Origin of the sequence: Pseudonocardia hierapolitana (assembly GCF_007994075.1) — a bacterium.
In the GTDB taxonomy this organism is placed as follows: domain Bacteria; phylum Actinomycetota; class Actinomycetes; order Mycobacteriales; family Pseudonocardiaceae; genus Pseudonocardia; species Pseudonocardia hierapolitana.
In genome coordinates this window covers 8,239,220-8,351,863 of record NZ_VIWU01000001.1, presented here as the reverse complement: position 1 = coordinate 8,351,863, position 112,644 = coordinate 8,239,220, and the positions used below count along the sequence as shown (strand labels likewise).

107 protein-coding genes and 3 pseudogenes (2 of these 110 only partly in view) are annotated in these 112,644 nt (G+C 73.2%); 62 read left to right on the top strand and 48 right to left on the bottom strand.

Annotated features, from left to right (window positions below):
* Both FHX44_RS39345 and FHX44_RS39340 read left to right on the top strand, forming a co-directional pair.
* Window positions 1-1,588: the 3' portion of an ABC transporter permease gene (locus FHX44_RS39345; RefSeq protein WP_147260409.1), read on the top strand. It extends 869 nt beyond the left edge of the window; 1,588 of the gene's 2,457 nt are visible here — the last part of the coding sequence; its start codon lies off the left edge, out of view; the stop codon is at window positions 1,586-1,588.
* A gap of 92 nt (window positions 1,589-1,680) precedes the next feature.
* Window positions 1,681-2,256 (top strand): VanZ family protein, encoded by a 576-nt coding sequence (locus tag FHX44_RS39340; RefSeq protein WP_246170841.1) that lies wholly within the window; start codon window positions 1,681-1,683, stop codon window positions 2,254-2,256.
* A 139-nt stretch (window positions 2,257-2,395) separates the two neighbouring features.
* Here FHX44_RS39340 and FHX44_RS39335 read toward each other — a convergent pair whose 3' ends face one another.
* The gene (locus FHX44_RS39335) at window positions 2,396-3,415 is read right to left on the bottom strand and encodes an alcohol dehydrogenase (protein ID WP_147260408.1); all 1,020 of its coding nucleotides are present in this window, start codon (window positions 3,413-3,415) and stop codon (window positions 2,396-2,398) included.
* A gap of 286 nt (window positions 3,416-3,701) precedes the next feature.
* Here FHX44_RS39335 and FHX44_RS42535 point away from each other — a divergent pair, with 286 nt between their 5' ends.
* Window positions 3,702-3,977, top strand: coding sequence for a MarR family transcriptional regulator (locus tag FHX44_RS42535; protein ID WP_170309227.1), 276 nt, complete (start codon window positions 3,702-3,704; stop codon window positions 3,975-3,977).
* Window positions 3,978-4,213: 236 nt separating this feature from the next.
* Here the strand turns inward: FHX44_RS42535 and FHX44_RS39325 are convergent, their stop codons facing one another.
* Window positions 4,214-4,786, bottom strand: coding sequence for an ArsR/SmtB family transcription factor (locus FHX44_RS39325; protein ID WP_147260406.1), 573 nt, complete (start codon window positions 4,784-4,786; stop codon window positions 4,214-4,216).
* 72 nt (window positions 4,787-4,858) lie between these two features.
* Here FHX44_RS39325 and FHX44_RS39320 point away from each other — a divergent pair, with 72 nt between their 5' ends.
* Entirely contained in the window at window positions 4,859-6,232 is a 1,374-nt protein-coding gene (locus tag FHX44_RS39320) for an alpha/beta hydrolase family protein (protein WP_147260405.1), read from the top strand.
* 209 nt (window positions 6,233-6,441) lie between these two features.
* Here the strand turns inward: FHX44_RS39320 and FHX44_RS39315 are convergent, their stop codons facing one another.
* From FHX44_RS39315 to FHX44_RS39300, 4 genes are read right to left on the bottom strand one after another with little or no spacing between them, the layout of a single operon-like run.
* Window positions 6,442-7,437: an ABC transporter permease subunit gene (locus tag FHX44_RS39315; RefSeq protein WP_147260404.1), complete on the bottom strand. Its 996-nt coding sequence runs from the start codon at window positions 7,435-7,437 to the stop codon at window positions 6,442-6,444.
* Entirely contained in the window at window positions 7,434-8,978 is a 1,545-nt protein-coding gene (locus tag FHX44_RS39310) for a sugar ABC transporter ATP-binding protein (RefSeq protein WP_147260403.1), read from the bottom strand. Before FHX44_RS39310 ends, FHX44_RS39315 begins: the two co-directional genes overlap by 4 nt.
* A gap of 7 nt (window positions 8,979-8,985) precedes the next feature.
* Window positions 8,986-9,963 (bottom strand): ABC transporter substrate-binding protein, encoded by a 978-nt coding sequence (locus tag FHX44_RS39305; RefSeq protein ID WP_212612855.1) that lies wholly within the window; start codon window positions 9,961-9,963, stop codon window positions 8,986-8,988.
* A gap of 57 nt (window positions 9,964-10,020) precedes the next feature.
* The gene (locus FHX44_RS39300) at window positions 10,021-11,388 is read right to left on the bottom strand and encodes a pyridoxal phosphate-dependent decarboxylase family protein (RefSeq protein WP_147261845.1); all 1,368 of its coding nucleotides are present in this window, start codon (window positions 11,386-11,388) and stop codon (window positions 10,021-10,023) included.
* A gap of 51 nt (window positions 11,389-11,439) precedes the next feature.
* Between FHX44_RS39300 and FHX44_RS39295 the strand changes: the two genes are divergently transcribed.
* The 4 genes from FHX44_RS39295 to FHX44_RS39275 are packed head-to-tail and all read left to right on the top strand — an operon-like array spanning window position 11,440 to window position 16,273.
* Complete coding sequence (locus tag FHX44_RS39295; protein ID WP_246170840.1) at window positions 11,440-13,041, top strand: phytoene desaturase family protein; 1,602 nt, start codon at window positions 11,440-11,442, stop codon at window positions 13,039-13,041.
* 9 nt (window positions 13,042-13,050) lie between these two features.
* The gene (locus FHX44_RS39290; RefSeq protein WP_147260401.1) at window positions 13,051-13,821 is read left to right on the top strand and encodes an alpha/beta fold hydrolase; all 771 of its coding nucleotides are present in this window, start codon (window positions 13,051-13,053) and stop codon (window positions 13,819-13,821) included.
* The gene (locus tag FHX44_RS43645; protein WP_246170839.1) at window positions 13,818-16,001 is read left to right on the top strand and encodes an alpha/beta fold hydrolase; all 2,184 of its coding nucleotides are present in this window, start codon (window positions 13,818-13,820) and stop codon (window positions 15,999-16,001) included. The genes FHX44_RS39290 and FHX44_RS43645 overlap by 4 nt, the downstream gene beginning before the upstream one ends.
* A gap of 23 nt (window positions 16,002-16,024) precedes the next feature.
* The gene (locus FHX44_RS39275) at window positions 16,025-16,273 is read left to right on the top strand and encodes a hypothetical protein (RefSeq protein WP_147260400.1); all 249 of its coding nucleotides are present in this window, start codon (window positions 16,025-16,027) and stop codon (window positions 16,271-16,273) included.
* Window positions 16,274-16,295: 22 nt separating this feature from the next.
* Here the strand turns inward: FHX44_RS39275 and FHX44_RS39270 are convergent, their stop codons facing one another.
* The 5 genes from FHX44_RS39270 to FHX44_RS39250 are packed head-to-tail and all read right to left on the bottom strand — an operon-like array spanning window position 16,296 to window position 20,122.
* Window positions 16,296-17,606: an erythromycin esterase family protein gene (locus tag FHX44_RS39270; protein ID WP_147260399.1), complete on the bottom strand. Its 1,311-nt coding sequence runs from the start codon at window positions 17,604-17,606 to the stop codon at window positions 16,296-16,298.
* A gap of 9 nt (window positions 17,607-17,615) precedes the next feature.
* Window positions 17,616-18,338 (bottom strand): metallophosphoesterase family protein, encoded by a 723-nt coding sequence (locus FHX44_RS39265; RefSeq protein WP_281287939.1) that lies wholly within the window; start codon window positions 18,336-18,338, stop codon window positions 17,616-17,618.
* Window positions 18,335-18,925 (bottom strand): nucleotidyltransferase family protein, encoded by a 591-nt coding sequence (locus FHX44_RS39260; RefSeq protein WP_147260398.1) that lies wholly within the window; start codon window positions 18,923-18,925, stop codon window positions 18,335-18,337. Before FHX44_RS39260 ends, FHX44_RS39265 begins: the two co-directional genes overlap by 4 nt.
* Window positions 18,922-19,590: a protein-L-isoaspartate(D-aspartate) O-methyltransferase gene (locus FHX44_RS39255; protein ID WP_212612854.1), complete on the bottom strand. Its 669-nt coding sequence runs from the start codon at window positions 19,588-19,590 to the stop codon at window positions 18,922-18,924. The genes FHX44_RS39260 and FHX44_RS39255 overlap by 4 nt, the downstream gene beginning before the upstream one ends.
* A gap of 4 nt (window positions 19,591-19,594) precedes the next feature.
* Entirely contained in the window at window positions 19,595-20,122 is a 528-nt protein-coding gene (locus tag FHX44_RS39250) for a DUF1360 domain-containing protein (RefSeq protein WP_147260397.1), read from the bottom strand.
* Between the two features lie 101 nt (window positions 20,123-20,223).
* On the opposite strand from FHX44_RS39250, the gene FHX44_RS39245 reads away from it, so the two are divergent.
* The 6 genes from FHX44_RS39245 to FHX44_RS39220 all read left to right on the top strand — a co-directional run bounded on the left by FHX44_RS39245 (window position 20,224) and on the right by FHX44_RS39220 (window position 30,130).
* The gene (locus tag FHX44_RS39245; protein ID WP_246170838.1) at window positions 20,224-21,285 is read left to right on the top strand and encodes an SDR family oxidoreductase; all 1,062 of its coding nucleotides are present in this window, start codon (window positions 20,224-20,226) and stop codon (window positions 21,283-21,285) included.
* A 173-nt stretch (window positions 21,286-21,458) separates the two neighbouring features.
* The gene (locus FHX44_RS39240) at window positions 21,459-22,277 is read left to right on the top strand and encodes a hemerythrin domain-containing protein (RefSeq protein ID WP_246170837.1); all 819 of its coding nucleotides are present in this window, start codon (window positions 21,459-21,461) and stop codon (window positions 22,275-22,277) included.
* A gap of 49 nt (window positions 22,278-22,326) precedes the next feature.
* Window positions 22,327-23,778, top strand: coding sequence for a hypothetical protein (locus FHX44_RS39235; RefSeq protein ID WP_147261840.1), 1,452 nt, complete (start codon window positions 22,327-22,329; stop codon window positions 23,776-23,778).
* A gap of 89 nt (window positions 23,779-23,867) precedes the next feature.
* Window positions 23,868-24,605 carry a hypothetical protein gene (locus tag FHX44_RS39230; protein WP_147261838.1) on the top strand — a complete coding sequence of 246 codons (738 nt, stop codon included), beginning with the start codon at window positions 23,868-23,870 and terminating at the stop codon, window positions 24,603-24,605.
* On the top strand, window positions 24,598-29,076 hold the full coding sequence (locus tag FHX44_RS39225; RefSeq protein ID WP_147260396.1) for a hypothetical protein: 4,479 nt from the start codon (window positions 24,598-24,600) through the stop codon (window positions 29,074-29,076). The genes FHX44_RS39230 and FHX44_RS39225 overlap by 8 nt, the downstream gene beginning before the upstream one ends.
* Window positions 29,077-29,146: 70 nt before the next feature.
* Complete coding sequence (locus FHX44_RS39220; RefSeq protein ID WP_147260395.1) at window positions 29,147-30,130, top strand: AraC family transcriptional regulator; 984 nt, start codon at window positions 29,147-29,149, stop codon at window positions 30,128-30,130.
* 1 nt (window position 30,131) lies between these two features.
* Here the strand turns inward: FHX44_RS39220 and FHX44_RS39215 are convergent, their stop codons facing one another.
* Both FHX44_RS39215 and FHX44_RS39210 read right to left on the bottom strand, forming a co-directional pair.
* Window positions 30,132-30,518, bottom strand: coding sequence for an STAS domain-containing protein (locus FHX44_RS39215; RefSeq protein WP_147260394.1), 387 nt, complete (start codon window positions 30,516-30,518; stop codon window positions 30,132-30,134).
* Window positions 30,519-30,608: 90 nt separating this feature from the next.
* On the bottom strand, window positions 30,609-31,970 hold the full coding sequence (locus FHX44_RS39210; RefSeq protein ID WP_147260393.1) for an MFS transporter: 1,362 nt from the start codon (window positions 31,968-31,970) through the stop codon (window positions 30,609-30,611).
* A 127-nt stretch (window positions 31,971-32,097) separates the two neighbouring features.
* Between FHX44_RS39210 and FHX44_RS39205 the strand changes: the two genes are divergently transcribed.
* The 3 genes from FHX44_RS39205 to FHX44_RS39195 all read left to right on the top strand — a co-directional run bounded on the left by FHX44_RS39205 (window position 32,098) and on the right by FHX44_RS39195 (window position 34,731).
* Complete coding sequence (locus FHX44_RS39205) at window positions 32,098-32,769, top strand: GntR family transcriptional regulator (protein ID WP_147260392.1); 672 nt, start codon at window positions 32,098-32,100, stop codon at window positions 32,767-32,769.
* Between the two features lie 32 nt (window positions 32,770-32,801).
* On the top strand, window positions 32,802-33,695 hold the full coding sequence (locus FHX44_RS39200) for a dihydrodipicolinate synthase family protein (protein ID WP_147260391.1): 894 nt from the start codon (window positions 32,802-32,804) through the stop codon (window positions 33,693-33,695).
* Window positions 33,696-33,870: 175 nt separating this feature from the next.
* Window positions 33,871-34,731 (top strand): exo-alpha-sialidase, encoded by an 861-nt coding sequence (locus FHX44_RS39195; RefSeq protein ID WP_170309224.1) that lies wholly within the window; start codon window positions 33,871-33,873, stop codon window positions 34,729-34,731.
* 124 nt (window positions 34,732-34,855) lie between these two features.
* On the opposite strand, the gene FHX44_RS39190 is transcribed toward FHX44_RS39195, so the two are convergent.
* On the bottom strand, window positions 34,856-35,686 hold the full coding sequence (locus FHX44_RS39190; RefSeq protein WP_147260389.1) for a CBS domain-containing protein: 831 nt from the start codon (window positions 35,684-35,686) through the stop codon (window positions 34,856-34,858).
* Between the two features lie 58 nt (window positions 35,687-35,744).
* Window positions 35,745-36,578, bottom strand: a complete 834-nt coding sequence (locus tag FHX44_RS39185) for an alpha/beta fold hydrolase (protein ID WP_147260388.1) — start codon at window positions 36,576-36,578, stop codon at window positions 35,745-35,747.
* Window positions 36,579-36,701: 123 nt separating this feature from the next.
* On the opposite strand from FHX44_RS39185, the gene FHX44_RS39180 reads away from it, so the two are divergent.
* Window positions 36,702-37,343: a TetR/AcrR family transcriptional regulator gene (locus tag FHX44_RS39180; protein ID WP_147260387.1), complete on the top strand. Its 642-nt coding sequence runs from the start codon at window positions 36,702-36,704 to the stop codon at window positions 37,341-37,343.
* On the opposite strand, the gene mftR is transcribed toward FHX44_RS39180, so the two are convergent.
* Entirely contained in the window at window positions 37,259-37,888 is a 630-nt protein-coding gene (gene mftR, locus FHX44_RS39175; RefSeq protein ID WP_147260386.1) for a mycofactocin system transcriptional regulator, read from the bottom strand. The two genes, FHX44_RS39180 and mftR, sit on opposite strands and share 85 nt — an antisense overlap.
* 75 nt (window positions 37,889-37,963) lie before the next feature.
* Between mftR and mftD the strand changes: the two genes are divergently transcribed.
* The gene (gene mftD / locus FHX44_RS39170) at window positions 37,964-39,145 is read left to right on the top strand and encodes a pre-mycofactocin synthase MftD (protein WP_147261837.1); all 1,182 of its coding nucleotides are present in this window, start codon (window positions 37,964-37,966) and stop codon (window positions 39,143-39,145) included.
* Window positions 39,142-40,164, top strand: a pseudogene (locus FHX44_RS39165) (cation diffusion facilitator family transporter). Before mftD ends, FHX44_RS39165 begins: the two are co-directional and overlap by 4 nt.
* On the opposite strand, the gene FHX44_RS39160 reads toward FHX44_RS39165, so the two are convergent.
* Complete coding sequence (locus FHX44_RS39160) at window positions 40,161-41,012, bottom strand: DMT family transporter (RefSeq protein ID WP_246170836.1); 852 nt, start codon at window positions 41,010-41,012, stop codon at window positions 40,161-40,163. The pseudogene FHX44_RS39165 and the gene FHX44_RS39160 sit on opposite strands and share 4 nt — an antisense overlap.
* A gap of 286 nt (window positions 41,013-41,298) precedes the next feature.
* On the opposite strand from FHX44_RS39160, the gene FHX44_RS39155 reads away from it, so the two are divergent.
* Window positions 41,299-41,697, top strand: coding sequence for a hypothetical protein (locus FHX44_RS39155; protein WP_147260385.1), 399 nt, complete (start codon window positions 41,299-41,301; stop codon window positions 41,695-41,697).
* Here the strand turns inward: FHX44_RS39155 and FHX44_RS39150 are convergent, their stop codons facing one another.
* Window positions 41,698-42,627, bottom strand: coding sequence for a GlxA family transcriptional regulator (locus FHX44_RS39150; RefSeq protein ID WP_147260384.1), 930 nt, complete (start codon window positions 42,625-42,627; stop codon window positions 41,698-41,700).
* Window positions 42,628-42,708: 81 nt separating this feature from the next.
* Here FHX44_RS39150 and FHX44_RS39145 point away from each other — a divergent pair, with 81 nt between their 5' ends.
* On the top strand, window positions 42,709-43,116 hold the full coding sequence (locus tag FHX44_RS39145; RefSeq protein WP_147260383.1) for a DUF6010 family protein: 408 nt from the start codon (window positions 42,709-42,711) through the stop codon (window positions 43,114-43,116).
* Between the two features lie 15 nt (window positions 43,117-43,131).
* On the opposite strand, the gene FHX44_RS39140 is transcribed toward FHX44_RS39145, so the two are convergent.
* Genes FHX44_RS39140 through FHX44_RS39110 form a run of 7 tightly spaced genes read right to left on the bottom strand, consistent with a single transcriptional unit; the run spans window position 43,132 to window position 52,494 of the window.
* Window positions 43,132-43,905: an SDR family oxidoreductase gene (locus FHX44_RS39140; protein ID WP_147260382.1), complete on the bottom strand. Its 774-nt coding sequence runs from the start codon at window positions 43,903-43,905 to the stop codon at window positions 43,132-43,134.
* Window positions 43,906-43,930: 25 nt separating this feature from the next.
* On the bottom strand, window positions 43,931-45,166 hold the full coding sequence (locus tag FHX44_RS39135; RefSeq protein ID WP_147260381.1) for an aminotransferase class III-fold pyridoxal phosphate-dependent enzyme: 1,236 nt from the start codon (window positions 45,164-45,166) through the stop codon (window positions 43,931-43,933).
* Window positions 45,163-46,194: a transketolase family protein gene (locus FHX44_RS39130; RefSeq protein ID WP_147260380.1), complete on the bottom strand. Its 1,032-nt coding sequence runs from the start codon at window positions 46,192-46,194 to the stop codon at window positions 45,163-45,165. The genes FHX44_RS39135 and FHX44_RS39130 overlap by 4 nt, the downstream gene beginning before the upstream one ends.
* The gene (locus FHX44_RS39125) at window positions 46,191-47,030 is read right to left on the bottom strand and encodes a transketolase (protein WP_147260379.1); all 840 of its coding nucleotides are present in this window, start codon (window positions 47,028-47,030) and stop codon (window positions 46,191-46,193) included. Before FHX44_RS39125 ends, FHX44_RS39130 begins: the two co-directional genes overlap by 4 nt.
* A gap of 9 nt (window positions 47,031-47,039) precedes the next feature.
* Window positions 47,040-49,226, bottom strand: coding sequence for a N,N-dimethylformamidase beta subunit family domain-containing protein (locus tag FHX44_RS39120; protein WP_147260378.1), 2,187 nt, complete (start codon window positions 49,224-49,226; stop codon window positions 47,040-47,042).
* Window positions 49,223-51,451: a N,N-dimethylformamidase beta subunit family domain-containing protein gene (locus tag FHX44_RS39115; RefSeq protein ID WP_147260377.1), complete on the bottom strand. Its 2,229-nt coding sequence runs from the start codon at window positions 51,449-51,451 to the stop codon at window positions 49,223-49,225. The genes FHX44_RS39120 and FHX44_RS39115 overlap by 4 nt, the downstream gene beginning before the upstream one ends.
* Window positions 51,448-52,494: an extracellular solute-binding protein gene (locus tag FHX44_RS39110; RefSeq protein WP_170309223.1), complete on the bottom strand. Its 1,047-nt coding sequence runs from the start codon at window positions 52,492-52,494 to the stop codon at window positions 51,448-51,450. Before FHX44_RS39110 ends, FHX44_RS39115 begins: the two co-directional genes overlap by 4 nt.
* 255 nt (window positions 52,495-52,749) lie before the next feature.
* Here FHX44_RS39110 and FHX44_RS39105 point away from each other — a divergent pair, with 255 nt between their 5' ends.
* The 9 genes from FHX44_RS39105 (at window position 52,750) to FHX44_RS39065 (ending at window position 59,471) form a co-directional block, all read left to right on the top strand.
* Window positions 52,750-53,658 (top strand): ABC transporter permease, encoded by a 909-nt coding sequence (locus tag FHX44_RS39105; protein ID WP_147260375.1) that lies wholly within the window; start codon window positions 52,750-52,752, stop codon window positions 53,656-53,658.
* Window positions 53,655-54,437 carry an ABC transporter permease gene (locus FHX44_RS39100; protein WP_147260374.1) on the top strand — a complete coding sequence of 261 codons (783 nt, stop codon included), beginning with the start codon at window positions 53,655-53,657 and terminating at the stop codon, window positions 54,435-54,437. The genes FHX44_RS39105 and FHX44_RS39100 overlap by 4 nt, the downstream gene beginning before the upstream one ends.
* Window positions 54,430-55,563, top strand: a complete 1,134-nt coding sequence (locus tag FHX44_RS39095) for an ABC transporter ATP-binding protein (RefSeq protein WP_147260373.1) — start codon at window positions 54,430-54,432, stop codon at window positions 55,561-55,563. The genes FHX44_RS39100 and FHX44_RS39095 overlap by 8 nt, the downstream gene beginning before the upstream one ends.
* Window positions 55,560-56,204, top strand: coding sequence for a class II aldolase/adducin family protein (locus tag FHX44_RS39090; protein WP_147260372.1), 645 nt, complete (start codon window positions 55,560-55,562; stop codon window positions 56,202-56,204). Before FHX44_RS39095 ends, FHX44_RS39090 begins: the two co-directional genes overlap by 4 nt.
* Window positions 56,201-57,127, top strand: coding sequence for a carbohydrate kinase family protein (locus FHX44_RS39085; protein ID WP_147260371.1), 927 nt, complete (start codon window positions 56,201-56,203; stop codon window positions 57,125-57,127). The genes FHX44_RS39090 and FHX44_RS39085 overlap by 4 nt, the downstream gene beginning before the upstream one ends.
* 27 nt (window positions 57,128-57,154) lie before the next feature.
* Window positions 57,155-57,937 carry an IclR family transcriptional regulator gene (locus FHX44_RS39080; protein WP_147260370.1) on the top strand — a complete coding sequence of 261 codons (783 nt, stop codon included), beginning with the start codon at window positions 57,155-57,157 and terminating at the stop codon, window positions 57,935-57,937.
* Between the two features lie 37 nt (window positions 57,938-57,974).
* A complete protein-coding gene (locus FHX44_RS39075; RefSeq protein ID WP_147260369.1) occupies window positions 57,975-58,727 on the top strand; it encodes a dienelactone hydrolase family protein in 753 nt (250 codons plus the stop codon).
* Window positions 58,724-58,993, top strand: coding sequence for a DUF6295 family protein (locus FHX44_RS39070; RefSeq protein ID WP_425469173.1), 270 nt, complete (start codon window positions 58,724-58,726; stop codon window positions 58,991-58,993). Before FHX44_RS39075 ends, FHX44_RS39070 begins: the two co-directional genes overlap by 4 nt.
* Window positions 58,994-59,075: 82 nt before the next feature.
* Window positions 59,076-59,471: a RidA family protein gene (locus FHX44_RS39065; protein ID WP_147260368.1), complete on the top strand. Its 396-nt coding sequence runs from the start codon at window positions 59,076-59,078 to the stop codon at window positions 59,469-59,471.
* A gap of 40 nt (window positions 59,472-59,511) precedes the next feature.
* Here FHX44_RS39065 and FHX44_RS39060 read toward each other — a convergent pair whose 3' ends face one another.
* Complete coding sequence (locus tag FHX44_RS39060; protein WP_246170835.1) at window positions 59,512-60,324, bottom strand: SDR family NAD(P)-dependent oxidoreductase; 813 nt, start codon at window positions 60,322-60,324, stop codon at window positions 59,512-59,514.
* A 47-nt stretch (window positions 60,325-60,371) separates the two neighbouring features.
* Here FHX44_RS39060 and FHX44_RS39055 point away from each other — a divergent pair, with 47 nt between their 5' ends.
* Window positions 60,372-61,313 carry a U32 family peptidase gene (locus FHX44_RS39055; protein ID WP_147260367.1) on the top strand — a complete coding sequence of 314 codons (942 nt, stop codon included), beginning with the start codon at window positions 60,372-60,374 and terminating at the stop codon, window positions 61,311-61,313.
* A 2-nt stretch (window positions 61,314-61,315) separates the two neighbouring features.
* On the opposite strand, the gene FHX44_RS42530 is transcribed toward FHX44_RS39055, so the two are convergent.
* Window positions 61,316-61,468: a hypothetical protein gene (locus tag FHX44_RS42530; RefSeq protein WP_170309222.1), complete on the bottom strand. Its 153-nt coding sequence runs from the start codon at window positions 61,466-61,468 to the stop codon at window positions 61,316-61,318.
* 10 nt (window positions 61,469-61,478) lie between these two features.
* The gene (locus FHX44_RS39050; RefSeq protein WP_147260366.1) at window positions 61,479-62,819 is read right to left on the bottom strand and encodes an APC family permease; all 1,341 of its coding nucleotides are present in this window, start codon (window positions 62,817-62,819) and stop codon (window positions 61,479-61,481) included.
* A gap of 74 nt (window positions 62,820-62,893) precedes the next feature.
* Here FHX44_RS39050 and FHX44_RS39045 point away from each other — a divergent pair, with 74 nt between their 5' ends.
* The 3 genes from FHX44_RS39045 to FHX44_RS39035 are packed head-to-tail and all read left to right on the top strand — an operon-like array spanning window position 62,894 to window position 65,316.
* The gene (locus FHX44_RS39045; protein WP_147260365.1) at window positions 62,894-63,703 is read left to right on the top strand and encodes an alpha/beta hydrolase; all 810 of its coding nucleotides are present in this window, start codon (window positions 62,894-62,896) and stop codon (window positions 63,701-63,703) included.
* A 15-nt stretch (window positions 63,704-63,718) separates the two neighbouring features.
* The gene (locus FHX44_RS39040; protein ID WP_147260364.1) at window positions 63,719-64,228 is read left to right on the top strand and encodes an SRPBCC family protein; all 510 of its coding nucleotides are present in this window, start codon (window positions 63,719-63,721) and stop codon (window positions 64,226-64,228) included.
* Window positions 64,228-65,316 (top strand): LLM class flavin-dependent oxidoreductase, encoded by a 1,089-nt coding sequence (locus FHX44_RS39035; RefSeq protein WP_147260363.1) that lies wholly within the window; start codon window positions 64,228-64,230, stop codon window positions 65,314-65,316. The genes FHX44_RS39040 and FHX44_RS39035 overlap by 1 nt, the downstream gene beginning before the upstream one ends.
* On the opposite strand, the gene FHX44_RS39030 is transcribed toward FHX44_RS39035, so the two are convergent.
* Window positions 65,276-66,103 carry a DUF5602 domain-containing protein gene (locus FHX44_RS39030; RefSeq protein ID WP_147260362.1) on the bottom strand — a complete coding sequence of 276 codons (828 nt, stop codon included), beginning with the start codon at window positions 66,101-66,103 and terminating at the stop codon, window positions 65,276-65,278. The genes FHX44_RS39035 and FHX44_RS39030 overlap by 41 nt on opposite strands.
* Before the next feature lie 363 nt (window positions 66,104-66,466).
* Window positions 66,467-67,315, bottom strand: a complete 849-nt coding sequence (locus FHX44_RS39025) for an AraC family transcriptional regulator N-terminal domain-containing protein (RefSeq protein WP_147261833.1) — start codon at window positions 67,313-67,315, stop codon at window positions 66,467-66,469.
* A gap of 143 nt (window positions 67,316-67,458) precedes the next feature.
* Here FHX44_RS39025 and FHX44_RS39020 point away from each other — a divergent pair, with 143 nt between their 5' ends.
* The 4 genes from FHX44_RS39020 to FHX44_RS39005 all read left to right on the top strand — a co-directional run bounded on the left by FHX44_RS39020 (window position 67,459) and on the right by FHX44_RS39005 (window position 72,682).
* Entirely contained in the window at window positions 67,459-68,541 is a 1,083-nt protein-coding gene (locus tag FHX44_RS39020; protein ID WP_147260361.1) for an aldo/keto reductase, read from the top strand.
* 133 nt (window positions 68,542-68,674) lie between these two features.
* Window positions 68,675-69,877, top strand: a complete 1,203-nt coding sequence (locus FHX44_RS39015; RefSeq protein WP_147261832.1) for an ATP-grasp domain-containing protein — start codon at window positions 68,675-68,677, stop codon at window positions 69,875-69,877.
* The gene (locus tag FHX44_RS39010) at window positions 69,877-71,901 is read left to right on the top strand and encodes a CocE/NonD family hydrolase (protein ID WP_147260360.1); all 2,025 of its coding nucleotides are present in this window, start codon (window positions 69,877-69,879) and stop codon (window positions 71,899-71,901) included. Before FHX44_RS39015 ends, FHX44_RS39010 begins: the two co-directional genes overlap by 1 nt.
* A gap of 4 nt (window positions 71,902-71,905) precedes the next feature.
* Window positions 71,906-72,682 carry a creatininase family protein gene (locus tag FHX44_RS39005; protein WP_147260359.1) on the top strand — a complete coding sequence of 259 codons (777 nt, stop codon included), beginning with the start codon at window positions 71,906-71,908 and terminating at the stop codon, window positions 72,680-72,682.
* Window positions 72,683-72,742: 60 nt separating this feature from the next.
* On the opposite strand, the gene FHX44_RS39000 is transcribed toward FHX44_RS39005, so the two are convergent.
* Together FHX44_RS39000 and cynS are read right to left on the bottom strand one after the other, a co-directional pair.
* A complete protein-coding gene (locus FHX44_RS39000) occupies window positions 72,743-73,444 on the bottom strand; it encodes a phosphotransferase (protein WP_212612852.1) in 702 nt (233 codons plus the stop codon).
* Between the two features lie 718 nt (window positions 73,445-74,162).
* Complete coding sequence (cynS, locus tag FHX44_RS38995) at window positions 74,163-74,612, bottom strand: cyanase (protein ID WP_147260357.1); 450 nt, start codon at window positions 74,610-74,612, stop codon at window positions 74,163-74,165.
* A gap of 205 nt (window positions 74,613-74,817) precedes the next feature.
* On the opposite strand from cynS, the gene FHX44_RS38990 reads away from it, so the two are divergent.
* A complete protein-coding gene (locus FHX44_RS38990) occupies window positions 74,818-75,669 on the top strand; it encodes a formate/nitrite transporter family protein (protein ID WP_147260356.1) in 852 nt (283 codons plus the stop codon).
* 3 nt (window positions 75,670-75,672) lie between these two features.
* On the opposite strand, the gene FHX44_RS38985 is transcribed toward FHX44_RS38990, so the two are convergent.
* A complete protein-coding gene (locus FHX44_RS38985) occupies window positions 75,673-76,497 on the bottom strand; it encodes a helix-turn-helix domain-containing protein (RefSeq protein ID WP_147260355.1) in 825 nt (274 codons plus the stop codon).
* A gap of 70 nt (window positions 76,498-76,567) precedes the next feature.
* Between FHX44_RS38985 and melA the strand changes: the two genes are divergently transcribed.
* Window positions 76,568-77,929, top strand: a complete 1,362-nt coding sequence (melA, locus tag FHX44_RS38980; protein ID WP_147260354.1) for an alpha-glucosidase/alpha-galactosidase — start codon at window positions 76,568-76,570, stop codon at window positions 77,927-77,929.
* Window positions 77,930-78,009: 80 nt separating this feature from the next.
* Window positions 78,010-79,083 (top strand): pyridoxal-phosphate dependent enzyme, encoded by a 1,074-nt coding sequence (locus FHX44_RS38975; protein ID WP_212612851.1) that lies wholly within the window; start codon window positions 78,010-78,012, stop codon window positions 79,081-79,083.
* Here FHX44_RS38975 and FHX44_RS38970 read toward each other — a convergent pair.
* Window positions 79,061-80,283: pseudogene (locus FHX44_RS38970) on the bottom strand (metal-dependent hydrolase family protein). The gene FHX44_RS38975 and the pseudogene FHX44_RS38970 sit on opposite strands and share 23 nt — an antisense overlap.
* A 208-nt stretch (window positions 80,284-80,491) precedes the next feature.
* On the opposite strand from FHX44_RS38970, the gene FHX44_RS38965 reads away from it, so the two are divergent.
* A complete protein-coding gene (locus tag FHX44_RS38965) occupies window positions 80,492-81,427 on the top strand; it encodes a zinc-binding dehydrogenase (RefSeq protein ID WP_212612850.1) in 936 nt (311 codons plus the stop codon).
* Window positions 81,428-81,439: 12 nt separating this feature from the next.
* Here FHX44_RS38965 and manD read toward each other — a convergent pair whose 3' ends face one another.
* The 5 genes from manD to FHX44_RS38940 form a co-directional block, all read right to left on the bottom strand.
* Window positions 81,440-82,633 (bottom strand): D-mannonate dehydratase ManD, encoded by a 1,194-nt coding sequence (manD, locus tag FHX44_RS38960; RefSeq protein WP_147260352.1) that lies wholly within the window; start codon window positions 82,631-82,633, stop codon window positions 81,440-81,442.
* 117 nt (window positions 82,634-82,750) lie between these two features.
* The gene (locus tag FHX44_RS38955) at window positions 82,751-83,035 is read right to left on the bottom strand and encodes a type 2 periplasmic-binding domain-containing protein (RefSeq protein WP_147260350.1); all 285 of its coding nucleotides are present in this window, start codon (window positions 83,033-83,035) and stop codon (window positions 82,751-82,753) included.
* Window positions 83,017-83,214 carry a hypothetical protein gene (locus FHX44_RS38950; RefSeq protein ID WP_147260349.1) on the bottom strand — a complete coding sequence of 66 codons (198 nt, stop codon included), beginning with the start codon at window positions 83,212-83,214 and terminating at the stop codon, window positions 83,017-83,019. The genes FHX44_RS38955 and FHX44_RS38950 overlap by 19 nt, the downstream gene beginning before the upstream one ends.
* A 56-nt stretch (window positions 83,215-83,270) precedes the next feature.
* Window positions 83,271-83,939 carry a response regulator gene (locus FHX44_RS38945; protein WP_147261830.1) on the bottom strand — a complete coding sequence of 223 codons (669 nt, stop codon included), beginning with the start codon at window positions 83,937-83,939 and terminating at the stop codon, window positions 83,271-83,273.
* A 5-nt stretch (window positions 83,940-83,944) separates the two neighbouring features.
* The gene (locus tag FHX44_RS38940) at window positions 83,945-85,537 is read right to left on the bottom strand and encodes a sensor histidine kinase (RefSeq protein ID WP_147260347.1); all 1,593 of its coding nucleotides are present in this window, start codon (window positions 85,535-85,537) and stop codon (window positions 83,945-83,947) included.
* A gap of 396 nt (window positions 85,538-85,933) precedes the next feature.
* On the opposite strand from FHX44_RS38940, the gene FHX44_RS38935 reads away from it, so the two are divergent.
* The 4 genes from FHX44_RS38935 (at window position 85,934) to FHX44_RS38920 (ending at window position 89,801) form a co-directional block, all read left to right on the top strand.
* On the top strand, window positions 85,934-86,923 hold the full coding sequence (locus FHX44_RS38935) for a Bug family tripartite tricarboxylate transporter substrate binding protein (protein ID WP_147260346.1): 990 nt from the start codon (window positions 85,934-85,936) through the stop codon (window positions 86,921-86,923).
* The gene (locus FHX44_RS38930; RefSeq protein WP_147260344.1) at window positions 86,920-87,519 is read left to right on the top strand and encodes a tripartite tricarboxylate transporter TctB family protein; all 600 of its coding nucleotides are present in this window, start codon (window positions 86,920-86,922) and stop codon (window positions 87,517-87,519) included. Before FHX44_RS38935 ends, FHX44_RS38930 begins: the two co-directional genes overlap by 4 nt.
* Before the next feature lie 4 nt (window positions 87,520-87,523).
* Window positions 87,524-89,047 carry a tripartite tricarboxylate transporter permease gene (locus tag FHX44_RS38925; protein WP_147260342.1) on the top strand — a complete coding sequence of 508 codons (1,524 nt, stop codon included), beginning with the start codon at window positions 87,524-87,526 and terminating at the stop codon, window positions 89,045-89,047.
* 85 nt (window positions 89,048-89,132) lie between these two features.
* Window positions 89,133-89,801 (top strand): methyltransferase domain-containing protein, encoded by a 669-nt coding sequence (locus FHX44_RS38920; protein WP_147260340.1) that lies wholly within the window; start codon window positions 89,133-89,135, stop codon window positions 89,799-89,801.
* Window positions 89,802-89,810: 9 nt separating this feature from the next.
* Here FHX44_RS38920 and FHX44_RS42525 read toward each other — a convergent pair whose 3' ends face one another.
* The 4 genes from FHX44_RS42525 to FHX44_RS38895 form a co-directional block, all read right to left on the bottom strand.
* On the bottom strand, window positions 89,811-90,692 hold the full coding sequence (locus FHX44_RS42525) for a hypothetical protein (RefSeq protein ID WP_170309221.1): 882 nt from the start codon (window positions 90,690-90,692) through the stop codon (window positions 89,811-89,813).
* Window positions 90,693-90,776: 84 nt separating this feature from the next.
* On the bottom strand, window positions 90,777-91,007 hold the full coding sequence (locus FHX44_RS38905) for a hypothetical protein (protein WP_147260336.1): 231 nt from the start codon (window positions 91,005-91,007) through the stop codon (window positions 90,777-90,779).
* A 101-nt stretch (window positions 91,008-91,108) separates the two neighbouring features.
* Complete coding sequence (locus tag FHX44_RS38900) at window positions 91,109-92,767, bottom strand: alkaline phosphatase family protein (protein ID WP_147260334.1); 1,659 nt, start codon at window positions 92,765-92,767, stop codon at window positions 91,109-91,111.
* A 66-nt stretch (window positions 92,768-92,833) separates the two neighbouring features.
* Window positions 92,834-93,856 carry a LacI family DNA-binding transcriptional regulator gene (locus FHX44_RS38895; RefSeq protein ID WP_342793517.1) on the bottom strand — a complete coding sequence of 341 codons (1,023 nt, stop codon included), beginning with the start codon at window positions 93,854-93,856 and terminating at the stop codon, window positions 92,834-92,836.
* A gap of 303 nt (window positions 93,857-94,159) precedes the next feature.
* Between FHX44_RS38895 and FHX44_RS38890 the strand changes: the two genes are divergently transcribed.
* The 6 genes from FHX44_RS38890 (at window position 94,160) to FHX44_RS38865 (ending at window position 100,146) form a co-directional block, all read left to right on the top strand.
* Entirely contained in the window at window positions 94,160-95,482 is a 1,323-nt protein-coding gene (locus tag FHX44_RS38890; protein ID WP_246170833.1) for an extracellular solute-binding protein, read from the top strand.
* Window positions 95,479-96,372, top strand: coding sequence for a carbohydrate ABC transporter permease (locus tag FHX44_RS38885; RefSeq protein WP_147260323.1), 894 nt, complete (start codon window positions 95,479-95,481; stop codon window positions 96,370-96,372). Before FHX44_RS38890 ends, FHX44_RS38885 begins: the two co-directional genes overlap by 4 nt.
* A gap of 91 nt (window positions 96,373-96,463) precedes the next feature.
* Window positions 96,464-97,285, top strand: a complete 822-nt coding sequence (locus tag FHX44_RS38880) for a carbohydrate ABC transporter permease (protein WP_212613119.1) — start codon at window positions 96,464-96,466, stop codon at window positions 97,283-97,285.
* Window positions 97,286-97,295: 10 nt separating this feature from the next.
* Window positions 97,296-97,985: a ThuA domain-containing protein gene (locus FHX44_RS38875; protein ID WP_147260322.1), complete on the top strand. Its 690-nt coding sequence runs from the start codon at window positions 97,296-97,298 to the stop codon at window positions 97,983-97,985.
* Window positions 97,982-99,076 carry a Gfo/Idh/MocA family protein gene (locus tag FHX44_RS38870; RefSeq protein WP_246170832.1) on the top strand — a complete coding sequence of 365 codons (1,095 nt, stop codon included), beginning with the start codon at window positions 97,982-97,984 and terminating at the stop codon, window positions 99,074-99,076. Before FHX44_RS38875 ends, FHX44_RS38870 begins: the two co-directional genes overlap by 4 nt.
* A complete protein-coding gene (locus tag FHX44_RS38865; RefSeq protein ID WP_147260319.1) occupies window positions 99,073-100,146 on the top strand; it encodes a Gfo/Idh/MocA family protein in 1,074 nt (357 codons plus the stop codon). Before FHX44_RS38870 ends, FHX44_RS38865 begins: the two co-directional genes overlap by 4 nt.
* On the opposite strand, the gene FHX44_RS38860 is transcribed toward FHX44_RS38865, so the two are convergent.
* Window positions 100,126-100,923 carry an FAD-binding oxidoreductase/lyase gene (locus tag FHX44_RS38860; RefSeq protein ID WP_246170831.1) on the bottom strand — a complete coding sequence of 266 codons (798 nt, stop codon included), beginning with the start codon at window positions 100,921-100,923 and terminating at the stop codon, window positions 100,126-100,128. The genes FHX44_RS38865 and FHX44_RS38860 overlap by 21 nt on opposite strands.
* Before the next feature lie 52 nt (window positions 100,924-100,975).
* Between FHX44_RS38860 and FHX44_RS43640 the strand changes: the two are divergent.
* Window positions 100,976-101,284: pseudogene (locus FHX44_RS43640) on the top strand (RNA polymerase subunit sigma-24); the annotation flags it as partial.
* A 71-nt stretch (window positions 101,285-101,355) separates the two neighbouring features.
* Here the strand turns inward: FHX44_RS43640 and FHX44_RS38850 are convergent.
* On the bottom strand, window positions 101,356-102,246 hold the full coding sequence (locus FHX44_RS38850) for a ketopantoate reductase family protein (protein WP_147260315.1): 891 nt from the start codon (window positions 102,244-102,246) through the stop codon (window positions 101,356-101,358).
* A gap of 79 nt (window positions 102,247-102,325) precedes the next feature.
* Between FHX44_RS38850 and FHX44_RS38845 the strand changes: the two genes are divergently transcribed.
* Window positions 102,326-103,213: a hypothetical protein gene (locus FHX44_RS38845; RefSeq protein ID WP_147260314.1), complete on the top strand. Its 888-nt coding sequence runs from the start codon at window positions 102,326-102,328 to the stop codon at window positions 103,211-103,213.
* Between the two features lie 19 nt (window positions 103,214-103,232).
* Here FHX44_RS38845 and FHX44_RS38840 read toward each other — a convergent pair whose 3' ends face one another.
* A complete protein-coding gene (locus tag FHX44_RS38840) occupies window positions 103,233-104,474 on the bottom strand; it encodes an MFS transporter (protein ID WP_147260312.1) in 1,242 nt (413 codons plus the stop codon).
* A gap of 41 nt (window positions 104,475-104,515) precedes the next feature.
* On the bottom strand, window positions 104,516-105,973 hold the full coding sequence (locus tag FHX44_RS38835; RefSeq protein ID WP_147260311.1) for an amidohydrolase family protein: 1,458 nt from the start codon (window positions 105,971-105,973) through the stop codon (window positions 104,516-104,518).
* A 154-nt stretch (window positions 105,974-106,127) separates the two neighbouring features.
* Here FHX44_RS38835 and FHX44_RS38830 point away from each other — a divergent pair, with 154 nt between their 5' ends.
* The 7 genes from FHX44_RS38830 to FHX44_RS38800 all read left to right on the top strand — a co-directional run bounded on the left by FHX44_RS38830 (window position 106,128) and on the right by FHX44_RS38800 (window position 112,282).
* On the top strand, window positions 106,128-106,934 hold the full coding sequence (locus FHX44_RS38830; protein ID WP_147260310.1) for an IclR family transcriptional regulator domain-containing protein: 807 nt from the start codon (window positions 106,128-106,130) through the stop codon (window positions 106,932-106,934).
* Window positions 106,935-107,023: 89 nt separating this feature from the next.
* Window positions 107,024-108,193 carry a CaiB/BaiF CoA transferase family protein gene (locus FHX44_RS38825; RefSeq protein WP_147260309.1) on the top strand — a complete coding sequence of 390 codons (1,170 nt, stop codon included), beginning with the start codon at window positions 107,024-107,026 and terminating at the stop codon, window positions 108,191-108,193.
* Window positions 108,186-108,992, top strand: coding sequence for a citryl-CoA lyase (locus FHX44_RS38820; RefSeq protein WP_147260308.1), 807 nt, complete (start codon window positions 108,186-108,188; stop codon window positions 108,990-108,992). Before FHX44_RS38825 ends, FHX44_RS38820 begins: the two co-directional genes overlap by 8 nt.
* Window positions 108,985-109,845 carry a DODA-type extradiol aromatic ring-opening family dioxygenase gene (locus tag FHX44_RS38815; protein ID WP_147260307.1) on the top strand — a complete coding sequence of 287 codons (861 nt, stop codon included), beginning with the start codon at window positions 108,985-108,987 and terminating at the stop codon, window positions 109,843-109,845. The genes FHX44_RS38820 and FHX44_RS38815 overlap by 8 nt, the downstream gene beginning before the upstream one ends.
* A complete protein-coding gene (locus FHX44_RS38810) occupies window positions 109,842-110,204 on the top strand; it encodes a hypothetical protein (RefSeq protein WP_147260306.1) in 363 nt (120 codons plus the stop codon). Before FHX44_RS38815 ends, FHX44_RS38810 begins: the two co-directional genes overlap by 4 nt.
* A gap of 7 nt (window positions 110,205-110,211) precedes the next feature.
* Window positions 110,212-111,168, top strand: coding sequence for a quinone oxidoreductase family protein (locus FHX44_RS38805; protein WP_147260305.1), 957 nt, complete (start codon window positions 110,212-110,214; stop codon window positions 111,166-111,168).
* An 82-nt stretch (window positions 111,169-111,250) separates the two neighbouring features.
* Complete coding sequence (locus FHX44_RS38800; protein ID WP_147260304.1) at window positions 111,251-112,282, top strand: uroporphyrinogen decarboxylase family protein; 1,032 nt, start codon at window positions 111,251-111,253, stop codon at window positions 112,280-112,282.
* Between the two features lie 63 nt (window positions 112,283-112,345).
* On the opposite strand, the gene FHX44_RS38795 is transcribed toward FHX44_RS38800, so the two are convergent.
* Window positions 112,346-112,644, bottom strand: the 3' portion of a protein-coding gene (locus FHX44_RS38795; protein WP_147260303.1) for a VOC family protein. Its footprint extends 88 nt past the window's final position; 299 of the gene's 387 nt are visible here — the last part of the coding sequence; its start codon lies off the right edge, out of view; the stop codon is at window positions 112,346-112,348.

Here is a 112,644-nt window from a genome sequence, read left to right as displayed (position 1 = left end):
CGTCGGCGCCACCCGGGCGCAGGTGCTGGGTTCGGTACGCCGGGAGGCGGCCGCCGTCGGCGGGCTCGCATCCCTGGCCGGGGCGCTGGTCGGTGTCGGGCTCGGCTACGGCCTGCTCCCCCTGATCAACACCCTCGCCCCCACCCCGTTGGCCGCTCCCGCACCGCCTGTGCCCTGGCTGCTGGGCGGGTTCGCCGTCGGCCTGCTGGTCACCATGCTCGCGTCCTGGCTGCCGACCCGGCAGGTGATCCGGGTGAGCCCGCTGGCGGCGCTGCGCCCGCCGGCCGCGCTCGACGTGCGCACCGCCACCGGCCGGGTGCGGCTGGCGCTCGCCGCGCTGCTCCTGCTCACCGGGCCGGCCCTGCTCGCGGCCGCGATGGTCCGGGACAGCACGCTGTTCATGGTGGCCGGCGGAGCAGCGGTGTTCACCGGCGTGCTGCTGGTCGGGCCGGTGCTGGTGCCCCGCCTGGTGCGGGTCAGCGGGGCGCTGCTCGGCCGCGCCGGCCGGCTGGCCACCCAGAACGCCGTGCGCGACCCGCGCCGGACCGCCACCACCACCGCCGCCCTGCTGGTCGGGGCCACCCTGACGACCGCCGTGCTCACCGGGATGGCCACCTGGCGTGCGGGGCTGGACGAGGTGAACGTCAGGCACAACCCCATCGACGCCGCGCTCACCTCGCTCGAGGAACCGGTCCCCACCGACCTCCTCGACCGGGTACGTCGCACTCCCGGTGTCGAGCAGGCCATCGCCGTGGACGGCGCCGTGGCCCGGCTCTCCGGGTTCGACGCACCGCTGCCGGTCCTCACCACGTCGGCCGCGCCGCAGGTGGCCCGCGACGGCGGGAGCTTCGCCCAGGTGGAGCCCGGGACGATCCGGCTCGACCTGGACGCCTTCACCGACCCGAGCGTCCGGCCCGGGGACCAGGTCACGGTGCGCGTCGGCGACCGCGAAGCCCGGCTGCGGGTCGTCTCGCTCTCCGGCTGGGGCCGGGCCGGCATGCTCGCACCGCAGACCCTGGCACAGCTCACCGACGCCCCCGAACCGCGCGTCGTGTGGGTCCGCGCCACCGCAGGCGCCGACCCGCTGAAGCTCGTCGACGACCTGGACGGGCTGGCGGATGCGGCCGGCGCGCAGCTGGAGGACCGGCTGCAGGCCCAGGCGGCGGCGAACCGGGAGCGCGACCTCCTCGCCGGGTCGGCGCTCGGCCTGCTCGGCGTCTCCGTGGCGATCGCGCTGATCGGGATCGGGAACACCCTGGGGCTGTCCGTCCTCGAACGCGCCCGCGAACATGCGCTGCTGCGTGCGCTCGGGCTGACCCGCGGGCAGCTGCGGCGGACGCTGGCCGCCGAGGCCCTGCTGCTGTCGGTGGTGGCCACCGTGCTCGGCACCCTGATCGGCGTCGGGTTCGCCTGGGTCGGCTACGAGACGTTCGTGAAGCGGGCCCTCACCCACGCCACGATGGTCATCCCCTGGCCCTCACTGGGCGCCGTCGTCCTCATCGCCACCCTGGCCGGACTCCTCGCCGCAGTTCTCCCGGCGCACCGGGCCGCCCGGGTGTCTCCCGCAGAAGGGCTGTCCCTCGACTGACACCTCCTCAACTGCGTACCGATGGACAACCGTCACACACAGATCGTCCGAGCTGCGGATGGACTTCGCGGCCGGACGGAAGCGGAGACAGCGTGATCCTCGAGGGGTGGCACCACTGGTTCGGCACGTTCACCGGCGTCGCTCTGTCGACGGTGGCCGTACTGCCGTTGGCCGCCCTGGCCGTGTGGGCTCTCGCACGCCGCCGGATCGTCACGGGCACCGCGCCGGCGTGGGCGTGGCGCAGCTCCCTGGCCGAGGTCGGCATGGTCTACGGGACGGTGCCGTGGGTGTGGATGACCATGCTGCCGGGCAGCCGGGCCGGCGAGGTTCCCGGTCGGGTGAGCCCGGTGCCGCTGCTGGACCTGCTCACGATGTCGACCAGCCAGGTCGTCGGGAACCTGCTGGTGTTCGCGGCGCTGGGCTTCTTCGTCCCGCTGCGGTTCGCGGCGCTGGCCTCGGCACCGCGGATCCTGGCGCTCGCGGCGTCCTGCTCCGCGCTGGTCGAGACCGCGCAGTACGTCCTGCAGCTGGACCGGGTGTCCTCCGTGGACGATGTGCTGCTCAACGCCGCAGGCGCCGGACTGGCCGCGCTGGCGTCGCGCCGCTGGTGGCGGACAGCGGCCCTCACGCGTCCGGTGTTGCTCGCACACCGGTTGCCCGGACCGTGAGGAGATCCACCACGTCGGTGAGCCCCACCTCGATGCGCCCGTGGACGCGGGGGTTGAGCAACACCGCTGCAGCAACCTGTCTGCGCAGGCAGATATCCCTACGATGTGAGAGATCGGATCACGGTGTCGGCGTCGCTCGTCACTGTCCGGTGGTGAGGATCATCCGGTAGCGGGCCTCGCCGGTGAGCATGCGGTCGTAGGCCGTGCCGACCTCGTCCAGCGGGCGGGTCTCGGTGATCGGTCGGATGCCGGTGAGGGCGGCGAAACGCAGCGTCTCCTCGACGTCGCGGGCGGTGCCGGAGGGGTGGCCGTGGACCGTCCTGCTGGTCGCGATGAGCTGGAAGGGGCTGACCTGGATCGGCTCCGGATCGGCGCCGACGACGATGAGTTCCCCGGAGCGGCGCAGGCCGTCGACGGTGGCGCTCATGGCGGCGGAACTGCCCGCGGTGGCCAGTACGACCTTGGCACCGCCGAGCGCCTGCAGTCGCTCGGCGACGTCGCCTGCGGAGCCGTCGACGTAGTGGTGGGCGCCGAGCTTCTCGGCCGCCTCGGCCTTGTCGGACCCGCGGGCGATGGCGACGGTCTCGAACCCGAGCTTGTTCGCGAACTGCACGCCGAGGTGTCCGAGTCCACCCAGGCCGAGCACCGCGACGAGGTCGCCGGGGCGGGCCGTGCTGCGGCGCAGGGCGTTGAAGGTGGTCACGCCTGCGCAGCCCATCGGGGCAGCCTCCGTCGCGCTCAGCCGGTCGGGGATGCGGGCCAGTGCGTTGACGGGCACGACGGCGGCCTCGGCGTAGCCGCCGGGGTAGGCCCAGCCCGGCACCTGGAGCCGCTCGCAGTGGATGAAGTCGCCGTCGCGGCAGGCCACGCAGGTCCCGCAGTGGCCGCCGAACCAGCCGACCGCCACCCGCTCGCCGGGCTCCCAGCCCTCGACGTCGTCGCCGACGGCGGCGACGCGCCCGGCGATCTCGTGTCCGGTGACCAGGGGGAACGGCACGTTCGGGAAGGCCGCGCCGACGAAGGCCGCGTCGGAGCGGCACACGCCGCAGGCCTCGACGGTGATGCGGACCTGGCCGCGGCCGGGTTCGGGGAAATCCCGCTCGACGATGTGGAACGGGCCGCCGGGCTCGTTGACCTGGGCGGATCGGTACGTGGGCATCGCGCGCCTCGCTTTTCACGTCGGTGTCTCGTTGTGGTGTGCACTCGAGTCAACCGCCGGAACGAGGGCCGGTGGCCGCGATAACCGGCCCGGCCGTGCCTGGGTACGGCACACCCCCCTTCCGCCGTCGGCCGGTCGGGTTGCGGGCGGTGCGATCTGGCTACCGTGCCGCCATGGCGACCGGCGGTCTGCGAGACCTCGACAGGAAGCGTGGAGCGGGTTCCTGTTCACCCACGATCGGCTCTGGCGTGCGCTGGCGGCGGGCCTCGCGCCCCTGAACGTGAGCATGGCCGAGTACAGCGTGTTGGCCCTGCTCTACGCCGCCGACCCGAAGGGCATGCGGATGTCGGATCTCGCCCGGCGCCGCCTGATGTCCACCGGTGGTTTCACCCGTCTCGCCGACCGACTCGTGAGCCGCGGGCTCATCGAGCGGCGGCGGTCGCCCGTCGATGCCCGTAGCTTCGATGCGATCCTGACCAGCGAGGGACGGGCGCTCATGCAAGGCACGGCGCCGGCACCACAGCGATCTGCGAGAGCTCTTCTTCAGCCGGCTCGACGATGACCAGCTCCGTTGCCTCGTCGACGTCTGGGCCCGCCTCGACCCCGCGGCCGACACCAGCGGCGGCGACGACGCGATGAGCGGCAGCGCAACGGCATCCTGAGCGGTGGCTCCGGTCATCCGGTTGCGGCCGGCTCCCGCCGCCGTCGGCATGATGACCAGGACGAGAAGGACGAGGATCACCGGTCTCCGCACGCACCGTCAGACCCGCGACGGTGACGATCGGTTGTGTCGAGCTGCTACTCGCCGTCCACGTCGGGGAAGGCGACGAACCGGACGAGGAGGCGGCGCGCTCCTTCCGTCGGCGGGTCGGTGGCGGCGGCGTAGCGCCGGAGGAGCTCCATGTAGTCCGTCCAGAACCGCAGCAGCTCGTCCTTGGTGAGGTGCAGCACTCCCCGCGAGAACAGCAGTCCGTCGCCCCACTCGCCCATCGCATCGCGCTGCCGCTGGAACCGGGCGAACGCCTCGATGTCCTCGGCGACGCCGTGGCGGGCGAACTCGTCGAACGTCGCCCGCATGTCGGCGCTCATCGTGCTGCGCGGTGGGAACCGGATGTCCTGGCGCCGCGCCCGCCACCAGCGCTCACGGCCCTGGCCCTGCTCCGGCGCGTCCTCCACGAAGCCGTGTTCGGCGAGCCGGCGCAGGTGGTAGCTGGTGGCGCCGGTGTTCTGCCCGAGCGCCCGGGCCAGCGAGGTCGAGGTCGCCGGTCCCTTCGAGTCCAGGTGGCGCAGGATCCGCCGCCGCAGCGGGTGGGCCAGTGCCTTCAGGGTCGCCGGATCGGTGAGCTCTCGGGGTTCTCCCTGGTCTGCCACACCGCGGAAACTAGCAGGGTTCCCTTTGCACAACTTTCTATGCAACGATTCCTCTGTAAAGGGGGGCCACTCATGGACGTTCTCGCCGCCGTCATCGCCGCCACCATCGCGGTGCTGCCCGGTCAACCGCCGCCGACCGCCGCCGACGTCCAGGATTCGCAGCTCTCCGTCACGACCGCCGACGGGCTGACCCTTGCGGCAACGCTGCACGTCCCGGCTGGTGCACGGCCCGGCCTGCCCGGCATGGTGCTGGTGCACGGGTCCGGGCCCCGCACCCGGGAGCACCTCCGCGCGGAGGCGGAGGCCTTCGCGCGAGCGGGCATCGTCACGCTCACCTACGACAAGCGCACCATGGGCTACTCGTTCACGCAGCGCTCGTACTCCCAGCTCGCCGACGACGCGGTCGCCGCTGCCGCGGTGCTGCGGGGCCGGGCGGAGGTCGATCCGGGGAAGGTCGGGATATGGGGGCTCAGCGAGGGCGGCTGGGTCGCTCCGCTCGCCGCCGCCCGCGACCCGCACACGGCGTTCCTCGTGGTGGTGGGTGCGAACGGTGTCGCGCCGCTGCGGCAGCAGGCCTGGGCCGACGCGGCCGAGCTGGAGCACGCCGGGGTGCGCGGCTCACTGGTCGACGCAGGCTCGCGCACGCTCTACCGGCTGATCGCAGGCGGCGGCGTGTTCCCGGAGCCGTATCACGACCCCGCTCCGCCGCTACGCGCGCTCACGCTGCCGGTGCTCGGCATCTGGGGTGCGCTGGACCGGGCGACCCCGCCCGTCGAGAGCGTTGCCGCCTACCGGGAGTTCCTCGATCAGGCCGGCCACCGGCAGTACACGCTGCGCACGTTCGACCGCGCGGAACACACCCTGCGCGCCAGCGCGACCGGGTACGACCGGGGCGCGGAGTTCGCACCCGGCTACGTCGACCTCGTGGGCGCGTGGGTCTCCGACGTCGCCGCCGGCCGGGCCCCGTCGACGTCCGTGGAGGGCGCGGGGGAGCAGTCGCGGCCGACCGCGGACGTGCCGCCTCTGGCCTGGTACGAGTCGGTGTGGGTGCAGGCAGGCGCCCTCGCCCTGATGCTGGCCGGCTTCACCGGGCTCGGCTTCACGGCGGCCTGCCGTCGGATGCGCGGGCGCTCCCGGGTGCCGGCGCCGCGGTCGGCCCGCGTGCTGGCCGGAGCGGGCCTCACCGCCGTGGCGGGCTGCCTGGTCTACCTCGGACTCGTGCTGACGAGCCGGGGCGGGCAGTTCGATCCCGGCCCGATGATCGCCGGCCGACCGCTGCCATGGCTCGCGCTCCAGGCGCTGGCCGTCGTCGCGGCCGGTGCCGCGGTCGTGCTCGGCGTGCGGACCTGGCGCCGCGGTGCGGGCGGGCCACGGACGGTGCTGCTGCTGTCGGCGGGTGCGGTGTTCGTCCCCTGGGCCGCGTACTGGGGGCTGCTGCTGCCGTAGCTCCTCGCGGCGGCCGCGCCTGCTCGCCTTTGTCCGGGCAGAAGGACTTCCCACCGCCGGCCTCCGGATTGCCGCCCCATGATCAGCAGGTCGGTGCGACAACGGCCGGATCCGGCCGCCATCGCACCGAACCGCTGATCACGGGCGTTCCGCGGAACGCGCCGGGTGCCGCTGCGGGGCCGCCACCATGATCAGGGAATGCAGCAGGACTAGCCGGACCGCCAGTTCTTCAGGCTGTCCAGCCCGACGGCGACGATGATGACGGCGCCCTTGATGATCAGCTGGGTGAAGAACGGCACGTTCATGAGCACCAGGCCGTTGCTGAGGACGCCGATGATGAGCGCGCCGACGAACGTGCCGTGGATCCGGCCGCGGCCACCGAAGAGCGAGGTGCCGCCGAGGACGACCGCGGCGATCGCGTCGAGCTCGTAGCCCTCGCCCGCGCGCGGCTGACCGGACTCGACGCGGGCGGCGAACATGACGCCGGCGAGCCCGGCCGTGAGCCCGGCGAGCAGGTACACCTTCAGCAGCACCCGCTTCACCTTGATGCCGGCCAGGCGGGCCGCCTCGACGTTGCCGCCGACGGCGTAGATGTGCCGGCCGAACGTGGTGCGTTCGAGGACGAACCACACGGCGAGGTAGGTGATCACCATGACCACCACGGGCGAGGGGATCGCGGCGATGTTGCCGTTGCCGAGCAGGCGGAAGCCCAGATCGCCCTTGGCGATGAGCGGCTGGCCGTCGGTGAGCGCGTATGCGGTGCCGCGCAGGTAGGTGAGCGCCCCGAGCGTGACGATGAAGGCGGGCAGCGCGAGGTAGGCCACGAGCAGGCCGTTGAGCAGCCCGGCCGCCGCGCCGACGAGGATCCCGCCCAGCACGGCGACGAGGGCGGGGGCGCCGCCGTTCCACAGCAGCACGGACGTCACACCGGCCACGCCGATGACGGACCCGACCGACAGGTCGATGCCGCCGGTGAGGATGACGAGCGTCATGCCGGCGGCCAGCACGGCGTTGATCGAGACGGCACGGGCGACGTTGAAGCCGTTGCTGAGGCTCCAGAAGTTGGGCGCGATCACCGCCATCAGGGCGACCATCGCCAGCAGCACGATGAGGATGCCGTAGCGGTCCCACACCTGGCCGAAGCTGCGCCGCGGGCGCTCGGCCTTCTCGAGGGCGGAGCTGTCCGCCGGGGCGGTGCGGGTCATGCGTGGGTGCCTCCGTTCTGCTCGCTGCCCACCGCTGTGCCGGAGCCGGCCACCCCGGTGGCGTGCAGCATGACGGCCTCCTCGGTGGCCTCGGACCGGTCGAGCTCGGCGACGATCCGCCCGCCGCGCACCACCAGCACCCGGTCGCTGATGCCCAGCGCCTCGGGCAGGTCGGAGGAGACCACGAGCACGGCGACGCCGCGGCGGACCTGCTCGTTGATGATCCGGTAGATCTCGTACTTGGCGCCGATGTCCACACCGCGGGTGGGTTCGTCGAGAACCAGCACCCGGGGGCCGACGGTGAGCCAGCGGCCGAGCACCACCTTCTGCTGGTTGCCGCCGGACAGGTGGCCCGCGTCCTGCGAGGCCGCGGTGCGGATGCGCAGGGTGTCCATCTGCCGCCGGGCCACCTCGCCGATGGCGCCCCGACGCAGCACGCCGAGCCGGGACAGCGTGCCGAGCGCCGCGGCCACCAGGTTGTCGCGGATCGACATCTGCGGGAAGAGCGCCTGCTCCTTGCGGCTCTCGGGGAGCAGCCCGATGCCGTCGCGGATGCTGGTGGCGGGGGAGCGGTTGTCGAGCGGCTTGCCGTCGAGCTCGACGGTGCCGCCCCTGGCGCGGTCGGCGCCGTAGATCATCCGGGCGATCTCGGTGCGGCCGGCGCCGATGAGGCCGACCATCCCGACGACCTCGCCTGCGCGCAGCTCCAGGTCCACCGGCCCGATCCCGGCGCCGTCGGTGAGGCCCCGGACCCGGAGGACGACATCGCCGGGCGCACGGTCGTCGTGGACGTAGAGCTCCTCCACGTTGCGCCCGATCATCTGGGTGACCACCCGCTCCGGGGTGATCTCGGCCTTCTCGCTGGTGCCCACCGAGCGGCCGTCGCGGAACACGGTGACGCGATCGGCGAGCTGCCAGACCTCCTCCATCCGGTGGCTGATGTAGACCAGCCCCATCCCGGCGGCGCGCATCTCGTCGATCAGCGCGAAGAGCTGGCGGGCCTCCCGGTCGGACAGCGCCGCGGTGGGCTCGTCGAGCACCAGGATCCGGGCGTCCTCGGCGAGGGCGCGGGCGATCTCGACCATCTGCTGGCGGCCCACGGACAGGCGGCGCATCGGCAGCCGCGGGTCGACGTCGGCGCGGACCCGGGCCAGCTTCTCCTCGGCGTCGCGCAGCACCCGCCTGCGGTCGAGGCCGCCCCAGCGGGTGCGCGGCTCGGCCCCGAGCGCCAGGTTCTCCGCGACCGTCATGTCGGGGACGGTGTTGAGCTCCTGGTGGATGATCGCGATGCCCAGTGCCGCCGCCTCGATCGGGGACGAGACGGTGACCTGCTCGCCGTCGATGCGGATCGTGCCGGCGTCCGGGGCATGGACGCCGGCGAGCACCTTCATCAGCGTCGACTTGCCCGCGCCGTTCTCCCCCATGAGGGCGTGGACCTCGCCGGCGCGCAGGTCGAAGTCGACGCCCCGCAGGGCGGGGGCACCACCGAACGACTTGGTGATGCCCTCCATGGTGAGGAGAGCGGGCCCCGCGGATCTCATCGGGGATCTACTGCCAGCCCTTGTACTGCGCCAGGTTCTCGCGGGTGATCATCTCGGTGGGCACCAACACCGACTGCTGCTCCAGCTGCTCGCCCGCGAAGAGCTTCTGGGCCATCTCCAGCGCGATCGCACCCTGGGTGTTGGGGTCCTGCGCCGCGGTGGCCTCGAACATCGAGTCGGGCTTCTGCAGTTCCGCGACGGCCTCGGGGGACGCGTCGACGCCGACGATCACCAGGCCGCCGATCCCGGCCTGCTGCGCGGCCAGCGTGGCGCCCAGCGCGGTGGGGTCGTTGATCCCGAAGATCCCCTTCACGTCGGGGTGGGCGGTGAGCATGTCGGTGGCGATGGTCAGCGCCTCGGCGCGCCCGTTGTCGCCGTTCTGCTCCGCGACGATCGTGATCTGCGGGTAGTTCTGCAGCGCCTGCTTGCACCCGGTGACGCGGTCCTGCACCGAGGAGATCGGGGTGCCGTTGATCAGCAGGATGTTGCCCGCACCGCCGATCTGGTCGGCCAGGTAGGTGCACGCCAGGTTGCCTGCCGCGGTGTTGTCGAGTGTGACCTGCGCCTCGGCGCCGCGCGCCGCGACGTCGATGGCAACCACCTTGATCCCGGCCTCCTTGGCGCGCTCGACGGCGGGCCCGATGCCGTCGGAGTCGACCGCGTTGATCAGCAACACGTCGATCTGCTGCTGGATGAACGCGTCGATCTGCTCGTTCTGGGCGCCGAGGTCCTGCCGCCCGTCCTGCACGTTGACGGTGGCGCCGATCTTCTCCGCGCCGGCCTTCACACCGTTGGCCATCGACTGGAAGAACGGGTTGGACAGGTCCTGGACCATCAGCCCGATCGTCTTGACCTGCGCGCCTGCCCCGCCCCGCTCGGTGCTGACCGGGTCGCCCTCACTGCACCCGGCGGCCAGCGCGCACGCCAGCACCATCCCGCCGGCCACCAGCCGGGCACGGCCCCGTCGGATCAACCCAAGCGCCATCGCTCGCCACCTCGCTCCTGATCACGCCATCGCGGCGCGCAGATGTTAACGCACACATCAGACAACATCGACGGCCCGGAGCACGGCGGCGACCGAGCGGTCCACGTCGTCCTCGGTGGTCATCGCATTGGAGACGGCGATGCGCATGTAGCGGCGGCCGCGCCAGGTGGTGCCCCCCATCCAGCAGGTCCCGTCGCGCTGGACGGCGGCGATCACCGCGTCGGTGCGGGTGTCGTCGCCGAACCCGACGAGGACCTGGTTGAGCACGACGTCGTTCGCGATCTCCAGCCCGTGGGCCGCGAGCCCCTCGGCGAAGCGGGCGGCCAGGCGGCAGCACCGCTCCACGAGCTCCGCCATCCCGTCGGCGCCCAGCTCGCGCAGCGCGGCCCAGACGGCGAAGCCGCGCGCGCGGCGGGACGACTCGAGGACGAGGTCACCCGGCATCGGCACCGGACCACCCGAGCCGGTGAGGTAGCTCGCGGTGTAGTTCATCGCGGCGACGTGCACCTCCGGGTGGGCGCAGATCGCGAAGCCGCAGTCGTAGGGGACGTTGAGCCACTTGTGCCCGTCGCAGGCCCACGAATCGGCCAGCTCGACGCCCTCGACGAGGTGGGCGCGGCCGGGCGCGGCGGCCGCCCACAGCCCGAACGCGCCGTCGACGTGCACCCAGGCGCCGTGCTCGCGGCCCAGCGCGATGGCGGCGCGCAGGTCGTCGCAGGCGCCGGTGTTGACGTTGCCGGCCTGCAGGCACAGGACCGTCGGCGCGCCGTGTCCTGCGGCGAGGACGCGGCGCAGTTCGGCGACGTCGATCGCGCCGTTCCGGTCGGCGGCCACCGGCTCGATCGCGGCGGTGCCGAGGCCGAGCAGGCGCGCCGACCGGTCGATCGTGGCGTGGCGCTCATCGCCGGCGACGACCCGCACCCGCGGGGCGCCCTGGAGGCCATCGCGCTCGACGTCCCACCCGGCGGCGCGCAGCACCTGGTGGCGGCCTGCGGCCAGCCCCACGGTGTTGCCGGCCTGTGCTCCGGTGACGAACCCGACGGTGGCTGTGGCCGGCAGGCCGAGCAGCTCGAGCAGCCAGCCGCTCGCGGCCCGCTCGGCCGCCACCGCCGCGGGGGAGAGCGCGTTGTTGAAGGCGGCCTGGTCCCACCCCACGGCGAGCACGTCCGCGGCCGTGGCGGCGGCGAGCGCGCCGCCGACGACGAAACCGAAGTAGCGCGGGCCCGCGGTGCTCATCAGCCCGCCCTCGGCCGCCGCGACGAGGTCGTCCACGACCTGCGCAGGTGGCGTGCCGGTGCGGGGCAGGGGCCCGCCGAACCGCTCCAGCAGCGTGTCCGGGGCGGTCGGCGCCTGCACCGGCCGGTCGGGGAGGGACGCCCGGTAGTCCGCGGCGACCTCCGCGACATGCTGCAGAAGCGATCTCATGTCCATCGCCGGATCGTACGAACGGCGTGCCCGTCCCCTAGGTTGGGCGACGTGGATCACGTCGATGCCGTCGTCGTCGGGGCCGGGATCAACGGCATGGCCGCCGCCGCGCATCTCGCGGGAGCGGGATGGTCGGTGGCCCTGGTCGACCAGCACGAGCGGATCGGCGGGTTCGTCGCGGGCGAGGAGCGCACGGTGCCGGGCTACCGCCACGACACCTACTCCTCGTGGCACCCGCTCTTCGTCACCGGTCCCGTCTACGCGGAGCTGGGGGCCGACCTGCACCGGCACGGCCTGGAGTACGCCAACGCCGACGGTCCGGTCGCGGCGTCGGTGTCCGACGCCGGGGACGTGACGATCGCGCACCGGGACGTCGAGCAGACCGTGGCGGGCTTCGCCGACCCCGCCGACCGGGACGCCTACCGCGCCGCGATCCAGCGGTTCGGGGCGCACGCCGCACACATCGGCGGGCTCCTGGGCAGCGAGCTGCGCTCGCCCGGCGTGCTCGGCCCGCTCTGGGGGCTCGCCCGGGCCGGCGGGCGCACCGAGTTGGCGGCCTACGCGCGGGAGGTCGCGACGAGCGGGCGGGCGTGGCTGCGCACGCACTTCCGGGGCCCCGAGGTCGACCGGCTCTGGGCGCCGTGGCTGCTGCACGCGGGCCTGGCCCCCGACAGCGCGTCCGGCGGGCTGATGGTGCCGGTCTTCGCCGCCACCCTGCACGCCGCGGGCCTGCCCGTCGTGGTCGGCGGCGCGGGGAACTTCGTGGCCGCGTGGGAGCGGCTGCTCGCCGAGCGGGGCGTCACCGTGCACACCGGCCGGCGGGTCGACCGCGTGGTGCTGCAGGACGGGGCGGCCACCGGGGTCGCGGGCGACGGCTGGGGCATCGCCGCCCAGCGGGCGGTGCTCGCGTCGGTGACGCCGGCCGCGCTGTACGGGCAGCTGCTGCCGCCCGGTGCGGTGCCGGCCGCGGTGGCCGGGGAGGCGGCGCGCTATCGCCCGGGGCGGGCGGCGATGCAGGTGCACGTCGCGCTGTCCGGGCCCGTGCCGTGGCGCCACCCGGCGCTGGCCGCGGTGCCGCTCGTGCACCTGTCGGACGGGTCGGCGTCCACGGCGATCGCCTGCGCCGAGGCCGAGGCGGGCCTGCTGCCGCGGCGCCCGACGGTGGTGGTCGGCCAGCAGCACGTCCTCGACCCCTCGCGAGTGCCTCCCGGGACGGCCGCGCTCTGGCTGCAGCTGCAGGAGGTGCCGTTCGCCCCGGTCGGCGACGCGGCAGGCGAGCTGGACGTCGCGGGCGGATGGGACGCCGGCCTCGCCCGCGGGTACGCCGACCGCGTGCTCGACCGGGTCGCGGCGCACGCACCGGGGCTGCGCGACCTGGTGGTCGGGACGGACGTGATCACCCCCGCCGACCTCGCCGCGTACAACCCGAACGCGATCGCAGGGGACCCCTACGCCGGCTCGGCCGAGCTGGACCAGAACTTCCTCTGGCGTGCCGACCACGCGACGCCGGTGCCGCGGCTGTGGCACATCGGCGCGTCGACGCACCCGGGTCCCGGCCTGGGCGGAGCGTCCGGCCACCTCGTCGCCCGTCGCCTGCTCACGCCGACGATGCCCGAGCGGCTGCGCCGGATGATCGCCGCCCGGCCGGGGTAGTCGAGATCCATGACGGAGGACGGCCCGCCCCTGCCGGATGCGCTGGAGCGCCACCGGGACACATCGGCGGGCCGGATCCGCAGCCGCTCCGTGGGGGAGCCCGGACCGGGTGTGCCCGAGGTGGTGCTGGTGCAGGGGATGGCCGTGGCCGACTACCTGATGCCCGCGGTCGCGGAGCTGGGCAGGTGGACGCGGGCGCACCTCGTCGAGCTGCCGGGGTTCGCCGGGAGCGGGCAGGCGACGCGCAAGCTCGACGTGCCCGGGTACGCCGCGGCGGTGGTCGAGTGGCTCGACGCCGCGCAACTCGGGCCGGTGGTACTGGCAGGGCACTCGAGCGGGACGCAGGTCGCCGCCCGGGCCGCGGTGCAGGCGGGGTCGCGCGTGGCCGCGGTGGTACTGGCCAGTCCCACCGTCGCCCCGATCGCGCGGCCGTTGCCGCGCATGCTCCTGCGCTGGCGGCTCGACGGGCGGCACGAGCCACCCGGCCTGACCGAGTCGCACCTGCCCGAGTGGCGGCGGGCGGGTGTGCGCGGGCTGCTGCACCTGGTGCGGGTGCACCTGCGGGACCGCATCGAGGAGTCCGTCCCCGCGCTGACCGTCCCGGTGCTCGTGCTGCGTGGCGCCGACGACCGGCTGAGCACGCGCGAGTGGGCCCGCGGTCTCGCCGCGGCCGCGCCGTCGGGCCGGTACCAGGAGGTGCCCGGGGCGCACACCTTCCTCTGGGCGGACCCGGGCTCGTGGAGCGCGCCGGTGCGGCAGCTGGCGCTCGGCGCGTCATGACGGAGCGGTTCTCCAGCACCTGGACGCAGGTGGACGGGCGGCGCATGCACGCCCGCGTCGGGGGCCGGGTGGACGCGCCTGCGGTGGTGTTGCTGCACGGCCTGGGCGTGTCCAGCCGTTACATGCTCCCGCTCGCCCGGGAGCTGGCGCCGCAGTTCCGGGTGCACGCCGTCGACCTGCCCGGCTTCGGCCGGAGCGAGCCTCCGGCCGAGGTGCTCGACGTGCCCGGGCTGGCCGACGCGCTGCTGGCCTGGGTCGACGCCGCAGGGCTCGTCGCCCAGGCACTCGTCGCGAACTCGATCGGCTGCCAGGTGGCGGCCTCGGCGATGGCCCGATCACCGCAGGCGCTGGAGCGTGCCGTGCTCATCGGCCCGACGTTCGACCGGCGGGGGCGCAACCTGCCGGCGCAGGTCGTGCGGCTGGTGCGCACCGGGGTCCGCGAACGCCCCGGGCTGGCCGCGGTCATGGCTCGGGACTACGCCGCCTGCGGGCCGCGGCGGGTGGTCCGCACCGTGCGGCACGCGTTCGCCCACCGGATCGAGGGCGACCTGCCCGCGATCACCCGCCCCGTGCTCGTCGTCCGCGGTGGCCGGGATCGCGTCGTGCCGCAGCGGTGGGCGGAGGAGGTGACCGCGGCACTGCCGGACGGCAGGCTCGCCGTGGTGCCCGGGCACGGACACGCCCTGAACTACTCCGCGGCGGGCCCGCTGACGTCCGCTATCCGGCCGTTCCTCGGCGGCCCGCCCCCTGGACCCGACGCGCCGACCGCGCGGCCTGCGACCGCGAGCATCGCCCAGTTCGACTCGGCGACGGCGATCCTGCGGGGGAGTGCCGCGGCCCTGCACGGGCGGGACCTGCCGGCCCTGGGCGCCTTCCCGCGGCCGGTGGCCCCGCTGGTGGAGCGGGTCCTGCCGGCCGTCGACCTGCTGCCCGACCGCCTGCGCGAGCAGGTGTACCGCATCGGCAGCGGCAGCGAGGCCGCGCCGCCCGGCGAGCTGCACGCGGTGAGCGCGGAGCTGCTGGCGCGGTGGATGGTGGCGCAGTACCCGCGGCGCGAGTACCCGGCGGCGATCGTCGGGTCGTCCAGCGGGGCGCTCGCCCACCTGGCGGCCGCGCTCGGTGTCCCGTTCCTGCCCCAGACGTTCCTGCTCCCCGTGGCCCAGCCGCAGGTCGACCCGGACGATCCCCGCCACGGCCTCGCCGCGGGCGCCGGGCCCGGCCGGTTGCTGCTGGACGCCAACCCCGAGGTCGCGCTGCACCACATGCACGATCCCAACCAGGACCGGTTGTCACTGGCGCGGATGACCTACTTCCGCCTCAAGCGCCGCCGCCTCGGTGCCGCCTTCACGGGCTTCCTCGCCGACACCCTGCCCCGCGGCGCGACGCTGCTGGTCGCGGACTGCCGCCTGCGCTGGCCGGTCACCCCGCTCGGCGACCGGCACGTGTTCCAGTTCGGCGCGCTGGGCGGCATGCCGGCCGAGGAGTTCCGCACCGGCAGTCCCCGCGTCGCCGACTACCTCCGGCGCTACGGCTCGGCGTGCCGCCGCTGGGACCCGCCTCCGGTGGACGGCGACGCCCCGGAGGCGGAGTGGGGGTTCGACCCGGCCCTGTGGGACGACCTGAGCGAGATCGCGCGGGAGCGGGGGTGGCGGCTGCGCCGCGTCACGTTCGGCGAACCGGCCGCTCTCAGCCCGCTGGTCGCCGACCTGTACCGCTGGTGGTACCGGCGCCGCGGCCGGCAGGCGGAGCGGCTGCTCGTCGAGTCGTTCGTGCTGCTCGATCCCCACCTCGTCCTCGCGACCGGCCTGGTGCCGTACTGGTCGGAGTTCCCCGTCGAGCCGTCGGCAGCCGCACTCGAGCGCTACCTCGACGGGACCCAGAACGGCCCAGGAGCGCAGCCCTACGAGGAGATCCTGCTGACGCTGTTCCAGCACGGCACCGACGGCGTCGGGGTGGCGCCGATCGAGCGCTGGCGCGAGCTGATCGGTCGGGCCGGAAGGCACGGTGCGTTCCTCGGGGTCGACCCCCGCCTGCACCCGCGGGATTTCAGCAGCTTCGGCCGGTTCCACCGCACGCTCGCCGGGAAGCCCCGCGCCACGCCACCCGCGCCGCTCACGCTCGAGGAGCTCGACCTCTTCCTGGCCGAGCGGCCCGACGACGCGGTGTCGTGGGACGGGTGAGGCGAACCGGGTACCCCCGGCCCATGGCTACGTGTGAGGTGTGCGGGAACGACTACGACATGGCGTTCGAGGTGCGGGCGCAGGGCGCGGTCCACGTGTTCGACAGCTTCGAGTGCGCGATCCACGCCATGGCACCGGTGTGCGAGCACTGCGGGTGCAAGATCGTCGGCCACGGCGTGCAGGCGGCCGGCCGGTTCTTCTGCTGCGCCCACTGCGCGAACTCCGCGGTCTCCGGCGCAGGCCTGCGCGACCGCGTCGACGCGACGGTGTGATCGCGTGATCCCGTCCCGCTGATCACTGACCGGTCGGCGCGGTCTCCGGCTCCGGGTCCTCGGCCGGTTCGGGGCGCAGCGGCTCGAGAGCGGTGGTCTCGCCGAACCACAGCAGCGCGTCGTACCGGTCACCGAGCGTCGAGGGGACGTAGTTGCCCCAGCGCTCCTTCGCGGGGTGGTAGACCACGCCGATCGCCCGGTGGTCCAGCGACGTGCGCAGCCACCGCGGCTGGTCGTAGGTCTCCGGGAAGACCAGCAGGGACGGCTCGTCCCCGAGCGCGCGGTGCAGGAGGTCCTCGACGCTCCCGTCGCGTCCGGGCGGCACCGGCAGGCGCTCGGCGGGCGCGCCCCATGACGACGCCGCGACGACATCGCCCCGGTGCCCGGCGAAGCCGACCAGCACCACCCCGTCGTCGGCACGGCGCTCGCGCGCGAGCTGCCCGAGGTTGGTCATGCCCGTGGCGGCCATGTCGGTGGCCCTGGCGTCACCGATGTGGGTGTTGTGCGCCCACACGACTCCCTTCGAACCAGGTCCCTGGTGGTCGAGGATCCGGTCGAGGGTGTCGGCCATGTGCATGTCGCGGATGTTCCAGGAGTACGGCCCGCCCCGCACCGCGGCCCGGTAGTAGCGCTCGGCACCCGCGACGACGGCGGCGTTCTGCTCCACGACGAACCGCTGATCCGCGTCACCGGCGGACCCGTCCTCCTCACCGTGCCGCTCGCACATGGCCCGCAGCACCTCGACCACCGCGTCCTCGCAGCTCTCCGGCACCCAGCGGGTCGCGCGGGCGTACGCGAACGGGTCCGGCCCGTAGGGCTCGAAGCAGGCGTAGGCCTGAAGCGCCGAGGACGCGTGGTCGGGCTCGTGCTCGCGCAGCCACCGCACGACCTCGCGCATCGACCGGTGCAGGCTGTAGACGTCGAGCCCGTGGAAGCCGACCCGCTGCTGCGGGGGCCGGCCGGCGTTGTGCTCCCGCAGCCAGGTGGCGGCGTCGCGCACGGCGCTGTTGGCCCACATCCAGGTGGGCCAGCGGTCGTACGCGGCCAGTGCATCGCCGACGTCCTCGGGTCCACCGGTCACGGACCGGTGCAGGCGTCGGCAGTCCGGCCAGTCGCCCTCGACGGCGACGAAGCCGAAGCCCTTGTCCGCGACGAGCCTGCGGGTGAGCCGGTCGCGCCACGCGTAGAACTCGTGGGTGCCGTGCGACGCCTCGCCGATCAGCACGAGCCGGGCGTCGCCCACCCGCTCGACCAGCGGGTCGAGGGCCGCATCGGGGCCTGCGTCGGTCCGCAGCGGCCGGGCGAGGGCACGGACGTCGGCCGGGTCGTCCATCGGGTCCTCCTAGTCGGGCGGCTCGACGGGGAACACGCGGTACGGGCGGTGCAGCAGCGGGCGGGCGACGTTGTGCACCGGCACGCCGCCCCGGGTCCGGCCGTCCGGAAAGCCGGCGTGGGCGTGGCCGTGCAGCGCGAGGGCCACGCCGCAGCTGTCGATGACGTCGGCGAGGAGGTGGCTGCCGAGGAACGGGTAGATCTCCCGCGGCTCGCCCTCGAGCGTCTCGGGGACCGGCGCGTAATGGGTGAGGGCGACGGTCACGTCGCAGTCGAGGGTCCGCAGCGCCTCCCCGAGCCCGGCGGCGAGTGCGCGGCCGCGGGCGGCGAAGGCCTTCATCTCCGGCTCGCCGAAGTCGGCCACCATCCCGCTCGGGAACCCGCCGCCGAACCCGACCGTGCCCGCGACACCCAGCCGCACGCCGTCGAGGACCAGCACCGTCGAGCTGCACTCCAGCACGGTGATCCCGGCGTCCGTGAGCGCCGCCGTGACCCCGTCGCCCTCGTCGGAGTGCAGGTCGTGGTTGCCGAGCACGGCGACGACCGGCACCGGCGCGCCGGTGAACTCGCCCGCCACGACCTTCGCCTCGGCCACGGTGCCGTGGCGGGTGAGGTCCCCGGCCAGCAGCAGGACGTCGGCGGTGCCCTCCAGCGCCGCCACGTCGTCGGCGTAGCAGCCGTGCATGCCCTCGCCGATGTGGATGTCCCCGACGGCGGCCACGCGGATGGTCACCAGGAAACCTCCTCCTTGGGCGGGATGTCGAGGTCGTCGCAGAGGTCGAGGAACGCCCTCGCGAACGGCCAGTGCTCGACGTCGCGCCGCAGAGCGGGCCAGTCGATCTGCTCCCGCAACGCCCTGGCGTGCGGGAAGATCCGCCCCATGTCGCAGTAGTGCTCCGACAGCGCGAGCACCTTCGAGGCGAGGATGTCGGTGGCCGGCTGCACGGGCATGAGCACCGAGTCGACGCGCAGCTCGTCCGCGAGCTCCAGCTGCTTACGGGTGACGGGCCGGTCGGCGGGCCGGAAGATCAGGTCGACCAGCGCGCCGCCGTCGTAGACCTTCTCCAGCCAGTCCTCCGGCGGGTGCTCGATCCGCAGACCGGCGTCGGAGAGCGCCTGCAGGGCGCGCGGCACGTCCTCCTCCACGAGTACGAAGTCGGCGTCGTGGATCGGCTCCGGGCCACCCCGGGCCCATGAGGCGTAGCCGCCCGCCAGCGCGAACGCGACGCCCGCGGCCTTGAGCGTGGTGGCGACGCGCTTCAGGGCGGTCCGCAGCTCCTGGTCCGCCCGCTCGGTGTGACCCGGCGGTGAGACGGTCATGTCGCACCGCCGGTCACCAGCGGCACGAACGCGACGGCGCCGAGGTCCTCGGCCCGGCCGCCCCGGAAGCGCGTGAGCGTCCCGGACCCGTGGTGGCCGACCGGGCAGACCAGCGCGGCGTCCTGGGCGAGCTGGTCGAGCAGCGCGGGCGGCGGCTCGTCCTCCGCCATGGCCGTGACGACGATCCCGTCGAACGGTGCGCGCTCGGGCGCCCCGAGCGCGCCGTCGCCGGTGCGGACCTCGACGTTGTCGTAGCCGAGGGCTTCGAGCGCCCTGCGGGCGCGGTCGGCGAGCTCGGGATGGCGCTCGATCGTCACCACCGAACGGTGGCACCGGGAGAGGACCGCGGCGCCGTACCCGGATCCGGTGCCGATCTCGAGGACGTGCGCGTCGGGCCCGGCCTGCATGGCGGCCGCGCTGAGCGCGACGATCAACGGGGCCGAGATCGTCTGCCCCAGGCCGATGGGCAGCGGGTTGTCCTGGTAGGCCGCGCCCGCCACGTCCCGGGGGACGAACCGCTCCCGGGGTACCTGCCGCATCGCGTCCAGCACGCGCTCGTCGCTGATCCCGCGCCTGCGCAGGCGTTCCACCATCGCGGCCCGTTCCCGGTCGGCGCGCCCGGCCATGTTCTCCGGGTTCCCGCCGCGGCGGACGTCATGCCTCACCCGATCACTGCGCGGCCTGCTGGCCCTTCGCGTACAGCAGCTGCAGGAAGTCGGCGCCCGCGAGCGCGGTGAACGTCGCGGCGACGAGGCGGGTCACCCGCGGCGCGAACACGTACCCGAAGGCGAATCCCGTGGCGATCCACATGTCGAGGCAGAACGGGCAGGTCACGAGCTCGCCGATCGCGTGCCGGACGTCGCTCGCCGTGCGGGTGTCCTCCATGACCTCGGCCGGTCCGCCGGTGCTCCCGTAGCGCGTGAAGGGGACGCGGAGCGGGCTCGTGACCGCGTCCTTGCTGAGGGTGCGCGAGAGCTTGTGCGTGCCCGCGGTGATCAGCAGGAGGTCCCATGGGCTGATCCCGTCCGGCAGCCGGCGCCCCGCTGCCGCCGCGACGCCCGCCCCTCCGGCGACGAGCGCGGCGAAGACCGCCATGACGAGCACGTAGCCCTCGAGGGGCCGGTCCTCACCGTGGCGGTACACGCCCGCCTCGTCCCGTGTGGCCTCGGCGAGGCCGTTCGTGCCTTGGTGGCTCATGTCGTCCCGCTCGTGTCCTGTCGCTGGGTGTGGCTCGCCGTGTGTCGACGCCGCCCCGTGGGCTACCCAGGAGCGTGAGCGCGAACCGGAGGAGGCCGACCGTGGTGGACGGCGAGCACCCGGTGGTGATCGTCACCGGGGGTACGGCGGGAATCGGGCGTGCGGCGGTGCGGGAGTTCGCCGCCCGCGGCTACGACGTCGCCGTGCTCGCGCGGGGAACCGACGGCCTGGACGCGGCGGTCGCCGACGTCGAGAAGGAGGGCCGACGGGGACTCGCCGTGCCCACCGACGTCGCCGACGCCGCTGCCGTGGACGGCGCGGCGCGCCGGGTCGAGGCCGAGCTCGGGCCGATCGCGGTGTGGGTCAACAACGCGTTCACGGGCTCGATCACGTTCTTCGAGGACCTGGCTCCCGACGAGTTCCGCCGGATCACCGAGGTCACGTACCTGGGCTTCGTCAACGGCACGCGGGCCGCGTTGCGGCACATGGTCCCCCGCGGGCAGGGCGTGATCATCCAGGTCGGGTCGGCGCTGGCGTTCCGCGGCCTGCCCCTGCAGGCCGCCTACTCCGGGGCGAAGCACGCCATCGTGGGGTTCACCGAGGCCGTCCGCACCGAGCTGCGGTACCGGCGCTCGCCCGTGCGGCTGTGCGAGGTGCACCTGCCCGGCGTCAACACACCCCAGTTCGACGAGGTGCTCCACCGCGGTGTCGCGCACCAGCCGCGGCCCGTGGCTCCCGTGTACCAGCCGGAGGTCGCTGCGCGCGCCATCGCCGAGGTGGCCCGGCGCCCCCGGCGCTCGACGTGGGTCGGCGCGTCCACCGTCGCCACCATCCTCGCGAACCGGATGGCCCCCTGGCTGCTGGACCGCTACCTGGCGCGCACGGCCGTCCCGGGCCAGGAGGATCCGGCGCACGACCCGCCGTCGTCCCGCACCAACACGTGGCAGCCTCCCGCCGGTGACCTCGGCGCCCACGGCGAGTTCGACGACGAGGCGCACGCCCACAGCCCGCAGGCCTGGCTGACCCGCCACCGTGCCGTCGCGCTGGTCGGAGGGCTGGCGCTCGCCGCCGGCGCAGGCGCGGCCGCGCTCAGAGTTCCGGCGCCCCGCCGACCGTTCGCCAGTCGGGGCTCAGTGCGCAGACGTTCCCGTCGCGGATGGTGACGCTGTCGTACGCCACCCAGCGGCGCCGGCACCAGCACGTGTAGACGGTGCCGCGCAGCGCCCGCCGTGGCGGGTGGCACCGATGTGGGTGTGCGGTCGTCATCCCTCGATCCTCCAATCGAGCGTCGAATCGGCCGTGCTCGCGGACTCCTGGCAGGGGTACCCGCCGATCGGTGGACCGACAGCTCACGCCGCGCAGACTGGTGCGGACGTGGCTTCCCACCGCACTCGCCGTGCCGTGGATGCCGGTGCTGCTGGTGGTCCCCGCGCTGTGGGTGGCCCGGGCGCACCTGCACGGGATCCTCGGTGCGGCATGCCTCGCGGTCGTCGCGGGTGTGCTCGCCGACGTCGCCGTCATCTGGTCCGGCCAGGTTGGTTCCGGGCAGGCGGGGTACCACCCGGATTCCCGAACAGGCAGGAAGGAGCCCGTCGTGGCTCAGAAGACCACCACCGACGTCATCGACACGCTGACCACCGACCACCGGGAGGCGCTCGACCTCCTCGACCGCATCGCCAGGAGCACCCACCCCAGCGAGAAGCGCGACCTCGCCGACACCGTCATCGCCGAGGTCGTGCGGCACGCGATCGCCGAGGAGATGTACGTCTACCCCGCGATGCGCGAGCACCTGCCGGAAGGGGACAAGGAGGTCCAGCACGACATCGAGGAGCACAAGCAGCTCGAGGAGACGATGAAGCAGCTGGAGGCCGTCGACGCGACCGAGCCCCGGTTCGACGGGCTCGTGCGCAAGATGACCGAGCAGCTGCGCCACCACGCCCACGACGAGGAGTCCGAGCAGTTCCCGCAGCTGCGCGCGCAGGTGCCGCACGAGCGGCTGGTCGAGATGCGCGAAAAGGTGGAGGCCGCGAAGAAGCTCGCCCCGACGAGGCCGCACCCGAACGCGCCGCACGCCGAGCTGTTCCACAAGCTCGTCGGCCCGGGCGTGGGGCTGGTCGACCGGCTGCGCGACCGGCTCACCCACCGCAGCAACTGAGGTCCGGCCGCCCGTAGAGTGCCCCTCCGTGGTTGCGGACGGGGGCGCTCTGCGGGCGGTGGACGAGGGGGTCACCCGCCGGCTCAAGGCGCTGGCCTGCACCGCTCCGCTGCACGACCTGGACGCCCGCAAGACGCGGCTGGACTGGGTCGATGCCACGCGCTACCAGATGGCCGAGATCGCCCTGCAGGCCATCGACCAGGTCACCCTCGCCATGGACTTCGACCACGGGGCCGACCAGGCGCAGGTCGTGAAGCGGCTGCGGCCGTTCGTCGCGGCGCAGGTGCCCGACGCCCCGGCGGGCGAGCACGAGCGCGTCGCGCAGTGGGTGATCGAGAACCTGATCAACGTCGGCAGCCTGGACCGCGGGTTCCAGGTCGACTACGGCACCTTCACCGAGGACGGGCGCTACGTCCGCCGCCGCTTCGATTTCAAGCTGCTCGTCGAGGTGGCCGCCCCGGACGGCGAGGTCTACCTGCGTGCCTCCGACGAGGCGATCAACGTGCTGGTCGGCGCCCTGGACACCGACGTCGAGTCGGCGCAGGTCGCGGCCGAGGTGAAGCTGGAGAACCTGATCAGCCGTGGCCGGCTGGGCGACGCGCGCCTCGCCGCCGAGCAGGCGCGCTACCGCACCGTGCAGTACGCGGAGGCGCTGCGCCAGAAGCTCGACGCCACCCGCCGCGACGTCCGCTCGGTCGACTGGCTCACCGCGGTGCCGCAGCTGCTCGACGAGGCACTCACCCACATCGAGTCGCGCTACCGCGCGGAGACCGCGATCCTCGCGAACATCGCCGACGCCCGCGACGAGGCCACCGAGCCCGGGCGCCGCCGCCAGGCCGCGGAGCTGGTGGACGTCGTGAGCGACTGCATCCAGCGGCACACCCAGCTGCAGGCGCGGCTGCAGGAGGCGGGCGCGACGTTCCGCGCGGAGCAGGACCGCCAGCAGTTCAGCGGGCGGCCCAAGCGCGCGGCGATCGACGTGTTCGGTCAGCTGCTGCGCCCGTGCCTGGCCCTGGACACCGCCACCGCCACCGGTCCGGCCGCCGCGTTCTTCGGGGCGGGGGCGGGCGTGCGGGTGCCGAGCGTGCCGAGCCTCACCGGGCTGGTGGAGACGCTGCTGACCCCGCCCGTCGAGCGCGACCCGCTGGGGGAGCCGGTGGTGGAGCCCGACCTCGCGCCGGTCACCGCGGAGCGCTTCGGCGAGCACCTCTGGAAGCAGGCCACCCGGCTGCTCGAACCCGACCGGGGCGCGCGGCGGCTGTCGGAACTGCTCGCCGAGGCGCGGGAGATCGACCCCGAGCTGCCCACGCTGGTGGCGCTGCGCGTCGTGCACGCGGTCGGCTCCAGCGTCGGGACCGCGCGCAACCAGGGCGACCCGAGCCTCCTGCTCGCGTTCGACGACGGCACGGTGCTGCGCGACCCGGAGTTCGGCGGGGCGGACCTGCTGGTCACGACGGCAGGCGTGCTGGGCGGCGAACCGGACGTCGAGGAGGTCGCGTGACCGAGCTTGCGAGGTCACCATTGGGCGCAGCACGCCGCGAGATCCAGCCGCACGACGTCGAGTCCGCGGCGCGGCTCGTCGCGCACGGAATGCGGCCCAAGGCACTGCCGTCGCGCGACGCCGGCTACGCGGAGCTGGTGCGCCGCTACCGCGACGACGACGGGTTCGCCGACACCGTCCAGCGCGTCGCGGCGGGGCTCGGCCTCGTCGTGCTGGCGGTGGGCCCGCAGTCGGGGATCGTGCTGGCCGCGGTCGAGGAGTCGGTGTTCGAGATCCGCATGGACGAGTACGCCCGGCGCACCGTCCTGCAGAACCGCCAGACCGACAAGATGCTGCACGGTCTCGCCCACCTCGCCGCCGCCGCGCTGGCCTTCCCCCGCCCCGACGACCTCGGCGACGACAGCTACGTCGGCCGGGTGTCGGTCGACCATGTCGACGGGGCGGTGCGCGAGGCGTGCCGGGCCCTCGAGGAGCGCACGGCAGGCGCCGAGGCCGATCCGCTGTCGGACGCGCCGCACCTGGAGGCCGCGTGGCGGGCGTGGCTGCGCCGGCCGGAGGCCACGGCCACCAAGGACGGGCGGGCAGGCGAGGCGACGACCCGCGGGATCGTGGGCAAGGCGCTGCGGTTCCTCGCCGACCAGGGCTTCCTCGTCGCCGTCGGCACCGAGGGTGGCGTCTACCGCACCACGCCGCGCTACCAGGTGCAGGTGCGCGAGCTCGCCGCGCAGCGCGCGTTCGACGAGCTGCTGCAGCTCGGCGTGCTCCCGGCCGCGACGGCAGGCGGCGCCCTGCGCGCCCCGAACGGACTCGAGGCCCCCGATGTATGAGCTCACCCGCGTCCGCCTCTTCTCGGTCGGGCCGCCAGGGGCGCGCTACCAGGACGTCACGCTCGACCTGCGCGGCGTCGGCCCCGCCGTGCAGGCGGCGCAGCAGGTCGACCTGTTCGCGCCCGACGACCTGGAGCGCGTGCCGCGCCGCCCGTCCCCGGCGTCGGTGCTGTTCCTGGAGAACGGCGGCGGCAAGTCCGTGCTGCTCAAGCTGGTGTTCTCCGTGCTCCTGCCCGGACGGCGCCAGGTCGTCGGCACGACGAGCACCACGGTGCTCGAGAAGTTCGTGCTCGGCGAGGACGTCGCGCACGTGGTGCTGGAGTGGATGCACACCCGCACCGGGCAGCTGCTCGTCACGGGCAAGGTGTCCGAGTGGCGCGGGCACGTGACGTCCCTCGACCCGGAGAAGCTCGGCGCGGCCTGGTACTCCTTCCGGCCCGCCCCCGGCTTCGGCCTCGACGACCTGCCGTTGACGGTCGACGGCCGCCGGGTCACGACGACGGGTTTCAAGGACCGCCTCACCGAGCAGCACCGCGCGCTGCCCGCGCTGGAGCTGGTCTGGGAGACCGGGCCGCGGGACTGGACGCGCCACCTCGCCGACACCGGCCTCGACCCCGAGCTCTTCCGCTACCAGCGCGCCATGAACGCGGGCGAGGGTGAGGCGGCCGAGGCGTTCGCGTTCCCCACCGACGAGGCGTTCGTCGACTTCCTGCTGCGCGCCGTGCTCGACACCGAGGAGCCGCAGAACCTCGCCGACCTCGTCTCCGGATACGCCACGCGGCTCGCGCAGCGGGCCGACCTGGAGCAGGAGCGCGACTTCGTCGAGGGCACGCTGGCCCGCCTCGACCCGCTGACCGACGCCGAGCGGGCCGCCACGGCCGCCCGCCAGGACGAGGCGGCGGCGCAGGACGGCGCCCGCGCGCTCGCCGCGGCGATCGTGGCCCGCCGCGGCGCCGAGGACGATCGGCTCGCGGTGGCGGTGCAGGCCCACGACGCCGCGCAGGAGCGGGTGCGGGCCGCCGAGCTGCGGGATCGCCGGCAGCAGGAGATCACCACCGAGCTGCGCCGCCGCGTCGCCGCGCTGGAGCTGGCCGCCGCCCAGGAGGCCGAGACGGCCGCCCGCAGCGCCCACGCCGAGGCCGAGCGGCAGGTGGCGGCGTGGCAGGCCGTCGAGCCGGTCCTGCGCCACCGGCTCGCGGAGGCCGAGGCGCGGCGCCTGCGCGGCGTGGTGGACGCCGAGCAGGAGCGGGCGCGGCCCGCGCTTCGGGCGCGCCAGGACGCAGCGAGTGCGCTCGCCGCGGGGCTGCGGGCGATGGTGCGCGAGGCCGAGGCCGCTGCCGCCGCGACCGAGCACGCCGCGGCAGCGGCCGACGAGCGGGCCGACACCGCGCGGGCGGCCGAGCTGGCCGAGGTCGGCACCGCAGCATCCCAGCGGGCGGCCGCCGACCAGGCGCGCCGCGAGCTGGACCGGATCGAGCGGCGCACCGCCGTGGCCGTGACGGCGGGGCACCTCACCGAGGGTGCCGACGTGGCCGCCGCGAGCGCCGCCGCCGAGAGTGCGGCGGAGGCGGCCCAATCGGAGGTGGCCGCGCTGCACACCGAGCTGGCCGAGCTGCGGCACGCCCGCCGCGCGGCCGACGAGCGCCGCGGCACCGCCCGTCGTGCCGAGGACGGGGCCCGCGCCGCCGCGGAACGGGCCGAGGCCGCCCTCGCCGACGCCCTCGCCGCGCGCGACGCCCTGGCCGGCGAGCCGCGGTTCGCCGAGCTGCTGGGCGTCGAGGAGATCCGGCCGGACACCGACGCGTCCGCCCTCGAGGAGCGCCTCGTCGCGGCGATCGGCGTGGGGGATCGGCGGCGCACCGAGCTGCTCGCCGCCCAGGACCGCGACGCGCGGGCGCTGCGCGCGCTCGGTGCGGGCGGGCTGCTGCCCGAACCCGCGGAGATCGAGCAGGTGCTCGCGGTGCTGGAGGCGGCCGGGATCACCGCGTACTCGGGCTGGCGCTACCTCGCGACGCTCCCCGAGGCCCGGCGCACGTCCGCCGTCGAACGGCTCCCGCACCTGGTGGCGGGCGTGCTGCTCAACAAACCCGAGGACGCGGCGCGGGCCCGTGAGGAGCTGGAGCGGGCACGGCTGCTGCCGTGTGCGGCCGTGACCGTGGGCGCCACCGTCTCCGTGGACGCCGGCGGGAGTGCCCCGGGCGTCGACTTCGTGGTGCCCCCGAACCCGGCGATGATCGACGAGGGGGCGGCCGAGCAGGTCCGCGCGGAGCTGGAACGCGAGACCGCGGACCGCGCGGCGGCACTGGAGTCGCTCGGCGCCGCCCTGGAGGCCGACCGCGCCCTGCTCGCCCGGCTGCGCGACTGGCGGGAGCGGCACCCGACGGGGGAGCGCGACGCGCTCGCCGAGGCCGCCGACGCGGCACGCTCGGCCCTCTCCCGCGCCGTTCGGGAGGCCGAGCTGGCCGATGCCGAGGTCGCCGGGCTCGACGACCGGGCCGACCGGCTCGAGCAGGACGCGCCGCGGCTCGCCGCCGCCGGGGAGGACGCCAGGGCCCGCGCCGCGGCGCTCGCCGCCCTGGTCACCGAGGTGCGCAGGCGGCCGGACCTGGACGAGCAGGTGCGGGCCGCCGCCGCGGCGGTCGAACGCGCCGAGGCCGCGGCCGCGAGCGCGCGGGCCGAGGCGGCCGCCGCCCGCCGCGCCGCCGACGAGGCCCGCCGCAGCCGCGACCGGCAGCGGGCGGTGGCCGACTCGAGCCGCACGGAGCTCGCGGATCTGCCGCTGGACGACATCGAGCCGGAGGACGCTGCCGGCTCCGATGCCGACCCCGCTGCCGACTCCGATGTGCCGGACGTGGCCCTCGAAGTGCTGAGGGCGGAGTACCGCAACGCCGATGCCGCGTACTCGGCCGCCGAGGTCGACGCCGACCTGCGGGCCCGCCTGGGGGACGCGGAGCGGGCGGCGAGAGCGGAGCAGGCCGCCTTCGACGAGCTGCCCGACGAGGTGCGGGCCGCAGCCGACGCGCTGCTGCGCTCGCCCGACGCCGCCGACCCCGCCACCCGCCGCGCCGCGACGGACCAGGCCCGGTCGGCGCTCGCCCGCTGCGCGGAGGCCCTGCGGGAGGCCGGCGCGGAGCTCGCGGTGGCGAGGCGGGAGGCCGGCCGGTTCTCAGCAGGCCCGCAGTCCGTCGAACCCTACGGCGAACCCGCCGGCGTCGAGCACGGCCGCGAGCTGGTCGACCGGGCCGAGCGCGACCGGCGACAGGCCGCCGCCGACGCGAGCGCCGCCCGGGACGCGGCCGGTGCGGCCGAGTCCGCCCGCCGCGCGGCCGAGGCGTCGGCCGACGGGTTCCGGCACGTCGTGGCCGGGCTCGACGACGGGGCCGTGGACGCGGCGGAGCCGGGTGCCACGCCGTTCGCGGGCGACGTCGACGCCGCGCTGGCGCGCTGGAAGGAGCTGCGGGCGGCGGTACGCGACGCCGCCCGGGACCGGGCGGCCGCCGAGCGCGCGGTGCGTGCGGCCGTCGACGCCGTGGCGCAGTTCGCGCAGGAGGCCCGCTTCTCCTCCGTGGCGAGCCCGGTCCGCAGCCACGTGCTCGGCGTGGCCCGCGCCGACATGCCCGGGCTCGCGGCCGAGTGGGAGCAGGCGCTGCGCCCGCGGCTGCGCTCGCTCGACGACGACCTCGCCACGATCGGCCGGCACCGTTCGGGGATCGTGACGCGGTTGCACGGGATGGTCGGGGAGGCCCTGCGCACCCTGCGGCTCGCGCAGCGGCTCTCCGAGCTGCCCGAGGGCCTGTCGGACTGGTCGGGCCAGCAGTTCCTGCGCATCCGCTTCGACGAGCTCGACGACGCGGCGCTCGTGCACGAGCTCGGCGAGGTGGTGGACCGCACCGCGCAGGAACGCGCCGGGAACGCCCGCGACCGCCGGGACGGCATGTCGCTCCTGCTGCGCGGCGTGCGCGCGGCGATGCCGAAGGGCGTGCGGGTCGAGATGCTCAAGCCCGACGCCGTGCTGCGGACCGAGCGGCTACGGGTGTCGGAGATCCGCGACGTGTTCTCGGGCGGGCAGCAGCTGACGGCCGCGATCGTCCTGTACTGCACGATGGCCGCCCTGCGCGCCCACCAGCGCGGGCAGGGCAGGCGCGCCCACGCGGGCGTCCTGTTCCTGGACAACCCGATCGGGCGCGCGTCGGCGGGCTACCTCCTCGAACTGCAGTTCGGTGTGGCCCGTGCGCTCGGCGTGCAGCTGATCTACACGACCGGACTGTTCGACGCCGGAGCGCTGAGCGCGTTCCCGCTGATCATCCGGCTGCGCAACGACGCCGACCTGAGGGCGGGCCGCAAGTACCTGTCGGTCGACGATCGCGTCACCCGCCGGCTGGCCGAGCTCGACGCGCCGGACGGCAGCGGCCGGGTGGCCGCGGCGCGCGTCTTCCGCAGGCCCGAGCCGGTCGGGTCCGCACCTGCCTGAGCGGCGCCGGTCCTGGCGTGAGGGATGGGACGCGCTGGTGTGCCGCGACACCATCGGGAACGGTGCGGGGGTGACCGAGCCGTACGAGCGCTTTCCCGGCCTGTGCCTGGTGCGCACGAGCGATCTCGACGAGGCGCTCGGCCGCATGGGCGAGGTCTACCTGCCGCACCGGATCGACCTGCTCGACGCCGGGTCCACGCTGGACGTACAGCTCAACGCGTTGCGGCTGGGCAGCGTCACCGCCGGCTACGTGCGCTACGGCGCCGAGATCCGGATGGTCACGGCGGAGGCGCGCGACTACCACGTCAACATCCCGCTCGTGGGCCGCGCCCGTTCCCGCAGCGGACGCCGGGACCCGGTGTTCACGGCCCCGGGCCGGGCGGCGATCTTCATGCCCGGCGCGCCCGCGGAGATCGAATGGGGCGCGGGCAGCGCCCAGCTGAGCCTCATGCTCGACCGGCGGGCGGTGGACCGGGAGCTGGAGCGGCTCCTCGGACACCCGCTGTCGCGGCCGCTCGAGTTCGCCGTCGGGATGGACCTCACCACCCCGGCGGGCGCGTCGTTCCTCGCCGCCCTCGACCTCGTGGAACGGGAGGCCGGACGCCCGGACGGGATGCTGCGGTTCCCCGCCGCCGCGGCGCACCTGGAGGGTCTCGTGATCCACGGGCTGCTCCTGGCCCAGCCGCACAACCACTCCGACGAGCTGCGGCACGGGGACGCCTCGCTGCAGCCGCGCGCGGTCCGGCAAGCCGTCGAGCTGATCGAGGAGCGCCCCGAGCACGCGTGGACGATCACGGAGCTCGCCGCGACCGTCGCCGTCAGCGTCCGGACCCTGCAGGACCGGTTCGCGCAGTCGGTCGGGATCCCGCCGATGACCTACCTGCGGGACGTGCGGCTGGACCGCGTCCACGCGCAGCTCCTCGCGGCCGACCCGCACGAGGTCACGGTCGGCTCGGTGGCGGCGTCGTGGGGCTTCCTGCACGCCGGCCGGTTCGCGGTGGCCTACAAGCGCCGGTTCGGCCGGTCCCCCTCCGCGACGCTGCGTTCGGGGTGAGCTAGCACGAGGTCTGACGGGCGAGCGCCCGCTGGACCGCTCCGATGCTGTGGTGGATGAGGATCAGGTCACCGGAGGTAGTGCCGCCGAGCAGGCTGTCCACCGCGCCACCGTTGGTCACGACGTGCAGGCCGACGTGCCCCGCCCGGACGCGCTCGACCAGGCTGCCGAGCTTGGGCACCGCGCCTGCACGCAGCTCCGTCACGCGCGTCAGATCGATGACGACCGCCCACGGCGTGGTCTCGAGGCACCGGTCGACGGCGTCGTGCAGGTCGTGGACCGTGTGGCGGTCCAGCCGCCCCCGCGCGCGCACGACGGGCACGCCTGGCCGAAGGCGTGCCCACTCGGTGCTGAAATCCGGCTCCTGCGGGCCACCGTCCCAGAACATCGCCGCTCCCGTCCTGCCCCCTTTTACGCGCCCACATTCGAACGGCGAACGGTGCCGGGACAGCACGGATCACGCAGCGTTCTGGCCGATCTACGCAGCGGTACCGGCGCGGCTCTCGACGCTCGTCGTGCGCAGGTCGCGGCGGAAGGTCTCCGGCGCCTTCCAGACGGCGAACATGGAGAGCACGGCGCCGAGCATCACGTAGCCGGCCACCAGCGGCCAGCGCGTGCCGTCGGGCCCGGCGAGCGCGGTGGCGACGAACGGCGTGAGCCCGCCCGCGAGGATCGAGGCGATCTCCCGGCCCGCCGCGGCACCGGTGTAGCGCCGGTCGGCGGGGAAGAGCTCTGCGAAGAAGGCCGGCTGCACCGCGTTGATCGCGTTGTGCCCGAGGTTGAGCACGAGGACGTAGCCGAGCGTGATCAGCAGGAACGACCCGGTGTGCAGCAGCCCGAAGAACGGGAAGGCCATCACGAACACGACGACCGAGCCGAAGAAGTACACCGGGCGGCGGCCGATGCGGTCCGACACCGCCGCGAACACGCCGTGCGAGACGAACGCCAGGACGGAGACCACGAGGATGGCGTTGTTGAGGGTCTCGCGCTCGATCCCGAGAGCCTTGTTGCCGTAGGACAGGGCGAACACCGTGAGCAGGAAGTAGGGCAGCGCCTCGGCGAAGCGCAGGCCGAGGATCAGCAGCAGGCTGCGCCAGTCGTCGCGGAACGTCGAGACGATGGTGTCCGTCCCCGTCTTCACGGCGGCCGGCTTCCCCGGGTCCTCGGTGACGGGTGCGACCGACTCGGTGAAGACGGGGGTCTCGGAGAGACTGCGCCGCATCCAGAAGGTGACGACGAGGATCACGGCCGAGAGCAGGAACGGCACCCGCCAGCCCCATGAGAGCAGGTCCGCCTCGGGGAGCGTGTAGACCCAGGCGAACGACAGGGTGATGAGGATCTGCGCGGAGAACCCGCCGGTGTTCGGCCACGCGGTGAAGAACCCGCGCCGGTTCGGTGGCGCCGACTCCAGCACGATGATCATCGAGCCGCCCCACTCACCGCCGACGGCGAAGCCCTGTGCCAGGCGCAGGACCACCAGGAGCAGCGGCGCCCAGATCCCGATCGTGGCGTACCCGGGCAGCAGGCCGATGAGGATCGTGCTCACGCCCATCACGGTGAGCGTGACCAGCAGCGTGGACTTGCGGCCGTGCATGTCGCCACGGCGGCCGAAGAAGAGGCCGCCCAGCGGCCGGGCGAGGAACCCGACGGCGAACGTCCCGAAGGCGGCGAGCGTCGCGACGAAACCGCTGCTGTCGGGGAAGAAGACCTGGGGGAAGACGACGGCTGCTGCGGTGCCGTAGACCAGGAAGTCGTAGTACTCCAGCGTGTTGCCCAGGAAGCTCGACGCCGTGACCTTCCAGGTGTAGCGACGATCTGGTTGCGCGACGGTCGCGGCCATGCGACAGCCCCTCTCGAGTGCGGTGGTGCGGGGAACTATGACTTGTCTACGGTTAACCGTCAACGGTTGACGTTGACCGTCTACCGGGCCAGCGCCTAGGGTGACCGCATCCGAACGAGGAGCGTCGATGATCGTCAGTCCCGTCCACCGGCCACCGTTGGGCGAGCAGCTGCTCACCCAGGTGCGCGCGCTCATCGTGCGCGGCGAGCTGGAGCCGGGCACCCACCTGGTGGAGGGGTGGATGGCGGAGCGGTTCGGGGTGAGCCGCGGCCCCGTCCGTGACGCGCTGCGGCAGCTGGAGCTGGAGGGTCTCGTGGAGACCCGCAGGCGCGGCGTCTACGTCCGCGGGCTGTCCGAGGATGACATCGTGGAGCTGTACGCCGTGCGCGCCGCACTGGAGGGACGGGCGGTCCGGGACGTGATCACCCGCCGCGCGAGCCTCGAGTGGACCCCCCTCGAGGGTGCGGTGGCCCGGATGCGCGCGGCCGCCGCCGACGCCGATCCGCCCGCGTTCGCCGCCGCCGACCTCGACTTCCACAGCGCGTTCTACGACCTGGGCGGCAACCGCAGGCTGGCGGCCACGTGGGCCCTGCACCGCCCGCTCTTCGCCGCGATGCTCGCCGTCACCAACACCACCGACCGCGACCTCACGCCCATCGCGCAGGACCACGCCGACCTGGCCGAGATCGTCCGCACCGGCGAGCTCGAGCCGGCCCTCGCCGCGCTGGACGAGCACCTCGACGGTTCCTGCGGGCGCATGCGCAAGGTGCTCGCCGAGCGGCCCCGCCGGGCCTCCTGAGAAGAAGAACGCCCACGATCCGAGGGAGACCCATGTCCGAGACCGCACCCGCTCCGCAGGTGAGGGCCGAGGTGCTGGCCGCCGTCCCGACGTTCTTCGATGCGGACGGCGAGATCGACCGGGAGACCACGGTCGCGCACCACGCCGCGCTCGCCGGGCGCGTCGACGGGGTGTTCGTGGCCGGGACCACCGGCGAGTTCCCCGCGCTCGACCGCGCCGAGCGGCGCACGCTCACCGAGCTCGCCCTCGACGCGTACGGCCCTGAGCGGGTGGTGGTGCACGTGGGCGCGGCCGGCACCCGCGAGTCGGTGGCGCTCACGCGTGACGCGGTGGCGCTCGGCGCCCGTCGGATCGCGGCGCTGACGCCGTACTACCTCCCCGTGGACGCCGCCGCGGTCGCGCGGCACATGGCGGCCGTGGTCGAGGCGGCACACCCGGCGCGGGTGTACGGGTACCTGTTCACCGAACGCACCGGCGTGGTCGTCGACCCGGCCGAGTTCGGCGAGCTGGCCGCCGAGGTCGGGCTGGCCGGCGTCAAGCTGTCGGGCGCGGCGAACGGGCGGCTCGTCGAGTACGTCGCCGGGTTGCCGGCCGGCGCCCGCCTGTGGTCCGGCGCGGACACCACGCTGCCTGCTGTCGTGCGGGCCGGCGGGGCGGGGATCGTCTCCGGGCTCTCGGCGGCGTTCCCGGAGCCGTTCACGGCGCTCGCCGACGCCGTGGCCGCGGGTGACACGGAGGCGGAGCGGGCGGCGCAGGTCCGCGCCGACGCCGTGCTCGACGCCCTGGCAGGCACGGTCGAGGGGATCAAGGCCGCACTGCGCCACCTCGGGCACGGCAACGGTGCGTTGCGCATGCCGTCGCCCGACGTCCCCCGGGCGGCTCTGGAGCGCATCGCCCGGCTCACCGATCCCGTGCCGGTGGCGTGATCAGCCGGTCTTTCGTCACCCTCGACCGCGGGTCGCAGTGCCATGCATCGACCGTCGCGGTCGTGGACGGGCGCCCGGTCGTCGCCTGGTTCGCCGGCACGCAGGAGGGCACGCCCGACAACCGGATCCACGTCGCCGGGCCGGCGGGACCCGGACGCTCGACACCGGCCGGGACGTGGCCCACTGGAACCCGGTGCTGGCACCGGGGCCCGATCGCACGATGTGGCTGTTCTGCAAGGTGGGCGCGCGGATCTCCGAGTGGATCACACTCGTCACGCGCTCGCCCGACGGCGGCGCCACCTGGGAGCCGGTGCGCGAGCTGGTGGCCGGTGACCGCTCCGGCGGTCGCGGCCCGGTGAAGAACCCACCGCTCGCCACGCCGGACGGGCTCTGGCTCGCCCCGGCCTCTGTCGAGGAGTGGGGTGAGCGGCCCAGCTTCAGCCCGTTCGTCGACGTCTCGCCCGACGGCGGGCGTACCTGGGAGCGGGCGCCGATCCCGGTGGACCGGTCGGTGCTCCGCGGTGCCGGCCACATCCAACCCGCGCTGTGGTGGGGTGCGCGCGGGCCGGTGGCCCTGATGCGCAGCACCGAGGGACGCGCCCACCGGTCCGATTCGCCGGACGGCGGGCACACGTGGACCGCGGCCGTGCCGACCGACCTGCCGAACGGCAACTCCGCGCTCGCCAGCGTGGCGCTGCGGTCCGGCCGGGTCGCCTGCGTGCACAACCCCTCGGACCGCGACTGGGGGCCGCGCTGCCCGCTGGTCGTCTCCGTGTCCGACGACGACGGCTGGACATGGCGGCAGGTGCTGACCCTCGACGACGGCGCCACCCCGGTCGACCCGGCGGTGCCGCTGCGGCACGGCCCGGCGGACGGCTTCGCCGCAGGCGACGGTGGCGTGGTGACCAGCGGCGCGGGGGAGTACTCCTACCCGACGGCGGTGCTCGACGGCGACCGCCTCCTGGTCAGCTACACCTGGCAGCGGCGCGGGATCGTGCTGGCCGAGGTGCCGCTCGCGCAGCTCCTGGACGTGTAGGTCCGGAACGCCCGGGTTCGGATCGGTCGCGCGTGCTCGAACCGACCCGGCGCGATCGCACGACACGTAAGACGGCCGGACCGCCACCTCGCCTGCGACGACTGACCAATTCGGACGTACCGATCTAGATCAGATCGCTGCGGCTCAGCACGCCGACCACCCGGCCGCCCTCCACGACGGGCACCATGCGCAGCCCGTGCTCGGCGATGAGGAGGCGGGCGCTGGAGATGGAGTCGTCCGGCGAGAGGGTGATGACCTCCTTGGTCATGACCGAGCCGACGGTGCGCCCGTTGGCGCGGCCGGACAGGGGCTCGCGGCCGAGGATGTCGGCCTCGCTGACCAGCCCGACGAGCCGCCGCTGGTCGTCCACCACCGGCAGCGACCGGTGGCGGCGCTCGACCAGCAATGCGGCGACCGTGTCGATCGGATCGGTGGCGCGAGCGGTGACGACCTCGGTGGTCATCGCGTCGCGCACCTGGCCTGCGCCGGGATGGGCGGGCGCCTTCGGACGGGTGGGCAGCGGGGCCACCACGTCGTCGTCGCCGCGGAAGCGTTGCGCCAGCCGCCCGAGCGGGCCGGGCCGGGAGCGGACGCGCAGCAGGTCGCTGCGGGTGACGACGCCGACGAGCACGGAGCCGTCGACCACGGGCATCACGCGCAGCTCGCCGTAGGAGCGCAGGCGGTGGGCGAGCAGGCTGAGACTCGCCCGCGGCGGGACCGACAGCACGTCGGGGTTCATGACGGCGCCGACCCGGGCGGAGTCGGCGCCCCCGTCCTCGCGGTGGCGCAGCACGTCGAGCAGGCTGATCATCCCGACGAGGCGGAACCTGCGGTCGATCACGGGCAGGGAGCTGTACCTCAGCTCGGTCATCTTGTGGACGGCCACGTCGAGCGTGTCGTCGGGGCCGACGGTGACCACACGAGTCGTCATGATGTCCCGGGCGCGCAGAGCCATGCACCGACCGTAGCGGCGGGCACGGACACCGTCAGCGTCCGTGCCCGCCGCACGATCGTCAGCCGGCGAGGAACTCGACGAGCAGGTCGCTCACCTCGTCGCCGTGCGTCCACAGCATGCCGTGCGGGGCGCCGTCGATCTCGACGTAGCGGGCGTTCGGGAGGCGGTTGGCGAACTCCCGGCCGGTGGCGTCGATCGGCAGGATCCGGTCGTGCGTGCCGTGCACGATGAGGGCCGGGACGTCGATCTTGTCGATGTCGCCGCGGAAGTCGGTGCCCCAGGTCGGCACCACGGCCCAGGACGCCAGGGAGCCCGCGCCCGCGGCCACGTTCCAGCTGTTGCGCACCGCTTCCTCGCTGATGCGGGAGCCGAGGTTCTCGTCGAGGTTGTAGAAGTCGTTGTAGAACTGCGTGAACCAGGCGTAGCGGTCCTTGCGGGCGGTGGCGAGGATCCCGTCGAAGACGGACTGGTCCACGCCGGTCGGGTTGTCCGCGGTCTTGATCAGGTACGGCTCGAGCGAGGCCAGGAAGGCGGCCTTCGCCACCCGGTCCGAGCCGTGCCGCGCCAGGTACCGGCCCACCTCACCGGTGCCCATCGAGAAGCCGACGAGTACGACGTCTCGCAGGTCGAGCGCGGTGAGGACCTTGTCGAGGTCGTCGGCGAAGGTGTCGTAGTCGTAGCCCGTGGCGGGCTTGCTGGAGGCGCCGAACCCGCGGCGGTCGTAGGTGATGACGCGGTAGCCGGCGTCGAGGAGCCGGTCCTCCTGCTTCTCCCACGACGCCCCGTCGAGCGGGTAGCCGTGGATCAGGACGACCGGCTGGCCCGTGCCCCGGTCCGTGTAGTGCAGGTTGATCTCGACGCTGTTCTCGTGGCCGACGGTGATGTGCGACATGGCCGGGAGCCCTTCTGCTGGTGGCTGGTGCTGACGTTGACGAAAGCTATTACCGAACGATCGGTAAAGCAACGTGAGGAGGGCGACATGATGCGATTACCGTTCGTTCGGTAATGTCGACTCATGCCTCGTCCCCAGACCGTGTCCGACGACGAGCTGTTCGACCGGCTCGCCCACGTCTTCCGCGTGGCGGGCTTCGAAGGTGCCTCGCTCGGCGCGCTCGCCGAGGGCGCAGGCCTGCAACGCGCGAGCCTCTACCACCGCTTCCCCGGCGGCAAGGTGCAGATGGCCGAGGCCGTCATGGGCCGGGTCAAGGGCCTCTTCCTGCGGGCGCTCGAGCCGATGGGGAGCGACGCCGACGTCGCGGCGGGCGTCGCCGAGTCGGCCCGGCGGATCTCCGAGATCTACGCCGACGGCGAGCTGCCCTGCGTGCTGGACACCCTCACGCTCTCCGGTGCTCCGGAGAGCATCCGCGCGCGTGCCGCCGAGATCACCACGGCGTGGATCGACGCGATGGCGGGCGCCGCCGAGCGTGGCGGCGCCGACGCGGACGCGGCCCGGCTGGCCGCCGAGGACGCGTTCGTCCGGATCGAGGGCGGCCTGGTGCTGGCCCGTCTGCACGGCGACCCCTCCGCGTTCCGCCGCGCGATCGCCGGGTTGCCGCGGATGTTGCTGACGGGTCAGCCGCCGCCGGGCGTGGATCCCGGTTCGGCGAGCGGCTCGCGGAAGCCGCAGGCGAGCGCGCGCAGCGCGGCGTCGAGGTAGACGGCGAGGTCCGCGTCGGCCCTTACCGCCCAGCGCTCGTACGCGGCACGGCACGCTGCGAGCGTGGCACGGCCGACGACGTGTGGGAACAGGGAATCGGCCGGCTGCCCGACACGGCGGCCGACGAACTCGCTGATCGCCCGCTCCCACGCGTCGTAGCGCACGGACGCGCTGGCGGCGATCTCGGGCACGGTGCCGACGAGGGTCATGCGCATCCGCAGCTCGGGCACGTCGGCGGCGCGGTAGTGGTTGGCGGCGAGCACGGCGTGGCGGATCGCGTCCATCACCGGGAGGTCGTCGGGCGCATCGGCGAGGGCGGAGCGGATCGCCTCGACCTCGCTGTCGAACGTCTGCCACAGCACGCTGGCCTTGGCGTCGAAGTAGCGGAAGAAGGTGCGGGTGCTCACGCCCGCCGCCGCGGCGATCTGCTCGATCGTGGTCTCGTGGAACCCCTGCTCGGTGAACAGGCGCAGCGCGATCAGCTCGAGCTCGCGCGTGCTCGTGCCGCGGGGGCGGCCCCGGCGCGCCGGTCTTGTTCCCGTCACGGTGCGACGCTATCGTCCCCTCAAATTCGACACGTCATGTCGAAAGTCTGCGGCGTTGCCGACGAAGGGCTGATCATGGCCGGTGGCTGGTTCGAGACGGTGGCCGAGGCACAGCGGCGGGCGCGGAAGCGGCTGCCGCCCTCGGTGTACGGCGCGCTGGTGGCGGGCTCGGAGAAGGGCCTCACCGTGCGCGACAACCAGGCCGCCTTCGACGAGCTGGGCTTCGCGCCGCGCACGGCCGGGTTCTCGGGCGAGCGGGAGCTGGGCACCACCGTGCTGGGGCAGCACGTGTCGCTGCCGGTACTGATCTCGCCGACCGGTGTGCAGGCGGTGCACCCGGACGGGGAGGTCGCCGTGGCCCGTGCCGCCGCGGCACGGGGCACCGCGATGGGCCTGTCCTCCTTCGCCAGCAAGCCCCTCGAGGAGGTCGTCGCCGCCAACCCGCAGACGCTCTTCCAGATCTACTGGTGCGGCAGCCGGGACGACATCGCGCGCCGCGTCGAGCGGGCGCGCGCGGCAGGCGCCGTCGGGCTGATCCTCACCCCCGACTGGTCGTTCTCCCACGGCCGCGACTGGGGCAGCCCACGCATCCCGGAGCGGCTCACCCTGCGGGAGATGCTCCGTTTCGCCCCGGAGGGGATCGCCCACCCGCGGTGGCTGCTCGACTGGGTCCGCGCGCGGCGGCTGCCGGACCTCACCGTGCCGAACATGTCCGACCCCGGCGGTCCGCAGGCCACGTTCTTCGGCGCCTACGGCCAGTGGATGCAGACCCCGCCGCCCAGCTGGGAGGACGTGCGCTGGTTGCGTGCCCAGTGGGACGGCCCGTTCCTGCTCAAGGGCGTGTTCCGCGTGGACGAGGCGAAACGCGCCGTCGATGCCGGCGTCAGCGCCATCTCGGTGTCCAACCACGGCGGCAACAACCTCGACGGCACGCCCGCGTCGATCCGGGCGCTGCCCGCGATCGCCGAGGCCGTCGGCGACCAGGTCGAGGTCCTGCTCGACGGCGGCATCCGCCGCGGCAGCGACGTGGTGAAGGCCCTCTCCCTCGGTGCCCGCGCCGTCATGATCGGCCGCGCCTACCTGTGGGGCCTCGCCGCGGGCGGGCAGGCCGGTGTGGAGAACGTCCTCGACATCCTGCGCGGCGGCATCGACTCGGCCCTGCTCGGCCTGGGCCGCAGCTCGGTGGCCGAGCTGGGCCGGGAGGACGTCATCGTCCCGGCCGGGTTCACGGACGCGGTACATCCCCGCGTGGGCTGAGCCGCGCGCCACCCGCAGGGAACCAGCCTCGCCGGGTGGCGCAGGAGGAGAGCACGCTCACGGTGCTGGTGGCCACCGCCGTCAACGCGGCCATCGCCGTGCTCAAGTTCGTTGCCGGGATCTTCACGGGATCGGCGGCGATGCTCGCCGAGGCGGCGCACAGCGTGGCCGACACCGCCACCGAGCTGCTCCTGCTCACCGCACTGGGGCGCTCGGCCCGCCGTCCGGACCGGCGGCACCCGTTCGGGTACGCAAGGAGCGGTTCTTCTGGCGCTGATCGCGGCCGTGAGCATCTTCGTCTCCGGCGCGGTGTTCGCGATCATCGAGGGCGTCCGGACGATCCTCGGCGAGGACGTCGAGCAGACCCTCGCGTGGGTCGCCTACGCCGTGCTCGCGGTGTCGTTCGTGCTCGAGGGCATCTCCTGGCTGCAGGCCGTGCGGCAGGTGCGCGTCGCGGCCCGCGCCGAGTCGACCACGCCGCTGCGCTGGCTGCGCGCCACAGACGACCCGACCGTGCGCAGCGTGTTCTACGAGGACAGCGCCGCGCTCATCGGGTTGCTGCTCGCCTTCGGCGGTGTCGGGCTGCACCAGCTCACCGGCTCGTCGTTCTGGGACGGGCTCGCATCGCTCCTGGTGGGACTGCTGCTCACGGCCGTGGCGTACATCCTCGGGCGCACCAACATGGGCCTGCTGATCGGGCGCCAGGCCGATCGCGCCACCGTCCTCGCGCTGCGCGACACCCTCGCGGCGTGCCCCGAGGTCGACGAGGTCGTCGACCTGCTCACGATGACCACCGGCACCGACCAGGTGCTGCTGTGCGCCCGGCTCGACTTCGCCGACGCCATCGGCGTCGCCCAGCTCGAACGCGCTGCGTGGCCATCGACGCGGAGCTGCACGAGCGGTTCCCGGATCTGCAGGAGGTGTTCCTGGAGCCGGTGCCGCGCACCGACCCCGTCATGCGCAGGCGGGTGCTGGAGCGCTACGGCCGCGGCGTGGCCGACCGCCTCCGCGAGGGCTAGAGGCTCAACAGCAACACCCCCGCCAGCACGACCGCCGCCGCCACGGCGCGCCGGTGCCCGAGTGGTTCGCGCAGGAACAGCGCGCCGATGAGCGCGCCGAACACGATGCTGCTCTCGCGCAGCGCCGCGATGGGAGCGAGCGCGCCGGAGGTCTGGGCCCACAGCACGATCGAGTACGCGGCGAGCGAGGTCGCCCCGCCAGCGAGGCCGGGCAGGGCGTGGCGGCGCAGCAGCGCGGGGAGGCGCCTTCGGCGGCGCAGGACCGCCACCACGGGGAGCGCGGGGCCCTGCAGGAAGAACATCCAACCGATGTAGGGCAGGAGCGGTCCCTCCGCCACGCCCACGCCGTCGATCACGGTGTACAGGGCGATCAGCAGGCCGGTCGCCAGTGCCGCCGCAACCGCCGGCAGCTCCTTGCGCCCGGGGACGCCGCCTGCCAGGACGAGCCCGATGAGCCCGGCGGAGACGGCGAGGATGCCGGCGAGGTCCTGAGCCGCCAGTGGCCGGTGGAGCAGCAGGACGGACACGAGTGCGACGACGAGCGGCGCGGTGCCCCGCGCGATGGGGTAGGTCTGGCTGAAGTCGCCGAGCTGGTAGCTGGCGAGCAGCAGCAGGTTGTAGCCGATGTGCACGACGGCCGAGGCCACGATGTACGGCCAAGCGCCGGGGGCGGGCGGGCCGGCGAGCGCGGCGAGCGCGCCGCCGCCCACGAGGTCGACGACCCCGATCATGGCGAACCCGACCAGGCGGTCGCCGATGCTGTGGGCGATCGAGTTCCAGGCGGCGTGCAGCAGGGCGGCCGCGAGCACCGCGGCGATCATGAACGGGCCGAGTGACGGCGCATGCACCGGTTGGGCTCCTTCTGGCCGGTCCGCGGGTGCGGACGCGTCGGATCAGGAGCCCTCAGGGCTTTTGTCCCGTCAGGTGTGGGCCCACCGGTGGAGGCGGGGTACTGGCGCCGCTCGGTCCAGTCCCCGCCGCCCTGATTGTGGATCACTCGTGCTCGGCGGGCGGCGAGCGGAACCCTAGGCGCAACCACGCGCTGACCGGCACGCTAGCCGCTCTTGTCCAGGTCCGCACGGCGGCGTACGGTGACCGTCGAATCGATTCGATACCTCAGCGGGGAGGTGCCGGATGGGAGGCCGTCCGGTCGTCGAAGGCCTGCTCCTGTACATCGCGATCGCGGTGGCCCCCACCGTGGTCGTCTGGCTGGGCGTGCGGCTCCTGCCCGCGCTGGTCACCTCGTTGTGGGAACGCAGGCGACGCGGTGACCCGGTCACCGGCCCGAGCCTGGAGTCGGTGGTCGCGGACGTGCGCAGGCTGCACCGGCAGGTGCGCGACTGCCGCCCGCCCACCCGCGTGCGGACGGTGGCCCTGCTCGCCGCCTACGACGACACGTTGCTCGAGGTCTGCGCGATGGTCGACGTCGACGCCCCGTTGGCCACAGCCTGCGGAAGCGACCGCGCCTTCGCCCGGATGCTCACCGAGGCGGCCCTGGAGAACGCCGGCATCGCCCTCGACCCACCGGCCTGATCACGGCCGGAACGAGCGGCGGTACGTCTGCGGGCTGACCCCGACGACCTCGCGGAAGCGCTCGCGGAACGACGTGGGGGAGTCGAACCCGACCAGCTCGCCGACCCGTTCGACCGGCTGGTCGGTCTCCTCCAGCAGTTGCTGCGCCTTCCGGATCCGGTGCCGGTTCACCCAGCGCAGTGGGGTGGTGCCGGTCTGGCGCCGGAAGTGGCGGGAGAGCGAGCGGTCGCTCATCGAGGCGCGGGCGGCGATGTCGGCGAGGGTCAGCGGGCGGTGGAGGTTCTCGGCGAGCCAGGTCAGGAGCGGTTCGAGCGAGCTGCCCTCCGGTGGCGGGGGTTCGTGCGCGACGAACTGCGCCTGTCCGCCGGCCCGCTCCAGCGGAGCGACCGACAGTCGAGCCGTCCCGCGGGCCACCGCTGCGCCGTGGTCGCGCCGGACGAGGTGCAGGCACAGGTCGAGCCCGGCCGCGGCGCCGGCCGAGGTCAGCACGTCGCCGTCGTCCACGTAGAGCACGCCCGGGTCGACGGTGACCTCCGGATACCTGCGGGCCAGCTCCGCGGCGGCGGCCCAGTGCGTCGTGGCGCGCCGCCCGTCGAGGAGCCCGGCCGCGGCCAGCGTGAACGCCCCCACGCAAACCGACACCAGCCGGCCGGGCGCGACGCGCAGGGCGTCCAGAACCGCTGGTCGGACCGGAGCGGCGATGTCGGCGACCCCAGGGACGACGACGGTGTCGGCCCTCGCGAGTTCGTCCAGCCCGTGCGGCACGCGCAGCCCGAACGGACCCGCGTCGACCTCCGGCGACGGACCGCAGACGCGCACCTCGTAGGCCGGGCCGCCGTCGGCGAGCCGAGCCCGGCCGAAGACCTCGATCGGTACCGACAGGTCGAACGGGACGACCCCGTCCACGGCGAGGACAACGACCCGGTGCACCTCACGAGTGTGGCGGAAATCCGTCGAAGACCGGCGCTCTCGCCACTGCTCGCGCCCACGACGGCTCCGTACGGTCCGCTCGTGACCGTGATCGCCCCGATCGCCATCGGCCTCCTCTACGTCGTCCTCTCGTCCCTGCTGCCGGAGCCGCACCGCCGCCGTTTCAACGCGATCATGGTCGCCGGTGCCGGCGCGGCCTACCTCAGCGGCGGCGGGCTCGGGATCGCCGAGTTCGCCTTCACCGCGCTGCTGACCTGGGTGGCGTTCCGCGGCCTGGAGTCGTGGACGTTCATCGGCATCGGCTGGCTGCTGCACACGGCCTGGGACGTCGTGCACCACCTGCGCGGGGAACCGATCGTCCCGTTCGCCGAGCACTCCTCGCTCGGCTGCGCCATCTGCGACCCGGTGATCGCGGTGTGGGCCTTCATGGGCGGGCCGTCGGTGATCGACGCGGTGCGCAGCCGGGTGCGGCGCAGGTCGCGCGCGTAGCGGGAACGAACGCGACTACCGCGCGAGCCACCCGCCGTCGACCGCGAGCACCTGCCCGTGCACGTACGCGGCGGCGGGGGAGGCGAGGAACACCACCACGTTCCCGACATCCTCCGGCCGGCCCCAGCGCCCGGCGGGGATACGAGCGGAGATCTGCTCGCGCCGGACCGGGTCGGCGAGGAGCGCGGTGTTCAGCTCGGTGTCCATGTAGCCGGGGGCGACGGCGTTGACGTTGACGCCCCGGCCGGCCCACTCGTTGCAGAGCGCCTTCGTGAGCTGGGCGACCCCGCCCTTGCTGGCGGCGTAGGCCGGCACCGTGATGCCGCCCTGGAACGACAGCAGCGACGCCACGTTCACGATGGCGCCGCCGCGGTCGAGCATGGGACCGCCGAAGAGCTGGCAGAGCTGGAAGACCGCCCGCAGGTTGACGTCGATGACGTGGTCCCACGCCTCGAGCGGGAACTCGACGGCCGGGTGCCGGTCCTGGACACCCGCGTTGTTGACCAGGATGTCGATCCGGTGCTCGGCGAGCACGTCCCGCGCGGTCGCCGTGATCGCGGCGGTGTCGGCGAGGTCGAGGGTGCGGGCGGTGAGCCGCCTGCCCAGCGCGGAGGCGGTGTCGGTGAGCTCGGCGGGCAGCGGCGAGCGGCCCAGCGAGACGACGTCGGCGCCCGCGGCGAGCAGCGCGAGCGTGATGCCCCGGCCGAGACCGCGGGCGCCGCCGGTGACGACCGCCGTCCTCCCGGTCAGGTCGAACGGGCGGGGCCGGCTTTCCCGATCTTCAGGCACGCACCGAGTATGGCCGGGCGTCCCCTCATCCCTGCACGGCCGCGAACGCCTCGTCCGTGCGCGCGAGGATCGCGTCGATGTCCGCGTCCGTGTGGGCGGCGGACAGGAACCAGTTGTGCCAGGGGTGCAGGTACACACCGCGCTCGACCGCGGCCTCGGCCCACGCGGTGACCAGCCGGAAGTCCTCGTCGCCCGCGAAGGAGAGCATCGGCATCTGCACCGGTCCGGTCTGGCGGATCTCGAACCCGTGCGCGGCGGCCTGCGCGGCCAGCCCTTCCCGGAGCCGGGCCCCGGTGCGGGCCATGTCCGGCAGCGCCACGCCCTTGCGCAGCTCCGTCAGGGTCGCCAGCCCGGCGGCGAGCGGCACCGCCGCGGTCCAGAACGACCCGGTGACGTAGACCGACCGGACCGCGTCGCGCAGTGCCTCGATCCCGGTGACGGCACCCAGCGCCTGCCCGTTGGCGATCGCCTTCGACCAGGCCGACAGGTCCGGCCGGACGCCGAGCGGCTCCCAGCTGCCGCCGAGGTCGAGCCGGAACCCGCAGCGGACGTCGTCGAGGACCAGGACGGCGCCGGTGCGGTCGGCGAGTGCGCGCAGGCCGCGCGCGAAGGCGGGGTCGACGAGCTCCTGGTCGCGCTTGATGTCGTGGCGCATCGGGCAGACGACGATCGCGGCGAGGTCGTCGCCCGCCTCGGCCGCGGCGGCCTCGGCGGAGGCCAGGTCGTTGTACTCGTAGCGCACCAGGTGCGCCTGGTCCTCGGCGGTCACGCCCGAGCCGCGCAGCGAGCACCACGGGACCGCGCCGTGGTAGGCGCCGTGGGCGACCAGCAGCTTCCGCTTCCCGGTGGCGGCGCGGGCGATCGTCACGCAGGTGGTGGTGGCGTCGGAGCCGTTCTTGCAGAACATCGCCCAGTCCGCGGACGGGATCGTGTCCACCAGCAGCTCGGCGAACTCGACCGCGACGGGGCTGGTGCCGTCGAGGCAGTCGCCGCGTTCGAGCTGGTCGAGTATCGCCGCGGTGACACCCGGGTGGCGGTGCCCCAGCACGACCGGGCCCCAGCCGCACATCAGGTCGAGGTAGGTCCGCCCGTCGGTGTCGGTGACCCGGCAGCCGTCGCCGGAGGCCATGAACTGGGGGTGTGCGGAGCTGAACGCCTGCACGGACATGTGGCCGTACATCCCGCCGGGGATCACCTGGCGGGCCCGCTCGCGCAGCGCGAGCTCGTGCTCGCCGAGGACGGAGGCGGGTGCGATCGTCATGAGGTTCCCTTGCTGGAGTCGAGCAGCTCACGGGCGACACACGCGATGCCGGGCCCGTCGAGGCGGTAGTGGGCGTAGAGCGCGGCGGGCGGTCCGACGGGCACGTGCTCGTCGGGCACGCCGTGGCGGCGGAACGGGACGTGGGCGCCCGCCTCGAACAGGCACTCGGCGACCGCACTGCCCAGCCCGCCGGTGACGTTGCCCTCCTCGACGGTGAGGACGGCACCGGTGGAGCGCGCGGCGTCGAGCACGGCGTCGCGGTCCAGTGGGGCGATCGTGAACATGTCGATGACCCGGGTGGAGATGCCCGCGCCGGCCAGCTCGTCGGCGGCCTGCAGCGCGGGGTGCACCTCGGATCCGGTGGCGATGATCGTCAGGTCGGTGCCGTCGCGGACGGTCTCGGCGCGGCCGATCGCGAGATCCGGCACCTCGGGGTAGACCTGCGGATCCCGTCCGCGGCCGAGCCGGATGTACATCGCGCCCGGGTGGTCGAGCGACAGGCGCAGCAGCGCGCGCAGGTGGTTGGCGTCGGTGGCGCAGACGACGGTGAGGTCGGCGATGCAGCGCATCATCCCGAGGTCTTCCAGGCTGTGGTGGCTGGTGCCGTAGAAGCCCATGGACATGCCGGAGTGGTGGCCGACGACCCGGACCGGCATGCCGGGATAGGCGCAGTCGGTGCGGATCTGCTCGGCCCCCAGCAGCGCGGCGAACGCGCCGAACGTGGCCGCGAACGGGATGTAGCCGGACGCGGCCATCCCGGCCGCCATCGTGATCATGTTCTTCTCGGCGATGCCGACGTTGACGAAGCGCTCGGGGTGCCGGTTCGCGAAGTCGGTCGCCCGGTTGGACCGGGCGAGGTCGGCGGTGAGCACGACGATGCGGGGGTCGTGGTCGGCGAGGCGGGCGAGCTCCTCGCCGAAGACGAACGCGGGGATCGCCCGGGTGTCGGTGCCGTCGACGGAGCGGGTGTCCTTGAGGCCGACGTTCGCCGTGCCGTTGAACAGCTCGGACTGGTCCTGGGTGCTCATGCCCGTCCCTCCAGCTCGGCCAGCACGTCGTCGTAGTCGGCGCCGACGAGGTTGCCGACGTGCCAGTCGGGGGAGAGCTCCATCCGGGCCACCCCCTTGCCCTTCACGGTGTCGGCGACGACGAGCTGCGGCGGGCCGTCCGCGGCCGCCGGCAGCCCGGCGAACAGCTCGAGCAGGGCGGGGATGTCGTGGCCGTCGACGCGGTGGGTCTGCCAGCCGAACGCGGCGAAGCGCCGGTCGATCGGCTCGGCGGCCATGACGTCGCGGACGAAGCCGTCGATGCCGAGCTGGTTGGCGTCGACGATCGCGACGAGGTTGCCGAGCCGGAAGTGCCCGGCCGACATGGCGGCCTCCCAGATCTGACCCTCGGCCAGCTCGCCGTCGCCGAGCATGCAGTAGGTGCGGTGGTCCGAGCCGGACATCCGTCCGGCGAGGGCCATGCCCGCGGCGATCGACAGCCCGTGCCCCAGCGAGCCGGAGGAGAAGTCGACGCCGGGGATGCGGCGCATGTCCGGGTGGTCGCCGAACGGGCTGCCCAGCCGCGTGTAGGTGTCCAGTTCGGACGGGTCGAAGAAGCCGAGGTCGGCGAGCACCGGGTACAGGCCGATGGCCGCGTGCCCCTTGCTGAGCACGAACCGGTCGCGGTCCGGCCAGTCCGGGCGCGACGGGTCGAGGCGCAGCTGTGCGTAGTAGAGAACAGCGAAGAGTTCCGCGCAGGAGAACACGGCGCTGTAGTGGCCTGCTCCCGCGATCCGGGTGAGCCGGACGGTCTCGGTGCGCACGAACCTCGCCCGGTCGGCGAGGTGCGCCACCTGGTCGGTACTGGTGACGGGCACTGCTGCTCCTTACTGCTCGCCGACCACCGGGCCGGGCTCGTCCCGGAACCGGTCGAGGACGTTGGCGGTGATCCGGGAGACGTCGTTGTCGCCGCCCTTGTGCGTGATCGCGGTCGACCAGGCGATCGAGCCGACGGAGAACACGGCCCCGCCGCCGGGCCGCGCGAAGAGGACGACGTCGGCGCGGACCTTGGGGTGGATGCCGGGTGGGGGCGCGGCGTAGCCGTGGTCGGCCTCCTCGGGCACCAGCGCGATCTTGTCCGAGTGCCCGACGGACGAGGCCAGCACGACGGCGTCGGCCGGTGTCCCGAGCGTGACGTCGGCGCGGTCCAGCTCGTCACCGGCGGCGCCGCCCAGACCGGGCCCCTCGACGCCGAAGACGTCACCGACCCCGGCGGGCACACCCTCGAACACCCACGAGACCGACGGGTCCGCGCTCGCCTCGGTGCGGGCGTAGCCGTACCCGGAGTCGAAGCCCTGCGCGGTGAACCCGACGCCGGCCAGCAGGTTCGGCGCGCGCCCGCGCATCCGCCACAGCCCGCCCCGCTCGCCGGTCGCCGCGAGGTGCTCCTCGCCGGGGTCGGACACCCAGGTGGCCACGCCCGCGTGGCCGCGGCGGATCTCCACCGAGTCCGGGTGGCCCGGGTGCCGGGCGGTGACCTGGTAGAAGCCGTTGCCGCCCAGGTACATCAGCCGCCCACCGGCGCGCGTGTAGCCGAGGTAGGCGTCGAGCATGCCCGCCGAGCAGTACTCGGGGTGGCTGCCGGTGAGCACCACGTCGTAGCGGGAGAGCAGGTCCGCGCCCTCGCGCTCGACCTCGTCGTCGGTGACGACGGCGTAGTGCTCGCCGCGCCGGTCGAGCCAGTCGAGCAGCAGCAGGTCCTGCGCGTAGTGGCGGAACCCGCGGGTGGTGGGGGTGTAGTAGTCGGGCCGGATGTTGACGATCGGGCGCAGCCTGCTGGAGTGGCAGACCCCGCTGCCGTCGGTGTGCACGTCGTAGAGCGAGCGACCGAACTCGGGGTGCGCAACCAGCCAGCGGTCCCGCTCGTCGATCCCGCGCGCCTCCCCGTAGATCACCAGCCGCTCGGCCTCGTACTCGGCGTAGGTGCGCCAGTTCGCGTAGGCGAGGTAGGTCCACGTGGGCAGCACCACGAGCACCGGCGCCTCGTGCCGGGCCGGGGTGACGACGAACGGGATCCGGTCGACGTCCCCCTCCGCGGTCGTCTTCAGGGCGTAGACGCCGCTGGGCAGGTCGGTGGGGACGTCCCAGGTGAGATCCGGTTCCCAGCCTGCGTCGGCGAGGTCGTCGTCGTGCAGGTGCAACGCGTCGAACTCCTCCGAGGCGCGGCGGAAGTCGGCCTCCGCGCCGGTCCAGAACGGCCCGGGCACGCCGCGGGTGGGGAGGTGCCTGATCAGCGCGCCGCCGGTGAGCCCGCCGCGGTCGTGCACGCGGGTGCCGCCGGGGTCGGCGGCGAGGTCGAGCGCGCTGGTCGTGGCCGGGTCGAGCAGGGTGAGCGGGTCGGCGCCGGCCGCCACCGCCGCCGTCGTCGTCGCGGGCCAGGCGGTCGCGGCGACGACCGGCCGGGCGACCTTCCCGTTGAACGTCGTGCCGAGCCCGCCGGTCGGCGTGCCGCCCGGACCTGCATCAGCGCCGATCCGCAGCACCCCGCTGGTCGCGGACGGTCGCGCCTGCGCGGCCGTGGTTGCCGCGTCGAGGCCCGGCCGGTGCAGCGAGAGCCGCACCTCGCCGGTGGCGTCCACGGTCGCGGCGGCGAACGACCAGCGTCGCTCGACGGGCGCCGCGTCGAGGGTGGCCAGCGTGGTCGCGCCGCGGCGCAGGGCCAACCCGGCGGCCGAGACGTCGAGGACCAGGTCGCCGACCGCCAGCAGCGGCCGAGGGCTGGTGCCGGGGAGGGTCGGGAGGAACCACACCGCGAGCCCGACCGCGTCCATCGGACCGACCGGGCCCGCCTCGACGAACGAGCCGGAGGTGGTGGTCTGCACGCGGCCCGGCAGCCGAGCCGGCAGCCCGCTCGCGACGGTCTCCTCGACGAGCGCGAGCCCGTGGCGGGGCGAGCCGCCGCGCCGCAGCCGGACGACCTCCGGCCGATAGTCCGCGTGCGCGCAACTGACGTGGAACGCGATCGGGTCCCCGGCGCGCACGGAGAGCCGGTCGGCGTAACCGACGAGCCTCATGCGCGGGCCACCGGGTCGGCGTGGTCGCGGAAGCGGTCCAGGACGTTGGCGGTGATCCGGGAGACGTCGTTGTCGCCGCCCTTGTGCGTCATCCCGGTGGACCAGGCGATGGAGCCGACCGCGAAGACGGCGCCGCCGCCGGGCCTGCCGAAGATCACGATGTCGGAGCGGACCCGTGGGTCGGGTGCGGTGGGTACCGCGTAGGAGATCGTCTGATCGTCCGGGACCAGGACGATGCTCGCGGAGTGCCCCACGGAGCTCGCCAGCACCACGGCGTCGGCCGGGGTGCCCAGCGCGACGTCGGCGCGGTCGATCTCGTCGCCCGCCGCCCCGCCGAGGCCGGGGCCGTGGTCGCCGAAGATCTCGCCGACGCCCACGTCCACGCCGTCGAAGACCCAGGCGACCGCATCGTCGCGGCTCTGCGGGGTCCTGCGGTAGCCGCTCGCCTTGTCGAAGCCCTGTGCGGTCATGCCGACGCCGAACTGGCGCTGCGGCGCCCGGCCGCGCCACCGCCACAGCCCGCCGGGCTCGCCGGTCCCGGACAGGTGTTCCTCGCCCGCGCCGCTGGCCCACGCCGTCCGGCTGCCCCGGGCGCGGCGGATCTCGATCGCCCCGGACGGCCCCTCGTGGCGGGCGGTGACGTGGTAGAAGCCGTTGCCGCCCAGGTACATCAGCCGGCCGCCGGAGTCGGCGTGGGCCTGGTAGGCATCGAGCATCCGCGCCGACGAGTACTCGGGGTGGCTGCCGGTGATCACGACGCGGTGCCCGGCGAGGGCGTCCGCGCCGTGGTCCTCCAGCTCGTCGTCGGTGATCACGGCGTAGTCCTCGCCGCGGCGGTCGAGCCAGTCCAGCAGCGACAGGTCCTGCGCGAAGTGGCGCAGCCCGCGGGTGGTGGGCGTGTAGTAGTCCGGGCGGATGTTGACGATCGGCCGCGCCCGGGAGGAGTACATGACGCCGCTGCCGTCGGTGTGCACGTCGTAGAGCGACTTGCCGAGCTCCGGGTGGCGGGCCAGCCAGCGGTCCCGGGGGTCCACGCCGCGGCGCTCCCCGTAGAGCGCGACCCGCTCCTCCTCGAACTCGGCGTAGGTGCGCCAGTTCGCGTAGGCGAGGTAGGTCCAGGTCGGCAGCACCACGAGGACCGGGGCCGGGGGAGTGCCGTCGGGCGCGGTGACGACGAACGGGATGCGGTCGACGTGGTCGCCCGCGCGGATCTTCAGGGCGTAGGCGCCGCTCGCCGCCCCGGCGGGGACGGTGAGGACCACATCGGTCTCCCATCCGGCGTCGTCGAGGTCGTCCTCGTGCAGGTGCAGGGCGTCGTACTCGTCCGGCACGCGCCGGAAGTCGGTCTCGCGGCAGCGCCAGAACGGCCCGGGCACGGCGCTCGCCGGCCGGTTGACGGCGACGCCGCCCGCGGTGAGCGACCCGTCGTCGGCCACCGCGGTGGCCGCGGGGTCCCGGCCGAGCGCAAGGGCGCTGACGCCGTCGGTGCCCAGGAGCGCGACCGCGTCCTCGCCCGCGGCGAGCCGCTCGGTCGCGTCGGCGGTCCAGCTCGTGGCAGACACGACCGGCCGAGCCACCCGGCCGTTGAAGAAGCCCCCGCGCGGGCCGGCGCCGACCCGGAGCAGCCACGTGCCCGTTCCCCGAGGTTCAGGAAAGCCACTTTCCTGGCCTTGACGGCCCTGAATGTGGCTTTCCTGAACCCGGGAGTCGGCACCTCCCGGCCTGTGCAAGGCGAGCTGGACCTCGCCTGCGAGGGAGACCGTCGCCGCGAGGAACGACCACTGGCGCTCGACCGGTGCCACGTCGAGGCGGGCCAGTTCGGTCCCGCCCGCGTCGCGGAGCGTGCAGCCGCGCGCCGAGACGGACAGCAGGTAGCCGGTGGCTCCGTCGGGGGCGATCAGCGCGAGCACGGTCTGCTCGCGGTCGCGGTCCAGCCGGGTGGGGAGCAGCCAGACCGCGAGCCCGGCGCCGGACACCTCGGCGCCCGGACGCAGTGGCGCCTCGACGTAGGAGCCGGCGCGGGCCACCTGGACGCGCCCGGGCACCGTCGCCGGGAGCGACGCTTCGACCTCCTCCTCCAGCAGGTCGGACTCGTGCACCGGGGAGCCGCCGCGGCGCAGCCGCACCAGGGAGGGCGTGAACTCCGGGAGCTCGCTGCTGACCTTGAACTCGACGCGCCCGCCCGCGGGGACGGAGAGCCGGTCGCCGTAGCCGAGCAACCTCACCTGTTCACCCACTCCGTCCACTGCCGGGTGGCCTCGTCGAGGTTCGCCGCCCACCACTCGTTGTCGCGCTGCACCTCCGTGCCGGTGACGTTGCTGGTGGCGATGAAGGAGTTGATCAGCGGGTCGTCGGACGGCTTCGCGTTGGCGTTGGGCGAGCCGTAGGGCTGGCGCTGCATGATGAGCTCCTGGGTCGGGACGTCGACCAGTGCGTTGATCAGCGCGTACGCCGCGTCGAGGTTCTTGGCGCCCTTCACGATGCCGAGCGAGTCCTCGTAGTAGAGGGGCTGGTTCCAGACGACCTTCAGGTTGGCGCCGTTCTTCGCCGCCTCGTAGGCGCGCCCCGGCCAGGCCAGCATCATGTCGACCTCACCGGACTCGAGAGCCTGGGTCTGCTGCGCACCGGTGTCGTAGAACCGCACCGAGGGCCGGATCTTGTCGAGCGTGGCGAACGCGCGCTCGTAATCGAGGGGGTAGAGCTGGTCGCCGGGCACGCCCGCGGCGAGCAGTGCCGTCTCCATGCCGGCGTCCTTGGCGTAGTTCATGATCCCGCGGGTGCCGGGGAAGTTGGTGGTGTCGTAGAAGTCGGCCCAGCTGTGCGGTGGCCGGTCGCCGTACTTGTCGGCGTTGTAGACCAGCAGGAAGGCGGACTTCAGCACCGGCACCCCGCAGTCGGTGACCTGCGCGGGGTCGAGCCCGGCGGTGTTGATCCTGGACTTGTCCAGCTTCTCGAACAGCACGTCGCACTTGGCCACGGTGCGGTAGGGCGAGGAGTAGAAGACGTCCCAGGTGGGGGAGCCGGACTCGACCATCGCGGTGAGCTTGGCCTCGTTGTTCGGGGACTCCTCGGCCACCTGGATGCCCTGCCCGGAGAGCTCCTTGTAGGCGGTCTCGGCGAAGATCGCGGCGAGCGCTCCGCCGGTGTTGCTGAACACGACGGTGCCGCCGGCGGCCGGGTCCCCGCCGACGGTGGCGAAGCAGCCGGTGGCGCTGAAGCTGACGGCAGCGGTGAGGGCCAGCGCGGTGACGAGCCTGCGGTTGCGCACGGGACCACCTTCGATCGACGGGGTGCCACGCACCTTTGCGTTTCACAATCCAGAACGCGATTCAGGATGTGGCACCAGGAGAATGGCTGGCACAGGACGGGGGCGTCAAGGCCTCGCGCGTGAACCGCCTGATCGATCCGATTTCATCCACGTAACCGGCCTCCTCGACGGGTTGACAACACGCCGCTCGGCCGCGACGCTGCCATTTCGAATGGTGAAACCCGTGCCACATAGCGACCGAAGTGGGGTGTGTCCATGGTGTCGGTCAGCTCGGCGGGGACAGCGGCCGTGGCGCCCGCGCCACCGGCGGTGTCCCGCACGCGGCGCGCGGGCCGCGCGCTGCTGCTGCTCGCGCTTCCCGCCGTCATCGTGCTCGGCGTGTTCTTCGTGGTCCCGGCGATCCGGCTGGCCTGGCTCTCGGTGAGCACGCCCGAGCTCGGCATCGGCAACTACACCGGCCTCGCCACCGACGGGGTCGTCGTCACGGTGGTGCTGCGCACGCTCGGAATGGCCGCGGTCGTCACGGTGCTGTGCGTGCTCTGCGCGTACCCGTACGCGTACCTGATGACCATCGTCGGTCCCCGGTGGCGGGCGGTGCTCACCGCACTCGTGCTGCTCCCGTTCTGGACGTCGCTGATGGCACGGACCTTCGCGTGGGTCGTGCTGCTGCAGGACACCGGCGTCGTCAACGCGCTGCTCGCGGCGGTCGGGCTCGGCCCGACCCGCCTGCTGGGCACGACCGCGGGCGTCAGCATCGCGATGGCCCAGGTGATGCTGCCGTTCATGGTGCTGCCGGTGTACGCGGCCATGCGCGGCATCGACCGGCGGCTCGTCGATGCGGCGATGGGCCTCGGCGCCCGGCCGATCAACGCGTTCCTGCGCGTGTACCTGCCGTTGTCGCTGCGCGGCGTGGCCGCGGGCGCGACGTTGGTGATGGTGCTCTCGCTCGGCTTCTACGTGACGCCGTCGCTCGTCGGGTCGCCGCAGCAGTCGATGCTGGCGCAGCTCATCTCGGTCCAGGTCAACCAACTGCTGAACTTCGGCGCGGCCGGCGCGCTCGCGGTGACGCTGCTGGTCGTCACCCTCGTGCTCGTGGCCGGCGTGCAGCGGCTCACCCGCACCGGCGGCGCCCCCGCGGCCCTGGTCGGAGGTACTGCCTCATGAGGTCCGTCGGCCTGCGCCGCGCGCTCGTCGCGCTCGGCATCCTGATCGGCGCCTGGTTGCTCGTACCCACGCTGATCGTCATCCCGATCAGCTTCTCCGGTGAGGACAGCTTCGCGTTCCCGCCGAGCTCGTGGAGCCTGCGGCACTACGAGACCTTCTTCACCGAGCCGAGCTGGCTCAACGCGCTGCTGGTGTCGATCCAGCTCGCCGTGATCGTCACGGTGGTCGCGACCCTGCTCGGCACCGCGGCCGCATTCGCCCTCTCCCGCACGGCGTTCCGGGGCCGCGGGGTGCTGAACGGGCTGTTCCTCGCGCCGCTCATCGTGCCCGGCATCGTGGTCGCGGTCGCCGTCTACGCCGCGTTCCTGCAGTGGGGCCTGATCGGCACGCCGGTCGGCTTCATCATCGCGCACACGGTGCTCGCGATCCCGTTCGTCACCGTGAACGTGGGGTCGGCCCTGGGTGGGTTCGACCGCACCCTGGAACGGGCCGCGGCCAGCCTCGGCGCCTCCGCGCCCGCCACGTTCCGCGCCGTCACCCTGCCGCTGATCATGCCCGGGGTGCTGTCGGGTGCGGTGTTCGCGTTCGTCACCTCCTTCGACGAGGTCGTGGTGTCGATATTCGTCCAGTCACCGCAGCTGCAGACGCTGCCGGTGCGGATGTTCACGTCCGTGACCAACGAGGTGGACCCGACGATCGCGGCGGCCGCCACCGTGGTCGTCACGCTCACCACCGCCCTGCTGACCCTGGCCGCCACCCTCAGGAGGACCCGTGCCTGACGCCCCGTCCGGAGCCCGCATCGAGGTCGAGGGCCTCACCAAGCGCTTCCCCGGCGCGGCCGCCCCCGCCGTCGACGGCATCGACCTGGAGATCCGGGCCGGGGAGTTCATGACCCTGCTCGGCCCCAGCGGTTCGGGCAAGACCACGACCCTGAACATGATCGCCGGGTTCGAGGCGATCACCTCCGGCCGGATCGCCCTGGACGGCAACGACATCGCGCAGCTCCCGGCGTACCGGCGCAACCTGGGGATGGTCTTCCAGAACTACGCGCTGTTCCCGCACATGACCGCGGCCGAGAACATCGCGTTCCCGCTCAAGCAGCGCAAGGTCGCCAAGGGCGAGATCGCCCGGCGGGTGGCGGAGGCCCTCGACCTGGTGCACCTGGACGGGCACGGCGAGCGGCTGCCGTCCCAGCTGTCCGGCGGGCAGCAGCAGCGCGTCGCGCTGGCCAGGGCGGTCGTGTTCGAGCCGCGCGCGCTGCTGCTCGACGAGCCGCTCGGGGCGCTGGACAAGAAGCTGCGCGAGTCGCTGCAGCTGGAGATCGCCCGGCTGCACCGGGAGCTGGGCATCACGTTCGTGTTCGTCACCCACGACCAGGACGAGGCGCTCGCGCTGTCCGACCGGATCGCGGTGTTCCGCGACGGCCGCATCGAGCAGGCGGGCACGCCCGCCGAGCTGTACGAGACGCCGGCCTCGCGGTTCGTCGCCACGTTCCTCGGCGATTCCAACGTGTTCGCCGGCCGGGTCCGCGACGGCCGGCTCGACACCGGCTGGTGCAGCCTCCGGGTGCCGGAGGCATCGGCCTCCGACGGCCCGGTGGCACTGGTGGTGCGCCCTGAGCGGCTGCGGATCGCCCCGGCCGGTGGGGCGGCCACCGGTGGGAACGTCCTGTCGGCCACCATCACCGACGTCGTCTACCACGGCGCGTTCCGGCGGGTGCTGGTCCGGTTCGACGGCGGGGGCACCGGACAGGTGCGTGACACCGCGGGCGCCGGTGGCTCGCTCGCGGTGGACCAGCGGGTCGAGGTCTCCTGGGACGACGGCGCAGGCGTGCTCGTCCCGGACGACGAGCCGGAGCCCACCGTCGACGCGCAGGCCACCCCGGTCGCGGCTGGTGCGCGATGAGCCGGGGAACGGACGCGCTCGCCGCCGCCCGCCGGGAGGTCGCGGCGTGCGGCCGCCGGATGCTCGACGACGGGCTGGTGCTGGGCACCGCGGGCAACGTGAGCGTCCGCGTCGGTGAGCTGGTGGCGGTCTCCCCGTCGGGCATGGCGTACGACCGGATCGAACCCGCGGACGTCGCCGTGGTCGACCTCGCCGGGAACCGGGTGGACGGCCCGCACCCCCCGTCCTCCGAGACGCCCATGCACCTCGGCGTCTACGCCACGACCGGGGCCACCGCCGTGGTGCACCACCACGGGCTGCACAGCGCGGCGGTGTCCACCGTGCTCGACGAGCTCCCGGCCCTGCACTACTACGTGCTGCAGCTGGGCGGGCCGGTCCGGGTCGCGCGCTATGCGACCTACGGCACCCCGGAGCTGGCCCGCTCGGTGCACGCGGCGTTGCAGGGCCGCACGGCTGCGCTCATGCAGAACCACGGCGCCGTCGCCCACGGCGACACGCTCGATCAGGCATACGACCGGGCCCGGCTGCTGGAGTGGCTGTGCGCGCTGCACGTCACCGCGACGGGCATGGGCACACCCCGGGTGCTCACCGGTGACGAGCTGGCCGCGGTCGCGCGCCGCCGCACGGAGGTCCCGGCATGAAGGTGATCTGCCTCGGCGCGCACATCCTGGACATCCTCGGCCGCCCGGTCCCCGACATCCCGCCCGGCCAGGGCCGCCGCGTGCTCGACGAGATCCGGATCACGGCCGCCGGCACGGCGGGCGGCACCGCCGTCGACCTCGCCAAGCTCGGCGCCGACGTGGTGAGCATCGGCCCGGTCGGCGACGACGTCACCGGCAGGCTGCTGCTCGACCTGCTCGCCGGGCACGGCGTCGACGTGCGGCACATGGCCCGCCGGCCGGGCCTCGCGACGCCCGCGACCATGCTGCCGATCCGGCCCAACGGCGAGCGACCCGCCCTGCACGCCCCCGGCGCGATGGCGACGCTCACCGCGGCCGATGTTCCCCTGGACCTCGTGGCGGAGGCCGACGTGCTGCACGTCGGCGGGCCGGACGTCCTGGGGGACTTCACCCGCGACGCCCTCCCGGACCTGCTCCGCTTCGCCGCTTCGCACGGCACGGTCGTGAGCATGGACCTGCTCAGCGTCGGCCGGCCGGAGCTGGTGGACGTGCTGCGGCCCGCGTGGCAGCACACCGGGTACCTGCTCCCCAACGACGACCAGATCCGCGGCGTGACGGGTCGCGACGACCTGGTCGAGGCCGCGGGGGTGGCCCGGGCGGCCGGGGTCGGCACCGTGATCGTCACGACCGGAGCGGAGGGCTGCGTGGTCGTGGACGACGGCGGCGTCGTGCGGATCCCGGCGTTCGAGGTTCCGGTCGTGGACACCACGGGCTGCGGGGACGCCTTCACGGCCGGGTTGCTGGTGGGCCTCGGTTCCGGCCGTGCGCTGGCCGACGCGGCGCGGCTGGGCACGGCGGCCGCCGCCCTCGTGGCGCAGGGGCTGGGCTCCGACGCCGGCATCGTCGACCTCCCGTCGACGCTCGCGTTCGGCGCCGTAGCGTGATCGAGTGGACGATCGGAGGAGCCGCTGATGGCCGAAAGGGCCGCCGGTGCGGGTGAGCCCGTCCGGGTGCTGGTCAAGGCGATGGCGGTGCTGGAGCTGCTCGCCGAGGCCACCGACGAGCTCTCCCTCGGTGACATCGCCGCCCGGCTGGAGCTGAACAAGAGCACCTGCCACCGGATCCTCACCACGCTCGCCGCCGGGGACTTCGTGGAACGGCCCTCGCCGGGCACGTACCGCCTCGGCATCGGGGCGTTCCGGGTCGGCAGTGCGATGGCGCGGCGGCTGTCCGTTCGCGAGCGGGCGCTGCCGGCCATGCAGGAGCTCTACCGGCGCACCGGCGAGACGGTGTTCCTGCTGGTGCTGCGCGGCGACGAGGCGGTCTGCGTGGAGCGGCTCGACGGCCGGTACGCCTCCACCCACACCCTCGGCGTCGGCGGTGCGCTGCCGCTGCACCTGGGCGCAGGCCCGCGGCTGCTGCTGTCGACCCTGCCCGACGAGCAGGTGGAGAGCTACCTGGCGGGTCCGTTGCAGCGGCGGACCTCGCCGACCCAGGCCACGGCCGACCAGTTGCGCGAGGACGTGCGGCGGATCCGCGAGGACGGGTTCGCGGTCAGCCGCGACGACGTCGAGCTGGGCGTCAAGGCGCTGAGCGTCCCGGTGCGGGATCACACGGGCGCCACCGTCGCGGCCCTGAGCGTGAGCGGGCTGACCGCGCACCTGCCCGACTCCGAGCAGGAGCACCAGCTGGGGCTGCTGCGCACCGCGGCGGCGGAGGCGTCCCGGGCGTTGGGGCTGCGTGCAGGGGTGTAGACCTGGGGGCGTCGATCGAGAGACCGGAGGGATCCGCATGCGCCACGACGCCGTGCTCGCCGAGACCATCGGCATCCGAGGAGCGGACGACGACGAGATCGAGGCCTACACCGCGCGCCCGCTGGACGGGGGCAGCCGCGGCGGGGTGGTGGTGATCCACCACATGCCCGGGTTCGACTGGGGCACCAAGGAGATCGTCCGCCGGTTCGCCGCCTGGGGCTACAACGCGATCTGCACGAACCTCTACAGCCGGGAGGCGCCCGGCGCGGAGCCCGACGACGCCGCCGCCACCGCGAGGGCGCAGGGCGGGGTGCCCGACGCGCGGTTCGTCGGCGACGCCGCGGGCGCGGCGCGCTGGCTTCGGTCGCTGCCCACCTCGAACGGGAAGGTCGGCACGATCGGCTTCTGCTCCGGCGGGCGGCAGGCCTTCCTGTCCGCGCTGGAGCTCGACATCCAGGCCGCCGTGGACTGCTACGGCGCGTTCGTCGTCGGCACCCCGCCGGAGGGTTTCCCGCTGCAGGTGCAGCCGCTCGCCGACCGCACCGCCGAGCTGCGCGCCCCGCTGCTGGGCCTGTTCGGCAACGAGGACTCCTACCCCTCGCCCGACCAGGTCGACGAGCTGGAGAAACTGCTGGAGACCCACGGCAAGGAGTACGAGTTCCACCGCTACGACGACGCGGGCCACGCCTTCTTCTCCGTCGACCGCCCCGCCTACCGGGTGGCGGCAGCGATGGACGGGTGGCAGCGCGTCCAGGCGTTCTTCGCGAAGCACCTCGACGGAGAGGCGTGATCCGCACCGTGTGCACCTACAGCACCGAGAAGTTCGACGTCACGGCGAGCAGCGGCAAGGGGGCGCAGGGCTGGTTCCCCCTGCGGACGGCCACGGTCTACTACGACCACCCCGTCCACGCGCCGGAGGACCACACGGTCAACATCGACTTCCTGAACCCGGATCAGGGCCCGGGCGCGCGCGTGGCGGTGGAGCTCTCCCTCGACTCCGCCCGCGCGCTGCTGGCGGCGCTGCAGGTGACCGTGGAGCGGGCCGAGCACCACTGACGGCGCCCGGCCGCATCGTGCGCGACCATCGACGGCGGCACCGGCGATGACGCCGGTGGCTTCCCGGCTTCAGGAGGGCAGCATGCAACGGACCGCCGTCAACCCGTGGAACTGGTCGCTGGGCATCGGCTTCGACCAGGCCGAGCTCATCGAGGGCGGGCGCAGGCAGCTCATCTGCTCGGGGCAGACGTCCGTGGACGCCGACGGGCGCCCGCAGCACCCCGGGGACATGCGCGTGCAGGTCGGCCTGGCGATGGACAACGTCGAGGCCGTGCTCGCCGGTGCGGACATGACGCTCGGCGACGTGGTGCGGCTCAACGTCTACACCACCGACGTCGACGCGGTCCTCGGTTGCTTCGACGTCATCGCTCAGCGGTTCGGTGCGGCCGGGGTGCGGCCGGCGAGCACGCTGCTGGGGGTGACCCGCCTCGCCATCCCCGAGCTGATGGTGGAGCTGGAGGCCACCGCCGTCGCGTAGCACCACTCGGCGTGCGTCGGCGCAGTGCACGAGAACTCCGTCAGCGCCCCTCCTCGGGGAGGACGACACCGGCAGTGGCGGTGAGCCCGCCGTCCACGCGCATCTCGCTGCCCGTGACGAACGACGAGCGCGGGCCGGCGAGGAACACGCACGCCTCGGCCACCTCCTCGGGGCGGGCCGTGCGGCCCAGGGGGTGGGCGCGGCCCCAGTCGGCGAGCAGGTCGGCCGGATCGCGGTCGCCTGCGAAGCGCTCGGCCGTGGCGCGCAGCATCGGTGTGTCCACGGAGCCGGGGCACACCGTGTTGCACCGGATCTGCTCGTGGGCGTGGTCGACGGCGATCGCGCGGGTCAGGGCGTTGATCGCGCCCTTGCTCGCGGCGTAGGCCACCACGTCGGTCTGCGTCACGAACGCCTGCACCGACGAGACGTTGACGATCGAGCCGCCGCCCGCGGCGCGCATCAGCGGGACGAGGTGCTTCGCGAAGAGGAAGATGCTCGTGACGTTGACGGCGAGGACCTCGTTCCACACGCCCTCGTCGGTGGTCTCCACCGTACCGTAGCGCTGGATGCCGGCGGCGTTGACCAGGATCTGGGCGCCGCCGAACTCCTCGCGGGCGACCTGCGCCGCCCGCTCGGCGGTGGCGGCGCTGCTCACGTCGCCCACCACCTCGGCCACCCGGGCGCCGCCCGCCCGCAGCCGCCCGGCGTGCTCGTGCAGCGCGTCGCCGTCCACGTCGCAGGCGACGACGGCGGCGCCCGCGGTGGCCAGGCGCGCGGCGACGGCGGCGCCGATGCCCTTCGCCGCGCCCGTGACCACGGCGGTCCGCTCCGCGAACTCCGACATGTTGTTCATGAGCACACGTTGCGCCGAGCTTGTCTGACAACGCAAGATCTGGCGCGATGACTGAGACGAAAGCTGCCGTCGCCGATCTCTTGACGCGCCTGGGCTACCCCGCCCGGGAGGCCAACGACCTGCCCGACTCGCCCTTGCGGTTCCCGGACGGGGCGCAGTACCGCACCGAGATCCCCAGCGTCGAGGGCCCGGCCGCCCTCGAGGCCGTGTTCGACGAGGCGGACAAGCGGGGCGTGCGGGTGCACCGCGTCTCCTCCGGCAGCGGGATCATGCTGGCCACCGACGCCGAGATCACCGACATGGTGCAGGCCTGCGCGGCCCGGCGCGTGGAGCTGTCCCTCTTCGTCGGCCCGCGGGCGCCGTGGGACATCGGCGCCCAGGCGCGCACGCCTGCCGGCGGCGCCGTCGGCTGCCGCCACGAGGGCGCCGACCAGCTGGCGTACGCGATGGAGGACCTCGTGCGCGCCAACGAGCTCGGCGTGCGCGGCGCGCTGGTCGCCGACGAGGGCCTGCTCCTGATGACCAAGCACATGAAGGAAGCGGGCCTGATCGCCCCCGACTTCGTGGTGAAGGTGTCGGTGCAGATGATGGCGTCCAACCCGGTGAGCGTGCGGCTCATGCAGGACCTGGGCGCCGACACCTACAACGTGCCGCCCGGCCTCACGCTGCCCCGGCTGGCCTCGATCCGCGCAGCCTCGCAGATCCCGATCGACATGTACGTCGAGTCGCCCGACACCCTCGGCGGGTTCGTCCGCCACCACGAGATCGCCGAGTTGGTGCGGGTGCTGGCGCCGATCTACGTCAAGTTCGGGCTGCGCAACCACCCCGACGTCTACCCCAGCGGTGGGCAGCACGAGGCGCTGAACGTCCAGCTGTCTCGCGAGCGCGTGCGTCGCGCCGAGATCGGGCTGGCCCACCTGCACCGGGCCGCGCCCGACCTCGTGACGTCTGAGCTGGGAGCCCAGGGGCTGGCGGTCCCGGTGGCCTGAGCTCAGCGGCCGGGTGCGACCGCCGCCAGGCCGGCGCCGCGGAGGGCCTGCTTCGACACGTTCACGGCGGAAGGGAAGCACACCGCGGTGGCGTGCGGATGAACGCCGGCCGACGGGGCGCCGCCTGCGTCCGTCTGGTCGACCTCGAGCATCACGCGGCGAGCATCACGCGGCGAGCTCGGCCTCGCTCAGGCGCAGCTCCGGCGGCCGCCGTGTGAACATCCGGGTGAGCCCGGCCAGGTAGACGAGCCCGGCGGCGATCCAGGCGAGCCCGACGACGAACGTGGTGCCCGACAGGCTCGTCCACAGCCACAGCGTGAGCAGCACGCCGATCCCCGGCACCACGGCATAGGCGATCAGGTTCGCCGGTGTGCGCCGCCCCTCGTCGATGACGTAGTGCTTGACGACCGACAGGTTGACGAGCGAGAACGCGACCAGGGCGCCGAAGCTGATCATCGAGGAGGCCAGCTCGAGGCTGATGACCAGCGCGATCAGGGACAGCACGCCGACCACCGCCGTGGCGAGTGCTGGGGTGTGGAAGCGTCGGTGCAGCCGGCCGAAGACCGCCGCGGGCAGCGCGCCGTCGCGGCCCATCGCGTAGAGGATGCGCGAGACGCTCGCCTGCGACGCCATCGCGGAGCCGAAGCAGCCCGCGATGTAGGCGGCGGTGAAGAACGCCGTCAGGGCGGCGCCTCCCGCCGCCCCCACGACGTCCAGAGCGGCCGAGTCGACGTCGGTGAACTCCGAGTACCGCGGGAAGACGAGGTGCCCGGCGTAGGAGACGACGATGAACAGCGCGCCGCCGATCAGGGTCACCAGCATGATCGCGCGAGGGATGCGCCTGCGCGGATCGCGGGTCTCCTCCGAGAGCGTGGACACGGCGTCGAACCCGAGGAAGGACAGGCAGAGGATCGCGGCCCCGCCGAGGACGGCCGACGCCTCGCCGCCGTCCGGCAGGAACGGCTCGGCGAGCGACGGCATGCCGGTGCCTGCGGTCGTGCGCGCGACGGCGACCAGGAAGACCACGATGAACACGACCTGGATCGCGACGAGCACGAAGTTCATCCGCGCCACGAGCCGGATGCCCAGGACGTTCAGGCCGGTCACCAGCAGGATCGCGCCGATGATCCAGACCGCGACCGGGACGCCGGGGAACGCGGCCTCCAGGTAGATGCCCATCACCAGGTAGTTGATCATCGGCAGGAACAGGTAGTCGAGCAGCAGCGCCCACCCGGTCATGAATCCGAGGTGGGGGCCGAACGACCGCTGCGTGTAGGTGTAGGCCGAGCCGGCGAACGGGTGCGCGCGCACCATCAGCCCGTAGCTGTAGGCGGTGAAGAGCATCGCCGTGAGCGTGACGACGTACGCCGCCGGCAGGTGCCCCGAGGTGAGCTCGGTGACCACGCCGTAGGTGGTGAACACCGTGAGCGGCACCAGGTAGGCGAGCCCGAAGAGCACGATCGACGGCATTCCCAGCACCCGGTCGAGGTGCGTGTTCTCGGCCATGATCGCGAGTATCGGGTGCTGATGGGTCTCCCGACTACCATCAGCGGCCGAATCCTCGGGTCATCGGGCGGAGCATGGGTACCGCGTTGCGGGTGGGCGTCGCCGTCGTCGTGCTGGCGGTCGTGGTCGTCGCGCTGGCGTGGGTCTTCCAGCGGCGGCTGGTCTACCTGCCGTTCGGCGGGCCGGACGGACCCGCGGCGGCTTACCTGAACGGCGGCCGCGACGTCGTGCTGCACACCGGGGACGGGCTCGACCTGGCCGCGTGGTGGGCGCCCGCCACCGGGCCGGCCGAGGACCGGACGGTGCTGGTGGCGCCCGGCAACGGCGGCTCGCGGGTGCTGCGGGCGCCGCTCGCGCGCGCCCTCGCGGCGGAGGGGTTCGACGTCCTGCTCGTGGAGTACCGCGGCTACGGCGGCAACCCCGGCTCGCCCACCGAGGAGGGCCTCGCCGCGGACGTCGACGCGGCGTACCGGTACCTGGTCGAGGAACGCGGTGTGGCGCCCGACCGGCTGGTGCTGTTCGGGGAGAGCCTCGGCGGCGCGCCGCTGACCCGGCTGGCCACCGAGCGACCGGTCGGCGCGCTGGTGCTGCGCAGCCCGTTCACCTCGCTCGCCGACGTCGGCGCGCGCGCCTACCCGTTCCTGCCGGTCCGGGCGTTGCTGCGGGATCGGTTCCCGCTGCTGGAGCACGTGCGGTCGGTGCGGGCGCCGGTCGCGGTGGTGGCGGGCGCGGCCGACGAGATCGTGCCGGTCGAGCAGAGCCGGGCGGTCGCCGAGGTCGCGGGCGCGTCCTACGTCGAGCTGCCGGGGGTGCGGCACAACGACGAGGAGCTCAACAGCGGGCCTGCCGTCGTCGACGCGGTGGTGCGGATCAGCGGCGGTTGATGCCACCCTGACCCCGTGGAATGGACCGGTGCCCGCTATGCCGACTGCCCGACCGCCGAGGTGACGACGTGGATCGCCGCCCCGCCGGACGAGGTCTGGACCGCGGTGGTCGACCTGCCCGGCATGGCGGCGTCGAGCCCCGAGCTGCAGTCCGTCGAGTGGCTCGACGCGTGCGGCCCGGCCGTCGGATCCCGGTTCGTCGGGCACAGCCGGCACGACGCCTTGGGGGAGTGGTCGGTCATCTCGCACGTCGTGACCTGCGAGCGGCCGCGGGAGTTCGCCTGGGCCGTGCACGACCCGCAGCACCCGGCGGCGACCTGGCGGTTCACCCTGGAACCCGCCGACGGCGGCACGCGGCTCACCGAGTGGGTCCGGCTCGGGCCCGGCCGGTCCGGGTTGAGCCACGCCATCGAGCGGATGCCCGACAAGGAGCAGAAGATCGTCTTCGTGCGGCTGCGGGAGTTCGAGCGGAACATGACCGCCACCCTCGCGGCGCTCAAGGAGCGGGTCGAGGCGGGATCCTGATGCGCACCGCCACCACCGTCGAGGGAGCCGGCCGGGAGACGGTGGAGTTCGTGTGCGAGGCCGAGAACCTCGGGCTCGACATCTGCTGGGTGGCCGAGGCGTGGGGCGCTGACGCGGTGTCGGTGCTGGGCCACCTCGCCGCCCGCACCGACCGGCTGCTGCTCGGGTCCGGGGTGCTCCAGCTCGGCACGCGCACGCCGGTGGCGATCGCGCAGGCGGCGCTCACGCTCGCCGACCTGTCCGGTGGGCGGTTCCTGCTCGGCCTCGGCGCGTCCGGTCCGCAGGTGATCGAGGGGCTGCACGGGGTGCCGTTCGCCCGGCCGCTCACCCGGATGCGCGAGACCGTGGACGTCGTGCGCCGGGTCCTCGCAGGCGAGAAGGTCGCCTACGACGGGGAGACGGTGCGGATCCCGTTGCCCGGCGGCGACGGCCGCCCGATGCGGCTGTCGACGGCCCCGAACCCGGACATCCCGCTGTACCTCGCCGCGCTGTCACCGAAGCTGCTGGAGCTGGCCGGTGAGATCGCCGACGGCTGGCTGGGCACGAGCTTCGTCCCCGAGGGCGCGGCCGCCTACTTCGCCCACCTCGACGCCGGGCTGGCACGTTCCGGGCGGCGCCGGCGCGACCTGGACGTCTGCCAGGGTGCCGAGGTCGCTTTCGCCGCCGACGAGGACGAGCTGCGGCGCATGACCGCCGACCGGCGGAAGGGGCTCGCCTTCAGCCTCGGCGGGATGGGCTCGGCGAGCACGAACTTCTACAACGACGCCTACAGCCGCCAGGGATGGGCCGAGGTCGCCGCGGCCGTGCGGGAGCGCTGGCTGGCCGGCGACCGCGACGGGGCCACCGCGCTCGTCACCGACGAGATGGTGCTGGCCACCACGCTGATCGGCACCGAGGAGATGGTGCGGGCACGGCTACGGGTCTGGCGCGACGCCGGCGTCGACACCGTGCGGCTCTACCCGGCCGGCGACACGCTCGACGACCGGCTCACCACGCTGGCCCGCGGGATCGACCTCGTCCGGGCGACGACTTCCCACTCTTCCGGCCCTACGACGCTTCACGCATCGTCATCCCGGAGAGCGAGATGACGTAGTCCTTCGACTGCTCGTCGACGTGGACGCCGTACGTGGTCGGGTAGTAGGCGGACTTGTGGTACGCCTGGGGCAGTTTGAGGGGCTGCTGGAACGCCGGGTCGGTCAGCAGCCATTCGCGCGTGATCATCGGCTCGACGAACGTGTAGCGGCCGTCCCAGGTGCCGTTGATGATGATCTGCTCGAAGTCGTAGGAGCCGGGGACGAGAGCGGGATCACTGAAGTCGATCAAGTGCACACCCATGCCGGGCACCGCCTGAGCAGCGGCGGGCGCGCCGGGCGGGACGACGTAGTCCTGTGGCACGTACTTCGCCTCGGGTGCGCGTTCGGCCTTGGCCGTGTAGTCCGGATCGGACGCGATGATGCCGTGGATCGTCGCCATGTCGACCATGTCGAAGTGGAAGTCGAAGTGCGGTTCGCCGAACAGCTCGGGTGGCTCGTGCCCCTGCGGGTTCCAGTTGAGCATGACGTGATCGAACGCGGTCGCCGACGCCTGGTCGGGGAAGTCGAGCATCAACGTCGGTGGGAGACCGGTGCTGGTTTCGGGCAGCCCGTCCAGGGCGGTGGCCGTCAGTCGCACGCCGACCTCGGTCGGGCGGCCGCCTTCGTCGAGCGCGGCGTAGGTCTTGACGGTGCCGTTCCCGAGAGGTTGGGACGGGCCGAAGAAGGTGCCGCTGTTGCTGGGAGGCGCGCTCCCAGCACTGCTGCAGCCCGGGAGAAGGGCCAGGGCCGTGCTGGCGGCACAGACCAATCCGAGGCCGCGGAGAAGTCGCTGACAACGCATGATGATCTTCCCTCCGTTCTGGGGGTCGTCGTCCCGATCGAGGTGACCGGCCGTGTGGGCGATCCGGCGGCACCGGTGCCCTGGATCACGCATGAAGGCGCTGCCGGGACGTCGTGGAGCGGCGCCGGCCGTCGGTCAGCGCGGTGATCGAGTTCGACGCCGTGTCCGCGCCTGCCCGTGGTCCTCATCGGAGTCCCGCTCTGACGGAGGCCGGCAAACTACGCCTACCGACGGCGCACCGCTAGGCCCCCGCACGGACACCACTCGTCCGCACGCCCGAAGGTGTCACGCGCTGGTGGTGGCGGGGGCCGACCCACGACGACCGGGGCCGCCGGCCTGGCCCGGGCGACCGACCTCGTCCGGTCAGGGGAGGTGCGGGACGGGCCCCACAGCGGCCGCCGCGCGCAGCCGCGTCGCGTCCTGCCCGGGCGGTGCACCGAAGAGCCGGCGGTACTCGCGGCTGAACTGCGACGGGCTGTCGTAGCCGACGAGGTGGCCCACGCCCGCGACGTCGTCGGGCCGCGCCAGCAGGAGCGACCGCGCCTCCTGCAGGCGGATGCGCTTCTGGAACTGCAGGGGGCTCATGGTCGTGACGGCGCGGAAGTGCCGGTGGAACGCGGCGGCGCTCATCCCGGCGGTCCGCGCGAGGTCCTCGATCCGCATCGGTTCGGCGTAGTTGTCGCGGATCCACCGGATCGCCCGGCTCACCTGGGACAGGCTGCTGTCGGCGAGGCCGATCTGGCGGACGATCGCGCCGTGCGGGCCGGTGAGCAGCCGCCAGAGGATCTCCTTCTCGACGAGAGGGGCGAGCACGCGGGCGTCGGCCGGGTGGTCGAGCAGCCGCAGCAATCGGGCCGCGGCGTCGAGCAGGTCGGGGCCGGCGTCCCCGGTCGCGATCGCCGGTTCGGTCGAGGCTCGCGGCGACGGCGCGGCCGGAGCGTCCAGCAGCAGCTGGGCGATCGTGGCCGGGCGCAGCACCAGACCCATGCCGAGCGCAGGGGTCTGCGGGGTGGCGTCGAGGAAGTGGCCGGTGACGGGCAGGCCGGTCGTGACCACGAGGAGCTGTCCCGCCCGGTACTCGAACACCTCGTCGCCGAGCAGGAGGCGCTTGCCCCCTTGCGCCATGACGACCAGCAGCGGGTCGGTCAGCGAGTAGTCCGGCTCCTGAGTCGCCACCCGGGACAGCAGCAGCCCGGGAATGGGCGTCTTCATGTCCGGCCGGGCGTGCGTCACGATCGAGCGGCGGATCTCGGCGAGCGGGTGCACTCACCGATCCGATCGAAGTTGCGAGGATCGTGCAAGAGCGGGCGCGGATCGATCTACCTCGGCGGCGGGCCTGGCGGTTGCATGGGTTCATGCCTCTCGACCACTACGTCACCCTCGGCCGGTCCGGCCTGCGCGTCAGCCCGTTCGCCCTCGGCGCCATGACATTCGGAGACGATCGCGGCGGCGCCGGCTGCAGCGTCGAGGAGTCGGAGAAGATCCTCTCGACCTACCTGGACCGCGGCGGGAACTTCGTCGACACCGCGAACTTCTACACGAACGGCCACTCGGAGAAGATCCTCGGCGACTTCTTCGCGGCCCGCCCCGGTCGGCGCGAGCACGTGGTGCTGGCGTCGAAGTTCTTCGGCAACATGTTCCCCGGCGACCCCAACGGCGGCGGTGCCGGCCGGGGGTCGATCATCGCGCAGCTGCACGAGACCCTGCGCCGCCTGCAGACCGACTACCTCGATCTCTACTGGCTGCACAACTGGGACCGCCACACGCCGATCGAGGAGACGATGCGCGCCCTCGACGACCTGGTCCGAGCGGGGAAGATCCGCTACGTCGGCTTCTCCAACACGCCTGCATGGGTCACCGCCCAGGCCCAGACCACGGCGCTGCTGAAGGGCTGGACCCCGCTGATCGCGCTGCAGGTCGAGTACTCGCTGCTGGCCCGCACCGTCGAGGGCGAGCTCGCCCCGCTCGCACATGACCAGGGCATGGCGCTCGTGCCGTGGAGCCCGCTGAGGAACGGCTTCCTGTCCGGCAAGTACCGCCGCGGCACGCAGGTCGCCGACTCCGCCCGCGCCGCCTTCGTCGGCGGGCCCACCGACGACGAGTTCGCCGTCATCGAGGCCGTCGCCACGATCGCCGACGAGCTCGGCACCAGCCCGGCCGCGGTGTCGCTGGCCTGGCTGCGGGCCCGGCGCGGCACCGTCGTGCCGATCGTCGGCGCCCGGCGGGTGCAGCACCTCGAGGACAACCTCGCCGCGCTCGAGGTGACCCTCACGCCGGAGCAGCTCGGCGTGCTCGACGAGATCTCGGCGCCGACCCTGGACTACCCGGCACCGATGCACGGCGCGCAGCGGGCGATGCTGCAGTTCGCGGGGACCACCGTCGACGGCGAGGTCTCCACCGTGTACCCGCCGCTCCTGCAGAGCTCCGTCCGCTACTGAGCCTCACGTTTGGGCCTGACGTTTTCGGACCGGGCACCGCGGTTACGGATCACGTGTGAACGACCAGCGATCCGACGAAGCGACGATAGCGGTGCTCGGCGCCGACGAGGCCAACTTCGAGCTCCTGCGCCGCATGCCCGGTCACGAGCGGCAGACGTTCGTGCCGGTGCTCACCGACTCCGAGATGCAGGAGGGGGAGGTCAGCATCCCGGACCTTCTCGACCGCGCCGTCCGCACACTGGACGGGCGGGACGAGCCGGTGGACGCCGTCATCGGGTTCTGGGACTTCCCGATCAGCACGCTGGTCCCGCTGCTCGCCGCCCGCTACGGCCTGCACGGCGCGTCGCTCGAGGCGGTCGTGAAGTGCGAGCACAAGTACTGGAGCCGTCTGGAGCAGCAGCAGGTGATCGAGGAGTACCCCCGCTTCGGGCTCGTCGACCTCGACGACCCGCGGTTGCCCGACGGCCTGCGCTACCCGGTGTGGCTCAAGCCGGTGAAGTCGTACTCCTCGGAGCTCGCGTTCCACGTCGCCGATGACCGGCAGTTCGCCGATGCCGTCGCGGAGATCCGCGAGGGCATCGGGCGGCTCGGCAGGCCGTTCGAGTGGGTGCTCGACCAGCTCGACCTGCCGCAGGCGATCGCCGAGGTCGGCGGGCAGGCGTGCCTGGCCGAGGAGGCGATGACCGGGGCGCGCGCCGCCACGGAGGGGTACGTGCACGACGGGGAGGTCGTCGTCTACGGGGTGCTCGACTCGATCACCTACCCGGAGCGGTCGAGCTTCCTGCGCCACCAGTACCCGTCCCAGCTGCCCGAGCCCGTGCAGAAACGGCTGGTGGAGGTGTCCGAGCGCGTGATCGCGGGTGTCGGCCTGGACTGGACGACCTTCAGCGTCGAGTTCTTCTGCGACCCGGAGTCGGGCGACGTGTGCCTGCTGGAGATCAACCCGCGGCACTCCCAGTCGCACGCCCAGCTCTTCGCCGACGTCGACGGGATCGCCAACCACCACGCCATGGTCCAGCTCGCGCTCGGCCGCGATCCCGAGCTGCCCCGCGACAAGGGCCCGTACGGGATCTCGGCGAAGTGGTACCACCGCCGCTTCTCCGACGGTGTGCTGCGGCGCGGCCCGAGCCCCGAGGAGGTCGCACGGATCGAGCGCGAGATCCCCGGCGTGCGGGTGACCCCGGTGCCGCGCGAGGGGCAGCGGCTTTCCGAGCTGCTCGGGCAGGACAGCTACAGCTTCGAGCTCACCGACGTGATCGTCGGCGCCCGGGACGAGGCCGAGCTGGTGGCCAAGTACGAGCGCGCCGTCGGCGCCCTGACCTACGAATTCGACTGATGCGCACCGTTTCCGCTCTCCCGCACGAGGTCCGCCCAGCCGAGACCGTCCGCATCCCGATGCCCGACGGCGCCGAGCTCGCCGCCCGGCTGTGGCGGCCGGTCTCGTCCAACGGCGAGCCCGTGCCGGCCGTCTGCGAGGCGATCCCGTACCGCCAGCGCGACCTCACCTCCGTGCGCGACTCGATCCACCACCCCTACCTCGCCGGACACGGGTACGCCTGCCTGCGCCTCGACCTCCGCGGCAGCGGTGACTCCGACGGCGTGCTCTGCGACGAGTACACCGAGCAGGAGCACCGCGACATCGAGACGGCGCTGGCGTGGCTGGCCGACCAGCCGTGGTGCACGGGGCGTACCGGGCTCATGGGCATCTCGTGGGGCGGGTTCGCCGGGCTGCAGGTGGCCGCGCGTCGCCCGCCGAGCCTCGGCGCGATCGTCATCGCGTCCTTCACCGATGACCGCTACGCCGACGACATGCACTACATGGGCGGCTGTCTGCTCTCGGACAACCTGGCCGAGGCCGGCACGATGTTCGCCTACTCGACCCTGCCACCCGATCCGACCGTGGTCGGGGAGCGCTGGCGGGAGATGTGGCGTGAGCGACTCGAGCACGCCGAGCCCTGGATCCTGAAGTGGCTCGCACACCAGCGCCGCGACGACTACTGGCGCCGGGCGTCGGTGTGCGAGGACTACTCGGCCGTTCAGGTGCCGGTGTTCGCCTCCAGCGGATGGGCCGACGGCTACTCGAACGCGGTCTTCCGGGTGCTCGAGCACCTCGACGTGCCCCGCAAGGGCCTGATCGGGCCGTGGTCGCACAAGTACCCGCACCTCGGCGTGCCCGGCCCCGCGATCGGCTACCTGCAGGAGGTCGTGCGCTGGTTCGACCGGTGGCTGAAGGACCGCGAGAACGGCGCCGAGGACGGTCCGATGCTGCGTACGTGGATGCAGGAGAGCGTGCCGCCGTCCACCGCGTACGAGGAGCGGCCGGGCCGGTGGGTCGGCGAGCCGAGCTGGCCCTCCCCGCACGTCCGGCCGGCCGAGCACGCCCTCGCCCGCTACCGGATCGCGCCCGTGGGCGCCCGGATCGAGCCCTGCGAGGTGAGCGTGCAGTCGCCGCTGTCGGTGGGTCAGTTCGCCGGCAAGTGGGCCTCGTACAACGCACCCCCGGATCTGCCCTACGACCAGCGCGAAGAGGACGGCGGCTCGCTGGTGTTCGAGACCGAGCCCCTCGCCGAGCGCTGCGAGATCCTCGGCGCCACCGCGGTGGAGCTGGACGTCGCAGCGAGCCGGCCGGTCGCGACGATCGCGGCCCGCCTGTCCGACGTCGCCCCCGACGGGCGCGCCACCCGCGTGACCTACGGGCTGCTCAACCTCACCCACCGCGATCGCGACGACGACCCGGAGCCGGTCGAGCCGGGCGCGTTCCAGCGGGTCCGCGTGCAGCTCAACGGCGCGGCGCAGGCGTTCCCGCCGGGACACCGGATCCGGCTGTCGCTCTCCTCGTCGTACTGGCCGCTCGCGTGGCCGCCCCCGGAACCGGCCGAGCTCACCGTCCGCACCGGGACCAGCTGCCTGGTGCTGCCCGTCCGGCCCACGGCCGAGGACGACGAGGTGCCGCTGCGCCCCTTCGACGAACCCGAGGGAGCACCACCCGCGCCGGCCACGCAGCTCGAGCCGGGGGAGAACAGCTGGACGGTGTCGCGGGACCTGATCGACTACCGCTCGGTGCTGGAGATCGTCAAGGACGGCGGCGTGCTGCGCCACGACGACACCGGCATGACGACCGGTCGGCGCGTGGTGGAGCGCTACAGCAGCGTGGCCGACGACTTCGCCTCACCGCGCGGAGACGTGGAGTGGTCGATGACGTTCGCCCGTGACGGGTGGAGCACGCGGACCGTCACCCGCACCGTGCTGACCTGCACGCCGGAGACGTTCGAGGTGCACGGCCACCTCGACGCGTACGAGGGCGAGCACCGCACGTTCTCGAAGGACTGGGCGCGCAGCATCCCGCGCGATCTACTGTGAGGGCGTGATCCGACTCGACCGGCAGCCGTGGCGGGAGGTGCGGGCCGCGGGGGAGCGCGGGGCGATCGCCGTGCTCCCCGTCGGCTCGCAGGAGCAGCACTCCGAGCACCTGCCCATGGGCACGGACACGCTGCTCGCCGAGGCCGTCGTCGACGCGGCCGCCGGCCTGATCGGGGACGGCGGCGACGGCGGCCCGGAGCTGGTCCGGCTGCCCGCGCTGCCGTTCGGACACAGCCCGCACCACCTCTTCGCGGCGGCGGTGTCGCTGTCGGCCACGACGCTGCTCGCCGTGCTCGACGACGCGCTCGACTCGCTGGTGCGCAGCGGGTTCCGCCGCGTCCTGCTCGTGAACGGGCACGCCGGCAACGACGAGGTCGTGCGGCTCGCCGTGAAGCGCTGCGCGCTGCGGTCGGACGTCGCGCTGGGCGCCTGCTCCTACTGGGCCCTCGCAGGTCCCGAAGAGCCACCGCAGTCCCCGGGACACGCCGGCTGGTTCGAGACTTCGCTGCTCCTCGCCGTCCACCCGGACCTGGTCCGCCCCGCGGTCCGGTGGCGGGAACCGGATCCGCCGCCGCTGTTCCACCGGTCACCGGCGCCGGGACTGGTGGTGGCCCGGCACGGTGAGTGGGAGCGGGTGGGCGGCGCCACCGACGACGCCACCGATGCGGAGGCCGATACCGGCCGGGGCCTCCTCGCCGCGCGCGCCGAGGCACTGGCGGGCGCGATCCGGGCGTTCGACGCGGCCACGGCCGGGAGCCACGGCCCGTCGCCGGGGTCCTGAGCTCCCAGGAAGGGCGCTGTGGTCGACCGGCTGCCGCTCCGGTGGAGGTCGCACGCCGCGTCACGACTCCACGAGCGCAACGGCGTGATCCTCCACCCACGCGATCTCATGTGCCAGTTCGTCGAGCACGCCGCGGCGAGCCAACCTCACCTCCCACTCGGAACCCTCGGCGACGAGCGTCCACAAGTGGTCCAGGTACTGCCGCATCCGCTCGATCCCCGTCCGCAGGATGCCCACGTCGGCCTCGACGCCGTACGCGTCGACCAGCAAGCGGAACCGGCGCGCCTTCTCCGCGATGCTCGTCGGCAGTCCCGCCGCTCGACACCTCTCCTCGGACGAGAACGGCACCCAATTCCAGGCGGCATACCCGAGGTCCCACGCGCGAGGCCCCGGCGCCGCCGACTCCCAGTCGATCAACGCCACCGGCACGCCCGCCCGGAAGACGACGTTCCCCGGCGACAGATCGTTATGGCAGATCGTCTCGACCGGTCGCCGAACCTCCAACTGCCACTCCCGGCCGGTCCACGGAAACGTCGCCGCGGCATCGTGATACGCACGCAGGAGGCCGCCGAGGTGCACGAGCACGTCGTCCCGCCAGACCCGGTGACCCTCCCGTACGGGCCCGACGTCCGTTTCCGCTGGACGTGCACCGGACCGGCCGTCGACGAAGGTGAGAACCTCGCGCCCCCGGTCGTCGAAGCCCAGTGCACGTGGCGCGCCACCAAAGCCTTCACGCTCGAGATGCCGCAGCAGATCGAGCACGGCCGGAGACCACGGGCGACCCACGCGCCGAACCGTCCGACCCACTCGAACGGCCCCTGAATGCGAGCCGCCCTCGAGGGGAATCTCCGGCTCGACCACGGGTCCGGCCAACGGATCGGCTGCTCGCCGACCGAGCTGGTCGCGGCACATGGGGGCACCGTAGCGCCGATGGCCAGAGCGATCGATCGAGTTGCCGGGGTCGGTACCGGGCGATCACCGCTCTCATGAACGGTCGGTTTACCCACGCGCGAGGCCGCCGGCTTCCGCCGACTGGTGGGCGCCTCGGCGGAGTGGCGGACGTTCGGCGCGCCCGAGCAACTGTCAGGGCTGGTGACGAGACCGACCGGGGCGCGCGTGCCGCGCTCCGGAACGCGCCGGACGGTTCCGGGTCACGCTGGGAGCGCCAGCCCGTCCGTCAAGTCGGCAGAGGCTCGGTTCAGTGCGCGGCCGGGACCGTGCCGGACGCGAACCAGGCCCTCGCGTCGAGCGGGCAGCATTTCCCGGCACCCATCGCGCACGCGCGCCCGCCGCTCGACCGTCAGCGACGCGAGGTGCTGCCCGGCGGGCCCGACCCGGTAGGTGAAGGGCTCGCGTCGGCCAGCGCGACGGCCAACGTCGGCGTGTAGCGCCCCATGAAGCGGTCGTACTGTTCCGCCAGGGCGGTGAACTGCACCTCGCTACTCAATCCGAGCCGTATGTCGAGGTCAGGCCCCGCGCGTCACCAGCGGTAGTCGAGGAACTTCCCGTCGAGGGTGACGACGACGCGGTCGCCGTCGGGGTCCGGCCGGCGGGAGATGTCGACGCGGAAGTTGATGGCGCTCATGATCCCGTCGCCGAACTCCTCGTGGATGAGCTCCTTGAGCGCTGGGCCGTAGACCGAGAGGGCCTCGGTGAAGCGGTAGATCGTGGGGTCGGCCATGAGGGCCGGGTCGGTGCCCCGGGAGGGCTGGAGCTGGAGGCTCTCGGCCACGGTCTCGTCCAGCCCGAGGACCTCGCACGCCTTCTCGGCCTGCTCGGGTGTCATCGGGTGCTGGCCGAGCAGCGCCGCGGTCGTCCACACCAGCGGGGTGCCCAGCGCCTCGGCGATCCCGGCCCACGTGAGGCCGCGCCGCTTCCGGGCGGCGACGACGAGGTCGGCGGCGTCGGACTTGCTCGTGATCGGGTTGATCGTCGGCTCCTTCTCCAGATCGATGGGGCCTCAGGCTCGCGGGCGCTCTTTGCGCTCGTGTTACGTCCGGGATACGTGCGCCTGACCGGAGGAGCGTGACGCTGTGAGCGGGGCGTGACGCGATGATCGTCGGACCGTAACGGAACGGCAACACGGGGTTTCAACACTCGACGGGTCTGCCGGGAGTGACCTGAGGAGTGCCCGTATGTCCTACCTGAACCCGTCGGAGTTCGTCGGAAAGATGATCGACGCGGGCGAGGCGAAGGTCTTCATGTCCACCCGTGACACCGTGATCCGGGCCTACATGGCAGGCGCCATCCTCGCCCTCGCCGCGGCGTTCGCCGTCACGGTCACCGTGCAGACGGGGTCGGCCCTCGTCGGGGCGCTGCTGTTCCCGGTGGGGTTCTGCCTGCTGTACCTGCTGGGCTTCGACCTCCTGACCGGTGTCTTCACGCTGGTGCCGCTGGCCTGGATCGACAGGCGACCGGGCGTCACGGTCAAGGGGGTCCTGCGCAACTGGGCGCTGGTGTTCGCAGGCAACTTCGCGGGCGCCCTCACGGTCGCGCTCATGATGGCCGTGATCCTCACGTTCGCCTTCACCGTGGCCCCGAACGAGGTCGCGCAGCGGCTCGGCGAGATCGGCACGTCGAGGACCGTCGGCTACGCCGACCACGGTGCTGCCGGGATGCTGACCCTGTTCCTGCGCGGCGTCCTGTGCAACTGGATGGTCTCCACCGGCGTCGTCGCCGCGATGATCTCGACGTCCGTGTCGGGGAAGGTGATCGGGATGTGGATGCCCATCCTGGTGTTCTTCTACATGGGCTTCGAGCACTCGGTCGTCAACATGTTCCTGTTCCCGTCCGGGATCATGCTCGGCGGCGACTTCTCGATCGTGGACTACCTGGTGTGGAACGAGTTCCCCACCGTGGTCGGCAACCTCGTCGGCGGCCTCACCTTCGTCGGGCTCACGCTGTACGCCACCCACGCGCGCCCCGGCGCGGGCCGCACGCGTCCGGCGCGGGAGGACGTGAGGACGCCCGAGGTGGCCGCGCGCTGAGCGTCAGCTCCCCCGGTGCAGGCGCCGGTATCGACCCGGCGGCACGCCGCAGGCCTGCGTGAACGCGGCGTGGAAGCCGCTGTGCGAGCCGAAGCCGGTGTCCTCGGCGATCCGCCGCGTGGTGGCCGTGCTCGTGAGCAGCTGCCGCTGGGCCTCGGCGATGCGGCGGTCGGTGAGGTAGGTGTGGATGGTCGTGCCCAGGACCTCGCGGAACAGGGTCATCGCGTAGTTGGGGTTGAGGTGCACGGCGGCCGCCACGTCGGCCGTCCGGATCGGGTCGCGGAAGTTCTCGGTGATGAACCGGGCCATGTGAACGACGTGCCGGACGGCGTCGGGCAGGTCGGCGCGGGCGCCGGCATCGGCCGGCAGCGCGGTGCGCAGCAACCGGCGGATGCCGGCCTGGATCTCCAGCAGGGCGATCGCGTGCAGGTCGGACGCGGCGCTGGCGAGGTCGTCCGACCAGCGGCTGAACGCGTCGCGGCCCGGGTGGCCGGGTCGAGCGGTGACGAGGGGCGTGCCGCGCAGCAGCTCGGCGATCGCCGGGCCGGGCAGGCTCCAGGCGAGGACCTGTCCCAGCGGGACGTGCAGCCAGCGGACGCTCGCGTTCCAGTTGTGCGGGGTGTCGATCAACCGGTGCGGCACCGCCGCCCAGAAGAGGGCGGCGGTGCCGGGCTGGATCGTCACCAGGGTGCCGCCGAAGAGGTAGGTGAGCGGCTGGTCCTCGACGATGTTGACCTCGAGGTCGTCGTGGCGGTGGGCGCTCGCCATGGCGTGGCCCCGGCCCTGCCAGCAGGCCAGCCGGGACGGGTGCTCGAGAACGTTGGACACCTGAGGATCCTGGAATTCCGCCGGAGGTTCGCGGACCGATTCTAGGGGGCTCAGCTCCTAGCGTGGGGGCATGGCCAAGATCACTATCGTCGGCGCCGGCGGATACGTCTTCCCGTTCCGGCTGATCGGTGACCTGCTCAGCTATCCCGCGCTGCGCGACAGCACGCTCACGCTGATGGACATCGACGCCGGCCGCCTGGAGCGCACCGCGAGCGCTGCCCGCGCGCTCGTCGCGCACCACGGCTTCCCGACCACGGTGCAGAGCACCACCGACCGGCGGGCGGCCCTCGACGGCGCCGACCACGTGATCATCACGTTCCAGGTGGGCGGCGTGGACGCCTTCCGCGACGACGTGGAGATCCCGCGCCGGTACGGCGTGGACCAGACCGTCGGCGACACGCTCGGCCCCGGTGGGGTGTTCCGGTTCCTGCGGTCCGTGGTGGCCTACCGCGAGATCGCCGCCGACCTCGCCGAGCTCGCGCCGCGTGCCCAGGTGATCAACTACGCCAACCCGATGGCGATGGCCACCTGGTACCTGAACGCGCTGGGCGCCCGCACCGTGGGCCTGTGCCACAGCGTGCAGGGCACCTCCCGGATGCTCGCCCGCGCGCTGGACGTCCCGTACGAGGAGGTGCGCTTCCGGGCCGGGGGGATCAACCACCAGTCGTGGTTCACCGAGTTCCGTCGGGGCGATGAGGACCTGTACCCGCGCCTGCGCCAGGTCATGGGGGAGCGGCACCTGCACGGGCCTGCCGGGCGCGGGTTCGCCTCGGACCACGGCGACCACAGCGGCGCCGACCGCGGGGAGTCGGTGTACGAGGGCGGCAACGAGCGGGTCCGCACCGCGATCATGGACGCCTTCGGCTACTTCCACACCGAGTCGAGCCACCACGCGTCGGAGTACCTGCCGTACTTCCGCAAGTCGCCCGAGCTCGTGCGCGAGTTCATCCCGGAGCGCTGGGACTACTACGAGATCTGCCAGAACCACGACGAGGACGGGCAGACCGCGAAGCTCCTCGACGACCTGAAGCGCGAGCTGGCCCCGTCGGTCGAGTACGGCGCGGCGATCGTGCACAGCATCGAGACCGGACAGCAGAGCGTGATCTACGGCAACGTGCCCAACACCGGGCTCGTCACCAACCTGCCCGACGGCTGCTGCGTGGAGGTGGCCTGCCTCGTGGACGGCAACGGCGTGCAGCCCGCGGTGTTCGGTGCGCTGCCGCCGCAGTGCGCCGCGGTCAACCGCACCGGGATCAACGTGCAGGAGCTCGCGGTGACGGCCGCGCTCACCGGCCGCCGGGAGCACGTCTACCACGCCGTCATGGCCGACCCGCTCACCAGCGCGCTGCTCACCCTCGACCAGATCACGGCGATGGTCGACGAGCTGTTCCTGGCGCACAAGGCGTACCTGCCGCCCGAGCTCTCGGCCTGATTCCGGATCCACCTCGTCGGGGAGTACTCGCGATCTTCCGGCGGATCGTGGGCCCTGTCCAGCATGAGATCGTTCGCTGCGTGACGACGCCCGCCCTCTGGTGGCGGCCCGACCCGCAGGCCGGGTCCCATCCGCGCCCGCTGCCGGACGGGCTGCTCCCGTTCCACCGCCTGCTGCCCGGTTACGCGCCCACCCCGCTCGTGGAGCTGCCGGAGGTCGCGGCGCGGCTGCGGGTCGGGCGCGTGCTGGTGAAGGACGAGTCGGACCGCTTCGGGCTGCCGGCGTTCAAGATGCTCGGGGCGTCCTGGGCGGCGGCGCGGGCGGTCCGGGAACGGGTCGGCGCGGACTCGCTCGACCCCGACGCGATCCGCCGCCGCGTCGCGGAGTCGGCCGCCCGGGTCCTGCTCTGCACGGCCACCGCGGGCAACCACGGCCGCGCCGTCGCGCGCACCGCCCGCCTGCTCGGTGTGCCCGCCCGGATCTGGGTGCCCGCGGCGACGCCCACACTCCTGCGCGCGGCGATCGAGGGGGAGGGCGCCGACGTGGTCGGCGTCGACGGCGACTACGACGACGCGGTGCGGGAGGCGCGCTCCGCCGCGGCGGCGGAGCGCGACGCGGTGCTGGTGCAGGACACCGCGAACGGCACGGACGACGGTGAGGTCCCCGGGTGGGTGGTGGAGGGCTACGCGACCCTGTTGCACGAGGTCCGCACCCAGCTCGGGCGTGAACCCGACGTCCTGGTCGTGCCGGTGGGCGTCGGCTCGCTGGCCCTCGCGACCGCGACGTATGGCGCCGCGCGGCTGCTGACCGTCGAGCCGGCGCAGGCGGCGTGCCTGCTCACGAGCCTCACCCACGGCGAGCCACACACCGTCCGCACCGGCCGGACCGTCATGGCCGGGCTCAACGCAGGCACCGTCTCCGCTGCGGCGTGGCCGGTGCTGAGCGCGCGGGTGGCGGCCGCGACCGCCGTCGCCGACGAGGCGGCACTCACCGCGGCCGGCGAGCTGCACGCCGCGGGCGTCGCGGCGGGGGCCTGCGGTGGCGCGGCGCTCGCCGGGCTGGAGCGGGCCATGGCCGAGCCCGGCGCCCGGGAGGCGCTCGGGGTCGACGAGGACTCGTGCATCGCGGTGCTCAGCACGGACGGGACCGGCTGACGATCTCGCCCCCCTGCACGACGTGCCGGAGGTGCTCGGGATCCACCAGCACGCCGATGTCGGCGAGCGGATCGCCGTCGAGCACGAGGAGGTCGGCGTGCGCGCCGGGCCGCAGCATGCCGATCTCACCGGCCATGTTCACGAGGTCGGCCGCCACCGAGGTGGCCGAGCGGAGGATCTCGAGCGGCTGCTGCACCTCGGCGCGCAGGCGGAACTCGTGCTTCTGGTGGCGGTGCATACCGCCGAGGAGGTCGGTGCCGTAGGCGAGCTTGACGCCGCCGCGCGCGGCGCGGTCGAGGGCCTCGAGGCCGGCGCCGAGCACCTCGTCGACCTTGCGCCAGCTCGACTCGGGGAGCCCGAACTCGCGGCCCTCCTGCTCCAGGGCCCAGTAGGTCACCAGCGTCGGGACGAGGAAGGCGTCGCGCTCGCGGAACAGCTCGACGCTGCGGTGGTCGAGGAGGTTGCCGTGCTCGATCGACCGGATCCCCACCTCGAGGGCGCGGTTCACGGCGCGCGCGGTGTAGGCGTGGGCGGCCACGTACCGGTTGGCCGCCTCGGCCTCCTCGGCGATGGCCCGCAGCTCCTCGAGCGAGTACTGGGTGGAGTCGATGCGGTCGGTGGGCGAGGCGACGCCGCCGGAGGCCATCACCTTGATGTGGTGGGCGCCCTTGCGCAGCTCGTCGCGGGCCGCGGCGCGCACGGCGTCGACGCCGTCGGCGATCCGGCCCAGGCCCGCGCAGCACGGGTGGTCGTCGTGGCGGTGGGTGCCGCGGGCGCGGCCGTCCCCGTGCCCGCCGGTCTGGCTGAGGGCGCGCCCGCAGAACAGCAGGCGCGGCCCGCGGATCAGGCCTTCGGCCTGCGCGTCGGCGAGCCCGTAGTCGGCGCCGGAGGCGTCGCGGACCGTGGTGAACCCGCGGTCGAGCATCTGCCCCATGATCCGCGTGCTGTGGGCGGCGACGTACGACGGCGACAGCGCGAGCCGAGGTCCGCGGTCAGCGCGGTGACGTGCACGTGCGCGTCGATCAGGCCCGGGATCACCACCGCGCCTCCGACGTCCTCGACGCGCGCGTCCGGTGCCCTGAGGCCGGTGCCGATCTCGACGATCCGGCCGTCGGCGCAGCGGAGGTCGCCCTCGACGTAGCTGCCCTCGGCGGGGTCGAGCAGCAGGGCGTTGCGGAGCAGCAGCGAGCCCGCGGTCACGTCACACCTCCACGCGTTCTCGGGGACGGCTCTGCGGGAGGCGGTCCGGTCGGGCCGGCAGGGGCACCGCGGCAGCGTATGGTCCGCTTCTCGATCTCGGCAACGCGTTGCGCCGTCGTGCCGTCGCCGCGAGGGCGCCGGGCTTGGCAGCCGTCCGGTGGCGCGGTAGGCAGATCATGTGTGGGCGCAGCAGCTGACCGGTCCGTCGATGTTCCAACCGGTGGAGGTGCCCGCCCCGGCCGCGGGCGACCTGCGCCCGGGGGAGGTGCTCGTGGCGCTGGAGCACGGCGGCATCTGCGGCAGCGACCTGCCCTACTTCCGGGCGGGCGGGCGGCCGGTGGTGGAGCGGGGACGGCCTGCGGGCGCGCCACCGGGCTTCCCGCTGCACGAGATCGTCGGGCGCGTGCACGCCTCCCGCGACTCCGCCGTGGCGGTCGGGGAGCGGGTGGTCGGTTGGGCGTCGGCGGCGGACGCGCTGGCCGAGCTCGTGGTCACCGCCGGTTCCGGACTGCACCCCGTCGACGGCGACGGCCACCGCGCGCAGGCGATCGTGGCGCAGCCGCTGGCCTGCGTCCTCTACGCGGTCGACCAGCTGGGCGACCTGCGGGGCAAGCGGGCCGCTGTGCTCGGGCTCGGCTCCATCGGCATGCTGTTCGCGTGGGCGCTGCGGCAGCGGGGCGCGGCAACGGTGGTCGGTGTCGACCCGGTCGACCGCACCGCCCACGCCGCCGCGTTCGGCCTCGACGAGGTGCTGGTGACCGACAGCCTGCGGTGGTCGGAGTCGCTCGGTGGGACCGACCGGCCCGACGTGGTCGTCGAGGCCGTGGGCCACCAGACCGCCACCGTCACCCATGCCGTGCGCGGGGTCGCCGACCACGGCACCGTCTACTGCTTCGGCATCCCGGTGCGGGACGCGTACCCGATCGACGTCTACGACGTCGTTCGGCGGAACCTGCGGGTCATCGGTGGCCTCACCCACGACCGGCGCGCGGTGCTGGGCCGGGCGCTGGCGCACCTGCACGAGTTCCCGCAGGTGGCCGAGGAGCTGGTCACCGACGTGCGTCCCGCGACGGATGCCGCGGCCGCCTACACGGCGGCCTGCACCCCGACGGCGGGCCGCCTGAAGACGGTGCTCGCGCTGTAGCGGCCCCGAACGTCACCAGTCGTGGACGGTGCCGTCCTGGAGGCGGTTCACCGGGAGGTAGGACGGCGAGTACTTGAACTTCGCCGCGGCCTCCTTGTCGACCGTGACGCCGATGCCGGGGGTCTCGCCGGGGTGCAGGTAGCCGTCGTCGAAGGTGTAGGAGCGGCGGAACACCTCGTAGGTCTCGGCGGTGTGCGGCGCGAACTCCTGGATGCCGAAGTTGTGGATCGCGAGGTCCAGGTGCAGGCCGGCGGCCATGCCGACGGGGGAGATGTCGGTGGGGCCGTGGATGCCGGACTTCACCTGGTGCAGCGCGGCGTAGTCGAAGAGCTTGCGCATGGCGGTGATCCCACCGGTGTGGGTCACGGCGGAGCGGACGTAGTCGATCAGCTGCTCGCGGATCAGGGTCTGGTAGTCGAAGACCGTGTTGAAGACCTCGCCGATCGCCAGCGGGGTGGTCGTGTGCTGGCGGACCAGCCGCAGGCCCTCCTGGTTCTCGGCGGGCGTGCAGTCCTCCAGCCAGAACAGGTCGTACGGCTCGAGGGCCTTGCCGAGCTTCGCCGCCTGGATCGGGGTGAGCCGGTGGTGCACGTCGTGCAGCAGCGGCAGTTCGGGGCCGAACTCGCCCCGGACCGCCTCGAACACCGTCGGCAGGTGGCGCAGGTACGCGGGGGTGTCCCAGACCTCCTCGTTGGGCAGGCCGGTGCGGTCGAGGGGGTTCCCGATGCCGTAGATCGTGTCCAGGCCGGGCACGCCGGACTGCACGCGGATCGACCGGAAGCCTTCCTCCCGGCGCGCCCGGATCGAGTCCAGCACCTCCGGCAGGTCGCGGCCGCTCGCGTGCCCGTAGGCCATGATCCCGGTGCGGCTGGCCCCACCGAGCAGCTGGTAGAGCGGCATGCCGGCGGCCTTGGCCTTGATGTCCCACAGCGCCACGTCGACGGCGGCGATGGCCGCCATGGTCACCGGCCCGCGCCGCCAGTAGGCGCCGCGGTAGAGGTACTGCCAGGTGTCCTCGATCCGGTGGGCGTCGCGGTCGATCAGCAGGGGGACGACGTGGTCGCGCAGGTAGCTGGCCACGGACAGCTCGCGGCCGTTCAGGGTGGCGTCGCCGTAGCCGACGAGGCCGTCGTCGGTGGTGATCTCGAGGGTGACGAAGTTGCGTCCCGGGCAGGTGACGATGACGTCGGCGCCTGCGATCCGCATGGAGATCCTTTCTCGTTATCCCTTGGTGGCGCCGGCGGTGAGCCCCGGCGATGAGGTAGCGCTGCCCGAAGACGGCGGCGAGCACGACGGGGACGCTCATCAGCGTGGAGGCGGCCATCAGCCCGCCCCAGTCGGCGTGGGCCGCTCGGTGATGATCGGTACGCCGAACACGCGGCCCTCGGTGGTGACCCGCTCCCGTGCGCCCTCCTGCACGTCCGCCCAGTCGTACTCGGCGTCGCCGCTGACGAGGTCGGTGAGATCGGCGAGCCAGCCGTTGCGGGCGAAGAGCAGCTGCTCCTGCAGGGGCCGGTACATCATCACGTCGATGTCCGGCGCGCTCGCGTTGAGCTTGACGTTGTAGGTGGACGAGAGCTGGTCGGCCGTCATCGTGGAGACGACCACCCGCCGGTGGCGAGATCCTCGAACTCGCCGATCCGCTCCCTGATCGCCGCGTTCCACACGTGGTTGTTCAGCAACAGCCGCAGATCGCCGTCCGGCCCGTCGCCGGAGCGGGCACAGCCTGCGAGCCCGGCGAGCGCACCGACACCAGCGGCCCGCAGGACGTCCCGTCGTCGTAGCACGCCGCCCCCTCGCGGACTTGTCTGATGTCCTCTTCGGACCCTACGACAGATCTCGATCAGCCGCTCCAGCGATACCGGCGCTCGGGCCGCCCCGTGCCGCCGTACCGCAGCCTGACGGTGGCCGCGCCGGTGGCGACGAAGTGCTCCAGGTAGCGGCGCGCGCTCACCCGCGACAGCTCCGTGAGCTCGGCGCACTCGGCCGCGGACAGGTCGCCGTCGTGCCCGCGCAGAACCTGCTCCACCAGCCGGGCCGTCGGTGCGGTGAGGCCCTTGGGCAGCCGCGTCGTGCCGCCGTGGCGACCGCCGAACAGGCTGTCGATGTCGTCCTGCGCGGCACGCTCCAGCCCGGCGAGCCGCCCGCGCACCCGCGCCACCCGCTCCACGTGCTCGCGCAGGACGGCCGCGTCGAACGGCTTCACGAGGTAGTGCGTGGCGCCGCCGTGCAGCGCGGCGGTCACGGTGCCCGGGTCGTCGGCCGCGGTGATCACGAGCACGAACGGGTCGTCCGGGGAGCCGGTGCGCAGCTCGCGCAGCACCTCGATCCCGGACCGGTCGGGCAGGTAGACGTCCAGCAGCACGAGGTCGGGCCGCAGCTCGCCGGCCAGCCGGACGGCGTCGGCGCCCGTGTGGGCGACCCCGACCACCTCGCAGCCGGGGATCCGCGCGACGTACCCGCTGTGCACGCGGGCGACCATGAAGTCGTCGTCGACGACGAGCACCCGCATGTCCATCAGGCGGGCACCTGGGCGGGGGCGAGCGGCAGGCAGGCGGTGAACACGGCGCCGGCGAGGCCCGGGCCGCCGTCGTTGTGCAGGGTGATCGTCCCCCCGCGGCGCAGGCACACCTGGCGGGCCAGCGCGAGCCCGAGTCCACGCCCGCCGGTGTCGTGCTCGGCTGCCTTGGTGCTGAAGCCGTGCCGGAACACCTCCTCGACCAGCTCGGACGCCACGCCGGGGCCGGAGTCGCGGACGGTCACGCGCACGGCGTCGGGCTCCGTCGCGAACGCGATCTCCACCCATCCGGGGCCGGCGGCGTCGAGCGCGTTGTCGACGAGGTTGCCCAGCACCGTCACCAGGTCGGCCGACAGGGCGGGATCCCGCGCGGGGTCGACCGCGTCGAGCCGGCTGCCGGGCGCGAGCCGCAGCTCGGCGCCGCGCTCGGTGGCGAGGCTCGCCTTGGCCACCAGCAGCGCGGCCACGGCGGCGTCCCCGACGCTCGCGGTGACCTCGCGGCGCCACTGGTCCGACCCGGCCACGATCCCCGCCACGAACCGCCGCACCTCCTCGTGCTCGCCGAGCTCGGTGAGCCCGGCGATCGTATGCAGGCGGTTGGTGAACTCGTGCGCCTGCGCCCGCAGCGTGTCGGTGACGTGGCGGGACGCGTCGAGCCGGTCCTCGAGGGCGGCCAGCTCCGTGCGGTCCCTGAGCGTGACGACGGCACCGACGGTGGCGCCGTCCACCACCACCGGCATCCGGTTGAGCACCAGCACGCGCGTGTCGTGCAGCACCACCTGGTCGGCGCCGACCGCGGTGCCGGTGAGGACGTCGCGCAACCGGTCGTCCAGGCCGAGGTGATCGACCCGGGTGCCGACGGCGTCGATCCCGAGCAGCTCCTCCGCCGCGGCGTTGAGCAGGGTGATCCGGTGGGCGCGGTCGAGCCCGAGCACACCCTCCTTCACCCCGAGCAGCATCGCCTCGCGCCGCTGTACCAGCTCCACGATCTCGGCCGGTTCGAGGCCGAGGGTCTGCCGGCGCACGCGCCGGGCGAGCAGCAGTGAGCCGGCCACCCCGAGCACGACCGCGACCCCCACCAGCGCCGCGGCCGGTCCGGGCGCCGCCACGAGCCCGGTCAGCAGCGGCGGCGCCTCGACCCGGGCGGCCACGAGCCCGACGACGCGCCCGTCGTCGGCGAGCACGGGTACCTGCGCCACGACCGTCCGCCCGTCCGGGTTGCCGACCCACGCCCGCCCGGCAGGCGCGGTGCTCTCCCCGACCGGGAACGGCTCGCCCACCTGCGCCGGGTCGGCGGCGCTGCGCACCACGAGGTCGGCGTCGACGATCACGATCTCGTCGGCGCCGGACAGGTTGCGCGCGCTCGTCCCGAGTGCGGGCAGGGGGCCGAAGCTGCGGGCAGCGAGGCTCTCCCGCACGCCCGCGGTGGCCGCCACGTCCTCGGCCACCGACAGCATCCGCCGCCCCTGCGTCTCCCGGAACGCCGCATCCGACTGCACCACCGCGAGCGCGGTGACGGCGGCGAGCAGCAGCCCCACGATCCCGAGCTGCCAGCCCAGGAACTGCCGTGCGAGCGTCCGTCCTGTGCTCAACTGCCTCCGCTCCGCTTCGGCGGGCTCGCGGGCCTTTGAGGCGCCGCCCTGCTCCTCCGGTGCTCGGTCGCTCGTGTTGATTTGATTGCCTCCGCTTCGCTCCGGCGGCTCGCAGGCCCTCGAGACGCGGTCCCGCTCCTCCGGTGCTCGGTCGCTCGTTCCTCGCTCCCTGCGCGCCTCCCCCGCGGGACCGCGTCGGCCTGCTCGCGCCTCGATCCCTGCGCGCCTCCCCGCAGGACGGCGCCGGCCCGCGAGCGGTCGGCGCGGTCGACCTCGATCGGGGCGTCGAGCCGTGACCATAACGACCACAACGACCGATGTGCGAGCAAGGCAGACAGGAGCGTCGTCGCAGCTCACGATGTGCGCCACGACATACCTCGACGGAGAGGGAGACACATGCGGACCCGGAGTGTGGTCGCGGTGCTCGCGGCGCTGGCCGCGGTGCTGCTGGTGCCGCCGGCGGTCGGCGGGCTCACCGGCGGCGGCGACGGCACGCAGCTGCGTGGCCTGCGGTTCCTGGTGCCCAACGCGCCCGGCGGTGGCTACGACATCACGGCGCGCACGGCGGCCAAGGCGATGGAGGACGCCGGGGTCACCGGCGCCGTGGAGGTCTTCAACCTCCCGGGCGCGGGCGGCACGGTCGGGCTCGGCCGCACGGTCAACGAGAGCGGCAACGACCGGCTCGTCATGTCGATGGGCCTTGGCGTCGTCGGCTCGGTGTACACCAACGACTCGCCCGCGACGCTCACCGACACCACGCCGATCGCGCGGCTCACGCAGGAGACCGAGATCGTCGTCGTCGGCAAGGACTCGCCGCTGCGCACCTTCGACGACCTCGCGGCGGCCTGGCGGGCCGACCCGGGCGCGGTGCCCGTCGGTGGCGGGTCCAGCCCGGGCGGGCCGGACCACCTCGCGCCGATGCTCATGGCCGAAGGCATGGGGATCGACCCGCGCACCGTCAACTACGTCTCCTACGACGGCGGCGGTGAGCTGCTCGCCGCGGTGCTCGGCGGCAAGGTCGCGTTCGGCGTCTCCGGGCTGTCGGAGTACGCCGACCAGATCGAGGCGGGCGAGCTGCGCGTGCTGGCGGTCACCGCGGCGCAGCGCGTACCCGGCGTCGACGCGCCCACCTTGAAGGAGGCGGGCGTGAACGTCGAGTTCGCCAACTGGCGCGGCATCGTGGCGCCGCCGGGGCTCAGCGACGAAGGTCGCGCCGAGCTGGTGGCGGCGTTCACGACGCTGCGGGAGTCGCGGGAGTGGAAGGAAGCCCTCGAGCGCAACGGCTGGCAGGACGCGTTCCTGCCCGGTGACGACTTCGCGGCGTTCCTGCGGTCCGAGAACGACCGCGTCGCCGGTGTCCTGCGGAACCTGGGGTTGGTGGCATGAGCGAGCTCGCGAGCGAATCAACGGCACAGCGCGAATCAACGGGCGAATCAACGGGCGAATCAACGGGCGAATCAACGGGCGAATCAACGGCACGGCGCGCGTTCGTTCCGTGGCTGCGCGAGCACTCCGAGCTGGGCGTGTCGGCCCTGCTGCTCGCGACCGGCGTCCTCGTGCTCGCCGACGTCCTCACCGCACCCCGTTCCGGCAACGCCTCCGACCCGCTCGGCCCGAACGCCGTGCCGTTCCTGCTGGGCGGCCTGCTCCTGCTGCTCGCCGTGCTGCTCACGCTCGACGTGCTCCGGGGTGGCCACGGCGAGGCCGAGGCGGGGGAGGACATCGACCTGGCCGTGCCCGCCGACAAGCGCACCGTGCTGATCCTCGCCGGCGTGATCGTCGCGACCGCGGCGCTCATCCCGCTGCTCGGCTGGCCGATCGCCGGCACCGTGCTGTTCTGGGGCGCGACCTACGCCCTCGGCTCGCGCGCCTTCCCGCGCGACCTGCTGATCGCCGCGGGCGTCTCGCTGGCGACGTGGCTCGTGTTCGACGCGCTGCTCGGCGTGGACCTGCCCGGCGGACCGCTCATGGGGCTGATCTGACGTGATGGAGAACCTCACCCTCCTCTTCGAGGGCTTCGGCCAGGCGCTGACGCCGGCCAACCTGCTGTTCTCGGCGATCGGCGTGCTGCTGGGCACCGCGATCGGCGTGCTGCCCGGCATCGGCCCGGCGATGGCGGTGGCGCTCCTGCTGCCCGTCACGTACGCGTTCGACCCGACCGGCGCGTTCATCCTGTTCGCCGGCATCTACTTCGGGGCCATGTTCGGCGGGTCGACCACATCGATCCTGCTCAACACCCCCGGCGAGAGCGCGTCGGTCATGGCGGCGATCGAGGGCAACCCGATGGCGCGGTCCGGCCGCGGCGCGCAGGCGCTCGCCGCCGCCGCGATCGGGCACTTCATCGGCGGCATCGCAGGTGCACTCGGGCTGGTGCTGCTCGCGCCGCTGGTGGCCTCGGTCGCGGTCGACATCGGCGCCCCCGATTTCTTCGCGATCATGGTGCTGGCGTTCGTCGCCGTCACCTCGGTGCTCGGCAGCTCCCGGGTGCGCGGCTTCGCGGCGCTCGCGATCGGCCTGACGATCGGCCTGGTCGGGCTCGACCCCCTCTCCGGCCAGCCGCGCCTGACGTTCGGCATCCCGCAGCTCGCCGACGGCATCGACGTCGTGATCGTCGCGGTGGGGCTGTTCGCGGTGGGCGAGGCGCTGTGGGTGGCCGCGCACCTGCGACGCACCGTCGACCGGCCGATCCCGGTGGGGCGGCCGTGGCTGTCGCGCGACGACCTGCGCCGCACCTGGAGGCCGTGGCTGCGTGGGCCCTTCATCGGGTTCACGTTCGGATCGATCCCCGCCGGTGGCGCGGAGATGTCGACGTTCATGTCGTACGTGGCCGAGCGCCGGCTCTCCCGGCGTCGGGACGAGTTCGGGAAGGGCGCGATCGAGGGCGTCGCCGGACCGGAGGCGGCGGCCAGCGCGTCGTCGGCGGGCACGCTCGCCACGATGCTCACGCTCGGCCTGCCGACCACGGCGATCGCCGCCGTCATGCTCGCGGCGTTCCAGCAGTTCGGCATCCAGCCCGGCCCGCTGCTGTTCGAGAACGAGCCGGACCTGGTGTGGACGCTCATCGCGAGCCTCTTCATCGGGCTCGTGCTGCTGCTGGTGCTGAACCTGCCGCTCGCGCCGGTGTGGGCGAAGCTGCTGCGCATCCCGCGGCCGTACCTCTACGCGGGCATCCTGTTCTTCGCCTGCGTCGGCGCCTACGCGGTGAGCGGTCAGCCCGTCGACCTGCTGGTGCTGCTCGCGATCGGTGCGGTCGGGTTCCTCATGCGCCGCTACGGGCTCCCGGTGCTCCCGGCGATCATCGGCGTGATCCTCGGGCCCGACGCCGAGCTGCAGCTGCGCCGCGCCCTGCAGCTCGCGGACGGCGACGTCACCACGCTGGTCTCCACGCCCCTGTCGGTGGTGGTGTACCTGGTGATCGCGGCCCTGCTGCTGTTCCCGCTGGTCGGGAAACTGAGGAGGCGTGATGCGGACGTGCCGCCTCCACCGCCGCGGGAGCGCGTGGGCGTCTGAGGCGTGTCAGCAAAGCCACTTTGATGGCGCGAGACGTCGTGAAAGTGGCTTTGCTGACGTCCGGCGTGGCCGGTAGGACGGACCCGTGCTCGTCACCTCCCGGTCGGCCGCGGAGTACCACGCGATGTTCGACCTCACCCCCGACGACCTGGCGGGGCCGATCCTCGACTGCTGCGCGGGAGGAGCCAGCTTCGCCGCCGAGACCGGCGGCCGGGTCGTCGCCGTCGACCCCGCCTACGCGCTGGGCCCCGGTGAGTTGGCGGTGCGGGTGCGCACGGGGCTCGACGAGGGCGATCGGATGATCGAGCGGAACGCGGACCGGTTCGAATGGGGCTGGTACGGCAGCCCCGCCCGACGCGCGGAGATGCGGAGGGAGGCGGCCGAGCTCTTCCTCGCCGACCTGGAAGGGCGCCCCGAGCGGTACGTCGCCGGTGCGCTGCCCGACCTGCCGCTGGCCTCCGGCGCCGTCGACCTCGTGCTGTGCTCCCACCTGCTGTTCACCTGGGCCGATCAGCTGGGCGAGGACTGGCACCGGCGTGCGCTGGCCGAGCTCGTCCGCGTGGCCCGCCGCGAGGTCCGGATCTTCCCGGTCGTCGTCCAGGGCACCGGGGATCCGGTGGCGTTCCTCGACCGCCTGCGGGCCGAGCTGGACGATGTCGGCTGCCGGTCACACCTCCGGGATGTGCCCTACCGGTTCCAGCGGGGCGGGGACCAGATGCTCCTCGTCGAGTGTGCTCCACGGCCGAAGCGGTGAGAGTCCGAGCTAGCCCACGGGCTGGTCCGGCCGGCTGTCCGGCGCCCGTCCGATCGTGCGAAGGGCCTCCTCGGTCCAGCGCTGGGCCCCTCGCACGGCGCCGAGGCTCTCGGCGTCGGCAGGGGGACGGGCCCCCGTGTAGGCGTCGGTCGCGGAGCGCAGCTCGAAGACCGCGGCCCGCAGCTGGTCGACGCCGGCCCGCCGGTCTTCCGGAGCCGACGCCGCAACCTCGTTCAGGTTGGTCGTGAGCGTCTCCACCCGGGGTCGGTAGGCGGTCCAGGTGGCGAGACGCGCAGCGGCGTCCTGACTGCTGAGCGTGTTCGGGAGCAGCTCGTGGGCCAGCCACGTCGTCTCCGCCACCACGGCGTCGAGCCGAGCGGCCCAGGCCTTCGCCCGCCGGGCGCGGGCCGACGCAACGATGATCACCACGGCGGCGACGACCAGCAGGCCGAGCAGCCACCAGAGCCAGCTCGGGGTGGAGGTGGACGACGGTTCGGCTGGAGCCGCCGCGGCGGGCGCCGGGGTCGGCTCTGCCGGAGCGGCGGTCGTGGCCGGCGCCGATCCGGTCGTCTCCGCCTGCGCGGGGGTCGGGGCCGGTGACGGGTCCTGTGTGGGGAGCAACGCCTCGGAACGCGTCGGTAGCGCGACCGCGGTCCGCGGCGGTTGATCCGGGGACTCCTCGGGCGTGGTCGCCCGCACCGGCGGGGTGAACGAGAGCTCGGGGAGCTCGACCGTGGGCCGGGCGGTGAGCGATGGTGCGGGCAGCTCATCGGTGGCCTGCGCGGTCGAGGCGGGAGGCCCACCGCCGCCACAGGCGGAGACTGCCAGCCCGAGAACACCCGCGAGAAGAACGACCCGAGGCCTGCCGAGTGGTCCGCGCACAATGGTCACTCAGCGGATCGTCCTCATCCGCCCGATTACGGGCGTCGCCCGAACCGGGTGAATCGGATCCGGCAATCGTGCGCGATCGAGGTGTCAACGGTGCCGGCCCGCCGCTCTCGTGGGTTCGGCGTGCGCGTGCCTGTTCCAGCTCAGATCCATGACAAAGGCGAGAACGACGATCACCAGCGTTGCGAGCACCGACACCGGAGCGTTGACGACGAGGTCGAGCAGGAATTCCGCCGGCGCGATCGCGGCCGTTGCGACGGCGAGGACGAGGAGGGACAGGCGGGCGCCGGTCTCGGTGTGAACGCGGAAATGCGCCACGGTGCACCTCCCGAAGATCAGCAGAGCTACCGCGCTACCGATGGAGTCGATCGCGTTCAGCGCGGCGGCCCGCCGGAACAGCGCTGATCACGGCGGCCGGGCTAGCGGCGGTGAGTCGCGTTGTCGCCGAACGCGGTCAGGAGCTCGTGGCGGAAGGCGTCCATCCGCCACACCGGGGCGTGCGGGCCGGGCCGCAGCCCGTCCTGCCAGTGCCAGTCGGAGACCTGGTCCAGCACCGCGGGGTCCTTGGCGACGATCGTGATCGGGACGTCGCGGTTCTCGGTGGGGCCGGTGACGATCGGGGAGGGCTGGTGATCACCCAGCAGCACGACCACGAGGTCGTCGTCGCCGTAGGTCTGCACGTAGGAGATCAGGCTCGTGAGCGAGTACTCGATGCTGCGGCGGTAGTCCTCGCGCACGGTGGCCGGGTCGCGGGTCAGGATGGCCTCGGGCTGTTCGGTCTGCCCGTCGAGGTAGTCGTAGACCGAGCCGTCGCCGACCTTGTCCCAGTCCAGGAACGGCGGGAGCGGGGTCCACGGGGCGTGGCTGGTGACGAGCGGGATCTCGGCCATCACCGGGCCGCGGTCGGCCCGTGAGCGTTCGAGCTCCTCGAAGGCCTTGAGGGTGTACTGGTCGGGCATGGTCGCGAAGCTCATCCGCGGGCCCTGGTAGCCGAGCTGGGAGAAGTCGTAGATCTGGTCGTAGCGGTACCAGGCTCCCTCCGGCCAGTCGAGGAACACCCCGGGCATCACGCCGACGGTGCGCCAGCCCGCGCGGCCGAAGTCGGTGATGAGCGTCTGCCGGTCGGTGTGTTCGAGGGCGTCGTGGCGGTGCTGGCTGTCGACCCACAGGCCGGACAGGAAGGTGGCGTGGGCGAGCCAGCTGCCCGCCCCGGTGGTCGGCGAGGTGAGGTACGCGCTGCGCGCCCCGAACCCGGCGTCCTCCAGCTGCTTGGTCCCCTCGTCGAGCAGGGAGTGGATCGGCGGGCCGAGCCGGGGGTCCTCGAGCGCGACACGCCCGTAGCTCTCGACGAACGCGAACACGACGTCCTTGCCCTGCAGGCCGGCGAGCAGCCGGTCGTCGGGGGTGGTCCGGAACGGGTCGACCGGGACCTCCGTCTCGAACCGCTCCAGGTCCAGCACGTCGCTGCGGACCTCCAGCGCCCGGTACAGGGCGAGCGTGGCGGTGCTGTCGGAGGCGAGATCGACGTCGGGCACCAACCTCGTGCCGGTCGTGAGACACGCGGTCCACACGGCCGTGGCCACCGCGATGGTGGCGATCGCCGCCTGCCGGTGCGGCACCACGACGTGCCGGGCGAGTCGCCCGACCGCCCACGTCGTGAGGGCGACGACGGCGACGGCGAGCATCGCGGCCGCCACGCCCGCCGCCATCGCTCCGCCCTCGCCGGCGGCCTGCTTCACGAAGATCGCGGCATTGGCGAGGTTCTGCCAGTCCGACAGCAGGTCGAACGGGCGGTTCAGCGTGGCGAAGAAGCCCATGTCGAGGACCTTGAGGATGGTCACCGCGCCGAGGCCCGCCCCGATCAGCGCCGTCAGGACCGGCCGGATCCGCGTGGGGACGGCGAGCACGAGGGTGGCGGCGAGTATCGCCTCGGCGGGGACGCGGAGGAACGCGGCGGGCGTGATCATGTCGATGTCGTTCGGCAGGAGCAGCGCCCCGAACACGATCGTGGCGGCGAGCGCGGTGAGCACCCGGCCGGCCACGGGGTGGTGCGCCGGTGTACCGGTGACGAACGACAACCCGGGCCTCCTTGCGTCTGCGGGATATGACCCCGGGTAGACACACGGCGGGAGGCGGCGCCGGGTTCAGCCCGCCGGCCGGGCCGCCCTCGGCGGGGCGCCTTCCAGCGGAGCCGTCGTGCTGCGGACGACCAGCTCCGTGGCGAGCTCGACGTGGTGGGAGTCGAGCGCCGCCCCGGCCGCCATCTGCAGCACGGTCTTGACCGCGACGCGGCCCATCTCCCGCAGCGGCTGGCGGATGACCGTGAGCGGGGGAGAAGCCATGCGGGCGAGCTCGGTGTCGTCGAAGCCTGTGACGGAGAGGTCCTCGGGGACCCGCAGGCCGCGCACGCGGGCGGCCTCGATGATGCCCATGGCGATCGTGTCGCTCCCGCCGACGACGGCGGTGGGCCGGTCCGGCAGGTCCAGCAGCCGGGCGCCGGCGCGCAGCCCGACGTCGTAGGTGAAGTGCTCGTTGTGCACGAGCGCGGGATCGGCGGTGATCCCGGCGTTCTCGAGCGCGGCGCGGTATCCGTGCAGGCGGGCCTGGTTGCAGCCCGAGCCCGCAGGCCCGCCGACGTAGCCGATGCGCCGGTGCCCGAGCGCGAGCAGGTGCTGGGTGGCGGACAGCCCGCCCGCGAAGTTCGTGGACCCGACGCTGGTGACCTCGACCCGGGGGAGGCTCATGGGGTCGAGGACGACGAGGGGAATGCCGGTGAGCGCGAGGGCGTCGATGTGGGCGCTGGTGAGCGCGCCGGTCACGACGATGACGCCGGCGCGCCCGCTGCTCGCGAGGCGGCGTGCCCAGTCGTGGGCCGAGCCAACGGGCAGGCGGTCGTCGCCGAGCTGGCCGATCACGATCGAGGCGCCCGCCTCCTCGCCCGCGTGCACCACCCCCTCGATCACCTCTGTCGAGTAGGCGCCGAACGCGCCGTGGACGATCAGCTCGACGGTCAGGACCGCGCCGGCCGAGCGGCGCGCGGTGGGCGACACGTAGGCGTGCCGGCGTAGCAGCTCCTCGATCAGAGCGCGGGTGTCGGGTGCGACGTCCTCCCGGCCGTTCAGGACCTTGGAGACGGTGGCGACCGAGACGCCCGCCGACGCGGCGATCGTCGCGAGCGTGGTGCGTCCGGCCCGCCGGCCACCGGCAGACCGCTGCGATGCGGTCAGGAGGGCCTCCTTCGGCCTGTCGTGGACACGCGCACGTTATCCCGAGAGAGCACTTTGGGGAAGGTTGTATCGAAACTTTTCGGGTTCTATCACCCAGATAACGGCGCTTGACGCCCGGAACGCGCCCTCACTATGGTGCGTGGGCACGTTGTTGTTTCGAAAGATTTCGGAGCTGTCGACCGGCAGCTCCGCCGTCCGGTTCTACTGGCCGCACCGATGCGGCCCGGCGCAACGGAGATCGACGTGGATCAGAACGGGTTCTCCCGACGGTCGTTCCTCGCAATGGCGATGGCCGCACCGCTCGGTATGAGTGCGCTGGCCTCGTGCGGCACCAGCGGCCCCGGCCAGGCTCGTAGCGGCGAGGCCAGCGTCTGGTACCTCACCGGCCAGCCGCAGGAAGGCCTTCGCAAGGCGTCGGTCGACGCGTTCAACGCCGCGCACCCCGACGGGCAGCTCGCGGCGACGTTCTTCGAGAACGACGCGTACAAGACCCGGATCCGCACGGCGGTCGGCGCGAACCAGGCGCCCACGATCATCTGGACGTGGGGCGGCGGCGGCCTGCGCGATTACGTGCGCAACGGCCAGGTGGACGACCTCACCGAATGGTTCGCCCAGAACCCCGACGTCAAGTCGAAGCGCTTCGAGACGTCCTTCGGCGCGGCCACCATCGACGGGAAGATCTACGCGGTGCCGTGCGAGCAGGTGTCGCCGATCGTCATGTTCTACAACAAGCAGCTGTTCGAGCAGGTGGGCGCCCAACCGCCGACCACGTGGGACGAGCTGATGGCGCTCGTTCCGGTGTTCAACAACGCGGGGATCGCGCCGTTCTCGCTCGCCGGGCAGTCGCGCTGGACCAACATGATGTGGCTGGAGTTCCTGTTCGACCGCCAGGGCGGCCCCGAGGTCTTCGACGCCATCGCCGCCGGCGAGCCGAACGCCTGGTCGCACCCGGCCGCGATCGCCGGGCTGACGAAGGTGCAGGACCTCGTCCGGGCGAACGGGTTCGTCAACGGCTTCCAGTCGATCGCCGCCGACGCCAACGCCGACCAGGCGCTGCTGCACCAGGGTCGCGCCGCGATGATGCTGCACGGCGCGTGGACCTACGGCTCGATGAAGGAGGAGGGCGGCGACTTCGTCCCGAGCGGCAAGCTCGGCTGGGTCCCGTTCCCGGCCATCGAGGGCGGAGCGGGCGACCCGAGCACCGGCGTCGGCAACCCCGCGTCGTTCCTGGCGTTGTCCTCCCAGGCGTCGGAGGAGCAGAAGACCATCGCGCGGGAGTACTTCAAGAGCGGTCTGCTGACCGACGCGGACGTCGACGGGTGGGTCGCCAGCGGCGCCGTACCGATCGTCAACGGCGTCGACAGCAAGTTCTCCGGTCCCGACGCTCCGTTCCAGCAGTTCGTCTACGACACGGCCACGCAGGCGCGGTCGTGGGTGCACTCCTGGGACCAGGCGCTGCTGCCCGGTCCCGCGGACGAGATGCTCAACAACATCGAGCAGCTGTTCTCGCTGTCGATCAGCCCGGAGCAGTTCGCGACCAACATGAACGCGGTCCCCTCGTCGTGACCAGCGGTTCGGTCAGCGCTCGGCAGCACGGGTCGCTCGCGTGGCTGGTGCTGCCGGCGTTGGTGATCTTCACGGCGTTCGGGGTCATCCCGCTGATCGGCGTGCTCCTGCTGAGCTTCACCAGCTGGAACGGGATCGGCGAGATCACGCCGATCGGGTTCGAGAACTGGGTGTCGGTGCTCACCGATCCGGGCCTGGTGCACTCGCTCGGCGTCACGTTCCTGATCATGGCGCTGTCCTGGCTGGTGCAGACCCCGATGAGCATCCTCGTCGGGGTGTTCATCGCGGGCCAGCAGCGCTACCGCACGGTGCTCGCGGTGCTGTACTTCACCCCGCTGCTGTTGAGCTCGGCGGCGATCGCGATCACCTACAAGGCGCTGCTGGACCCGAACTTCGGCCTCGGTGCCTCGCTGGGGATCCCGCTGCTGGTGCAGAACTGGCTGGGCGACCCCGTGCTCGCGATCGCCACGGTGGTCTTCGTGGTGTCCTGGCAGTTCATCCCCTTCCACTCCCTGATCTACCAGGGCGCGGTGCGCCAGATCCCGGCGTCGCTGTACGAGGCGGCCCGGATCGACGGTGCCGGGCGGGTGCGCCAGTTCTTCTCGATCACGCTGCCGCAGCTGAAGTACACGCTCATCACGTCGTCCACGATGATCGTGGCCGGGTCGATGACGCTGTTCGACCTGATCTTCGTGCTCACCATGGGCGGCCCGAGCGACGCCACCCGGGTGCTGGCGCTCGACATGTACCTGCGGGGGTTCCGGGGCAACATGATGGGACCCGCGAGCGTGATCGCGCTGATCATCGTCGTGGTCGCGGTGCTGCTCGCGATGGGCGTCCAACGCATGGGCGGCAAGGACGCCAACGAGAGCCGGCTGGAAGGAGCCTGACGTGGCCGCACCCACCAGCGCCGCCGCCGGCGCACCATCGGCGGTCTCCGTCCCGGTTCCGGGGAAGGCGCGGCCACCGCGACGGCGCCCGGTGTCCGCGGAGCGGCCCAACTACCTCGGGAGCTTCGCGAGCTTCCTGTGGCTCGGGATCATCATCATCCCGGTCTACTGGGTGGTCATCACCAGCTTCAAGCCGCAGTCGGCCTACTACACGAGCAACCCCATGCTGCCCGCCGAGCCGACCCTGGAGAACTACCAGGCGGTGATCGAGGCCGACTTCCTGACGTACTTCCTGAACTCGGTGATCGTGACCCTCGGCGCGACGGTGCCCGCGGTGCTGGTGTCGTTCATGGCGGCGTTCGCGATCGTCCGCGGCGGGCGCGGCCGGTTCCTGCGGTTCAGCAACACCGTCTTCCTGATGGGGCTGGCCTGCCCGCTGCAGGCCGTGATCATCCCGGTCTACCTGATCATCATCCGGCTGAGCCTCTACGACAGCCACCTCGCGCTGATCCTGCCCTCGATCGCGTTCGCCATCCCGCTGTCGGTGCTGATCCTGGCCAACTTCATCCGCGACGTGCCGAACGAGCTGTTCGAGTCGATGCGGATGGACGGGGCGACCGAGTGGGGCACCATGTGGCGGCTGGCGTTCCCGCTGACGCAGCCTGCGCTCATCACGGTGGCGATCTACCAGGGCCTGCAGGTGTGGAACGCGTTCCTGCTGCCGCTGGTGCTCACCCAGAGCCCGGAGCTGCGGGTGCTCCCGCTCGCGCTGTGGGCCTTCCAGGGCGAGTACGGGATCAACGTGCCCGCCGTGCTCGCGTCCGTGGTGCTCGCGACGCTGCCGATCCTCGCGCTGTACGTGATCGGGCGGCGGCACCTGTTGGCCGGCATGACCGCCGGCTTCTCGAAGTGAAAGGACAACCGTGACCGAACGGCAGGCACTGGTGGTGCGCGGCGGCTGGGAAGGACACCATCCCGTCGAGGCCACCGACTACTTCCTCCCGCACCTGCAGGCCAACGGTTTCGCGGTCCGGGTGGAGAACTCGCCGAAGGTGTACGCCGACGCCGACTACATGGCGGGCGTCGACCTGATCGTCCAGTGCATGACGATGAGCACCATCGAGAAGGACGAGCTCGCCGGGCTGACGCGCGCCGTCGAGAACGGCACGGGGCTCGCCGGGTGGCACGGCGGGATCGCCGACTCCTACCGCAACTCCAGCGACTACCTGCAGCTGGTCGGCGGGCAGTTCGCCTGCCACCCGCCGAAGGCGCCCGAGGAACGCACGGGCGAGCAGTCGGACTACTTCATCCCGTACCGGGTCGAGATCACCGCCCCCGACCACCCGGTCATGGAGGGGATCGCGGACTTCGACCTCGTCACCGAGCAGTACTGGGTGCTCTCCGACGAGTACAACACCGTCCTCGCCACCACCACCCTGGCCAAGAACGAGTGGGAGCCGTGGCACCGGCCGGTCACCTCGCCGGCGATCTGGACCCGGGACTGGGGGAAGGGCCGGGTGTTCGTCTGCACGCCCGGGCACGACATGGACGTGATCCGGAACGAGGACGTCACCACGATCATCCAGCGGGGGATGCTGTGGGCGGCGCGTTGAGGATCGGGATCGTCGGCGCCGGCAACATCTCCGGGCAGTACTCGGCGAGCCTCGGTCGGCTGCCGCAGCTGCAGGTCACCGCCGTGTGCGACCTGCAGCACGAGCGGGCCGAGGCGCTCGCCGCGCAGCACGACGGTGCCCGGGTGGTCGACTTCCCCGGTCTGCTGGCGGCCGACGACGTCGACGCCGTGCTCGTCCTCACGCTGCCGGCCACGCACGCCGACGTCGCGCTGTCCGCGCTCGCCGCGGGCAAGCACGTGTACGTCGAGAAGCCGCTGGCCACTTCGGTGGCGGAGGGCCGCGAGGTCGTCAAGGCGGCGGCGGGCGCAGGCCTGCGCGTGGGCTGCGCGCCGGACACGGTGCTCGGCACGGGCGTGCAGACCGCCCGCGCCGCGGTGGACGCGGGCCGGATCGGCACCCCGCACTCGGCCACGGCGTTCATGACCACCCCGGGGCACGAGCGCTGGCACCCCGACCCGGAGTTCTACTACCAGCCGGGCGGCGGGCCGCTGCTGGACATGGGGCCGTACTACCTGACGTCGCTGGTGCACCTCCTGGGCCCGGTCGTGCGGGTGGTCGGCGCGTCGACCCGCCCGTCCGCCACCCGCACCATCGGCTCGGGGCCGAAGGCGGGCACGTCCTTCGACGTGACCGTCGACTCCACGATCACCGGGATCCTCGAGCACGCCTCCGGCGCGGTGTCGACGCTGATCATGAGCTTCGACATCTGGGCCGCCCGCCTGCCCCGCATCGAGGTGCACGGCACCGGGGGCTCGCTGTCGGTGCCCGACCCGAACCACTTCGCAGGCCCCGTCGAGCTGTACTCCGCCTCGGCGGTCGACGACGGCTGGGTGGACATCGGGGCCACGGCCGGCTACGTCGACTCGGGCCGCGGCTACGGGCTGGCGGACATGGCACTCGCGATCGCCGAGGGCCGCCCGCACCGGGCGGGCGACGAGCTGGGCCTGCACGTCCTGGACATCATGGAGTCCGTGCAGCAGGCCGCCGACACGCACGCGTCGGTGGAGCTCACCACCACCTGCGAACGCCCGGCCGCAGTGCCCGGGCCGGTGGACCTCACCCACGGGTGACCGTGCGGTGGGGGGTGGCCGGGCCGGGCCCGGTCGCCGACAAGGTGCTGCGGGATCTGGTTCACGTGCCGGATGCGGTTCTCACCGCCGTCGGCTCGCGCTCGGCCGAGCGGGCGGAGGCATTCGCCGCCGGGCACGCCGCGTCGGCCGGCCGCGGGACGCTCCCGACGGCGCACGGCTCCTATCGGGCGCTGCTCGACGACCCGGACGTGGACGTGGTCTACGTGGCCACCCCGCATCCCACCCACCGCGCGTTGGCGCTGGCCGCGCTCGCCGCCGGCAAGGCGGTGCTCGTGGAGAAGTCGTTCACCGTCACCCCCGCGGCGACCCGGGAGGTCGTCGCGGCTGCTGGCGCGGCCGGCCGCTTCGCCATGGAGGCGATGTGGACCCGGTTCTGCCCGGCCGTGGTCCGGCTGCGCGAGCTGGTGGCCGACGGGGCGATCGGCGAGGTGTGCACGGTGACCGCGGATCTCGGGGTGCGCAACCCCGTCGACCCGGCGACCCGGTCCTTCCGACCGGAGCAGGGTGACGGCCTGCTGTTCCACCTGGGCGTCTACCCGGTCTCGTTCGCCCAGATGCTGCTGGGCGCTCCGGAGGCGGTGGTCGCGCACGGCGTGCTGCACGAGTCCGGGGTCGACGTGGAGGAGTCGGTGCTGCTGCGCTACCCGGGCGGCCGCTCGGCGCAGCTGTTCGCCTCGCTGCGCAGCCCCGCCCCGGGGGAGGCCCGGGTGCTGGGCACGACCGGCTGGATCCAGGTCCCGCCACGGTTCCACTACCCCAGCCGGATCGTCCTGCACCGCACGGGGCACGACCCGGAGACGATCGACGCCCCGCTCACCGGCGCGGGCTACACCCACGAGCTGGCCGAGGTCAACGAGCGCGTGGCCGGCGGGCACACCGAGAGCGAGATCATGCCGCTGGCCGACACGGTGGCCGTGCAGGACGTGCTGGCCGAGATCGCCGGCCAGCTCGGTGTCCGGGTGGTCGAAGGGGGCCCGCCGAGCTGCCGTGACGGACTTCGCGGTGGCGGGCAGGGACCTCGCGGGCCCCTAGCTCCAGGGGAACGGTGAGTTGCTCACGGGGTGCAGCTCGCCGGTGTGGCAGCGCGCGAATCGGAACGGCTCCAGCTGCGCGCTGCGCTCGCCGAGCAGCTCGCCGGCCACCAACTCGCCCACGCCGAGCATCTTGAAGCCGTGGTTCGAGTCGGCGATCACGTAGGCGCTGCCGCCGTGGAAGGTGTCGAACACCGGGAAGCTGTCCGGGGTGAACGCTCCGATCCCACCGGAGGGCACGTCGCGGTAGTGGCGGGCGGCTCCGACGAAGCGTTCGTGGCAGTGCGCCAGCGCCGCGGTCCACATGCGCACGAAGTCGGCACCGACGGTGAACTCGGGGCTGGCCGGACCGTACGGGTCGATCGCGACGTCCGCGACCGGGCGGGGCACCGGGAGCGGCGCGGCCCCGCCCTGTACGCCGCCGAAGGCGAAGTCCGGCTTGTAGTAGACGCCCCACATCGCGTCGGTGACGAGCCGGCCGTCCTCGTCGTGCAGGGGCTGGTCGGAGTCGACGTGCACCACGGGTGGCATCGCCCCGTCGGTCGTGCGGAACGTGTGCGGGTCGAACCCGAGGGTGCCCTCCTGCAGCGGAAGGTAGGTCCACATCGGACGGTCGCGGTGCACGACGCCGTCCCGGCCGGTGACGTCGATCCGCTCCGGCAGGTCGAGCATCGCCCACAGGTCGCGCACCCATGGTCCGGCGGCGACGACGAGCTGCTCGCACCCGATGGTGCCGTGGTCGGTGTGCACGGCCGTGACGGCGCCGTGGTCGAGGTCGAGGCCGGTCACCCGCACCCCGGTGCGGATCTCGACGCCCGCCCCACGGGCCTTCGCCGCCAGTCCGTTGATCGCGGCGCCGGATGTCGTCTTCCTGGGCGACGGCGGCGGGGTGGCGCAGGCCGCGCTGTCGCCGGTGGTCGGGGCCGACGAGGTGGCTCGCGTGCTGGCCGCGAGCCGGCTTGCCGGGGTCGCCGCCGTGGCGCCGCTGCAGCCGGCACAGGTCAACGGCTACCCGGCACTGATCCTCCGCCTCGACGGCAAGATCGACACCCTAATGGCGGTGCGCATCGACCATGGCCTCATCACCGGCCTCTACGCCGTGCGCAATCCCGAGAAATTGTCACAGCTGGAGCGGGAGACCGCCCTGCGTCGCTGAGGCCTCCAGGGACCGACCGGGTTCGGCCTCGACGCCGCGCAGTAGGTCAGAGCTCGTCAGGGCGCTCCAGGTCAGCGGGCCTCGGCGATCTCCGCGACGACCGCGCGCGTGACCGGGGCGCCGTCGGGCAGCGCCCGCAGGATCGGCCCGGCGATGGCGTCGAGCTCCAGGGTGGCGCCTGCGATCGCGTCCTTGAGCATCGACGAGCGCATCCCGGCGGGCAGGCCGGCGATCCGCTTCGCGACGGCCGCCGGGTCGATCTCGGCGCCGGCCGTGGCGGCCGCCGCGGCGGTCTCGGTGACGAGCCCGTCGAGGAGGTCGGGGTGGGCGTCGCGGGCCGGGCCGACCGGCTGCCGCGCGTGGGTGGTGAGCAACGCGAGGGGTGCGAGGAAGGAGAGCTTGCGCCACAGCAGCGTGGCCTCGTCGGGGGCGGAGGCGTCGACGTCGAGGCCCGTGGTGCGCAGCAGGTCCTCCGGGTCGACGCGGGCCCGCTCGCGCTCCTCGGCGAGGGCGTACTCGAGGAACGGCGAGAGGTGCTCGATATCGCCGGGTGCGGTGCGGGTGGCCTCCACCGACACCGTCATCGGCACGACCGCGGTCCGTGGCAGGGCGGCCCGCAGCAGCGCGACGTGGTCGGTGCCGTTGAGCAGCGGGGCCACGGCGGTGTCGCTCAGCAGCGCGGCCGGCACCCGACCCAGCGCCGCGAGCAGGTCCGGCGCCTTGACCGCGACGAACAGGACGTCGACCGGTGCCGTGAGGTACGGGCGCGCGGGTACGTGGGCCCGCCGGTCGCCGAACTTCTGGCTGCGCAGCGCGATGCCGCCGACGTTGATCGCCGTGCTGGTGCGCTCCGAGGCCAGCACGGTGACCTCGTGCCCCGCCTCGGCGAGCAGGACCGCGAGCATCCCGCCGACCGCTCCCGCACCGAGGATCCCGACCCGCGCCCCGACCTGCCCCGCCACGTGTGCTCCTTCCACCGGTTCCCGCTCATCGTGTCAGCCCGGCCATGTCCGGCCCGGGCGCACCCGCCAGACTGCTCCCGTGAGCGGGGGATCGGGTCGTCGAGTGCCGGTGCTGCTGCTGGTCGGGGTGATCGTGCTGGTCGCGGCGGCACTCGCCACCGGTCTCGCGTGGCCGGGATGGATGCGGCAGGAGATCGCGGGCATCCCGTCGGCCGCCGTCGACCGCTCCACACCCGACGGCACCGCGCGCGGCGTCGTCGCGGCGTTCAACCGGCGCGACGTGCAGCGGTTCGTGGACGAGCTCGTGTGCCGGGACGGGCGCACTCCCACCGACGACGGCGACATGACGCTCGCGGAGGAGACCCTCTACCGCGACGTCGAGCCCTTCGACCCGAGGAGCGAGGCTGCCGTCGCGGCGGTGGACCCGGTGTTCGCGCTCGAGGAGGTGCGGGCGCTGCGGCCCAGCGACCCCGGTTACGACGAGGGGCTGGAAGGCGCCCAGGTCGCGATCGTCAGCATCTCCTTCGCGTCGGCGCCGCCCGAGCTGCGCGAGCGGCTGCCGGACCGCAAGGGCGCGCTGACGATGGTCGACGAGGACGGCGCGTGGGTGGTGTGCGTGATGGGCTTCGCGCCGGTCGGCGAGCTGGCAGGCGAGGTGCCGCCGGATCCCGACCCGGCGAGCCCCACCGGGCGCGCGCAGGCGTTCATCGCGGCCGTCAACGCGGGCGACCAGGCCGAGGCGCGGATCTACATGTGCTCCACCGCCGACGAGGTGGACGACTTCGTGGAGCAGACGATCGCCGACGGTGCGCAGCTGCGGCTCAACGCCCCGGTCACGACGTTCGGCGACGGGGACGGCTCGCTCCAGATCTGGCACACCGCCGGCGGGCAGGAGCGCAGGGCGCCCGGGTTCATGAAGCAGGAGCCCGACGGGTGGTGCGTGTCCGTCCTCGGCCTCCAGGGCTGACGTCCATGACGAACGCGGCTCACGCCTTTCGCAGGGCGGGTGGCAGGAGCATCCGCCGCGGGTCGACGAGCACGAGCGCGGCGAGCCCCAGCAGCGGCAGCAGTGTGAGCTGCACCAGGCCGGCGCCCTGCCAGCCGATTCCGGCCACCAGGCGGGCGAAGATCAGCCCGGACACCGCCGCGGCCACGTAGTAGGTGAGGATGAACAGCCCCGCCCCGCGCCCGACGTGCTCGGGCCGCACCGAGCGCTGCAGCACGGTCGTGCAGTTGGTGAACAGCACCCCGCTGGCGAACGTCCCGATCAGGAACGCGAGCACGTACTGCGCGGCGGCGCCCGTGGCCACGGTGTAGGCCAGCAGCGCGGACGCCGCGGTGCCCACGAAGCCGACCGCGAGGAGCAGCCGCTGGTCGACGCGGTCGGCGAGCCAGCCCACCGGGAGCGCCATCATCGCCCCGAACCCGACGAGCGACGCCGCCAGTGCCGCCTCGCCGGGGGCGAACGCGAGCTCCTCGCGCAGGAACGTCGGGTAGAGGCCGAGGAAGCCGTAGAAGACCAGGCCGGACACCGCCGAGGTGATCGCGAAGGCGAGCGAGTTGCGGTTGTACGGGCTGGCCGGAACGTGGTCGTAGTCGGCCGCATCGGCTGCGGCGCTGCGGCCCGCCACGGCCTCGCTCATCGCCCGCGGCACGGTGACGAGCAGGATCAGCGCCACGACCATCCCGGCGGCGCCGAAGACGTAGAACGGGGTGCGCCACGTGTCCGATGCGGCGGCCATGCCCTGCCCGATCACCGGCCCGAGGAACACGCCCAGGCCGAACGCGACCCCGATGAACCCGGCTGCGAAGGCCCTGCGGTGGAAGTAGTAGGCACCGATGATCGCGTAGATGGCGGTGGCCTGCACGCCCTCGCCCACGCCGGAGACCAGCCGGTAGACGGCCATGTCCAGGAAGCCCGCGGCGAGCGGGATGGCGAGCGTGCCGGCCGAGTACACGACGACGCTCACGACGACGATCGTCTTGCGGGACATCCGGTCGAGCAGGTAGCCGGCCGGCACCCCGGTGAGCGCGAGGCCGAGCGTGAAACCGGTGGCGAGCAGGCCCGCCTGGTCGAGCGAGAAGCCGAACTCCTCGCGGATCTCCGGGACCAGCGGGTAGAACACCTGCCGGTCCATCGCGTTGAGCATGTACGACAGGCACAGGACGGCGAAGCCGAGCGTGATCGCCACCGTGCCCGCCCGCGCCGGTGCGGTCCCCTGTGTCATCGGACCCTGGGCAATCGGACCCTGGGCCATCGGATTCTGGGTCACTGGGCCTCCTGCCGGCGCTCGTGCGTGCTGGCGCTGCGGTAGTCGGTGTAGGTGTAGGGGTTGTCGAGGATCTTGGTCTCCGGGACGTCGGGGTTCATCCCCTTCTCCCAGGCCTCCTCGCCGAGCTGTGCGCACAGGTACTCGACCGTGCGCTCCACCTCGTGCCGCGCCGACGCCAGGTCGACCCCGACGAGCCGGTGGTCGGTCTTCACGATCCGGCCGTTCACCAGCACGGTGTGCACGTCCCCGCGCTGGGCCTGGAACGCGACGTGACCGTGCGGGTGCAGCAGCGGGAACATCACCGGCGAGTGCTCGTTCCTGATCAGCACGAGGTCGGCGAGCTTGCCGACCTCGACGCTGCCCAGCCGGTCCTCGCGGCCGAGCGCGCGGGCCCCGCCGCGGGTGGCCCACTCCACCACCTGCGCCGCGCGCAGCGAGGAGTGGGTGACGGTGTCGCCCTTCGCGTGCGCCTCCATGTGCTCACGCGAGCGGTCGGCCCCCAGCGTCGCGCGCATGGCGGAGAACAGGTCGGCGCTCCACCACACCGAGGTGTCCATCGACAGCGACACCGGGATGCCGTACGCGCGCAACGCCCAGGTGGGCGGATAGCCCTGACCCGCGCTCTGCTCGCTCTCCGTGGACACCGAGACGGAGCCGCCGGTGGCGGCGATGCGGTGGTAGGAGTCGGGCGAGAGCGAGGCGGCGTGCACGTAGACGGTCTCGGGGGTCATGAACCCGTGCTCGTGCATGAGCCGGATGCCGTCGTCGCCGGTGGCACCCCAGACGCCGGCGTGCGTGGTGACCGGCACGCCCAGCTCGCGGGCCACCTCGAAGGCCGGCTTCTCGGGGAAGGCCGGGTCGCCGGTGACGTCGAAGGCGAGCTGGAACCCGAGCATCTCGTCGCCGCGTCCGCCGGGGAAGCGGCGCGAGACGAAGTCGCGGAACCCGGGTGAGGCGGTCCAGTTCGCGGGTGCGTCCTGGATGTTGCCGTAGGCCAGGACGAACCGGCCGGGCACGGACACCAAGGCGTCGACGGCTGCGTCGGCGTGCTCGGGGCTCTGCAGCCCGTGCGACCAGTCGACGGTGGTAGTGACGCCGGCGTCGAGCGCTTCGAGCGCGGACAGCAGGTTGCCCGCGTGCACGTCCTCGGGCCGGAAGACCTTGCCCCACTCGAGGTAGTTCCAGACGAAGTACTGCGTGAGCGTCCAGTCGGCGCCGTACCCGCGCATCGCCGTCTGCCACATGTGCCGGTGCGTGTCGATCATGCCCGGCATGACGATCCCGCCGGTGGCGTCGATCTCGACGGTGCCGTCGGGGACCGCGAGGCCGGGGCCGATCGCGGCGATCGTCTCGCCTGCCACCAGCACGTCGTGGCCGGGGAGCACCGTGTGCGCCGCGTCGACGGTGAGGACCGTGCCGCCCCGCAGGACGACGGGCCTGGGCTGGTTCGCCACCTGGCGCTCCTTTGCGACGGACGGACGTCCGTGTGCCGGACGTCCCTGGACGCGCAGCTTCGTGCAGGTGCGGTGCGGTGTCAATCCGCTCTCCGATCGATCCGGCGTCGAACATGGGTGTCCGCCTCGCGGACAGGGCGGTTACGCTCGTGCGATGCCACGCGCAGGGACCGGTCCCGACTTCATCGAGGCGCTCGCCAGGGGGCTCGAGGTCATCACGGCCTTCCGGCCGGGCCGGCCGGTGATGACGCTCGCCGAGGTCGCCACCGCCACCGGTCTCGCCCGCCCGACAGCGCGGCGGATCCTCCTCACGCTCGAGGAGCTCGGCTACGTGCGCATGGCCGAGCGCGGCTTCTCCCTCACCCCGCGGGTGCTCGACCTCGGCGTGGCCTACGTGCGGTCGATGGGTCTGTGGGAGGTCGCGCGCCCGCACCTGGAGCGGCTCGTCGCCCGCACCGACGAGTCGTGTTCCATCGCCCAGCTCGACGGCTCGGACATCGTCTACGTCGCACGTGTGGCCGTGCCGAAGATCGTCGCGCTCGCGGTGCAGATCGGCACCCGGTTCCCGGCGCTTCCGACGTCGCTGGGGAAGGTGCAGCTCGCCGCGCTCCCCCCTGACGAGCTGGAGCGGGTGCTCGCCGAGCCCACGCGCTCCGGCCTCGTGCCGCGCTGGCAGCCCGACCGCGCCGAGCGCGACGCGGTGCTGCGCGAGGTCAGGGCCCGCGGCTGGGCGCTCACCGACGAGCAGCTCGCTCTGGGTATCCGGTCGATCGCCGCGCCGCTGCGCGACGGCTCGGGCCGGGTGATCGCCGGGGTCAACGTGAACTGCCACGCCGCGGAGACGTCGGTGGAGCGACTCCTGGAACACCACCTCCCGCTGCTGCTGCAGGCCGCGGGGGAGATCAGCGCGGACTTCGCGCGCCTGGACACCGTCCCGCACGTCACCGTCACCGCCTCCTGACGGCCCGGACGGGCTTGACGCGCGTCGCCGCACCGGAGAAGGATCGCGGCGACGGACGCCTGTCCGTTGCACGGACAGAAGGGTGCTGAATGGTCGAGACCGCGGCGGGGCCGCTGGCCGGGATCCTGGTCGCGGACTTCTCCCGCATCCTGGCCGGCCCGTACGCCACGATGCTGCTGGCCGACATGGGCGCCGACGTGATCAAGGTCGAGGGTCCGGCGGGTGACGACACGCGCACCTGGATCCCCCCGGAACGCGACGGCGTCTCCACCTACTACCTCGGGATCAACCGGGGGAAGCGCTCGATCGCGCTCGACCTGCGCGACGAGGCCGACGCCCAGGTGGCCCGTGAGCTGGCGCGGCGCGCCGACGTGCTGATCGAGAACTTCAAGCCGGGCGGCCTCGCCCGCTACGGCCTCGACTACGAGACGGTCCGGGGTGCCAACCCGGGCGTGATCTACAGCTCGATCACGGGTTTCGGTGCCGGGAAGGGCAGCCACGTCCCGGGCTACGACCTCATGGTGCAGGCGATGTCGGGGCTGATGAGCCTCACCGGCGACCCGGACGGTCCGCCGTACCGGGCCGGGATCTCGGTGTTCGACGTGATGGCCGGCAACCACGCGCTGATCGGCATCCTCGCCGCGCTGCGCCACCGCGACCGGTCCGGCGAGGGCCAGCTCGTCGAGGTGAACCTGCTGTCCTCGGCGCTCACCGGGCTGGTGAACCACAGCTCGGCGTACGTGGCCGGGGGAACGGTGCCGTTCCGGATGGGCAACGCGCACCCGAGCGTGTTCCCGTACGAGCCGCTGCCGACGGCCGACGACGACATCATCATCGCCGCGGCCAACGACCGGCAGTTCCGCAAGCTGTGCGAGGTGCTCGGCATCCCGGAGGTGGCGGACGACCCGCGGTTCGCCCGCAACGTCGACCGCACCGCCAACCGGGAGGAGCTGCGTCCGCTCCTGTTGGAGCGGCTGGCGCGGCGCGGGGCGGTGGAGTGGTTCGAGGCGCTGGTGGCCGTCGGGGTGCCGTGCGGGCCGATCCAGACGATCGACGGCGGGTTCGCGATGGCCGAGCGGTTCGGGCTCGCCCCGGTCGTCCAGGCGGGCGAGGGGGAGCGGGCCATGCCCACCACCCGGCACCCGATCCGGTTCTCCGCCACCCCGGCCGGCTACCGGCTGCCCCCGCCGGAGCTGGACGAGCACGGCGCGGAGCTGCGCAAATGGCTCTCGACTCCCCAGGATGACGCGCATGCCTGAGTACCGCACCGCCCTCGGGGCCTCGGGCCTGGAGAAGATCACGCTGCTGGGCAAGGACCTGGCCGATGACGTCATGGGCAATGTCGGGTTCGGCGAGCTGTCGTTCTGGCTCGCCACGCAGCGGCGCCCGACGAAGGGTGAGACGCGGGTGTTCGAGGCCGTCCTGGCCGCGCTCGCCGACCACGGCTACACGCCGACCGCGATCGTCACCCGGCTCACCTACCTCTCGGCGCCCGACTCCGTGCAGGGCGCGCTCGCGGCCGGGCTGCTCGGTGGCGGATCGCGGTTCCTCGGCGTCACCGAGGACACCGGGCGGTTCCTGCACGACGTGCTGGCCGGGCTCGAGGATCTCCCCGTCGACGACGCCGGCTGGGACGCGGTCGCGCTGCAGACGGTCCGGGACCAGCGCGCGGCGAAGAAGTTCGTCCCCGGGCTGGGCCACCACGTGCACAAGAACGGTGACCCGCGCACGCCGCGCCTCATGCAGATCGCCCGTGAGGAAGGCCTGTTCGGGCCACACCTCTCGCTGTTCGCCGCGATCGGGCGCGTCCACCCGGAGGTGCTGGGGCGCACGCTCCCGCTGAACGGCGCGGGCGTCTGCGGCGCGGCCCTGGCCGACCTGGGTCTGCCGCTCGAGCTGCTGCGCGGGTTCGCGCTGCTCGCGCGCACGGCGGGGCTCATCGGGCAGCTCGCCGAGGAGCTTCGCCACCCGGTGGCCAACGACATCTTCCTGTCGGTGGACCTGAACAACCGGTCCGTCGCGCCCGATCCGTACGAACCCGGAGGTCCACGTGGCTGAACTGGTCGCGGTGATCGCGTCCACCCACCACCCCTTCTACTACCGCGCCAGCACCTCGACCGGTGAGGACCGCCCGCCGTTCGCGGACGAGTGGGTGCGCAAGGTGGAGGCGTTCCGGGAGACGCTCACGCGGGCCCGGCCCGACGTGCTCGTGATGGTCGGCTCCGACCACTTCCACCAGCTGTGGTTGGACAACATGCCGCAGTTCCTGGTCGGCAAGGCGCCGGTCTACGACGCCAACTGGTACAACGAGGAGCGCGAGTTCGGGCTGCCCCGGATGCGGCTGCAGGGCCAGGAGGACCTGTCCGCCTACATCCTGCGGGAGGGCCTGGACGCCGGGTTCGACCTGGCGTTCTCGAACGAGCTGCGGATCGACCACTCGATCACGTGCCCGATCATCACGCTGCGGCCGGAGGCGGATCTGCCGATCGTGCCGGTCTACACCAACATCTTCGCGCCGCCGCTGCCGCAGCCGAAGCGGTTCGTGCAGCTGGGGCGCACGATCCGCGAGCTGGTGGAGTCGTGGCCCTCGGACCAGCGGGTGGCGGTGATCGGCACCGGGCACCTGTCGCTGGAGCTGGGCGGGCCCCGCCAGTTCGGCCCGCACGGCCCGGACCCTCAGTTCGACCAGAAGGCCGTGGAGTGGATCTCCTCGGGTGACATCGAGGGCTGCCTGTCCGAGGTGACGCTGGACAGCCTGCACGCCCCCGGCAACGCCACCCACGGGTTCATGGACTTCATGCTGATGATGGGCGTGGCGGGGGAGGGGCGGAAGGCCGACTACGTCGACACCTACGACCTGTTCCACACGATGGAGGCCTACTTCACCTGGTACCCGGGTGGTGCGAAGTGAGCAAGTACCTGCTGAACAAGTTCCTGTTCACCGTCGACCGCGACCCGGACCTCGTGGAGCGCTACCGGGCCGACCCGGTGGGCACCGTGGCGTGGTGGGAGGCCGAGGAGGCGGGCCGCATCCTGAACTGCATCGACGGCGAGAAGAGCACGTGGCTCGCCTTCGACGACGTCGAGCGCGAAGCTCTCGCAGGGCACGACTACCCGAAGCTGTTCGAGCTGGGCGCGCACCCGTTCCTGACGTTGACGCTGTTCATCGCGATGTTCGAGCGCGACCACGAGGAGCCGCTCGGGTTCCAGAAGGAGTACGCCCGCAAGCTCGCCCACTTCTCCCTGCCCTACCCCGACATCGCCACATGAGGGTCACATGAGGGCTGCCCAGGTCGTCGAGCCCGGCCGGCCGCCGGTGGTGGCCGACCGGGAGCCGCCCGTGGCCGCCGAGGGTCACGTGCTGGTCGACGTGCTGGCCGCGCCGATCACCCCGCTCGATCTGCTGTGCGCCACCGGCACCTCGTACTTCGGGATGCCGGCCACCCCCTACATCCCGGGCGTGCAGGGCGTGGGACGGGCCGGTGACCGGGTGGTGTGGTTCCCGACGTCGGCCGGGATGGCTCCCGGGGACGGGAGCATGGCCGAGCGGGCCGCCGTGCCCGAGGCGGACCTCGTCCCGCTGCCCGCGGGTGTCGACCCCGTGGAGGTCGCGGCGCTCGGGCTGTCGGCGGTGGCCGCGCACATGGCGCTCACCTGGCGCGGCGAGCTCGCGGCCGGCGAGCAGGTGATCGTCCTCGGAGCCGGTGGAGTGGTCGGGCAGGCCGCCGTGCAGCTCGCGCGCGCCGCCGGTGCGCGCCGGGTGATCGCAGGCGCCCGGTCCCAGGCCGCACAGGCGCGGGCCGGGAAGGCGGGCGCGGATGCCGTCGTCGCCCTGGACACCGACGACGTCGACGAGCTCGCCCGGCGGTTCACCGCGGCGGCGGACGGGCCCGTCGACCTCGTGCTCGACCCGCTGTACGGGGCACCGGCCGCCGCGGCGGCCCGCGCGCTCCGCCCGCACGGGCGCCTGGTGAACCTCGGCAGCTCGGCGTCGGAGACCTGCCCGATCGACTCGTCGACCCTGCGCAGCCGGTCGCTGCGCCTGCTCGGCTACACCAACAACGCCCTCACGCGCGAGCAGCGGGCCGCTGCCGTCACGGTGGTCGCCGAGCACGCCGTCCGGGGCGCGCTCACCGTCGCCCACGAGGTCGTGCCGCTCGCGGACGCGGGCGCGGCCTGGCAGCGGCAGGCCGGCGGCGGGGCCGCAGGCCGGATCGTCCTGACGATCCGGTGAGGCTCTTCGTCCGGCTGTCCGATCGGTTCGCTCGCAAGCTCGCCCACGTACCCGCTGTATCGATCGCACCCGAGGAGGCACCGTGTCGTTGCCGCTGCTGCCGACGTCCCTTGTCGGAAGCTACGCCCAGCCCGAGTGGCTGATCGACCGCTCGAAGCTCGCCGGCCGGTTCCCGCCCCGCGTGCGGGCCAAGGAGCTGTGGCGCATCCCGCCCGAGCACCTCGCCGAGGCGCAGGACGACGCCACGGTCGTCGCGATCCGCCTGCAGGAGGAGGCGGGGCTCGACATCCTCACCGACGGGGAGATCCGCCGCGAGAGCTACAGCAACCACTTCGCCACGGCGCTCGAGGGCGTCGACATCGACAACCCCGGCACCGCGCTCGACCGCAGCGGCCACCCCAACCCCGTGCCCCGGATCGCCGGCCCGATCACGCGCCCCCGGCCGGTGGAGGTGGCCGACCTGCGGTTCCTGCGGGCCCACACCGACCGGACGATCAAGATGACGGTGCCCGGGCCGTTCACGATGTCGCAGCAGGCGCAGAACGACCACTACCCGGACGCCGAGGCCGCGGCGATGGACTACGCAGTGGCCGTGAACGCCGAGGTCAAGGACTTGTTCGCGGCGGGTGCCGACATCGTGCAGCTCGACGAGCCGTACATGCAGGCCCGACCGGACGCCGCGCGCGCCTACGGGCTGAAGGCGCTGAACGCGGCCCTCGAGGGCGTCACCGGGACCACTGCGGTGCACATCTGCTTCGGCTACGCCGCGATCATCCACGAGCGGCCGGAGGGCTACTCGTTCCTCCCGGAGCTCGCCGGGTGCTCCGCCGACCAGATCTCGATCGAGACCGCGCAGTCGGGGCTCGACCTCGGCGTGCTCTCCGACCTCACCGACAAGACGATCATCCTCGGTGTGCTGGACCTGTCCACGCCGGAGGTCGAGAGCGTCGAGACGGTCGCGGCCAGGGCTCGCCGGGCGTTCGACCACATCCGGCCGGAGCAGCTCGTCCTCGCTCCCGACTGCGGCATGAAGTACCTGCCGCGCGACTCCGCGTTCGGGAAGATGCGCGCGCTGGCCGGGGCGGCGCGGGTGCTGCGGGACGAGGTGGGGTGAGATCCCGTTCAGGCGAGCCACACCCCAGCCTGAAGTAGGTCCGCCGCGGTGTGCGGCCCCTGATCAGGGGTGGCGGCCTGCGAGGACGCAGAACTCGTTCCCTTCCGGGTCGGCGAGTACGACCCAGCTCACATCCCCCTGACCGACGTCGGCGTGTCGAGCGCCGAGGTCGAGCAGGCGACGGACCTCGTCGTCCTGCTCCCTGTCGGTCGGGTTGACGTCGATGTGGAGCCTGTTCTTGACGGTCTTGCCCTCGGGCACGCGCGCGAAGGTCAACGTCGGTGGCACCGGGCCGAGCCGGTTCTTGCCTTCAGGCACGAGAGGGGAACCGATCGTCACGATTGCCTCGTCCTCGTCCTGCA

Coding starts and splice junctions, on each gene's coding strand:
- FHX44_RS39180 (WP_147260387.1), top strand. CDS start 36,702: ATGCCTCGTCCCCAGACCGTGTCCGACGACGAGCTGTTCGACCGGCTC.
- FHX44_RS38825 (WP_147260309.1), top strand. CDS start 107,024: ATGGTCGAGACCGCGGCGGGGCCGCTGGCCGGGATCCTGGTCGCGGAC.
- FHX44_RS38840 (WP_147260312.1), bottom strand. CDS start 104,474: ATGACACAGGGGACCGCACCGGCGCGGGCGGGCACGGTGGCGATCACG.
- FHX44_RS39030 (WP_147260362.1), bottom strand. CDS start 66,103: ATGCGTTGTCAGCGACTTCTCCGCGGCCTCGGATTGGTCTGTGCCGCC.
- FHX44_RS38990 (WP_147260356.1), top strand. CDS start 74,818: ATGTCCTACCTGAACCCGTCGGAGTTCGTCGGAAAGATGATCGACGCG.
- FHX44_RS39045 (WP_147260365.1), top strand. CDS start 62,894: ATGGGTACCGCGTTGCGGGTGGGCGTCGCCGTCGTCGTGCTGGCGGTC.
- FHX44_RS38805 (WP_147260305.1), top strand. CDS start 110,212: ATGAGGGCTGCCCAGGTCGTCGAGCCCGGCCGGCCGCCGGTGGTGGCC.
- FHX44_RS39025 (WP_147261833.1), bottom strand. CDS start 67,315: ATGAAGACGCCCATTCCCGGGCTGCTGCTGTCCCGGGTGGCGACTCAG.
- FHX44_RS39010 (WP_147260360.1), top strand. CDS start 69,877: ATGCGCACCGTTTCCGCTCTCCCGCACGAGGTCCGCCCAGCCGAGACC.
- FHX44_RS39275 (WP_147260400.1), top strand. CDS start 16,025: ATGGCTACGTGTGAGGTGTGCGGGAACGACTACGACATGGCGTTCGAG.
- FHX44_RS38935 (WP_147260346.1), top strand. CDS start 85,934: ATGCGGACCCGGAGTGTGGTCGCGGTGCTCGCGGCGCTGGCCGCGGTG.
- FHX44_RS39015 (WP_147261832.1), top strand. CDS start 68,675: ATGCCCGGTCACGAGCGGCAGACGTTCGTGCCGGTGCTCACCGACTCC.
- FHX44_RS39335 (WP_147260408.1), bottom strand. CDS start 3,415: ATGCCCACGTACCGATCCGCCCAGGTCAACGAGCCCGGCGGCCCGTTC.
- FHX44_RS42535 (WP_170309227.1), top strand. CDS start 3,702: ATGGCCGAGTACAGCGTGTTGGCCCTGCTCTACGCCGCCGACCCGAAG.
- FHX44_RS39270 (WP_147260399.1), bottom strand. CDS start 17,606: ATGGACGACCCGGCCGACGTCCGTGCCCTCGCCCGGCCGCTGCGGACC.
- melA (WP_147260354.1), top strand. CDS start 76,568: ATGGCCAAGATCACTATCGTCGGCGCCGGCGGATACGTCTTCCCGTTC.
- FHX44_RS38925 (WP_147260342.1), top strand. CDS start 87,524: ATGGAGAACCTCACCCTCCTCTTCGAGGGCTTCGGCCAGGCGCTGACG.
- FHX44_RS39300 (WP_147261845.1), bottom strand. CDS start 11,388: ATGAGATCGCTTCTGCAGCATGTCGCGGAGGTCGCCGCGGACTACCGG.
- FHX44_RS39100 (WP_147260374.1), top strand. CDS start 53,655: ATGAGGTCCGTCGGCCTGCGCCGCGCGCTCGTCGCGCTCGGCATCCTG.
- FHX44_RS39050 (WP_147260366.1), bottom strand. CDS start 62,819: ATGGCCGAGAACACGCACCTCGACCGGGTGCTGGGAATGCCGTCGATC.
- FHX44_RS39320 (WP_147260405.1), top strand. CDS start 4,859: ATGGACGTTCTCGCCGCCGTCATCGCCGCCACCATCGCGGTGCTGCCC.
- FHX44_RS39215 (WP_147260394.1), bottom strand. CDS start 30,518: ATGTTCTGGGACGGTGGCCCGCAGGAGCCGGATTTCAGCACCGAGTGG.
- FHX44_RS39205 (WP_147260392.1), top strand. CDS start 32,098: ATGATCGTCAGTCCCGTCCACCGGCCACCGTTGGGCGAGCAGCTGCTC.
- FHX44_RS38820 (WP_147260308.1), top strand. CDS start 108,186: ATGCCTGAGTACCGCACCGCCCTCGGGGCCTCGGGCCTGGAGAAGATC.
- FHX44_RS39035 (WP_147260363.1), top strand. CDS start 64,228: ATGCGCACCGCCACCACCGTCGAGGGAGCCGGCCGGGAGACGGTGGAG.
- FHX44_RS39090 (WP_147260372.1), top strand. CDS start 55,560: ATGAGCCGGGGAACGGACGCGCTCGCCGCCGCCCGCCGGGAGGTCGCG.
- FHX44_RS39200 (WP_147260391.1), top strand. CDS start 32,802: ATGTCCGAGACCGCACCCGCTCCGCAGGTGAGGGCCGAGGTGCTGGCC.
- FHX44_RS39290 (WP_147260401.1), top strand. CDS start 13,051: ATGACGGAGGACGGCCCGCCCCTGCCGGATGCGCTGGAGCGCCACCGG.
- FHX44_RS39210 (WP_147260393.1), bottom strand. CDS start 31,970: ATGGCCGCGACCGTCGCGCAACCAGATCGTCGCTACACCTGGAAGGTC.
- FHX44_RS39085 (WP_147260371.1), top strand. CDS start 56,201: ATGAAGGTGATCTGCCTCGGCGCGCACATCCTGGACATCCTCGGCCGC.
- FHX44_RS39130 (WP_147260380.1), bottom strand. CDS start 46,194: ATGAGCACCCAGGACCAGTCCGAGCTGTTCAACGGCACGGCGAACGTC.
- FHX44_RS39225 (WP_147260396.1), top strand. CDS start 24,598: ATGTATGAGCTCACCCGCGTCCGCCTCTTCTCGGTCGGGCCGCCAGGG.
- FHX44_RS38830 (WP_147260310.1), top strand. CDS start 106,128: ATGCCACGCGCAGGGACCGGTCCCGACTTCATCGAGGCGCTCGCCAGG.
- FHX44_RS39020 (WP_147260361.1), top strand. CDS start 67,459: ATGCCTCTCGACCACTACGTCACCCTCGGCCGGTCCGGCCTGCGCGTC.
- FHX44_RS39190 (WP_147260389.1), bottom strand. CDS start 35,686: ATGGCTCTGCGCGCCCGGGACATCATGACGACTCGTGTGGTCACCGTC.
- FHX44_RS39315 (WP_147260404.1), bottom strand. CDS start 7,437: ATGACCCGCACCGCCCCGGCGGACAGCTCCGCCCTCGAGAAGGCCGAG.
- manD (WP_147260352.1), bottom strand. CDS start 82,633: ATGCGGATCGCAGGCGCCGACGTCATCGTCACCTGCCCGGGACGCAAC.
- FHX44_RS38930 (WP_147260344.1), top strand. CDS start 86,920: ATGAGCGAGCTCGCGAGCGAATCAACGGCACAGCGCGAATCAACGGGC.
- FHX44_RS39250 (WP_147260397.1), bottom strand. CDS start 20,122: ATGAGCCACCAAGGCACGAACGGCCTCGCCGAGGCCACACGGGACGAG.
- FHX44_RS39310 (WP_147260403.1), bottom strand. CDS start 8,978: ATGAGATCCGCGGGGCCCGCTCTCCTCACCATGGAGGGCATCACCAAG.
- FHX44_RS39185 (WP_147260388.1), bottom strand. CDS start 36,578: ATGTCGCACATCACCGTCGGCCACGAGAACAGCGTCGAGATCAACCTG.
- FHX44_RS39260 (WP_147260398.1), bottom strand. CDS start 18,925: ATGACCGTCTCACCGCCGGGTCACACCGAGCGGGCGGACCAGGAGCTG.
- FHX44_RS39105 (WP_147260375.1), top strand. CDS start 52,750: ATGGTGTCGGTCAGCTCGGCGGGGACAGCGGCCGTGGCGCCCGCGCCA.
- FHX44_RS39305 (WP_212612855.1), bottom strand. CDS start 9,963: ATGGCGCTTGGGTTGATCCGACGGGGCCGTGCCCGGCTGGTGGCCGGC.
- FHX44_RS39075 (WP_147260369.1), top strand. CDS start 57,975: ATGCGCCACGACGCCGTGCTCGCCGAGACCATCGGCATCCGAGGAGCG.
- FHX44_RS39155 (WP_147260385.1), top strand. CDS start 41,299: ATGGGAGGCCGTCCGGTCGTCGAAGGCCTGCTCCTGTACATCGCGATC.
- FHX44_RS39055 (WP_147260367.1), top strand. CDS start 60,372: ATGACTGAGACGAAAGCTGCCGTCGCCGATCTCTTGACGCGCCTGGGC.
- FHX44_RS39120 (WP_147260378.1), bottom strand. CDS start 49,226: ATGAGGCTCGTCGGTTACGCCGACCGGCTCTCCGTGCGCGCCGGGGAC.
- FHX44_RS43645 (WP_246170839.1), top strand. CDS start 13,818: ATGACGGAGCGGTTCTCCAGCACCTGGACGCAGGTGGACGGGCGGCGC.
- FHX44_RS38965 (WP_212612850.1), top strand. CDS start 80,492: ATGTTCCAACCGGTGGAGGTGCCCGCCCCGGCCGCGGGCGACCTGCGC.
- FHX44_RS38945 (WP_147261830.1), bottom strand. CDS start 83,939: ATGCGGGTGCTCGTCGTCGACGACGACTTCATGGTCGCCCGCGTGCAC.
- FHX44_RS39060 (WP_246170835.1), bottom strand. CDS start 60,324: ATGAACAACATGTCGGAGTTCGCGGAGCGGACCGCCGTGGTCACGGGC.
- FHX44_RS39230 (WP_147261838.1), top strand. CDS start 23,868: ATGCGGCCCAAGGCACTGCCGTCGCGCGACGCCGGCTACGCGGAGCTG.
- FHX44_RS39065 (WP_147260368.1), top strand. CDS start 59,076: ATGCAACGGACCGCCGTCAACCCGTGGAACTGGTCGCTGGGCATCGGC.
- FHX44_RS39080 (WP_147260370.1), top strand. CDS start 57,155: ATGGCCGAAAGGGCCGCCGGTGCGGGTGAGCCCGTCCGGGTGCTGGTC.
- FHX44_RS39135 (WP_147260381.1), bottom strand. CDS start 45,166: ATGACGATCGCACCCGCCTCCGTCCTCGGCGAGCACGAGCTCGCGCTG.
- mftD (WP_147261837.1), top strand. CDS start 37,964: ATGGCCGGTGGCTGGTTCGAGACGGTGGCCGAGGCACAGCGGCGGGCG.